This is a genomic window from Vibrio sp. 970 (assembly GCF_033339075.1).
The window spans coordinates 115344-230686 of sequence record NZ_JAWOTW010000007.1 but is presented as its reverse complement, the minus strand read 5'-3'; the positions used below and the strand labels follow the sequence as shown (position 1 = coordinate 230686).

At 44.0% G+C, this 115343-nt stretch carries 103 protein-coding genes (2 of these 103 cut by a window edge); 56 read left to right on the top strand and 47 right to left on the bottom strand.

The window, feature by feature from the left end:
• The 7 genes from R7Q11_RS13155 to R7Q11_RS13125 form a co-directional block, all read left to right on the top strand.
• Positions 1–952: the 3' portion of a TolC family outer membrane protein gene (locus tag R7Q11_RS13155; protein WP_005377756.1), read on the top strand. It extends 362 nt beyond the left edge of the window; only the last 952 of its 1314 coding nucleotides appear in the window; its start codon lies off the left edge, out of view; its stop codon occupies positions 950–952.
• The gene (locus R7Q11_RS13150) at positions 945–1565 is read left to right on the top strand and encodes an OmpA family protein (protein ID WP_053303115.1); all 621 of its coding nucleotides are present in this window, start codon (positions 945–947) and stop codon (positions 1563–1565) included. Before R7Q11_RS13155 ends, R7Q11_RS13150 begins: the two co-directional genes overlap by 8 nt.
• Entirely contained in the window at positions 1555–2397 is an 843-nt protein-coding gene (locus tag R7Q11_RS13145) for a phosphate ABC transporter substrate-binding protein (RefSeq protein ID WP_213896343.1), read from the top strand. Before R7Q11_RS13150 ends, R7Q11_RS13145 begins: the two co-directional genes overlap by 11 nt.
• Before the next feature lie 177 nt (positions 2398–2574).
• A complete protein-coding gene (locus R7Q11_RS13140) occupies positions 2575–3348 on the top strand; it encodes a DeoR/GlpR family DNA-binding transcription regulator (RefSeq protein WP_053306490.1) in 774 nt (257 codons plus the stop codon).
• 11 nt (positions 3349–3359) lie between these two features.
• Positions 3360–4400, top strand: coding sequence for an oxidoreductase (locus R7Q11_RS13135; protein ID WP_042522861.1), 1041 nt, complete (start codon positions 3360–3362; stop codon positions 4398–4400).
• Positions 4397–4867, top strand: coding sequence for a heme-degrading domain-containing protein (locus R7Q11_RS13130; RefSeq protein ID WP_005377751.1), 471 nt, complete (start codon positions 4397–4399; stop codon positions 4865–4867). The genes R7Q11_RS13135 and R7Q11_RS13130 overlap by 4 nt, the downstream gene beginning before the upstream one ends.
• Before the next feature lie 185 nt (positions 4868–5052).
• Positions 5053–6630, top strand: a complete 1578-nt coding sequence (locus R7Q11_RS13125) for a sensor domain-containing diguanylate cyclase (RefSeq protein WP_005389121.1) — start codon at positions 5053–5055, stop codon at positions 6628–6630.
• Between the two features lie 51 nt (positions 6631–6681).
• On the opposite strand, the gene R7Q11_RS13120 is transcribed toward R7Q11_RS13125, so the two are convergent.
• On the bottom strand, positions 6682–7239 hold the full coding sequence (locus tag R7Q11_RS13120; protein ID WP_132936634.1) for a DUF3750 domain-containing protein: 558 nt from the start codon (positions 7237–7239) through the stop codon (positions 6682–6684).
• Positions 7240–7718: 479 nt separating this feature from the next.
• Between R7Q11_RS13120 and R7Q11_RS13115 the strand changes: the two genes are divergently transcribed.
• The 5 genes from R7Q11_RS13115 (at position 7719) to R7Q11_RS13095 (ending at position 12050) form a co-directional block, all read left to right on the top strand.
• Positions 7719–8081 (top strand): hypothetical protein, encoded by a 363-nt coding sequence (locus R7Q11_RS13115; protein ID WP_017634013.1) that lies wholly within the window; start codon positions 7719–7721, stop codon positions 8079–8081.
• Positions 8082–8116: 35 nt separating this feature from the next.
• Positions 8117–8581 carry a GNAT family N-acetyltransferase gene (locus R7Q11_RS13110; protein ID WP_182017048.1) on the top strand — a complete coding sequence of 155 codons (465 nt, stop codon included), beginning with the start codon at positions 8117–8119 and terminating at the stop codon, positions 8579–8581.
• A gap of 248 nt (positions 8582–8829) precedes the next feature.
• A complete protein-coding gene (locus R7Q11_RS13105; protein ID WP_017634015.1) occupies positions 8830–10248 on the top strand; it encodes an SLC13 family permease in 1419 nt (472 codons plus the stop codon).
• Between the two features lie 4 nt (positions 10249–10252).
• The gene (locus R7Q11_RS13100; RefSeq protein WP_225466502.1) at positions 10253–11590 is read left to right on the top strand and encodes an ATP-binding protein; all 1338 of its coding nucleotides are present in this window, start codon (positions 10253–10255) and stop codon (positions 11588–11590) included.
• A complete protein-coding gene (locus R7Q11_RS13095) occupies positions 11577–12050 on the top strand; it encodes a response regulator (protein WP_053303110.1) in 474 nt (157 codons plus the stop codon). Before R7Q11_RS13100 ends, R7Q11_RS13095 begins: the two co-directional genes overlap by 14 nt.
• Positions 12051–12157: 107 nt before the next feature.
• On the opposite strand, the gene R7Q11_RS13090 is transcribed toward R7Q11_RS13095, so the two are convergent.
• Positions 12158–13861, bottom strand: coding sequence for a putative bifunctional diguanylate cyclase/phosphodiesterase (locus R7Q11_RS13090; protein WP_005377743.1), 1704 nt, complete (start codon positions 13859–13861; stop codon positions 12158–12160).
• A 487-nt stretch (positions 13862–14348) separates the two neighbouring features.
• On the opposite strand from R7Q11_RS13090, the gene R7Q11_RS13085 reads away from it, so the two are divergent.
• The 4 genes from R7Q11_RS13085 (at position 14349) to R7Q11_RS13070 (ending at position 19053) form a co-directional block, all read left to right on the top strand.
• Positions 14349–15566, top strand: coding sequence for an HD-GYP domain-containing protein (locus tag R7Q11_RS13085; protein WP_025766705.1), 1218 nt, complete (start codon positions 14349–14351; stop codon positions 15564–15566).
• 202 nt (positions 15567–15768) lie between these two features.
• Positions 15769–16392, top strand: coding sequence for a LysE family translocator (locus R7Q11_RS13080; RefSeq protein ID WP_005377741.1), 624 nt, complete (start codon positions 15769–15771; stop codon positions 16390–16392).
• A 212-nt stretch (positions 16393–16604) separates the two neighbouring features.
• Positions 16605–18149, top strand: coding sequence for a YjjI family glycine radical enzyme (locus tag R7Q11_RS13075; RefSeq protein ID WP_053350580.1), 1545 nt, complete (start codon positions 16605–16607; stop codon positions 18147–18149).
• 22 nt (positions 18150–18171) lie between these two features.
• The gene (locus R7Q11_RS13070) at positions 18172–19053 is read left to right on the top strand and encodes a YjjW family glycine radical enzyme activase (RefSeq protein ID WP_031778972.1); all 882 of its coding nucleotides are present in this window, start codon (positions 18172–18174) and stop codon (positions 19051–19053) included.
• Positions 19054–19072: 19 nt separating this feature from the next.
• Here R7Q11_RS13070 and R7Q11_RS13065 read toward each other — a convergent pair whose 3' ends face one another.
• The gene (locus tag R7Q11_RS13065) at positions 19073–20011 is read right to left on the bottom strand and encodes a LysR family transcriptional regulator (protein WP_005377737.1); all 939 of its coding nucleotides are present in this window, start codon (positions 20009–20011) and stop codon (positions 19073–19075) included.
• Between the two features lie 411 nt (positions 20012–20422).
• On the opposite strand from R7Q11_RS13065, the gene R7Q11_RS13060 reads away from it, so the two are divergent.
• Both R7Q11_RS13060 and R7Q11_RS13055 read left to right on the top strand, forming a co-directional pair.
• Positions 20423–21193, top strand: a complete 771-nt coding sequence (locus tag R7Q11_RS13060) for a TerC family protein (protein ID WP_005377734.1) — start codon at positions 20423–20425, stop codon at positions 21191–21193.
• A 159-nt stretch (positions 21194–21352) separates the two neighbouring features.
• A complete protein-coding gene (locus R7Q11_RS13055) occupies positions 21353–21955 on the top strand; it encodes a 2OG-Fe(II) oxygenase (protein WP_225466501.1) in 603 nt (200 codons plus the stop codon).
• Between the two features lie 54 nt (positions 21956–22009).
• Here the strand turns inward: R7Q11_RS13055 and R7Q11_RS13050 are convergent, their stop codons facing one another.
• Positions 22010–23275, bottom strand: a complete 1266-nt coding sequence (locus R7Q11_RS13050; protein ID WP_031778971.1) for an HD domain-containing phosphohydrolase — start codon at positions 23273–23275, stop codon at positions 22010–22012.
• 626 nt (positions 23276–23901) lie between these two features.
• On the opposite strand from R7Q11_RS13050, the gene R7Q11_RS13045 reads away from it, so the two are divergent.
• From R7Q11_RS13045 to R7Q11_RS13010, 8 genes are all read left to right on the top strand, one after another.
• Positions 23902–25095, top strand: a complete 1194-nt coding sequence (locus tag R7Q11_RS13045; protein ID WP_047102205.1) for an iron-containing alcohol dehydrogenase — start codon at positions 23902–23904, stop codon at positions 25093–25095.
• Between the two features lie 161 nt (positions 25096–25256).
• On the top strand, positions 25257–26462 hold the full coding sequence (locus R7Q11_RS13040) for an aromatic amino acid transport family protein (RefSeq protein ID WP_158156337.1): 1206 nt from the start codon (positions 25257–25259) through the stop codon (positions 26460–26462).
• Positions 26463–26736: 274 nt separating this feature from the next.
• A complete protein-coding gene (locus R7Q11_RS13035; protein ID WP_213870180.1) occupies positions 26737–27861 on the top strand; it encodes an HD-GYP domain-containing protein in 1125 nt (374 codons plus the stop codon).
• Between the two features lie 87 nt (positions 27862–27948).
• Entirely contained in the window at positions 27949–28167 is a 219-nt protein-coding gene (locus R7Q11_RS13030; protein ID WP_005377723.1) for a hypothetical protein, read from the top strand.
• A 324-nt stretch (positions 28168–28491) separates the two neighbouring features.
• Positions 28492–29256 carry an ABC transporter ATP-binding protein gene (locus R7Q11_RS13025; protein WP_005389081.1) on the top strand — a complete coding sequence of 255 codons (765 nt, stop codon included), beginning with the start codon at positions 28492–28494 and terminating at the stop codon, positions 29254–29256.
• A gap of 11 nt (positions 29257–29267) precedes the next feature.
• On the top strand, positions 29268–30152 hold the full coding sequence (locus R7Q11_RS13020; protein ID WP_005377718.1) for an iron-siderophore ABC transporter substrate-binding protein: 885 nt from the start codon (positions 29268–29270) through the stop codon (positions 30150–30152).
• Positions 30149–32125: a Fe(3+)-hydroxamate ABC transporter permease FhuB gene (gene fhuB / locus R7Q11_RS13015; protein WP_225466500.1), complete on the top strand. Its 1977-nt coding sequence runs from the start codon at positions 30149–30151 to the stop codon at positions 32123–32125. Before R7Q11_RS13020 ends, fhuB begins: the two co-directional genes overlap by 4 nt.
• A gap of 200 nt (positions 32126–32325) precedes the next feature.
• Positions 32326–34548 (top strand): TonB-dependent siderophore receptor, encoded by a 2223-nt coding sequence (locus R7Q11_RS13010; protein WP_054579467.1) that lies wholly within the window; start codon positions 32326–32328, stop codon positions 34546–34548.
• A 42-nt stretch (positions 34549–34590) separates the two neighbouring features.
• Here the strand turns inward: R7Q11_RS13010 and R7Q11_RS13005 are convergent, their stop codons facing one another.
• The 5 genes from R7Q11_RS13005 to R7Q11_RS12985 form a co-directional block, all read right to left on the bottom strand.
• The gene (locus R7Q11_RS13005; protein WP_005377712.1) at positions 34591–35139 is read right to left on the bottom strand and encodes a hypothetical protein; all 549 of its coding nucleotides are present in this window, start codon (positions 35137–35139) and stop codon (positions 34591–34593) included.
• Positions 35140–35390: 251 nt separating this feature from the next.
• Positions 35391–37166, bottom strand: a complete 1776-nt coding sequence (locus R7Q11_RS13000) for an ABC transporter transmembrane domain-containing protein (protein WP_225466499.1) — start codon at positions 37164–37166, stop codon at positions 35391–35393.
• Between the two features lie 3 nt (positions 37167–37169).
• Entirely contained in the window at positions 37170–38909 is a 1740-nt protein-coding gene (locus R7Q11_RS12995) for an ABC transporter transmembrane domain-containing protein (protein ID WP_136977072.1), read from the bottom strand.
• A gap of 271 nt (positions 38910–39180) precedes the next feature.
• The gene (locus R7Q11_RS12990; protein WP_005389069.1) at positions 39181–39672 is read right to left on the bottom strand and encodes a type II secretion system protein; all 492 of its coding nucleotides are present in this window, start codon (positions 39670–39672) and stop codon (positions 39181–39183) included.
• A gap of 204 nt (positions 39673–39876) precedes the next feature.
• Positions 39877–41220, bottom strand: a complete 1344-nt coding sequence (locus R7Q11_RS12985; protein ID WP_225466498.1) for a sodium/glutamate symporter — start codon at positions 41218–41220, stop codon at positions 39877–39879.
• 142 nt (positions 41221–41362) lie between these two features.
• Here R7Q11_RS12985 and R7Q11_RS12980 point away from each other — a divergent pair, with 142 nt between their 5' ends.
• Positions 41363–41506: a hypothetical protein gene (locus R7Q11_RS12980; RefSeq protein WP_225466497.1), complete on the top strand. Its 144-nt coding sequence runs from the start codon at positions 41363–41365 to the stop codon at positions 41504–41506.
• 140 nt (positions 41507–41646) lie between these two features.
• Here the strand turns inward: R7Q11_RS12980 and R7Q11_RS12975 are convergent, their stop codons facing one another.
• A complete protein-coding gene (locus tag R7Q11_RS12975) occupies positions 41647–42525 on the bottom strand; it encodes a LysR family transcriptional regulator (RefSeq protein ID WP_182039594.1) in 879 nt (292 codons plus the stop codon).
• Between the two features lie 103 nt (positions 42526–42628).
• Here R7Q11_RS12975 and R7Q11_RS12970 point away from each other — a divergent pair, with 103 nt between their 5' ends.
• Entirely contained in the window at positions 42629–42916 is a 288-nt protein-coding gene (locus R7Q11_RS12970; protein WP_025766691.1) for a putative quinol monooxygenase, read from the top strand.
• An 11-nt stretch (positions 42917–42927) separates the two neighbouring features.
• Positions 42928–43905, top strand: a complete 978-nt coding sequence (locus R7Q11_RS12965; RefSeq protein WP_132936645.1) for a Gfo/Idh/MocA family protein — start codon at positions 42928–42930, stop codon at positions 43903–43905.
• Between the two features lie 84 nt (positions 43906–43989).
• On the opposite strand, the gene R7Q11_RS12960 is transcribed toward R7Q11_RS12965, so the two are convergent.
• Positions 43990–44676 carry a DNA-3-methyladenine glycosylase I gene (locus R7Q11_RS12960; protein ID WP_005377694.1) on the bottom strand — a complete coding sequence of 229 codons (687 nt, stop codon included), beginning with the start codon at positions 44674–44676 and terminating at the stop codon, positions 43990–43992.
• Positions 44677–44762: 86 nt separating this feature from the next.
• On the opposite strand from R7Q11_RS12960, the gene R7Q11_RS12955 reads away from it, so the two are divergent.
• Positions 44763–44957: a hypothetical protein gene (locus tag R7Q11_RS12955; RefSeq protein WP_005377692.1), complete on the top strand. Its 195-nt coding sequence runs from the start codon at positions 44763–44765 to the stop codon at positions 44955–44957.
• Positions 44958–45042: 85 nt separating this feature from the next.
• Here the strand turns inward: R7Q11_RS12955 and R7Q11_RS12950 are convergent, their stop codons facing one another.
• The 3 genes from R7Q11_RS12950 to R7Q11_RS12940 are packed head-to-tail and all read right to left on the bottom strand — an operon-like array spanning position 45043 to position 50520.
• The gene (locus tag R7Q11_RS12950) at positions 45043–47868 is read right to left on the bottom strand and encodes an Hsp70 family protein (protein WP_225466496.1); all 2826 of its coding nucleotides are present in this window, start codon (positions 47866–47868) and stop codon (positions 45043–45045) included.
• A 55-nt stretch (positions 47869–47923) separates the two neighbouring features.
• A complete protein-coding gene (locus R7Q11_RS12945; RefSeq protein ID WP_225466495.1) occupies positions 47924–49888 on the bottom strand; it encodes an Hsp70 family protein in 1965 nt (654 codons plus the stop codon).
• Positions 49888–50520, bottom strand: coding sequence for a DUF2760 domain-containing protein (locus tag R7Q11_RS12940; protein WP_213892626.1), 633 nt, complete (start codon positions 50518–50520; stop codon positions 49888–49890). Before R7Q11_RS12940 ends, R7Q11_RS12945 begins: the two co-directional genes overlap by 1 nt.
• Before the next feature lie 291 nt (positions 50521–50811).
• On the opposite strand from R7Q11_RS12940, the gene R7Q11_RS12935 reads away from it, so the two are divergent.
• Together R7Q11_RS12935 and R7Q11_RS12930 are read left to right on the top strand one after the other, a co-directional pair.
• Positions 50812–52353, top strand: a complete 1542-nt coding sequence (locus R7Q11_RS12935) for a sensor domain-containing diguanylate cyclase (protein WP_005377686.1) — start codon at positions 50812–50814, stop codon at positions 52351–52353.
• Between the two features lie 83 nt (positions 52354–52436).
• Entirely contained in the window at positions 52437–52967 is a 531-nt protein-coding gene (locus R7Q11_RS12930; RefSeq protein WP_161445747.1) for a 3'-5' exonuclease, read from the top strand.
• Positions 52968–53208: 241 nt separating this feature from the next.
• Here R7Q11_RS12930 and R7Q11_RS12925 read toward each other — a convergent pair whose 3' ends face one another.
• The 3 genes from R7Q11_RS12925 to R7Q11_RS12915 form a co-directional block, all read right to left on the bottom strand.
• Complete coding sequence (locus R7Q11_RS12925) at positions 53209–53649, bottom strand: TerB family tellurite resistance protein (protein ID WP_017820644.1); 441 nt, start codon at positions 53647–53649, stop codon at positions 53209–53211.
• A 189-nt stretch (positions 53650–53838) separates the two neighbouring features.
• Positions 53839–55779: an alkaline phosphatase D family protein gene (locus R7Q11_RS12920; protein WP_225466494.1), complete on the bottom strand. Its 1941-nt coding sequence runs from the start codon at positions 55777–55779 to the stop codon at positions 53839–53841.
• Between the two features lie 9 nt (positions 55780–55788).
• Entirely contained in the window at positions 55789–56133 is a 345-nt protein-coding gene (locus R7Q11_RS12915; protein ID WP_017820645.1) for a hypothetical protein, read from the bottom strand.
• A gap of 235 nt (positions 56134–56368) precedes the next feature.
• Between R7Q11_RS12915 and R7Q11_RS12910 the strand changes: the two genes are divergently transcribed.
• Positions 56369–57673 (top strand): MipA/OmpV family protein, encoded by a 1305-nt coding sequence (locus R7Q11_RS12910; RefSeq protein ID WP_225466493.1) that lies wholly within the window; start codon positions 56369–56371, stop codon positions 57671–57673.
• 62 nt (positions 57674–57735) lie between these two features.
• On the top strand, positions 57736–58125 hold the full coding sequence (locus tag R7Q11_RS12905; protein ID WP_238966324.1) for a hypothetical protein: 390 nt from the start codon (positions 57736–57738) through the stop codon (positions 58123–58125).
• Between the two features lie 94 nt (positions 58126–58219).
• Here the strand turns inward: R7Q11_RS12905 and R7Q11_RS12900 are convergent, their stop codons facing one another.
• Positions 58220–58804, bottom strand: a complete 585-nt coding sequence (locus R7Q11_RS12900; protein ID WP_025766683.1) for an FMN-dependent NADH-azoreductase — start codon at positions 58802–58804, stop codon at positions 58220–58222.
• Between the two features lie 185 nt (positions 58805–58989).
• Here R7Q11_RS12900 and hrpA point away from each other — a divergent pair, with 185 nt between their 5' ends.
• The 5 genes from hrpA to R7Q11_RS12875 all read left to right on the top strand — a co-directional run bounded on the left by hrpA (position 58990) and on the right by R7Q11_RS12875 (position 66812).
• Complete coding sequence (gene hrpA / locus R7Q11_RS12895; RefSeq protein ID WP_176225781.1) at positions 58990–62976, top strand: ATP-dependent RNA helicase HrpA; 3987 nt, start codon at positions 58990–58992, stop codon at positions 62974–62976.
• 182 nt (positions 62977–63158) lie between these two features.
• A complete protein-coding gene (locus R7Q11_RS12890) occupies positions 63159–63638 on the top strand; it encodes an outer membrane beta-barrel protein (protein WP_021033871.1) in 480 nt (159 codons plus the stop codon).
• Between the two features lie 199 nt (positions 63639–63837).
• Positions 63838–64353 carry an outer membrane beta-barrel protein gene (locus tag R7Q11_RS12885; RefSeq protein WP_005377661.1) on the top strand — a complete coding sequence of 172 codons (516 nt, stop codon included), beginning with the start codon at positions 63838–63840 and terminating at the stop codon, positions 64351–64353.
• Between the two features lie 362 nt (positions 64354–64715).
• Complete coding sequence (locus R7Q11_RS12880; protein WP_005377659.1) at positions 64716–66296, top strand: BCCT family transporter; 1581 nt, start codon at positions 64716–64718, stop codon at positions 66294–66296.
• A 126-nt stretch (positions 66297–66422) separates the two neighbouring features.
• Positions 66423–66812: an AAA family ATPase gene (locus tag R7Q11_RS12875; protein WP_213885320.1), complete on the top strand. Its 390-nt coding sequence runs from the start codon at positions 66423–66425 to the stop codon at positions 66810–66812.
• A gap of 19 nt (positions 66813–66831) precedes the next feature.
• Here R7Q11_RS12875 and R7Q11_RS12870 read toward each other — a convergent pair whose 3' ends face one another.
• The 16 genes from R7Q11_RS12870 to R7Q11_RS12795 form a co-directional block, all read right to left on the bottom strand.
• Positions 66832–67470: a sugar transferase gene (locus R7Q11_RS12870; RefSeq protein WP_205390866.1), complete on the bottom strand. Its 639-nt coding sequence runs from the start codon at positions 67468–67470 to the stop codon at positions 66832–66834.
• A 10-nt stretch (positions 67471–67480) separates the two neighbouring features.
• Positions 67481–68671: a glycosyltransferase family 2 protein gene (locus R7Q11_RS12865; protein ID WP_033905250.1), complete on the bottom strand. Its 1191-nt coding sequence runs from the start codon at positions 68669–68671 to the stop codon at positions 67481–67483.
• On the bottom strand, positions 68664–69782 hold the full coding sequence (locus tag R7Q11_RS12860) for a glycosyltransferase (protein ID WP_213885319.1): 1119 nt from the start codon (positions 69780–69782) through the stop codon (positions 68664–68666). Before R7Q11_RS12860 ends, R7Q11_RS12865 begins: the two co-directional genes overlap by 8 nt.
• A 221-nt stretch (positions 69783–70003) precedes the next feature.
• On the bottom strand, positions 70004–71437 hold the full coding sequence (locus R7Q11_RS12855; RefSeq protein WP_005377649.1) for a GumC family protein: 1434 nt from the start codon (positions 71435–71437) through the stop codon (positions 70004–70006).
• A complete protein-coding gene (locus R7Q11_RS12850) occupies positions 71434–72558 on the bottom strand; it encodes a glycosyltransferase (protein ID WP_213962561.1) in 1125 nt (374 codons plus the stop codon). Before R7Q11_RS12850 ends, R7Q11_RS12855 begins: the two co-directional genes overlap by 4 nt.
• Positions 72559–72673: 115 nt before the next feature.
• Positions 72674–74038 carry an O-antigen ligase family protein gene (locus R7Q11_RS12845; protein WP_167415198.1) on the bottom strand — a complete coding sequence of 455 codons (1365 nt, stop codon included), beginning with the start codon at positions 74036–74038 and terminating at the stop codon, positions 72674–72676.
• A complete protein-coding gene (locus tag R7Q11_RS12840; protein WP_191116133.1) occupies positions 74035–75465 on the bottom strand; it encodes a lipopolysaccharide biosynthesis protein in 1431 nt (476 codons plus the stop codon). Before R7Q11_RS12840 ends, R7Q11_RS12845 begins: the two co-directional genes overlap by 4 nt.
• Positions 75458–76630, bottom strand: coding sequence for a glycosyltransferase (locus R7Q11_RS12835; RefSeq protein ID WP_025766677.1), 1173 nt, complete (start codon positions 76628–76630; stop codon positions 75458–75460). Before R7Q11_RS12835 ends, R7Q11_RS12840 begins: the two co-directional genes overlap by 8 nt.
• Before the next feature lie 11 nt (positions 76631–76641).
• A complete protein-coding gene (locus R7Q11_RS12830) occupies positions 76642–77826 on the bottom strand; it encodes a glycosyltransferase (protein WP_225466492.1) in 1185 nt (394 codons plus the stop codon).
• Between the two features lie 144 nt (positions 77827–77970).
• A complete protein-coding gene (locus R7Q11_RS12825; protein WP_025766675.1) occupies positions 77971–79041 on the bottom strand; it encodes a glycosyltransferase family 4 protein in 1071 nt (356 codons plus the stop codon).
• Positions 79016–80542, bottom strand: coding sequence for a sigma-54-dependent transcriptional regulator (locus tag R7Q11_RS12820; protein WP_025766673.1), 1527 nt, complete (start codon positions 80540–80542; stop codon positions 79016–79018). The genes R7Q11_RS12825 and R7Q11_RS12820 overlap by 26 nt, the downstream gene beginning before the upstream one ends.
• A 308-nt stretch (positions 80543–80850) precedes the next feature.
• Positions 80851–81231, bottom strand: coding sequence for an Hpt domain-containing protein (locus R7Q11_RS12815; protein ID WP_005377636.1), 381 nt, complete (start codon positions 81229–81231; stop codon positions 80851–80853).
• Positions 81232–81242: 11 nt separating this feature from the next.
• Positions 81243–81929: an AAA family ATPase gene (locus tag R7Q11_RS12810; protein WP_005377635.1), complete on the bottom strand. Its 687-nt coding sequence runs from the start codon at positions 81927–81929 to the stop codon at positions 81243–81245.
• Complete coding sequence (locus R7Q11_RS12805) at positions 81929–84031, bottom strand: SLBB domain-containing protein (RefSeq protein ID WP_213907952.1); 2103 nt, start codon at positions 84029–84031, stop codon at positions 81929–81931. Before R7Q11_RS12805 ends, R7Q11_RS12810 begins: the two co-directional genes overlap by 1 nt.
• The gene (locus R7Q11_RS12800; RefSeq protein WP_017820663.1) at positions 84028–84894 is read right to left on the bottom strand and encodes an OmpA family protein; all 867 of its coding nucleotides are present in this window, start codon (positions 84892–84894) and stop codon (positions 84028–84030) included. Before R7Q11_RS12800 ends, R7Q11_RS12805 begins: the two co-directional genes overlap by 4 nt.
• A gap of 26 nt (positions 84895–84920) precedes the next feature.
• On the bottom strand, positions 84921–85241 hold the full coding sequence (locus R7Q11_RS12795) for an STAS domain-containing protein (RefSeq protein ID WP_017634929.1): 321 nt from the start codon (positions 85239–85241) through the stop codon (positions 84921–84923).
• A gap of 422 nt (positions 85242–85663) precedes the next feature.
• On the opposite strand from R7Q11_RS12795, the gene R7Q11_RS12790 reads away from it, so the two are divergent.
• The gene (locus R7Q11_RS12790) at positions 85664–86509 is read left to right on the top strand and encodes a DNA ligase (protein WP_054579485.1); all 846 of its coding nucleotides are present in this window, start codon (positions 85664–85666) and stop codon (positions 86507–86509) included.
• Positions 86510–86524: 15 nt separating this feature from the next.
• On the opposite strand, the gene R7Q11_RS12785 is transcribed toward R7Q11_RS12790, so the two are convergent.
• Positions 86525–87523: a DUF3080 domain-containing protein gene (locus tag R7Q11_RS12785; protein WP_053303081.1), complete on the bottom strand. Its 999-nt coding sequence runs from the start codon at positions 87521–87523 to the stop codon at positions 86525–86527.
• Between the two features lie 134 nt (positions 87524–87657).
• Positions 87658–89028, bottom strand: coding sequence for an MATE family efflux transporter (locus R7Q11_RS12780; RefSeq protein WP_005377626.1), 1371 nt, complete (start codon positions 89026–89028; stop codon positions 87658–87660).
• 392 nt (positions 89029–89420) lie between these two features.
• Between R7Q11_RS12780 and R7Q11_RS12775 the strand changes: the two genes are divergently transcribed.
• Positions 89421–90032, top strand: coding sequence for a riboflavin synthase (locus tag R7Q11_RS12775; RefSeq protein WP_054579486.1), 612 nt, complete (start codon positions 89421–89423; stop codon positions 90030–90032).
• Between the two features lie 75 nt (positions 90033–90107).
• Here R7Q11_RS12775 and R7Q11_RS12770 read toward each other — a convergent pair whose 3' ends face one another.
• The gene (locus tag R7Q11_RS12770; protein WP_017634925.1) at positions 90108–90302 is read right to left on the bottom strand and encodes a CPXCG motif-containing cysteine-rich protein; all 195 of its coding nucleotides are present in this window, start codon (positions 90300–90302) and stop codon (positions 90108–90110) included.
• Positions 90303–90555: 253 nt separating this feature from the next.
• Complete coding sequence (locus R7Q11_RS12765; protein WP_225466491.1) at positions 90556–91422, bottom strand: fructosamine kinase family protein; 867 nt, start codon at positions 91420–91422, stop codon at positions 90556–90558.
• 224 nt (positions 91423–91646) lie between these two features.
• Between R7Q11_RS12765 and R7Q11_RS12760 the strand changes: the two genes are divergently transcribed.
• From R7Q11_RS12760 to R7Q11_RS12750, 3 genes are all read left to right on the top strand, one after another.
• A complete protein-coding gene (locus R7Q11_RS12760; protein WP_042523017.1) occupies positions 91647–92621 on the top strand; it encodes a response regulator in 975 nt (324 codons plus the stop codon).
• Positions 92621–93583 carry a GGDEF domain-containing protein gene (locus R7Q11_RS12755; RefSeq protein WP_005377621.1) on the top strand — a complete coding sequence of 321 codons (963 nt, stop codon included), beginning with the start codon at positions 92621–92623 and terminating at the stop codon, positions 93581–93583. Before R7Q11_RS12760 ends, R7Q11_RS12755 begins: the two co-directional genes overlap by 1 nt.
• Before the next feature lie 190 nt (positions 93584–93773).
• Positions 93774–94118, top strand: coding sequence for a DUF3802 family protein (locus R7Q11_RS12750; RefSeq protein WP_005377620.1), 345 nt, complete (start codon positions 93774–93776; stop codon positions 94116–94118).
• Between the two features lie 44 nt (positions 94119–94162).
• On the opposite strand, the gene R7Q11_RS12745 is transcribed toward R7Q11_RS12750, so the two are convergent.
• Positions 94163–94657 (bottom strand): NlpC/P60 family protein, encoded by a 495-nt coding sequence (locus R7Q11_RS12745; protein ID WP_005377619.1) that lies wholly within the window; start codon positions 94655–94657, stop codon positions 94163–94165.
• A gap of 134 nt (positions 94658–94791) precedes the next feature.
• Here R7Q11_RS12745 and R7Q11_RS12740 point away from each other — a divergent pair, with 134 nt between their 5' ends.
• The 4 genes from R7Q11_RS12740 (at position 94792) to R7Q11_RS12725 (ending at position 98352) form a co-directional block, all read left to right on the top strand.
• Entirely contained in the window at positions 94792–96810 is a 2019-nt protein-coding gene (locus tag R7Q11_RS12740; RefSeq protein WP_005377618.1) for a methyl-accepting chemotaxis protein, read from the top strand.
• 270 nt (positions 96811–97080) lie between these two features.
• On the top strand, positions 97081–97494 hold the full coding sequence (locus R7Q11_RS12735; protein ID WP_025766662.1) for an NUDIX hydrolase: 414 nt from the start codon (positions 97081–97083) through the stop codon (positions 97492–97494).
• 210 nt (positions 97495–97704) lie between these two features.
• Complete coding sequence (locus tag R7Q11_RS12730; RefSeq protein ID WP_025766661.1) at positions 97705–98085, top strand: hypothetical protein; 381 nt, start codon at positions 97705–97707, stop codon at positions 98083–98085.
• Between the two features lie 48 nt (positions 98086–98133).
• On the top strand, positions 98134–98352 hold the full coding sequence (locus R7Q11_RS12725; protein WP_005389537.1) for a hypothetical protein: 219 nt from the start codon (positions 98134–98136) through the stop codon (positions 98350–98352).
• 103 nt (positions 98353–98455) lie between these two features.
• Here R7Q11_RS12725 and R7Q11_RS12720 read toward each other — a convergent pair whose 3' ends face one another.
• A complete protein-coding gene (locus tag R7Q11_RS12720) occupies positions 98456–99271 on the bottom strand; it encodes a sterol desaturase family protein (protein WP_225466490.1) in 816 nt (271 codons plus the stop codon).
• Positions 99272–99411: 140 nt separating this feature from the next.
• Here R7Q11_RS12720 and R7Q11_RS12715 point away from each other — a divergent pair, with 140 nt between their 5' ends.
• Together R7Q11_RS12715 and nagK are read left to right on the top strand one after the other, a co-directional pair.
• Positions 99412–100161, top strand: a complete 750-nt coding sequence (locus tag R7Q11_RS12715; protein WP_021033873.1) for a tRNA-uridine aminocarboxypropyltransferase — start codon at positions 99412–99414, stop codon at positions 100159–100161.
• A 175-nt stretch (positions 100162–100336) separates the two neighbouring features.
• Entirely contained in the window at positions 100337–101245 is a 909-nt protein-coding gene (gene nagK, locus R7Q11_RS12710) for an N-acetylglucosamine kinase (RefSeq protein ID WP_005377586.1), read from the top strand.
• 198 nt (positions 101246–101443) lie between these two features.
• On the opposite strand, the gene R7Q11_RS12705 is transcribed toward nagK, so the two are convergent.
• The 6 genes from R7Q11_RS12705 to R7Q11_RS12680 all read right to left on the bottom strand — a co-directional run bounded on the left by R7Q11_RS12705 (position 101444) and on the right by R7Q11_RS12680 (position 106418).
• A complete protein-coding gene (locus tag R7Q11_RS12705; RefSeq protein ID WP_005377584.1) occupies positions 101444–101710 on the bottom strand; it encodes a DUF2960 domain-containing protein in 267 nt (88 codons plus the stop codon).
• 74 nt (positions 101711–101784) lie between these two features.
• Positions 101785–103563: a bifunctional molybdopterin-guanine dinucleotide biosynthesis adaptor protein MobB/molybdopterin molybdotransferase MoeA gene (locus R7Q11_RS12700; RefSeq protein WP_225466489.1), complete on the bottom strand. Its 1779-nt coding sequence runs from the start codon at positions 103561–103563 to the stop codon at positions 101785–101787.
• The gene (gene mobA, locus R7Q11_RS12695; protein WP_025441842.1) at positions 103560–104147 is read right to left on the bottom strand and encodes a molybdenum cofactor guanylyltransferase MobA; all 588 of its coding nucleotides are present in this window, start codon (positions 104145–104147) and stop codon (positions 103560–103562) included. Before mobA ends, R7Q11_RS12700 begins: the two co-directional genes overlap by 4 nt.
• The gene (locus R7Q11_RS12690; RefSeq protein ID WP_225466488.1) at positions 104125–104844 is read right to left on the bottom strand and encodes an energy-coupling factor ABC transporter ATP-binding protein; all 720 of its coding nucleotides are present in this window, start codon (positions 104842–104844) and stop codon (positions 104125–104127) included. The genes mobA and R7Q11_RS12690 overlap by 23 nt, the downstream gene beginning before the upstream one ends.
• 50 nt (positions 104845–104894) lie before the next feature.
• The gene (locus R7Q11_RS12685; protein WP_042522953.1) at positions 104895–105593 is read right to left on the bottom strand and encodes an ABC transporter permease; all 699 of its coding nucleotides are present in this window, start codon (positions 105591–105593) and stop codon (positions 104895–104897) included.
• 6 nt (positions 105594–105599) lie between these two features.
• A complete protein-coding gene (locus R7Q11_RS12680) occupies positions 105600–106418 on the bottom strand; it encodes a substrate-binding domain-containing protein (RefSeq protein ID WP_042522955.1) in 819 nt (272 codons plus the stop codon).
• A 334-nt stretch (positions 106419–106752) separates the two neighbouring features.
• Here R7Q11_RS12680 and R7Q11_RS12675 point away from each other — a divergent pair, with 334 nt between their 5' ends.
• The 3 genes from R7Q11_RS12675 (at position 106753) to R7Q11_RS12665 (ending at position 112042) form a co-directional block, all read left to right on the top strand.
• Positions 106753–108204 carry a sigma-54-dependent transcriptional regulator gene (locus R7Q11_RS12675; protein WP_025766656.1) on the top strand — a complete coding sequence of 484 codons (1452 nt, stop codon included), beginning with the start codon at positions 106753–106755 and terminating at the stop codon, positions 108202–108204.
• A complete protein-coding gene (locus R7Q11_RS12670) occupies positions 108194–110233 on the top strand; it encodes a cache domain-containing protein (protein ID WP_025766655.1) in 2040 nt (679 codons plus the stop codon). Before R7Q11_RS12675 ends, R7Q11_RS12670 begins: the two co-directional genes overlap by 11 nt.
• A 216-nt stretch (positions 110234–110449) precedes the next feature.
• The gene (locus R7Q11_RS12665; RefSeq protein WP_025766654.1) at positions 110450–112042 is read left to right on the top strand and encodes an ABC-F family ATPase; all 1593 of its coding nucleotides are present in this window, start codon (positions 110450–110452) and stop codon (positions 112040–112042) included.
• A 240-nt stretch (positions 112043–112282) separates the two neighbouring features.
• On the opposite strand, the gene R7Q11_RS12660 is transcribed toward R7Q11_RS12665, so the two are convergent.
• Entirely contained in the window at positions 112283–113107 is an 825-nt protein-coding gene (locus R7Q11_RS12660; RefSeq protein ID WP_005377552.1) for a formate dehydrogenase accessory sulfurtransferase FdhD, read from the bottom strand.
• Positions 113108–113430: 323 nt separating this feature from the next.
• On the opposite strand from R7Q11_RS12660, the gene R7Q11_RS12655 reads away from it, so the two are divergent.
• The 3 genes from R7Q11_RS12655 to R7Q11_RS12645 form a co-directional block, all read left to right on the top strand.
• A complete protein-coding gene (locus tag R7Q11_RS12655; RefSeq protein ID WP_005377550.1) occupies positions 113431–113895 on the top strand; it encodes a DUF3305 domain-containing protein in 465 nt (154 codons plus the stop codon).
• A complete protein-coding gene (locus tag R7Q11_RS12650; protein ID WP_213907956.1) occupies positions 113885–114514 on the top strand; it encodes a DUF3306 domain-containing protein in 630 nt (209 codons plus the stop codon). Before R7Q11_RS12655 ends, R7Q11_RS12650 begins: the two co-directional genes overlap by 11 nt.
• Before the next feature lie 308 nt (positions 114515–114822).
• On the top strand, positions 114823–115343 hold the start of the coding sequence (locus R7Q11_RS12645; RefSeq protein ID WP_225466487.1) for a 4Fe-4S dicluster domain-containing protein. Its footprint extends 1141 nt past the window's final position; only the first 521 of its 1662 coding nucleotides appear in the window; the start codon lies at positions 114823–114825; its stop codon lies off the right edge, out of view.

Genomic DNA, 115343 nt, shown 5'->3' with positions numbered 1-115343 from the left:
CTTGGACTTATTGGCATCTGCGGAAAATGTTGCATTAGATACTGTCAGAGCGTATGTGGATGTTTTACATGCCCGAGAGTTGATGAAACTGACAGAAAGAAACCTAAATGAACACCAAGAGATCTACCGTTTCATTCTAGATAAAAAAGAAAAAGGTTTAACCAGCAACTCCGACTTAGCGCAGGTTTCTTCGCGTGTCGCGACAACACAGTCCTCATTGATTGCCGCCCAAAACAATCTTTCCGATGCTAGAACAAGATTTGTACGTTTGGTTGGTCGAGCGCCGCAAAACTTAGTTGAACCTGTTTACCCGCAGGAGTTGCTTCCGAATAAGCTTGACGAAGCACTCAAACAAGCGGTTAGGTTGCACCCATCCATACAGTCAGCGATGAAAGATTTAGAGGCGGCTCGACATGAAGTAAAAAGAGAAAAGGGGGATTACTACCCAGAGCTCAAGCTTGAGCTGTCAGCCAACAAAACAGACAACGTGGATAATATTGAAGGCATTAACGAAGATGCAAAGGTTATGCTGACGGTCAACTACGATCTTTTTAACGGCTTTTCTACAGACTCCCGAGTGGAGTCATCTGCCTGGCGAGTAGAGGAGGCGAGGGCTATTCGAGCAAATGCAGAACTAGATGCGAATGAAGGTGTAAGGCTGGCATGGGACGCACATACATTGCTTCAACAGCAAATGGAGTTTTTAAAAGTCAACGTTGATGCGGCGAAAGTAACTGAATTAGGGTACATCCAGCAGTTCAATGTAGGGCGACGCAGTTTGTTAGATGTATTAGATGCCAAAGTTGAAACGTTTGTTGCGAGACGGAACTACACCCGAACAAAGTACGATCATTTGGTTGCCACTTACCGTTTATTCAACTCGATGGGGATTCTGACTTATGCGTTGCGAGTTGAGTATCCAGAGAACTGGAAGGAGAACAATAATGGATAAATTCGCAGTGACGAGTCTTCTAGTTTTCATGTTAGCAGGCTGTGCTGAATCACCGAATACGACGTTGACCACTTACCAGTACAACGACCTTAAAGACAATGATAGTGATGGCGTGATAAACCAACGAGATAACTGCGCAGATACGCCAAAAGGTGTGGTTGTTGACAGTGAAGGCTGTGCGAATTGGGTCAACGACTCGCAGACACACCTGATCAGCTTTTTCTTTGCGATGGATGAGCATCAGGTAACGCCATCTCATGATATGCCGCTAAGCGAGTTGAAAGCACTGCTTCAGAGTAACCCAAATGCGCAAGTCATACTGATAGGAGACACAAGCCCTGAAGCGTCACTCGAATACAACAAAGCGTTGGCAAAGAAAAGGACGGCAGCTATACGAGAATTGCTAGTGAGAAACGGCATTCAAGATAATCGAATTGAAGAGCAAGAGTTTTATCAGAATACGGCATTGACGGTACAACTAAAAAAACGGGAAAGGCGCACAATTGCTGTTGTAAACACGAAAGCTGAAAGTACTGAACAAGCGTGGACTATATTTAGTTCGGACAGCGAGTTGACACCTAATTCGAAGTTGGAGCTGAATTATGAAAATTAAAGTCTTGCCTTTCCTTGCTCTAACTTCATGTTTGATTTCACCGCTGGCATTTGCTGACTCTGAGGCTCGAACATCGATTTTTGTCGAACCAGAGATACTAGAAACGATAGAAACATTGATAGATGAGCCAAGTGTAAATGTAGCGCTTGCATCTCAGTCTGGTGGTTTTAACGACATGCTAAATGACGGAGCCTCTATTGCGATCACATCTAAGAAATGGTCAGATGAAAACATCTCCCGATTTCAACGAGAAAGAGGCCACAGGCCTACACGTTTGTTTTTAATGGCAAACGCTATTGTCGTAATCAATAGTCAAAAGAGTACGGTAGATAGTGTTTCCGTTAGTGAATTGAAACGCTGTGATGCAAATACGTATGCTTTCGGGGAGATGCGTTTAAGTAACCCAGATGTGAGCTCTAATGGTTGTCAATCATCGATTCAAATGCTTGATGAAGACCGATTGAAACGGGCTTTAAGCGACGACTTGTCAGCCAAAGCTTATATGCGATACTCCGATTTTAAATACTCAGAACAGTGGTCGAGCTACAAGGCTCTCTCTGTTCATCATAACGATGACTCATGCTCTTTGAGCACAGATTGCATCTATTCTCTTCGCTATCCATTTTCCGTGGTCTATTACGTTTATATAAATAAACAATTCGACACTAATCAGAAGATCAAAAAATCAAAGCTATTTGAACTCCTTACAACCGACAACAATACACAACAGGTACGAAATGCTGGGTTTATTCCACTACCAAAAGCGCTTATTAAAATAAATAGGGTGAAGTTAGGGCTAGATGAGCCAGTTGTTTTAAACGGGTATAAATAAACTTCATACGCCTAACTATGTGGGCTTGAGTGAACGTACCGCTCTAGGAAGTTTGCCTTGCTGCTCATTTATCTTTGGTTAACCTTTGGTCAATTGAGTTGGTTGTAAGTGGTTTTGTTGGTAATTTTTCTATCATTGTGGCAAGTTTACTTAAAACTACTTAAGTGAATTTAAGTTATGACACAAGAAGAAAGACTCGTAGCACTCAGAGCGAAGCTGGAGCAGCAAAACAAAGTAACGTTGTCTGAAGTTTGTGAGTACTTTGGTATCTCGCGAGATTCAGCTCGCCGAGACTTAGTTAAGTTGAGTCAGCAACCTGGGTTACAAAGAATACGAGGTGGTGTCATGCTTGCGCCGATCTCTTCCCATACCGAGGCATACGCGAGTCGACCCGTGAGTGACGTTAAACATCGACTGGCTCAATCTGCCGCAGCGTTGTTGGATGAGCGCGACCATCTTGTTATTGATACCAGCACCATTTTATCTCTGCTCCCACTCTATGCAGGAAAAGCGCGTTGTGGAGAAAACAAGCTCAACGTCGTTACTAACAGCATTGATGTGCTGACCGCTGCTGAGACAAACGACACAATGGACGTTTATTTCTTAGGCGGACACTTTGACCCTTATGCCAGAGCAGTTTTAGGGGCGCAAGCAGAGCAGCAAATGCAGCATTATCACGTGAACAAAGCGTTCATTGGCGTGTGTGCGTTGTCATCCCGAGGGCTGACAACAAATAGTTTGTTAGAAGCAACAATGAAACAAGCGATGATTGCTCAAGCTCAGCAGGTCATCGTCGTTTGTGAATCCCGAAAAATTGGTAGCGACAATTTCCACCACGTATGTGATTTGTCAAAGATCGACATCATTATTACAGACCATCCCCCTCAATCAGATTTTCAACAACTCCTCGATCACAATGATATTGAATGTATTGTTGTATCACCGAAATAAGGAATCTTACAATGGCTTACGATCCCGTAAAAACCGCTGTGATTGGTTACGGATATTCAGCAAAAACGTTTCATTTACCCTTCATTAAAGCGCTACCAAATTTAACGCTGAGCGCGATAAGCTCTCGTCAACAGGAGGCGGTTCAAAATGATTGGCCAGATGCTAAGTGGTTTTCTGATGCGAATACTTTACTCGATGATAGTGATGCAGAGCTTGTAATCATTACTGCGCCAAATGACGTACATTACGAACTTGCAAAGCGTGCGTTGAACAATGGGAAACACGTCATCGTCGAGAAACCGTTTGTTACTCGTATAGAAGACGGTAATGAACTTATCGCCTTGGCGGAAGAGAAAGGTCTAGTGCTGAGCGTTTTTCACAATAGACGTTGGGATGGAGATTTTCTCACGGTTAAATCTCTTATCGAACAAGGTAAGTTAGGTGATATAAAGCTGTTTGAGTCACACTTTGACCGTTACCGCCCTGAAGTTCGTCAACGATGGCGAGAGCAGGCTCAAGATGGCGGTGGTATTCTATTCGACCTTGCTCCTCATCTTCTCGATCAAGCATTGGTGTTGTTTGGCTTGCCAGATGCGATAGACGCACAATGTCGAATGATGCGTCCGGGCGCGACGACGATTGATTATTACAACTTGATACTTCATTACCCTGAGCATATTGTGCACTTGCATTCAAACTTGTATAGCCCAGAGCCGAATCTCCGCTACAAAGTATTGGGTACGGAAGCTAAATATGAAAAGTTCGGATTAGATCCTCAAGAGGGCTACTTAAAAGAAGGCCGTTTGCCGGAAAACGATGCTTGGTCGGAAGAAGATGAGGTGTTATACGGCGTCCGTTACGACGAAGACGGTGCGCAAACTATCAAAACGGAGAGAGGCGAGTACCAAGCTTACTTTGTTGGTGTGGCAGACGCCATTCGTTTGGGCACTGATAACCCGGTTCCTGCCGCTCAAGCAGTACAGAATATCGCTCTGATTGAGATGGCATTGGAAAGCAGTAAAACGGGTAAAACGATTCAGGTGAAACCATGAGTTTGACGCTTGAACTCGTGGCCCTGCAAGAGCATGAACTTCAGTTGGCGGAATTTAATCACCATATTGCGTGGTCTATCGGCCTCGCTCTAAAAGAAGAGGCTGAAGCTCGCGGCGCGGCTGTTGCTATTGAGGTTTACGGCTTTGGACAAACGCTATTTCAATACGCGATGGCAGGAACCTGCGCTGATCATGTAGATTGGGTCCGTAGGAAGCGAAACTCAGTGTTAAGGTATGGCCACAGCTCTTACTATCTTTCTCTGTACAACAAGCAAAAGCAACGTGATTTCGAAAACCAGCCTCATCTCGATGCTCGTGAGTACTGTGCTCATGGTGGCGCGTTCCCAATTCGGCTTTCTGGGTCTGGTTTGGTTGGGGTTGTGACGGTATCGGGTTTACCGCAGTTAGATGATCATCAGCTAGTTGTGGAGATATTAAAAACGATGACAGAGACAAAACCCTCTTAAACGCCAAATATGAAAGTAGCACGGTTTCTTTATCGTGCTACTGAATTCTCTTTTTAGCTCATAAAGTGTTCTTTAATGTGAGCAAATATTAACATTGATCCCAACTTACTACCTGAAAATCAAATCAATTTCATATAACCTATACGCTCATTCATATAGAAAGCCTTCAAAGTTGGCCATTGGCAATGTCTTTTAGAAGAAAAGAAAAACTCAATCTTAGAAATCTTATTGTCACCCTATGTGTGTTCAGTGTGCTTGTCACTTTGATCAACGCATTCTACTCGATTTATCGTGTTCAAAGGGATCTCATCATCAATAACACGTTAGAATCAAACCGTGTTTACGCCCAAAAAATGTCTGAAATGACAGACTCTTTCATAGAAAGCTCAATGTCGCAGCTAAAATACAGTGCGAACGTGCTAAAAGACAAGATGCATGACGCTCAGCTTCTTGATAAAGAGGCTGAGAGATTAAGAACGCAAACCAAATCATTTAACTCCGTGGTTGTCGTTAATGCAAAAGGGGTTATTATTTCTGTATCACCTGAAACACTTCAGGTGAAAGGTGTAAGGTTAGTGGGTGAAAGAAAACGCCAGTCTTTAAACGCTCAAGCACCGGTTGTTACTGAACCATTTATATCGCCCGCTGGAAATTACTTGTTAACCATCTCATACCCTATATTTTCTCAATCTAATGAATATTTAGGTTATATCGGCGGCACTATTTATCTAGAAAAAGAAAATATTCTCGCAGAGTTACTCAGCCAGCACGCATACAAAGATGGTTCTTTCCTTTACGTTGTCGATGAGAGTAACACTCTGATTTATCACCCAGATCAATCGAGAGTTGGTGAAGTAATCGACGATAATGAGGCAATCAAAGCGGTGACGATGGGGCAGAGCGGTAACAAAGAAATTGTTAACTCTCGCGGCGTCGAAATGCTTGCTGGTTATGCACCAGTAAAGTCATCAGGGTGGGGAATTGTTGCTCAGCGCCCGAAATCGATGACGTTATCTGTGCTAGATGAACAGATGTGGAATGTTTTCCTTAAGTCGATTCCAATTGGTTTATTAACTTTGCTGCTAATTTGGTTCTTGTCCCTTCTTATTTCTAGACCACTTTGGCAGTTAGCTGGTGCTGTGCGAGGTGTCGAAGAACATTCATCATCTATCGATGATCTCAAACTGGTTAAGTCTTGGTATTTTGAGGTCTCACATTTGAAGCTTAGCTTTCTTAAAGCATTTGGTATCGTGTCAAAAACCATTGATAAGCTGCAACTGGATACATTAACAGATTCGATGACTGGATTATTGAATCGACGTGGATTAGATAAAGTTCTTGGTTTGTTTAAGCAGGAAAATACCGCGTTCTCTGTTTTGGCGCTAGATATTGACCACTTTAAGAGCGTAAACGATAACTATGGCCATGACGTGGGTGACAATTTACTTAGAGAGTTTGCGCAGTTAATGAAAGACCAAGCTCGCTCTAATGATCACCTGTGTCGTTCTGGCGGTGAAGAATTTATGATGTTTTTGGAAAAAACAGACGTAAACCACGCTATGGATGTTGCAGAGCGTATTAGACACAACGTGGAACAACATGACTTCCAGGTGGTTGGTAAAGTCACGGTTTCGTTGGGCGTTTCTCACTGGAAAGGCAATGACACACCAATTGAAGCGGTAATGAAAGACGCCGATAATGCACTTTATAAAGCGAAACATAATGGAAGAAATAGAACGGAGTTGGGTGACGACGCACAATAGATATTGCGCTTTATGCTGAACATAAAACGAGCCAGTGACTAACCTTTGCTGTTAATCGCTGGCGTAACCACTACCAATTGCGCGAAACGGCAAGCTCAGCTCTAATTCTGGAATTTGTTTACCCACCCAAGCCGGAAATGTATTGCTATTTGGCCCTGGAAACAGCGTATATTCTTCAGCCCAAGGGTATTGGTTAATAACACTTTGTATTTTAGGGATAAGCTGGCGGGCCTTTTCACCTTGTATGGAGAGGATCTTTTCTGGTTTTGCACCATACCAATATCGATCTGGCGTCCCAGTTTGGTACTGATATAGAGCGGGTTGTCCGCGATTCACTCTCCAGCCGACTACTTCATACACTGTATATTCGTTCGCATTTTCAGGCTTTATTGCAAACCATGTATGAACGGCAAACCAGCCTCGCCAACCAAACGCGTCTGCGGCGTAAAACTCAATCACAGCATGCTTGACATTGGAAGGATCGGGTGCGATACCCGCAGGTTCTCTGCTTGCGGTACGCCAATCTCCTTGAGTGCATCCACCCAGCATAACCGCGATTGACATGAGCCAAATTTTTACAAGGTGAGTAAAGTTGAGAGGGTCTTTCATTTATTGCTCCTAGACCAACCGATGCTGGTAACGCTCTATTGATTTTAGCTATAAAAACGTGGCAAGTCTGATAGTTGAAATCCTCTCCTTATTAAAAGAGAGAGGGAAGTTAGTGCCATAATTCCAGTTCATACGTAATAATAAGGTAAGCCGATTTGTAACATGTGGCATAGACGATGCCGTATTTCTCGAACGATTCGTCTAGTTGCGTATGAAAAAGTAAGAGGTTGTATGTATTCCTTACACGACCACATGAATTAAAAGCATTAAAAAACAGAGGTTTACAGTGGATTTTGACTGATTGAGTGAGTTTGGGACCCTCACATTGTCTCACATTTGCTTGTTTTGGGCGGAATTTTCATCGCTCATCTTTTTGCGCGTTTAGAGTCAGCGTTCAGCTATGGCACAATAGGCGCTCACAGAACAAGTGCTGTTTGGTCATGCAAATAGCAGAAAAATAACTAGAAATAGAATAATTAATGTTTAAATCAAAAAGTATACTCGCATTAAGCATGTTCGCATTTGGCTGTTTTGCCAATCAAGATAGCGAACCAACGTCCGTTGTGCTGAACTATGGTGATTCCTCCATCAGTACTGATATTCAAGCCAATCGAAAATTTCATGTTGTCCGAGACAATGAAAGTGAGCACGTAGAATTTTCCGGCGGAATCACAAAGGAGTATTCCGATTATATTGTGAATATTCATATCATAAGGAAAAGCAATATACGCAGATCAAGCCGTGAGCTGAATACTACCGTATTGATGAACAGTGATCAGATTGGGAAGCCTTTAGTGATTGGCATTGAAAATGATGAGTTCACTAGTATCACTTTGCGTTAATGCTTAGTATTTATTGAATAGGAATGAGGAAATTGATGCTCTCAATACGCTGTTATCGCACCGAGGATGCCCCAACACTGTGGGCACTCTTTTACCATACTGTGCGAATCATTAATCGTCGCGATTATACGGAATCACAAGTTTCCGCTTGGGCACCATCAGATTTTGACCTCGATGTGTGGCAACGAAAAATGGACGATACTCAACCATACGTCGCGGAGATAGAAGGGCAGGTCGTTGGCTATTGTGATTTGCAAGGTGACGGCTTGATTGATCATTTCTTTTGCCATCATGAATACCAAGGACAAGGTGTTGGTCGTGATTTGATGTCTTTTCTTTTTTCACAGGCGAAAGTACAGGGGATAAAACGACTGTATTCTGAAGTGAGTATTACCGCCCGACCTTTTTACGAGAAAATGGGTTTCACAGTTAAGTCTCGACAACGTGTTGAGGTTAGGGGAGAAACCTTAACTAACTTTATGATGGAAAAGTATATTTAACTTAAATAGTGAGCATTTAGTGAGCTTGAACACAGATATAAAATGTTTTCCAATGTGAAAACGAGTTCATTGATCTCGCACCAACGTTTTGTTTGAAAACAGTGTACATAATCTTCTCTGGAACGCCATTACCGCATTTCGTCTCTGAAGGCTTAAAAACAGTCTGAAAGTTTTGGTTTTGCGGCGGGTAATAGCGTTCCAAACGCCAAATGTGTCTGGCTAACCATCTCAGGAAGAGAAGTAGTACTATGCGCCCTTATCTCAAATACGTTGTTCCAACATTGATACCATTGCTTGTTTGGTTAATGCCTCTCTCTGCGTTCCCATTTGATGGCATTACTATCGTCCAGCAAAGAGTGATTGCAATCTTCTTGCTTGCCGCACTTTGCTGGGTATTCGAGCCAATTCCAATCTACGCCACTTCGGTTGTGATCATTGTCCTAGAGCTATTGCTTGTATCAAATAAAGGTATTGTGCTCTTTCGTTTGCAAGAAGGGCAGCCACATTTTGGTGAGCTATTACAATACAACGAGATAATGGCGACCTTCGCTAGTCCGATTATCATGCTCTTCCTCGGCGGTTTCTTTTTGGCTATGGCGGCGACAAAGTACAGGTTAGATGTCAACTTAGCCCGAGTGTTACTCAAACCATTTGGACAAAAACCAAAGTTCGTTATGCTGGGGTTGATGCTGATCACCGCTGTTTTTTCCATGTTTATGTCAAACACCGCAACAACAGCGATGATGTTGTCCATTTTAACCCCTGTGATAGCGGTTTTCGGGCCTAAAGACCCAGGTCGAATTGCATTCGCCTTGTGTATTCCTGTTGCAGCCAACATTGGTGGCATTGGTACTCCAATCGGCACGCCACCGAATGCCATCGCCCTAAAATATTTGGTTGGTGACAACTTAATTACGTTTGGTGAATGGATGGTATTTGGTGTGCCATTCGTTATTGTGATGATGGCGTTAGCCTGGTTTCTGATTGGCTTTTTGTATAAAGCCGAACAAACCACCATCGATCTGAACATTAAAAGCAAGTTTTTGAAAACACCCAAAGCAATAATGGTTTACGTCACCTTTGCCGGCACGATTATTCTTTGGTTGATGGGTTCTGCACATGGAATGAATTCTTACACAGTAGCATTAATTCCGGTCGCAGTGTTCTCATTGACGGGCATCATCAACAAAGAAGACTTGAAGAAAATCTCTTGGGATGTGCTTTGGTTGGTGTCAGGCGGTATTGCTCTGGGTCTTGCTCTAGATAAAACCGGGCTTGCGAAGCTGGTGGTACACAGCATTCCGTTTGATCAGTTCTCGCCATATGTTGTCTTGTTTGGTGCGGCTTTCTTGTGCTTGTTAATGGCAAACTTTATGTCGCATACAGCCACAGCAAACTTGCTGATGCCGATTATGGCTGCGTTAGGTACCTCTATGGCTTCGTTAACGCCTCTCGGCGGTGAAGTTACTCTGATCTTGGTCGTGACATTTGCCGCTTCACTCGGTATGTCGTTACCAATCAGTACGCCACCAAACGCGTTAGCTCATGCAACAGGGCATGTCGAGAGCGGCCAAATGGCTCGTATCGGTGCCGTGCTAGGCGTGATTGGCGTATTACTCAGCTTTGTGATGGTGTGGATTTTACATACTGTTGGGCATATTGGATAACAGTATGTACGAAACGAAGTTAGACGCGTTAGTACAACGCTACTTTAATCACCTTGAACGCCGATTAACGGTTCTATCCGGGTCGGTGCTTATTGAGAAAGCTGGCTACAACGATCGCTTGTACTATGTGCTGTCGGGAGAACTGGCGGGCTATTACGCGGAAGATGACAAGAAACCGATTCAGGTATTTTCTGCGTCTCAAGGTGCGTTTATTGGCGTACATAGTTTCTTTTCTGGTACGTGGACTGCCTCTTCGACAGTGATTGCTCAAACCGATGTTGAATTGGCTTGGATACAGCGCGATACGCCCGCCGTGGAAGAGGCGACATACGGACCATTGACGACACAATTTATGCCTGTGATGGTTAACGAATTATCTCGTCGTCAACGGCGCGCAATGCAAGAGGCATTGGCTAAAGAAAAAGCACTACAAAAGCTTCATACCGCAGAGCAAATGACAACGTTGGGGCAGCTTGCAGCGGGTATTGCTCATGAGTTGAACAATGCGATAGGCGTTGTAAGCAGTAAATCAGAACGGCTAGAGACAGTTATCATGGAACTGCTTGAAGAAGTTCATCCGGAAGCGAGTCAATTTTTTGATTTTGGTTTAATGCAAGGGCAGAAAGTCTCTTCTAGCGAAGCGAGAAAGCGGGGGCGCCACTTCGAAAAATACTACGGTTTAACCAAGGAGGTTGCTCGTGATCTTGCACGTGCCGTTCCAAATAACTTCCTTTCAGAACATTGGCTAAAAAGACCAGAAGAAGCGATACGTTTCTGGCAAATGGGGCGAGATCTGCATGACTTACGCATCGCTTCTAAACATACCGTTGGCATTGTGCGATCCGTAAAACAATTGGGGCGCACAGATATCGACTTGGATGAAGCGATTAACATCAATGATTCAATCAATCGCGCCTTGGCTCTATTGCAAAGTGACTTAAGACGAGTGAGTGTTCGTTTTAGCCCTGCGGATTTACCTGCTTTTATTGGTTCTCAAACCGAACTCGTCCAAGTTTGGGTAAATATCTTAAAGAATGCGTGCGATGCGCTTGGTGAAACGGAGAAACCCGGTATCGAAATACATACTCGGGAGAGTAAGGGTAAAATTTTGGTCACGATTGCTAACAATGGACCAGAAATTGATGAAGCGACACGTAGAAAAATTTTCCGGCCAAACTTCACCACTAAAAAGGGAGGATTGTCGTTTGGTTTAGGGTTAGGTCTGTCGATTGTGAAGCGCATTATCGCCGGATATAACGGCTCTATTGTGGTAAAGAGCGACAGTGAAAAAACGATTTTTAGAATCAAGTTACCAGTAGAGGGTGAACATGGAGAAGCTTAATGTAATTTGCGTTGATGACCAACGAGAGGTACTAAGCGCGGTTCTACAAGATTTAGAGCCGTTAAATCAATGGTTGAATATCGAAGACTGCGAATCAGCAGGTGAGGCTCTAGAACTGATGGATGAATTTGATGCAGAAGGCGAGATGATCGCATTGATTATTTCCGATCATGTGATGCCAGGTAAAACGGGAGTAGAGCTGCTGACCGATGTATCAAAAGACGGTCGTTTTGGCTTTACGAGAAAAGTGCTTCTTACCGGGCAAGCGACGCACACCGATACGATTAATGCGATCAACTCCGCAGGCATTGACCGCTACTTTGAAAAACCATGGCAAGCAAGCCAATTAATAGAGTGCGTTAGAAACCTGGTGACCCAATATATCTTTGATGTGGGCTTAGATTACACTCAGTATCACGAACATTTAGATCAGAGTGTGGTGTTTGAACGCCTACGTTAATAGGGGGCATTAAGCTTTGTTTTCGTCACGGCCAGTTAGTGTCTGAAATCTATAGTGAATAGTTCAGCATGTTTAACGTGGCCGTGCGGAATATTGCTCTAGTATGCTTAACTCAACGAATAGCGGCTTGCACTGGCAACAGAAAGTGGCTTAGAGAACCAATAACCTTGCAGATAATCGACGCCCATTTCGGTAAAAAATTCACACATTTTGGCGTCTTCAATTCCCTCAATCACTACTTCAATATTATTTTCCTGGCACATAGTGATAAGAAACTTCAGATATTCTTGTGAAGAGCGGTTGGTTAGTGTTTTCCACGCCATCGACCTATCAATTTTGATTTGTGTCATCGGGAGGTCGAAGAAGCTATTTAATGAACTGTAACCAGATCCAAAGTCATCCAGAGAGAGTGCAAATCCTAGTTCCCTGAGGGTATTCAGAGGGGCAATGGCTGTCTGATTATTATCCAAAATAAACGTTTCTGTTAGTTCCAACACAATAGACTCAGGATCGACACCAACCTCATCCGCCATGGCTTTAATTCGCGCAGGGAATTCACTATTCATTAACTGAAGTACAGAAACATTCACGTTTACACGAACTTGGTTTTGGTAACGCTCACGGTAGTTTTTGATAAATTCACACGCTTTGGCAAAGACTTGATATCCGAGTTCGACAATCAAACCTTTGTTCTCTGCGACGGGGATGAATTCGTCTGGATAAATTTCGCCAAACTCTTTGCTACGCCAGCGAACCAGAGATTCGAAGCTCACTACTTTTGAGCTTTTGGCGTCAATAATTGGCTGAAACTTAACGCTTAATGTCTGTTTTTCAAGTGCACTTTTTAGACCTTGCTCAATAAAGAAATAACGGTCTACGGCATGCTGAGTTTTCTCACTGTAAACCGCAACACGGTCTTTATTCTGCTCGCTTGCGTACTGACAAGTTCGTGCTGCTTTACGTAATATTTCCTCTGCTGAGTGACTTGGATCTATGCAAGGATACAAACCAATACTAATGTTACTTCCTAAGTATTGGCCCTCTTCAATCACTGCCTCGTGGTAGGTTTCCTTTAAACTTTCGGCATAACTTTGCAGCGTTTCTACCGAGCATTCATCGTGAATCAAAATCGCAAAGTCATCATCATGTACGCGATATACAGAACTATTTGGAGAAGGTAGGTGACTGAGAGTTTGTAGCAATTTTTCCACTAACCCATCGACCAACTCGCTGCCATATTGATTTAAGTAAGATTTAATCTCTTCTATCTGAATGTAACAGATAGATGCACAAGAATCAGTGGCTCGCACACTATCTTCAATATCCAGCAAGAGATGGGCGCGATTAGCCATACCTGACGCATTGTCATGAAATGCGACTTGATGAATGTAGCTTTCCATCAGCTTGCGTTCAGAAATATCACGGTGGCTACCAACCATATAATGACCATGTTCTGTTTCTTTGGTCATGGCTACACCTTCAATCCAGACGTACTGTCCATTGGGTTTACGCACGCGGTAGGTCGTTGTGACCCTCGTGTTGTTGGTAATGATGTGAGCATCGACCCGAGTGGAGAGTCTTTCTCGATCGAGAGGGTGAACAAGGTCTAACCATTGCTCTAAGCTGATTCGACCAGCGTTGATACCAAGCTGCTCATAAAAGCCCTTGTTATAAAATACCATGGTGCCAAACTCATCCATGTAAAAGAGGCCTTCGTTAAATACATCGAAGATATGAATGAATCGTTCTTCGACGATTTTTAGGAACTCTCGGTCACTATCTGAGACTTGTTGGTCAAATATGGTGGTCAAGATATTTCCTCCTCGAGCCTTTTAGCATCAGAGATGAGTGTTGGGGTTGATAACATAGAGTTGATCTGCTGGCGTACATTACAATCACAAAAGTGTCAGTTCAAATTGTTTGGCTATCATTTTATGCGCTACTAGGTTAATAACATACTAAGATTAGGCGGCTAATCATCGACATTTATAAAAAATAGTCAACAGTAAAAATCATTTATAAAATACAGTTATTGATGCCGTCCGCAATCTATAAATATTTATGAATAATTATCCTAAAGTTATTTTCAGTTGTGTCGGTATCAATGTGCTGTTTTCTAACGTCATTTGTATATATGTTATCTTGGATAAAACCATAATAACAAAAAGGACTTAATGAGCGCGACCGATTATTAATTGACAGGATGCTCATTAATTGTAATCAATTCAAATTTATTATCACGCCAAGTAATCAAATCTCTTATAATGCGGACGTTAATATCGAGTAAGCCTTCTTTATATGCAGTACGATCCGAAAAATTCAATCAAAATTGCGCTCGCTGATATCGGCGTTGGTATGTTTGTTACCGCGATAGAGCACAACAAGCGCGTCAATTTAGCCAATGCAGGGCGGATATCTAGCCCTGAAGGCATTAAGAAGCTTGCTACAAGTGGCGTAAAGTATGTTTGGGTAGATCAAACATTATCTTCGCAGCAGTGTGTCTTCAAGCCTGTAGATGAATCAACTGATGCCACTAAAGAGACGAGAGAGCAGAAACACTCAGATTTTAAGAGGGGTCAACGAACTTATCGTTCGAGAGACATCCAACACAAGCGAGCCAAAAAGCTGATCGCCGAAGCAAAAGATTTGGCGCAGAAACTATTGAATCAAACTTTTGAAGGAAAAATCATTGAAGTTGATGAAGTAGAAGCTTGGGCTGACGATGTCATTGAAAGTGTTTTGATTGACTCAGATGCGTTGCAGTGTGTCTCTGCACTCCGAAAAAAAGACTCTTACTTATTGGAACACTCCGTCAATGTCGCTTGTCTTTTAGTGTCATTCGGTAAGTACTTGGGCTTGGATAAGCCAACGCTAAAACAGCTTGCTGTAGGTGGCATTATTCATGATGTAGGTAAAATTAAAGTCGATGATAAGATCTTGCACAAGCCAGCGAAGCTAACGCCTGAAGAATTTGAACATATGAAGCTACATCAAGTGTTCGCAGGTGAGATTATCCTTCACGTAAAAGGACTTAGTGACGTAAGCCGTGATGTTTGTTTGATGCACCACGAGAAGTTAGATGGCAATGGTTATCCTAGAGGCTTGAAGGGGGAGGAGATTCCAATTCACGGCCGTATGAGCTGTATTGTAGATATCTACGATGCGCTAACGGCTGATCGCTGTTACAAAAAAGGCATGAGTTCTGCCGAAGCGTTTAAAATCTTGTTGAGTCTAACGCCATTTCATTTAGACGCCGACTTAGTTTACAAATTCATTAATTGCATTGGGATGTACCCCGTAGGCTCTATTGTCGAGTTGAACGATGGGCGTGTTGGTATTGTTTGGTCTTCAAATGAATCTCAAGCATTAAAGCCAGAAGTGAAATGTTTCTACTCCCGCAAGTATAAACGATACATTGATGTCACGATGGTGGATTTAAAAACGAGTGCGTACAAAATTGAAAGAGCGATAGCGCCTTCATCGTTAGAGATCGATCCTAAGCCTTTTTATGATTAAGAGAAATAGATAAGCTTATACAACAGGCTTTACATCCTTGCATGTAGATCGTATTTTATTTGCATAACTATCTATTAATTTTTTCTAAGTTGTTTAGATGCAAGATGGTTATTAAGACCTCGGCTTCATGGATAGAAACCGGGCGATAAAATAGTTCTATACACAATGGGCTATAAACCTCATTTTGCTGGAAGGGATGCCAATGCAAATAGATACATGGATTTTTTACACTCTTGCTATTCTCGTGCTCACAGCTTCACCAGGACCAAGCTCACTGTTGTGTTTAAGTAAAGGAGTGAGTAGTGGGTTTCGTATTGCTTTCATGACTGCGCTTGGCAGTTTGTCTGCGATTACGATCATCCTTACGCTCTCATTTACCGGGCTGGGAGTTGTCATTGCTTCATCTGAGTTAGTTTTTAATATTATCAAATGGTGTGGCGCCGCTTATTTAATCTGGTTAGGTATTCAAGCGTTGCGCTCATCTCAGACAGATTTTAATAAAACGGCAACGACTCAAAGTTCCGCGACAGCGTTTAGCGCGTTCACTAGTGGTTTCATTGTTGGCGCTAGTAATCCCAAAGCGATAGTCTTTTTCACCGCTTTGTTTCCTCAATTCATAGAACCTTCCGCACCGCTACTGGCTCAATACGCGATTTTCGCGTCTACATTTGTGGTTTTTGAGCTTAGCTGGCTAACATTTTATGCATTGTTAGGGGTAAAAGCCTCCGATTGGTTGTTTGTCGCTGGAAGAGCGAAGTTGTTTAATCGTTTGACTGGGGGAGTATTTATTGGTGCAGGCGTGATGTTGTCGACGGCAAACCGATAAATAAGACAGACTTCGGTACGCAGTTAGGTTTTCCCATATAGTAAGTTGGAATGCGCTAATTTAGCTTTGTCTTATTTCCAGAATGGAAATAGACGTTTTGTTTATTTTCATTAGTGGCAACAGCCAAGCAGGAGTAAAATCACGTTACTCTTTAGGGGTAGAGCTCGTATTTTGTCTTGTGGGCTTGTGGTTACTTTGTAGGAATATCTTAGATGACAAGCCTTTCTAAACTACAACAACGTTTTCTAGATATCGCGACCGACGTCCGTCTTTCTCCAAAACAGAAGTCGAGTTTTTTAGCTTTAGAGGCTGAAGCGTGCATTCCTTACATGACCGTATCTCCATCACTGAGACAAGCAATGGATGAAGGCATCATCTGCGATATGTTTGAAGGTCATGCACCGTTTAAACCTCGCTATGTGTTGCCTGATTACGCTAAATTTCTATCGCAAGGCTCAGACTATTTAGAGTTGTCTCCGGCTGATGATTTCGATGATGCGTTGAACATGCTGACCATCATTTACCATCATGTTCCTTCGGTAACGAACATTCCGGTTTACTTAGGCCAGTTAGATGATGTCTTGTTGCCTTACATAGGCGACCTAACAGAGAGCCAGATTTACAAAAAGTTAAAACATTTTTGGATCATGCTGGATCGCACATTGCCAGATGCGTTTATGCATGTGAATGTCGGACCGACAGACAACATTATTTGTCGCACTGTTTTAAAAGTAGATGCGGAGCTCAAGCAGATCGCACCGAATCTCACCTTTATGTACGACGAGACAGTTACACCTGATGATTTACTTCGTCAAGCGACACAGAACATTTGTGAATGCAGTAAACCGCATATCGCCAATTACCCAATGCACACGAAAGCCTACAACGGCTCACGCTTTGGTATTGTAAGTTGCTACAACTCGCTTCCATTAGCAGGTGGCTCGAACACATTGGTGCGAATGAATTTAAAAGAAGTTGCAAAACGAGCATCAGACTGTAACGACTTCTTAAACAGTGCGTTGCCTTCTTACCATCGATTAATGGTCGAGCTCATAAACGCAAGAAGCACGCACTTGCATGAAAAATCGAACTTCTTTCAAGGCTTTTTGACGCAAGAAGGGTTGATAAAAGAGTCCTATTTCGCGCCAATGTATGGCGTTTACGGCATGGCCGAAGCGGTAAACCTTCTATTTGAAAAAGAAGGGCAAATAGGGCGATACGGAAAAAATGATCGAGCAAATACTTTTGCTCATGATGTTTCAGCAACACTGGCTAAACTGGTGGACTCAACCCCGGTGAAATATGGTTTAGATGGCAAAGCGCTCTTACATGCACAAGGCGGCATTAGCTTAGATCATGATGTTACGCCAGGTGTACGTCTGCCTTATGGTGCAGAGCCAGACCCTGTCACTTATGTACAAGCAACGGCGAAGCATCATCAGTATTATCGTGCGGGTATCAGCGATATTTTGACGATTGATGAAACGGTGAAATCTAACCCAGAAGCGATGTTCAATTTATGTAAAGGGGCACTAAATGCTGGTTATCGTGAGTTTACCGCGAATGTCACTTCAAATGACTTAATTCGCGTGACAGGCTACATGATCAAACTTTCAGATGTCGCGAAATATGATAAAGAAGGTTCGAGAACCAACACGACGTTTCTAGGTGCAGAAGCAGCAAAAAATACCAAAATTTTAGAACGCTCGCCACGTGTGGTGAGTCATGAAGTAACACCGACTTACACGCAGGCATAAGTTCGGTTTAGGAAAGAACAAGATGTCTAGACGAAGTGGAAGCCTTTTGGCAAAAGTCACTCGTATCCTTCCTTTCTCTTGTGTTGATGGGCCAGGAAATCGTCTAGTCATCTTTCTACAGGGTTGTAACTATCAGTGTTTGAACTGCCACAATCCTCACACGATAAACCATTGTAATCATTGTGGTGAGTGTGTGAGTGAATGTTCAGCAGGCGCATTGAAGTTCGACGAAAACAACAACGTTGTTTGGCTTAAAGAGGAGTGCACCCACTGCGATCATTGTATAGAGATATGTCAGAACCAATCTAATCCAAAAATTACTGACTACTCTGTAGTAACAATGCTCGATTTGATACGCAAACATCGCTTTTTCATCAGTGGTGTTACTGTATCCGGTGGGGAATCTACCTTACAACTTCCTTTCATTATTGAGCTGTTTAAAGGGATAAAACAAGATCCTGAATTACGGCACCTCTCTTGTTTCATCGACAGTAACGGTTCTTTAGCGGTTGCTGGCTGGCAGCGTATTCTACCTTTTCTGGATGGCGCAATGATCGATTTGAAAGCGTGGCAGACGGAGACGCATCAGTGGCTAACTGGGCGTGATAATCATCGTGTATTTAAAACCCTTCAGTACCTTGTTGAGCACGAAAAATTGTACGAGGTCCGCTTACTGCATATTCCCCAAAAAAGTGATTTAGATATAGAAATCGTAGCAATTGGACGTTACTTGAGTACTCTTCCTGAATCGGTGATTATACGTTTAAATGCCTTTCAGCATCACGGAGTAGTGGGGGAGGCGTTAACTTGGGATATGTGCTCTCATCATGATATCGAACGCTTAAAATCAGAGCTTCGATGCTACGTGAGTAACCCTATCACAGTGCCGACAGTACTCACGTAGTACCGTTGTTTATCTATGCTTACGCATCACAGGCATCTAACATGGCGCAGGCGTCGAGTAATTGTTGCTGCAACCATTTTAAAGCGGGATCGTTTAAGCTCGCTTTGTTCCAAACGAGGCTGTAGGCTACCTGTCCGTAATCGAATGGAAGAGCTTGTTCAACCAAACCTTTTGCTTGCATTGCCGCTCTTGCCCAAAGCTTGGAGCATGTGAACAAGTAATCCGAGTGCTGACACATCACCGCAGCTGAACCAAAGTCGGCTACACGCATGGCCAAGTTTCGCTTTGAATGCCTTTGGGTGAGATTTTGCTCAAAATAAGGTTGTGACAGATCTTTATCATGAATACCGATGTGTCTTGCACAAAGGTAACTTTCAACAGATAAGGGTTGCTCAGCGAGTGGGTTCGATGCTCTCATTAAGCAAACCATTTCGTCTTTCAAAATGGTTTTCCAGACCAAGTCTTTATTTTGTGTGGGTGGTTGGCTGAGATCGTGAGGAAGCAACAAAAAATCCACTTGACCTCTTGCTAATGCATCGAAGCTCATTTCCTCTTTCGCATGGACATTCAAGTGCGCGTGGTTGCTCAGTTGTTGGGACAAGTGCTGTAGAACTGGCGCAAAGAGCTCAAATGAACTTTCACGCATTGCTAATGAAAAACTACCTTGATAGTAAGCCGGATTGAAAGAGCCTTGATGTAATAATCCATTCATACTGGAGAGTATGCCATGGATTGATGGGCCTATATGCAGCGCAAATGCTGTCGGCACTAAGCGAGTGCCATCACGGTAAAAAAGGTCATCCTTTAGCGTTTCGCGCAACTGTCCGAGCGTTTTACTGACGCTCGATGGTGTTACACACAAGCGTTCTGCCGCAAGTGTGACGCTGTGAGTGGTTAACAACATATGTAAAACAGTTAGATGTTTAAGGCTTATACGCGAAAGAGCAATGTAGTCCATAAATAGCATGGTTTCTTATGATTTTTGGCAGTATATCAGCATGAAACAAATTTTTACTATTGTTTATCTCGGAAACACGCCTGTTTCTCTTTGAGCTCAATGCATTTAATGGGTTGCATAAGGGTTGATGGTGCTTATAAGTCTAGAAATTTATCTTAGTTTTGTTGGACTTTAATGCTTTCATTTATTCAATTCTAAAGCTTCTATGTAATTTTAATCAATTTGGAGGAGTTGATTGATTTGTACACGAATTAAACTTGTTCCTTGTTAATTAAAATAGATATTGTTTTGTTGATTGTTTGGTGATTTACTCATGATCCCTCAGTAACAAAGGTATAAATAATTAATGGACGACCCCTTTAGTCGGCAAAACCCTTCACCATATGTCTTCTTATTATTGGAGACATGCTCATGCTAGAACTTTTTATGCAACCAGAAGCTTGGGCTATTTTCGCCACTTTGTTTGCGCTTGAAGTTGTCTTAGGCGTTGATAACGTCGTTTTTATCTCTGTCTTATGTGAAAGACTGCCGCTGCACCAACGTAAGCTGGCAAGAAACCTTGGTATTGGTCTTGCTGTTATTGCTCGTATTGGTTTAGTGTTTTCAATCTCTTGGATCATGCAACTGACTCAACCGCTATTTTCTTTGGCGAACCAAGCGTTTACCGGAAGAGACGTCATCATGATTGCGGGTGGTGCATTCCTCTTGGCTAAAAGCCTGAAAGAGTTGTGGAGTTGGTTAAATCACAACGAGTCTGCTCACTCAACTCACGCCCGTACTGGTTTAGCGGTAGTTCTGTTGCAGATTGTTGCCGTGGATGCTGTATTCTCGATGGACTCGGTGATAACCGCCGTTGGTTTAACAAGTGATGTCCCACTTATGGTCGCAGCGATTGTTTCTTCTGCTATCGTGATGGTCATGACAGCAGAAAAAATCAATAACCTGGTGTCGTGTTACCCTGGTTTTAAGACACTTGCTTTGTTATTCCTCGTTTTGTTAGGTGGTTTATTGATGGCAGAAGGCTTCGAAATTCATATCAACAAAGGTTATGTGTACTTTGCGATGGCATTCGGCTTAATTCTGGAACTTTGCCATATCCAGTTAAAAAACAAACAACGCCCGACTATTAAACGTCTTAGTCCGTTGCGAGTTCATCCAACCAGATTAGAAGCTCGTCAATAATAAAAGATATTGCCGCTCATATGAGCGGCATTTTTATATTCGTCATCACCTATTTTTACTCTCTTTTATTTTGTTGTCGTTTCGACAAAAAATCGCATTTGTTGTGGGGTTGAAGATTTTTTATATAGACCGCCCAACTAATATGAGTGAACGACAATAATGGATAAAATGATCGATGCGTTAGCAACCCATGGCTACTACATCTGGGATGATTTTCTTTCTGAACAAGAAGTGGCTCAATTACGAGACTGCATTCCAAGTAACTGGAAAAAAGCGCGTATTGGTCGTAATGACGATGTGACACGTATTGAGTCAATTCGAAGTGACAAAATTCAATGGTTATCGCCCAATATGGGGCACGCGGTTACTTCTTACTTAGATAAGATGGAAGAAATACGCCAAGAAGTGAACCGTCACTTGTTTCTGGGGCTTTTTGAGTATGAAGCTCACTTTGCCAAGTACGAGGAAGGGGATTTCTACCAAAAGCATCTAGATTGTTTTAAGGGCAATGAAAACCGTCGATTGACAACCGTTTTTTACATGAACGAATCTTGGACGGAAAAGGATGCAGGTGAATTGGTGGTTTACGATCTAAATGATAATAAGATAGCAACCATCCCTCCTCAATCAGGACGCTTACTTTTATTCTTATCTGAGCAATTCCCGCATGAGGTTTTACCGACCAACGCAGAGCGGTTCAGCATTACAGGTTGGTTCAGAATCAATGGTGTGCGAGACAATGTACTTGATATTGCAAAATGATTGGTTTGCAACCTGTACAAAATCAGCAAAGGGCGTAGATACGCCCTTTATCGATTAAACATTAGTTGATAGCTCGTAACACTCGGTCATGTTTCGCTCTAGCACTGCATAGACGTCAGAACAAAGTTCTTGATTAGCGACTTGCTCGCCCATAATCGCGGCGATTTGCGCTTGAGCCATTCGTCCTCGGTAGGGACGGTCCTGAGACAGAGCTTGGAAGACATCCGCGACAGCAATGATACGCGATGGAACATCGAGCTCGGCGCCTGTTTTGTGATAGGGATAGCCCGACCCGTCTAAACGTTCATGATGATTGGAAGCCCACTCCGCTATTTTCGCGTTAGGGAAGACCTTATGCAATGCGAGCTGAGTATCAATTGTATGGCGTTTGATACGCGTATACTCTTGTTTATTAAGAGATCCTTCTTTATGAAGAATCTCATCTGGTGTTTTTAACTTTCCGATATCATGCACCAACCCAGCAATAAATAACATCTCTTGGTCGTTCTCACAGAACCCAAGCTTGATGGCTAGATACCGAGATAACTCCGCCACTTTTTGCGAATGTTGATAAGTAAATGGGCTTTTTGCGTCAACAATTCGAGCGATAAACATGCCCAAACTATTCATATCTTGGATGGTGAGCTGTTTTTGAAGCCAATCAATGCTTTTAAAGTTTAATCCGATGGTTTCTATATTTTCAGACTCCATCGCGAACCAAAATGCGTCGGTCATAACGAGCTTAACCATTGCCTTAGCCATGTCTGGATTAAACAAAGTTCCAGCGTTTGCCATGATGCATTCTGCAATTAGTTCTTCATGAAGTGTGACAATGTCACAGTGGCAGTTCATGACGTATTTGGAACGCATAAAATCGAGACGGTCGGCTAAATAAAGTAGGGCAGCGACCTCTTTTTCAAAAGGCGGTAAATCAAGATATTTTAGTTCACTCCAATGTGTATGGTGGTAAAGAACAGGTGTAGCAAACTGACGCAACAAACGACACTGCTTGAGGCTTCGGTATCCTCTTAAGCAATGTGTTTTTACATCTTGTGGCACCAACTCCTCAAGTAACATTTTATGTTCTTGTGTTTCGGAGACTCCACAATCGTGGATCATCCCTGCGAAGTAGCAAAACTCCGCTTTTTCTGGTTCCCAGTTCATGACCCGAGCACATTGGTAAGCGATGTAAGCGACACGATGGCTATGGTGCGTATCATCAACACCTACATAGTCGAGTGCTCGAGCAACCCAGATAAGTGCTTGTTTCAGATCGACTTCAAAGCCCATGTCCGTATGGGAATGGCAAGAATGATTCATGGTTTATACCGACATTGCTAATTAGCCCACGCTAAACCCAAATCAGAAGGTGATAGGAAAAATTGGGTACGACAGCGAATAGACCCCAAAAAGGTGGGCGTTTAGACATAGTTTTGATTATGGGCGGGATAATAATCCTAGTTGCATAATAATATCACCTGAAGCTCATGGTTAAGAGTCAGATATTTGAACTAAGTATAAGTTTTGAAAGATTATTGTTGCTCTTGTTGACTTATTTGAAAACGACAATAAATCATGATGTAACGCATTCTTATTTTTATTTTTGTAAATCGTGCTCGGGCTCAACCAGAGACACACGGTATTGATGTGTGATTAACAGAATTCATATTGTTGCTTTTGGCAAAAAATAAGAAGACTTCTTCGAGGCTCGCTCTGTAACTAACAGAGTAATAGGGAAAGAAGCTTGTTAACTACATGACAATAGAGCGTCGTTGAAAACATTTTCTCTGTAGCTCATGTCGTTGAGGAAAGATAATGAAATGGTACGGTTTCCCAGCGATGCTAGCCCTTTTAGTGAGATAAGTTTATTGAAAATGTGTGATTGCAAAGTAAGCATAGGTAGTAAAAGTAGCTAGAATGATAGCTCTAAATGAAAAGGATTTCGTATGTTGAAGCATCGTTTATACCGGAGTTACACCGCTGGGTTAAAAATTGCAGCCCATATCCTTCCTATGCCGAGACCAACCTTGTTTTCCGGCCCTGGTTCGATGAATGAGCTATTAGAATCGATAACCGAGCTGGGATTTAAACGCGTTTTGTTAGTTACCGACGAAGGGTTAGTCCAAGTCGGTATTGTAGATAAGGTGCTTGAGGCTGCAGCAAAACTCGATTTACAGTTAGATGTTTTCTCGCAAGTTAAGCCCGATCCTACCTATGATCAGGTAGAGAGCGGTCTAGAGGCTTATCATCGTTTTCATTGTGAGGGCATATTAGCTTTGGGTGGCGGCTCTGCAATGGATTGTGCAAAAGTCATCGCTGCGAAAGTTACCAATAAACGGCCAATCAAAAAATTAGCTGGACTATTGAAGGTATGGCGAATGCCAGCGCCGCTTTTTGCTATTCCAACAACGGCTGGAACCGGAAGTGAAGTTACTATAGCTGCGGTCGTGTCAGATCCCTCCTCACACATTAAAACCCCTTTAATGGATCCAAAGTTGGTGCCACTAATGGCAGCTTTAGATGCGAATTTAATGATTGGTTTACCTCCTAAGATCACGGCTGATACTGGCGTTGATGCATTAACCCACGCTATTGAGGCCTATGTATCGAAAAACGCTACTCAAGAAACGATGGCTTATTCGGTTGCCGCTATTAAACTCATTTTTAAATATCTTCCTAGGGCTGTGATGCAAGGGGATGATGTCGAAGCTCGTCATAAAATGGCTATGGCATCCTATTACGCGGGTTTAGCATTTACCAAAGCGAGTTTGGGTTATGTTCATGCCTTTGCTCACACATTCGGTGCGAGATATGGAATACCTCATGGTATGGCAAACGGATTAGCCTTGTTGCCTGTGCTGCGCTTTTCATTATCAGAGATTGAGCCTCAACTAAGAAAGCTCGATGAGTTGACGGCCGAGGGGCAGTTAGGTAACGCAAGTGCTCAGCATTTTTTGGCGAATCTGGAGTCCTTGTTTTCAACTATTGATATTGAGCAAACCAGTGCGCTCATTCAACGTGAAGATGCTGATGCGCTTGTTGATTTAATTCTGAAAGAGGCGCACTGGAATTACCCTGTTCCCAAGTTCATGAACAGGGAAGAGTGCACACAGTTATTGTTAAATATCAGTAAGGTGTAAATTATAGTTTACATGTGTGGTTTTTTATCCTTACACTTTGCTTGATCTTCTGCTAAAGATCCTACAATATCGACGGCAATACAAATATGGTGTTGGTTTCGGTCCGCCGTTGCCCGATCTAATACTGATAATTTCTAATAAAGTGTAAAGATTAATATACAATGAGTCGTTCTAAAGTATTCGGTAGTACGCTAATTATTGCGGGCACTACAATAGGCGCTGGTATGCTAGCGCTTCCACTTGCCTCTGCCGGCATTGGTTTTTCAACTTCTATTATCATCATGCTAGGCTTATGGGCTCTGATGGCTTTCACTGCCTTGCTTATGCTTGAGCTTCATCAACATGCGGAGAGTAGTGCTACACTTCATACTTTGGCGAAACAGATCCTAGGTCAAAAAGGCAAGTGGGTGGCAAGTTTTGCGATGTTGTTTCTTTTCTACTCATTATGTGCAGCGTATATCGCTGGCGGTGGTGCTCAGTTCGGAGACCGCCTTGCACAATGGTTTGACCTCGATATTTCAGGGCCTACATCAACGATAATCTTTACCTTGATTGTGACTTTAGTTGTGACAGTGGGTACCGGTACGGTCGATAAAGTAAACCGAGTCCTGTTCGCGATGAAGCTCATTGCGATGGTTGCGGTGCTTTCTTTTCTTGCTCCAAACGTTACGGAATCTTACTTGTTAAGTATGCCAATCGAACAAGGCCTTGTTGTAGCGGCGATTCCGGTGATCTTTACTTCGTTTGGTTTCCACGGAAGTATACCTGCAATTGTGAATTACTTAGACGGTGACACTTCTTCTTTACGCAAAGCCGTTATTATTGGTTCGACGATTCCACTCGTTATTTATATCTTTTGGCAAATCGTGACGTTGGGTGTGGTTAGCCAAAGTACGCTTGTTGAGAACGGAGGGTTGAGCGCACTGATTGGTCAACTATCTCAGACAGTACACCAATCAAATTTGGGTAGCATTGTTGGTGTGTTTGCTGACTTGGCATTGTTGACATCGTTCCTTGGCGTGAGTTTGGGTCTATTCGAATTTTTGGGTGATACCATCAAAGGAAGTAACGATAAGCCTAATCGTTTGATTGCGGCACTAGTGACGTTTACTCCACCGCTAGGCTTCGCACTTTTCTATCCTCAAGGCTTTATTATGGCTTTGGGCTATGCAGCGATTGCCTTAGCGATTTTAGCCATCTTTTTGCCTTTGGTTATGGTGATCAAGGTTCGTAAATCGGATGATTTTACTGGGGAGTACCGCGTCGCAGGTGGTCATGGTGCGCTAGTGATAACGGGCATCGCTGGCACTGGCATCGTATTCGCTCAGGTGTTAATTACGCTGGGTGTGCTTCCTGCTCTAGGCTAGTTGTTCAGAACGTTCTTTGAATAACCTCTAGTTACTGAATCCATCGTAATCAATCAGTATTGTTAAGCCAACGAGTTTTGCTCGTTGGCTTTTTTAATCTGGATCAAATTACCGTAAGATATCCGGTGAAAAAATTGGTAGAAATGTGCTTTTATTTCGTACACTTAAGTTGTGGTATATCGATAGTTTAAGTGGAGAAAACCGCTCAAAATACCATTGAATTTGCAACACAATGAGCTTTTCTTGTTTCTCTGCTTTGGTGTGGAGGTGAAGCATGGCGCACCGGAGTTTTTACCCGTTTGCAAAACCGCTTAACGAGCAACTGCAAACGCTAAAAGGCAGGATGCAGGCGCACTTGCCATGTATTGATAGGGTGTCATTTGCAAAATATCACCCAGACCAAGATGTGCTCAAATCATTTGCAGAAAGTGAGTTCGACACTTGGTGTCTAGCCCATCACGAATCAGCATTCCGTAAACTCCACCACCTCAATATTGCCTCTAAAAACGCGGTTCCTCGTATCGTCGAAGACCTTCATGATATTAAGCACTGTCCTCGGGTTCAAATTTTACTCAAACACGGATATCAGTCGTCGGCTGCTATTCCTTGTTATGACAATAAAGCTTTTACTGGTTTTGTATTTTTGAACTCCACTCAACGTGATGCGTTTAGTTTAGAAGCGCTGAATGGTCTTAAACCTTATTTCGAAATGATTCGATTTGCGGTTGAATCAGAAACTCAAGTAGTCAATGCGATAGAAACGCTAGCTAACCGAATGCAATGTATGATGCCAGGCTATTCACCTGAGTATTACGCGCATACCAAACGCATGAAGTACTACAGTCAAATTATCGCAACGCAGTTAGCGGATCGTTATCACCTGAATGACGAAATGGTCGAAGATATTGGTATTTTTGCTCAGTTCCATGCGCTCGGTGATAGTCAGCTGCCAGTTGAAATTGCTAGCCGCCGAACAAATTACTCTCAAGAACAAGAGGCGATATTGATTCAACATATTGAGCGTTGTATCGATTCAGCGGATGACATAGTTGCCCGTATCGGAAATCCGGTTCACCCGAGTGTGACTTTGTTTTTGCAGATGATTATTTATCAGTACGAAAATTTAAATGGCACTGGTTATCCGTATGGTTTAACCAGTGATGATATACCAATCGCCGCCCAAATTACGGCTGCCGCAAATGCCTTTGATTTTATGACAACGCACCATCCGTATAGACAAGCGTGGTCCATCCCATACGCATTGTTAGAACTTGAAAAATGGGTGTATCAGGGATGGTTATCTCGAGAATGTGTTAATGCTCTGCGAGAGCATCAAGGTTATATAAAGCAAATCATCCACAAATATCCCGAGCACTATACAGGCTTGGGGCTGATGTGAAGATCAGTAAAGGAGTTGAAATGTTGACGAGGAGGAATATTTAAACAATACTGTTTTTATATACAGCAATAAGTTTGGAGGTGAAGTATGTTGTGGGAAACCCTTGAAAGAGTAAACCGCTTACGCCAACAAGCACTTGCAAATCCTGAGTTTGTTGAGTCAGCAAAAGAGCACGAACAAGCACTTCAGGAGCAAGAATACCATTATCAAACTAAGAAAAAGCGTTCAGCCAAAGACAAACAAGGTAAAAAGTCGCTGGCCGATATCTATAAAGAAGTAGAGTTTGGCGCTGACGCTCGTCATTAATGTATTCACTGCGGCATTTTTCATTTCTTCATACGCTGCAGTATTCGTTCAAATTTATGCGAGAGCAGTGGGAGACCGCTGCTCTCGTTGACCTGCCTATAATTTACTAATGAAGTTCAGCAGAGCAAATTATCACTAACACTTAGCAATTCTCTCAATGATCTTGTTTATGTAATGATAATGACAACGGTTTGCATTTGTATCTTTGTTGTTATATAAAACCTCCCTTATTAATCGTTCTGTTGAATAAGAACGGCAAACGTGATCAACGAATGAGAGCTTTGAATAACTGTTATTCGTAAATGGCTATTAGGTGAAGTAGGGATGTTGGAAGCTAAAGCACTCCAGTTTGAGATTGAAGGCAAGTCATTGCTAAAAGCGTTTGATGTGACATTTGAACCCGGAAAAACATACGCCCTTGTTGGACACAATGGTTCAGGAAAATCCACATTGTTAAAGTTGCTGGCACAGCAACAGCAATACACAGCTGGTGACGTGGTTCTGCATGGAACGAGCATTAACGATCTCTCAGCGAAAAAATTCGCCCAACATATTGCCTACTTGCCTCAGCATCTTCCGGTGACCGACAGTATTTTAGGTCGAGATTTAGTCGGTTTTGGTCGTTATCCATGGCATGGTTTACTTGGACGTTTGAGTAAGAAAGATCACGACATTGTTGAAGAAGCAATGGCGATGACAGGCACACTAAAATACGCAGATCGCTTAGTGGACACGTTATCTGGAGGAGAGCGTCAACGTGTGTGGCTAGCTATGCTGTTAGCCCAAAAAACCGAGTATTTGCTTCTTGATGAGCCTTTGTCTGCGCTAGATATCAGCCATCAAGTAGATATGTTGAAGCTTATCTCTAAACTCAGTCAAGAACTGGGTTTGGGCGTTATTATCGTATTACACGATATCAACTTGGCTGCACGATTTTGCGACTACATCGTTGCATTACATCAAGGTGATTTGATTGCACAAGGCAATGTTGAACAGGTGTTTACTGAACCTAAGTTGAGGGACATATATGGGATAGAGATGATGATCTCTGACCACCCTGCGGGTTATCCGGTGGCGATGCCAAGCTAAAGGTTGGAATAATGAGCAGTACAAACACTCGACTTAAACATTTCTCTTTCGCTCTCTCACTTAGTGCGCTTTTGGTCAGTTCTTTTCAAGCACTAGCTGACGCATCACCTCGGGTGATGTCGGTTGATTGGACACAAACTGAAACGATGTTGGCTTTAGGGGTCGTACCTGTAGGCGTTGCTCAAGGGCAAGATTACGATGCTTGGGTAAAATCGCCACCGTTACCACCTCAAACGAAGGATGTAGGGTTAAGAACTCAACCCAATATAGAGCGCATTTACGAGCTCAGACCTGATCGTATTTTTATTGCCCCGTACTTCTCCTCAATGAAGCATCGCTTAGTTGATATCGCCCCGGTTACCACCATTGACTTATATGAAAGCGGGATTACGGATTGGTCGGTACTTACCAGTTTCACTCGGAGGTTTGGTGAAGAGCTGGGAAGAGAGGCGGAAGCAGAGGCGCTTATCCAACAATACGAAAAACGTTTGTCTTTATTAAAACAGCGTATAAATAAAGGCCAGCCGCCACTTCTAATGATTCAGTTTATGGATACAAAGCACGTACGTGTTTTTGGTCAAAATAGTCTTTACTCCCAGGCTATCGAAAAGATTGGGCTGAGTAATGCATGGAATGAAAAGACGAATAGCTGGGGCTTCAGCCTAGTTGGCATCGACAAGTTAGCTGGCATAAAAGCTCAAATCGTTATCGTAGAGCCATTACCTTATGGTGGAGCGGAGCAGCTCTCTCAAGACCCATTTTGGCAATATGTTGTTCAACAATCTGGTGAAAAGGTCATGCAAGTCGCGCCCGTTTGGAGTTTTGGTTCTATGCCTTCAGCCCTCCGTTTCGCAGAGTTAGTTACGGCGAGTAAGGTCGAGGAGTTAACACAATGAAAACGATGCCTTTAAGCTTTGTGGTGTTACTTTCGGCATTTACCTTTTCTATTGGTGCTTTCCAATTGTACCAAGTAAGCTCATTTTCGTTAGTTCTAATCAGTTTATGGGAGCCTAACTTTCAATCTATCGATTCTGTTTTACTTCACTTTAGCTGGTGGCCTCGAGTCTTCACCACGATTATATCTGGTGCTGGATTAGCGGTTGCTGGGGTATTGATGCAGCAAGTGCTGCGTAACCCTCTCGCTTCACCCACGACACTTGGTGTGGCGAGCGGTTCAAGTTTTGCTTTGATGTTAGCAACGCTATTCGCACCTTGGATGTTGGATATCGCGCCTAATTTGGTTGCTCTCATCGGCGGTGTGATATCGATGGGGTTGGTGATGCTGTTGTCATGGCGACGAGCGTTATCTCCAACGGTTGTCGTCGTTTCTGGGTTAGTGATAAACCTGTACTTTGCATCATTAAGTACGGTTATTCTGATGATGAATACCGAAAAGCTGAATGGGTTAATGATATGGGGAGCCGGTTCGCTTGTTCAGAGTGGATGGGGAGATTTCTCGTATCTTGCCCCTCGAATCGCACTTGCTACGGTCGTTGCATTTGTGATTGCAAAGCCGTTAAGTCTGTTGGAACTCTCCGAGCAAGGTGCCAAGAGTTTAGGTGTCTCGCTAGCTAAGTTGCGTTTTGTCTGTCTTGGGCTTGCGGTGTTAATCACTTCTTGGGTGGTTTCTGCCGTAGGAATCATCGGTTTCATCGGGTTAGCGGCGCCAGCGATTACTCGATTGATAGGTATCAATAAAGTCCAGCATAAGCTTTGGGTATCAATGCTAATTGGTGCCATGTTATTGACTTTAACCGATTTGGTTATTCAGCAACTGCCAGGGCTAATGGCGAGTTTTATACCAACGGGAGCAGCAACGGCTGCATTAGGCGCTCCGTTACTGTTATGGCTGTTACCTCGTTTATCACAAAAGACGCAGGGCCATACTCAAACAGTGTTAACTCGACACCGTCAACATGTTTACAAGCTAAACCCTAAAGCGATCTCATTGGCGTTGATCGGTACGTTAATTTCCGTTGTCCTTTTTGCCACGGTTGCTGTGCAAAATGAAGGGTGGACAAACTTATTTGCTAGCCAAAATTGGATTTTTTTGGAATGGCGCGCACCTAGATTATTTGCAGCAGCAATTGCGGGGGCAATGTTGGCGATTGCTGGAACCATGATTCAACGCCTAAGTGGAAACCCAATGGCAAGTCCTGAAGTGATCGGTATCAGTTCAGGGACAGCGATGGGATTGATCATCGCGATGTTTACTGGGTTTGGTTCGTCAATTTTCACTCTTTCTCTAGGCGGGCTCGTAGGCGCATTAGCGACGGTATTAGTCATTGTGCTGCTAAACCGTAAGTCAGGCTTTCAGCCGGAGCGTATTTTGTTGACTGGTATTGCGATAACCGCACTGATGAATGCAATACAGAGCTTTATTCTAGCCACTGGTGACCCAAGAAGTTATCAAGCATTGGCTTGGTTGTCTGGGTCTACCTACTATGTCTCGGTTGAAACGTTACTCCCATTGTCTTTATCTGCGCTTGTCTTTATAGGGTTGAGTTTTCTCTGCGTAAGATGGCTAGATATTCTTCCTGTCGGTGCCGCTTCCTCTAAAGCACTTGGAATTCGAGTTGATCGTTCACGCGCAATACTGCTTCTTTTAGTTGCTTGTCTCACGGTCAGTGCGACATTGGTTGTTGGCCCGATTAGCTTTGTTGGGTTGTTGGCTCCGCATTTAGCTCGCTTATTTGGTTTTAACAAAGCGTCACAACACATGTTATGCGCCGCGATACTGGGGGCAGGGGTGATGTTGTTGGCTGATTGGTTGGGACGACAGGTCCTTTACCCGCAAGAAATACCAACAGGGCTTATGGCGTCTCTCATTGGCGGTTTGTATTTAATGTGGGGTTTACGCCGCTTATAGAAATGAGCTAAGCCTCAACCAAGAAAGTACTTATACAAATAAGCACTCGTAGTGGCATTCGTAACCTATGCGAGTGCTTTATGCAAAACCTCTGGTTTGTCTTTTACGGAAACAACTGGCGATGCCGTAACTCGCTTTTCTTTCAGCGGTCGCTGAAGTCATGAAGGGTTGGTTTGGCTGCCGACAAAAAGGAGAAGAATATGACTCGGCAGTTTATGCTGACACCAACGTCGATGGCGGTTGTATTAGCTTTATCAACGCCAAATGTCTTGGCTCAGGAAGATGAAAATATAGTTGTGATTGGACAGCAGCAAGACAGTGCAGTTGGTCCGGATTTTAGTTATCTCGGAGCGAAGAGTCGGGCAGCGACGAAAACTGATATTGCTATCAATGAGACTCCAAGAGCGGTGTCTGTTGTTACGCGAGAGCAAATGGATGATCGTGCCTCTATTAGCATTTCTGACGCGCTACAGTACACACCAAGCATTCAAACCAATTATTTTGGCGAAGATAACAAGCAAGATTGGTTTATTATTCGTGGTTTTAAACAGGCGAACAGTGGGTTGTATCAAGATGGTACCCGTTTATATTCTTCTGGCTTCTATAGTTGGCAAATAGATCCGTTTGCGTTAGAGAGGGTTGAAGTTTTACGTGGTGCAGCGTCTGTTCTTTATGGGCAAAACCCTCCAGGTGGCGTTATCAATGTTGTCAGTAAGAGACCTCAATTTGATGGGGGGTCAGGACTTGTATCTTTGGAGTACGGTTCTGAAGACCGTAAACAACTTTCTCTTGACGTAAACTCTGAGGTGAGTGAGCAGCTAGCTTTTCGCTTTCAAGGGTTAGCGAGAAAAAATGGGACGAGAATTAGTGGTGTAGAAGCAGAGCGCATTCTTCTCTCTCCATCGATGACGTACAAATTTAATGAGACGTCTGAAATTACCTTTCTAACGAGCTATCAAAAAGACGACTCAGATCCTTATCTGCAATTTTTGCCAGTTGAAGGAACGTTAACGCCAAACAAAAATGGAAAGATCAGTGATAGTTTAGCGATAGGCAATCCTAACTGGGAGACGTTTGAGCGTGAGCAGGTGTCTTTAGGCTATGAGTTTTCTCATGCATTTAATGATACCACTTCATTTGCTCAAGCAGCTCGTTACAGCGAAATGGATGTTAAGCTAAGACAAATGTATTCGTACGTTTACTCGGCTGATGTGCCTGCGTTGGGGCCGGTTTTGGACCCATCAAATGAACGCAAAACCATACTTCGGGGTGCTTCAACAGAAGATGGGTCATCTGATGCTTTTAATATCGATAATCGTTTGATGCACCAAGTAAATTGGCGAAGTGTTGAGCATAACTTGATGTTGGGCATAGATTTTCAAATGATCAGTATCGATGGTAAAGATTTTGCCAATGACCCTATCGTTGCTAATGGTAATGCATTATTAAACACACCAATGGGAGCTTTGCCCGATCCTAGGTTTAATGTATTTAATCCTACTTATTCGGATAACATAATGTTACTCGACCTGAATACGCTACAACCATTGAGCGAAACCGATAAACAAAGAACGAAAATCGATAATCAGCAGCTCGGCGTCTACTTTCAAGATCATATGCTGATCAACGATAAATGGGCGATGTTATTGGGGGCACGTTACGACGATACAAGTAATGAAGTACATAATGTTACCACGGGTGCTCGCACGAAAGTCGATAATGGAGAGTGGACGTTTAGCGTGGGAACGGCTTATATTTCTGATTCTGGCTTCACGCCATACTTTAGTTACTCTCAGTACTTTGATCCAATTATTCAAGAAGACAGCAATGGTAAGCCAGCGAAGCCTGAAAGCGGTGAGCAATTTGAAATCGGTATGAAATACCAACCGGATTCATTTGATGGTTATTTCAATATTGCAACGTATCGGGCAACAAAAGAAAACTTGGCTCGTATCTACTTGAGTGAATTAACGCAAATAGGAAAAATAGAAAATAACGGCGTTGAGTTTGAAGCTGTAGCTAATGTGACACCATCCTTAACATTGATCGGGAACATTGCGTACGTTGATGCAGAGATAAAAGAAGACATCAATAAGGCATGGGTTGGCAAAACACCTTCCCAAGTGGCGAATACCGTATCATCAGCTTGGGCACATTATCGTTTCTTTGATGGACCTCTTGATGGCTTTGCTGTTGGCTTAGGCGCGCGCTATACAGGTGAGTCATACGGAGACAATGAAGAGAGACTAAAAGTACCAAGTTATTTCTTAATGGATGCGACGGTCAGTTATCGAATCGGCGATTACAAGCTACAAGTCGCAGCTAAAAACATCGCGGATAAAAAGTACATAGCGACATGTGATGGTTTTTGTTGGTATGGCGACCGACAAAATGTTATTGCAAGTTTAACTTACGACTGGTGAGTTAACGTATAAATAAACACCCCCAACTTTAGGGGTGTTTATTTAGAAATCGGCTTTACGGACAAAGTGCGGGTTTTTGTACTTTTTCTGCGGACCAAACGATGATACGACAAGTTTGTTCCATAATGTTTTGTCAAACTCACCCTTTGGAATCGAAGGGTAGAGGGTTTCCTCTTCTTCTCTTGCAAAGTTCATATATTGTTTCTTTTTAATTTGATTGTACTTTTTGGCGATCTGGTTATGTTTTCTTACCCACTCCAGCTTGTAATTGTGGAGCACTTTTTCACCATCTTCGAGACTCATTCGAGATAGGAACAGTCGCTTGTATGAGACCTTTCTGTCCAGCATTGTGCGCATAACGGTTTGGATATATTTACCGTGATGCGTAATGGTAATGTCGTTTTCATCAATAGGAGTGACACACCAGCCTTTAGGTAAAAAGTCTGGCTTCTTAAATTGCTTATTACGCTCCATTAGCGCCTGATGTAAAACTAAATCAGAGGTGCCGCGGAACGTCTTTTGCCATTTACCGATACGAATTTGAATCGAACCAGGCAAGCGATAGATGTTAGTAAACTTATCTTTGTCCATGGACTTGTGTCATGAGATTAATGTGCATAATTAGAAAGCGGAATTCAGCCCAATGCCACAGGCAGTAGACTTAAGTACCGTACGATTTTACAACGACCTTGCGTGATATAGCGAGGGGTTATGTCAATAATAGGTAAGAAATAGAAAATTAGTTCACATTATGAAGAAATTGGAAGCTAACAAGGCTAAATTTGGAAGTTACACCAATTATGCCCATGCCGACTAAATAAAAAGAAGGCACGGGCATAAAATCACACCGCTTCTTCGAGTTGCTTGGTGTCTTCTTCAATCTGTTGTAGGTGTCGGTTTGCTTGCTGTAACTGATACATTTGAGCATAACGACCATTTTGCGTTAAGAGTGCTTTGTGTGTACCTTTCTCGACCAACTCCCCATGATGAAGAACAATAATTTGGTCTGCATCTAGGATAGTTGACAGCCGATGAGCAATAACAACGAGCGTCATGTCTTGTCTGAGTACCGCCAAGCTCTTTTGGATTAAAGCCTCTGTTCCTGAGTCAATATTTGCGGTTGCTTCATCTAATATCAATATCTTAGGTTTTACCACAAGCACACGTGCTAACGCCAAAAGCTGTTTCTGACCCGCAGATAAATTAGTTTCGCCTTGACCTAACTGCGTGTCTAGCCCGTTAGGGTAACGATGAATTTGTTCTGCTAAACCTACCTTGTCTAACGCATCCCATATTTGATTGTCATCAACCGCCCGACTGAGAGAGATGTTTTCTCTGACTGAAGCAGGGAGAATATGTGGATCTTGTTGGACCATTGCCACATCTTTGCGAAGTACGTCCTTCCCTAATGTCTGAAGTGGACGACCATCTATGAGCAGTTCACCACATTGCGTTGGATAAAAGCCCATCAACAGTGACGCTAAGGTGCTTTTACCGCTTCCTGTATGCCCGACAAGCGCGATAAAGTCTTGGTGGTTGGCCTTCAACGAAATGTCTTTTAGGACGTCCTGTTTACCATCGTAGCTAAATGTGAGGTCTTTAAGTTCGATAGCACCTGACCTTAATGGTTGATGATCGCCCCCGTAAGTTTGTTCTTTCGCATCAATCAATTCAAAAACACGTTCGCTTGATACTAACGCCTGCTGAAGTAGAGCAAGTTGCTGAGTCATCTCAATTAGTGGTTCAGTAACTCGCGCAAGATAACTGATAAATGCATACAGTACCCCCACACCAATCAACTCAGTACCATTAAAACCAAAGATCGCAACCAAGCAAAGCAACGCAAGACCAGCGAGCAAATCCATTAAGGGTCTTAGCAGATAGCCGTTTAGCCGAATCACTCGTTTAGATGCCACCAGATGCTCTGCGGTTAGCTCGTTGAACTGTTTATTAAAACGCTCTTCTTGTTGCATTAATTGAATGACACTCATCCCTTGAATGGATTCACTCAGATTCGCATTTATATCAGTCAATAGGTCACGCATCTTTCGGTAGCTTTCTGTACTTAGCTGCTTAAACAAGTACATAAAGCCGATGACGATCGGCAGCAATACAAGCACAACGAGTGTGAGCTTCCAACTCATGAAAAACATAACGCCAAGCATTACGACAATCATGACCACGTTTTTCACCACGGTCGCGATCAAAAGCTCATAAAATTGCTGTAAAGATTCCGTATCGTTGGTGATTCGCGACACCAATTTTCCAGCAGGCGTGTAATCAAACGCAGATAACGGCTGCTTAATCACGCCAGAAAATACTTGCTTACGAATCGCTTTGATCGTGTTAGCCGCGACAATGCTAAATTGCAATGACTGAAAATACTGGAATGTTGCCGATACGATCTGAAGAGCGATATAACCTACTGCTAGCGAAATCAGAACATTTTGTGAATAGTCACCTTTAGCGATGTGCTCATCAATGAAATATTGAATCAACCAAGGGCCGCCGGCGCTAGCTAACGCTGCAATAAACAGCAAGGCGAGTCCTTTAATCATTGGCTTTGGTTGAGATAATGGGTAAGACATTAACCGTTTAAACGTGCTGGTCTGGTTCATTCATTATTCCTCCATCGCCTGTTCTAGTTTTTGGTACTCGAACATTTCGGCGTACCATCCCTGATGCGCTAATAAAGCGCTATGTTGCCCACGTTCAGTAATGTGGCCGTGATTCAAGACAATGATCTCGTCTGCTGCTTCCAATGCGGTGAGGCGGTGTGCAATAACGATTAGGGCTTGATCACGGTAGTGTGTTTCCAAATTCTTAAGGATTTGATGTTCGGTCCGTCCATCAACAGCGGAAAGTGCATCGTCCAAAACCAACACTTGGGCATTCAGCAGCATAGCGCGTGCTATCGCAATACGTTGTTTTTGCCCGCCGGAGAGTGTAATGCCTTTTTCACCAACTTCTGTTTGGTAGCCTTCAGGAAACTTCTCAATATCGTCATGTATACAGGCTAACTTTGCTGCTTTATAGACTTCTTCTTTCTCTGCATTAGGGTTGCCTAAGGCAATATTGTCGAAGATAGATTTGGAGAATAGAAACGGACTTTGGTTAACGACAGCAAAACGGTTGCGCCACTGTGGAAGTAGGGCATCCTTGATCTCGACATCACCGAATTTAATTGAGCCGTTTTCTAAATCATGTTGACGCAAAAGTAGTGTTAACAGGGTCGATTTTCCGCTTCCTACAGGCCCTGCAACTCCCAACATTTTTCCGGGTTCAAGTTCGATGTTTACTTCCGTCAAAGCGGGCGGTAAATCACTAGACCAGTGGAAATCGTCGATATCAATTTTCAACGGAAGTGGTTTATTTTCTATTGGCTTATTACCACTGATAATTTCTGGCTTTTCATCAAAGATCTCTTGTAGTCGGTTCCATGCAGCAGAGCCTCTTTCTAAAATGTTAAATAGGAATGCGAATGCCAGCATCGGCCATATCATCAACCCTAAATACATCGTAAATGCGGTCAGATCACCAAGCGTGATCTCACCTTTATCAACAAGGTAAGCACCAGCAGCGACACTAAGAAGGAAAGAAAGACCGATGGTTAACTGAATTGCCGGGTCAAATCTAGCATCGACTCTTGCAACAGCGATGTTCTTTTCGCCAGTATCATCCACAACCTCTTCAAAACGTTGCTGCTCTTGGTTTTCTAATCCGAAAGCACGCAGCATTCGCACGCCATTAAGTGACTCTTGTGTCATGTCTGACATGGTAGAAAAGGCTTCCTGAGCGACACGAAAGCGTTGATGTAGGATGCGCACAATAAAGAAGATGATGATGGCAAGAAATGGCATTGGAAGAAGCGCCATTACGGTGAGCTTCCAGCTTACTTGCGTTACCATAATGATTAAAACCGCAATACCAGTGATTAAAGAGTCTGCGGCGGTTAAAACCCCTTCGCCGGCTGTCATAACGATATTACGCACATCATTAGTGCCACGAGCCATCAGATCCCCCGTCTTGTAACGTTCAAAAAAACGAGGTGGCTGTGTCGATAAATGCCTATATAGACGGTTACGTAGAATGGTCCCGAGCTCCCAGCTTGCGCCGAAAAGCCAAATTCGCCATAAGATGCGACACCCATAAATGGTAAAGATCAGTACAGTTAACCCTGAGAGCCATAGAATCAGCGTATTTGTATCTAAAGTGTTGTCTACGACGCCGTCAACTATGATGCCAACTGCTTTGGGCGGAACAAGCTGTAGTGCTGATATCACAGCGAAAAGCAGAATGGATCCGACATAGTGCCTCCACTTTTGTTGGAAATACCAACGTAGCTGCCAGAATATTCTCATTACGCCTCCCGCTTTAAATTATTGAATTTGTTATAGAACTATTATTGAGCGAAATGATGAGTTTACAAGCACAAGTTATAGGCGGGTTTAAAAACGATAGATTGTTTCAATTATAGCCATGTGTCGGCGCAAATTACTGGTTTTATCTCTATGAGCTAACTGTGCGACGACATTATGTGAAATAGTTGTTAATGGTGGTTTTGGAGCCATTACCTTGCAATAACGATGAAGACACCAAAAGTAAAAGTGTTACTGCCACTCTCTATGGGAATTAGCAATCGTCAGTTTGTATTTTGTATTTCACTTGGCCACCAGGAGTTTCTGGGTAGTAAACTTCGACATAACACATATGTTCTGGACCAACAGGCTTGTTTGCAAAACCAATAAGGAAGTAGGGCTCGTCTGGACTGTCTACCCCGTACCAAGTGTTAATAGTGAGTTGTGGATCAAAGCCTGCTAGCTCTTTTGCTGGAATAACATTTTTGATAAATCCAAAGTAACCAATTAGGTCGTTATGGCCGTCATTATCTAGATCAATGTTATATTTTATGCCGCCATCTACTGTCTCTTGAGATTGAATCACTGCTTTGGTGTAGACAAAGTTGTTGGCGGTCATGAGTGCTTCTCTGGCTCCATATAGAACCGCTACTCTGGCATCTTTTTGTAAGTCAAGAAATTTAGGAAATGCAACGACGCTTACAATACCAAGAATGATGATGCACACAATGAGTTCAATAAGAGTAAATCCTTGAGAGCGACGCACAGCCTTTCTCCATGTTTTAGAAACGAATAGGCGGCTATTCTGATATAGAAACTTTCAGGTCAAGTATTAAAAAAGAATGATAGTAAGAGATCGGGATTGCAAATCTCAAATATAAAACAAGTTGCTTATTTTTGAGGTAGGGAGTGATTTTGAGAAAAACCAAGGAATGAACTCGAGAGGACAAAATCCTCCCGAGTAAAGCGACTATGATTCGTGTGTCAGAGCACTGCGGTTACGTTTAAAAATGAATCGCCAAATAAATAAGACAATTGCGATGTAACCTAATCCTACACCAAGCGCTTGCCAGTGCATGCCGTTATACATCGCGATTGGCATCAAAGAGATGATGAAGATGTCAGTGATTGAGCCTGGGACATAAGCGATGGCGTAATCATCAAGCACCTTGCTACGCATTTTTGGATCAACAATACGAAGCAACGCAATACCCATGGCAACCGTACCGGTTAACCAACCCCAAGAGAAAATGCCTTTCTCGAACCAATCTTCGCCCATGATGCGTGGGGCAACCCAGAAGATTAGCCATAGTGTGAAGGTGATACCGCCGATTGCAAGCACTACCATCGGCATTAAATACTGAGCTAAGACGGTAATCTTGATGGCTGAGATACCAAAGATAATCAAATAATCAGTACTGATGCCCGCAGCGTGTTTGAATGCACCGTCACAAAGATAGCGTGAAGCTTTCGTTTGTTTCGCGATGATTCGCACAAGCATGCCGCCAAGGAAGCCGGTTACGAACGTAGGAATTTGTACCTTATCGTGGAAAGAAGATAAGTAGTTAGCCGCTACATACGAGAAAGCCGTTACCACTACAACCAACGCCGCGTGAATCGCGAAAGAATCGACTGACAGGGAAGACATGGTGTCTTTCATTACCGGTTCTTGATCAACAGGCTTAACAAGGCCTTTGCGTTCGTGTTCATCCATGCTGTCGAAGGTCGTAAAGCTACGAATCCAACCCATCTTCAATGCGAATTGCAGCATGAGCATGCCGACAGAAATTGAAATGAAAATACCCACGGTTGCGAACGTTAAGCCAAGTGTGAAGCCATCTTCCCAGCCAAGCCCCGTGAAGATTTCACCAACAACAGATGCAGAGCCATGTCCGCCCATAAAGCCCGCAGACATTGTCACACCAAAGCCGGGATTAATCTCTGGCCAGAAGAAGGTTGTGAGAACTAGACCAAATATTGCCGCAAACAACCACTGAGAAACAGAAGCGATTTGGTTAAACGCCCACAATGAGCCAGCACGCTGTGCGACGGTTTTAGGTGATGGAACATCCGTTGCCAGACCTAACGCAGAAAAAAGTGCAGCAGTTAATAGGCTTGCGTTAGCGGTAAACGTATCGGTCCAAGGCAGTAAGTCTAACAGGGCTGGTCCAAAAATTAGACCGAATAATCCTGCGAGAACCGCCGATGGAATGTACATACGCTGTAGTAATGGCGCGTGAACGCGAATGACTTTTGCCAAAATCAATAGTAAGCCAGCGATGGCTAAGTCAGTCAGCATTAGACCTTTAGGCATCTTATCCTCCAGTAAATGCAGTCAAGGGGTAGCGTCCTTGTGACCTACCTTGAATAAAAATCTCTCTCAAGCCAAAAAGTCACATACGTGACTAAAAGCGTTGAGAAATCAATGTCGTTTTCATAAGCAAAGGAATGTGCTTATGCAATTTGAAATGAGTGTAAATGTTGTGATTGCACACGAACAGGAAGAGAAATTTGATGAAATTTCTCGATATTTTTTTGATAGTTCACTCAGGAAAGGCGGCAATCCTAGTCACTTTGTCAGAGCAATGCAATTGGTGTGAATCAATAAATTATGCCTAGTTAATGAGTGTCTCTGACTAACAACATGAAAAATAAAGACAATTAACAAGTAATAATATTTGTCATATCGAGAATAAAAGTTAATTAAATGATTAAATTGTCGCCGCTTTATGGGGTGACGTTATGGATTCACATGAGAAAGAATAAAATCGACCAAGGTACGGTTTTTAAGGGAAAGCTGTTTTGAACGGTAAAGCAGGTGGATCGGTTTTGGCTTGGGAGCATGTTGCTGCAGAATTTCTACCAAGGCACCAGATTGGATTTCCTGTTCAACTAAGATCTTTGGTTGCAGAAGAACACCAGAGCCTTTTAACGCGGCAAACTTAAGCACATCACCATTATTAGACGTTAATCGGGTGTTGCTGTTTCCAAAGGTATTAGATGGCATGTTCACCACCTGTTGGCTTTCCCCTTGGTGGTACTGAAATCCCAAACAATGATGATGTTCAAGGTCATCAAGCGATTGGATAGGGGCATGCAGCTTAAGATAAGAGGGTGAGGCGCAGTAAGTCATGTCGTATTGCCCGAGTTTTCTTGCAACTAACGATGAATCGACCAACTCACCAATACGAATAATCACGTCTGCTTCGCTTCGATATGGGTCAATCAAACTGTTATCCAACATTAACTCAACGTTCAGTTCGGGAAATTCTGCTAAGAAGTCAGCCACGATGGGCGCAATCACCTTTTTACCATAGGTAACTGGGCAGTTAACTTTTACTGTTCCAGTTGGGCGGTTGATCAGCGTCTGGATTAGGTTCTCTGCGTTGGTGATGTCTTCAATAATGCGGTGGCACTCTTGATAGTAGAGTCTGCCAGCTTCGGTCAAGGACTGTTTGCGCGTGGTGCGATGAATCAGCTGCGTACCTAAGCTTTGCTCAAGAAAGCTCATGTGCTTGCCAACCATGGTCGGTGAAATATCAAAGTGGTGTGCTGCATTACGAAAGCTGCCGTGTTCGACCACGTAAGCGAAAACTTTCATGCTTGTTAATTTATCCATTGCACACCCAGAGTTGATAAAGAAATAACTAAAGCAGAGTTTATCAATCAAATGAGGTTAATTACAGTGGGCGTATGATTAAGAATGGAGAAAGAGAGCCATCATGAGCGAGACGATTTTTGTTACCGCCGAACTGAAAATGAATGCCGATAAGCCAAGACAACAAGTGGTTGAAGCCATTGAACAATTTTGCCTTGATATGCAAAGCGAAGCGGGGTGCTTGCAAGCGAATGCGACCTACGATTCTAAAGCTCCACAACGTGTGATTCTTTGGGAGCGATATGAAAACCGCGCCGCGATTGAAGCGCATTTTGCTATGCCGCATACACAAGCGTTTATTGCGGCTGAAATGGCAGAGTTAGTTCAAGCATTCGAAACCCAAGCTCAATAGGAGACGTGAACATGAAATGGGGCATTTTAGGCACAAGCTTTATCTCAGGAGTCATGGCTGAGGCAATCCAAGGCGATGACAAGAGTGAACTGTACGCGGTTGCTGGGCGTTCGGAGCAGAACTTACAGGCATTCGCTGAGCAATATGGCATCGAGAATACGTTCAACGATTACGATGCGTTGATTGCTGATGAGCAAGTCGACATTATTTATATCGCATTGCCAAATCACCTTCATCATGACTTTATCGTCAAAGCGGCTGAGCAGGGCAAAGCGATCCTGTGTGAAAAGTCACTTTCGGTAGATATGGAAAAAACCGAGCTGGCACTTCAAGCCGTAGAAGCGCACAAGGTATTCTTTGCTGAAGGCTTAATGTACTTGCATCACCCATTGATCAGTGAGTTGGTTTCGGTGCTTAAATCGGGAGAGATTGGTGAACTTCGCTCCATCCATACGTCTTATATTGCGTCGATTGCGCAGTTTGTTAATCCAGACAGCAAAGGTGCTTTGTATAACTTAGGTTGCTATCCAATGTCATTAGTGCATTTGGTGGTTAAAACCATGTTGGGTGAACAAACCTTTGAGAACCGTTCAATGAAAGCGATTGGCCGACGAGGTAATGATGGGAATATCTGCGAGTCGAGCTTGATGATGCAATTTGGTGAGCAACAAACGGTGAGCGTACATACTGCCGAAGATCATGGATTGAAACACCAGTTCACCATTCTGGGTAGCAAAGGCTGTATTACCTTAGATTCAAACCCATGGCTACCAACGCAAGATAACCAGTTTAGTGTGGAAATTTACGAGACGTCGAAGCGGGAAGTGTCTGTACCGGCAACTGGGGACGCTTTCTTCTATCAAGTGCGCAATATTCGCCAAGCGGTTGAAGAGGGGCGTACCTCGTTAGAAAACCCTTGTGCAACATGGGAAGACTCTCACCGTATTATGCAGCTACTGACTGAGTGGGAATCACTGGCTTCAAAGTAAGTGTGTACTTGAACCAATGAACATAAAAACGGCGCACTAAATCCAATGATCAGTGCACCGTTTGTATTTTGGGTTCAGTCTGGATTAAATGCGATTATCGCCGGTACTGAACGCAATGATTTGGCTGATCTCAGACAGGCTTCTACCACTTTCTTGCTGCCATTGAACAAACGCTTTGTTGGTTGCATCGAGCGATTTTTTCGTATCTTTGCCACCTTCAATGATCTTGCAATTACGCAGGTAAGCTTCCACGTCGCTAGACAAGATAAAGGTATCAACGCCCATTTGACGAAGTGTGTAAGGGCCAGTATTTCCGCCTAGGCGATTGCCGCGTTTCTTCAAATACGCCCATAGGTCGGTGATTTTCTCTTGCGGCCAATCAGCAACCATTTTGCCAAACGAGCCATATTCGATTTTTGCTTCGTGGATCATACGAGCGTTGGCAGGAATCGACATGACTTTAGTGAGGTGGCGAATGATGCGTTTGTCGGTTGCTTTGGTTTCCCATTGCTCATCTGACAGCATCAATAGCGGCTCAATCTTAAACCCAAAGAACACTTCTTCGAAGTTCGGCCACTTGTTGCGAACCACGCTCCACGAAATCCCACTTTGGAATACCTTCATCGAAAAAGCGGCTAGCCAACGGTCGTCGGGAATCGCTGCCAATTCTTCTTTGCTTAGTGGATGAGACAAAAGCGCTTCAAGTTGATCTTCACCACCTTTACGCTCGGCAGCGCGCTGATAAATCGCGTCAAATTTTTCGATACTCATAAAAGAAGTTAGTCCTAGTTTATGTCGATATTTGTGAAACATACTACGCTTAAGTGGCTGAATCGTAAATTGATGGAGTGTCACAAATGAAGAAGGTCACATTAACGTTTGTCGGGGAAGGTTCGGATCGTATTGCAGAAAAATTCTATGCGTGGATGACGGACGGTGGGTTAGAAGACAGCATGATTGAGAATTTATCTGACCGTGAAATCTCAGTTGTCGGCATCAGTGATATGGATAATGAAACGCGTGATGTGGTAATCAATACGGAAATGAACTAACGAGTCGACTATCGTCAGCAAGCAGAATCAGATAAAACAAAGCCCTTCACTCGAAGGGCTTTGTTGCGTTTATAAGCATGGGAGCTTAGTTGTTTACCAGCGTCAGACCGCTTGGCAGTGCATCACCGAAGATACGCTTCGATTCGCTCTCAGATAACTCTTTGACTTCTTCAACCAGTGATATCCAAGATTCAGGCACCTTGCTTTGCTTCAACTTAGCCAGCACTTGCTCACGGTAGTCGTCAGAGATATCGAATAGGCGGTCGCCCGTCTTACGACAAATCATTACGGCTGCGAACGCGATCATTGGTTCTTTCTGCCAGTTTTGTTCCAGTAATTTAGGTAGCCACTGTTCCGCTTGTTCACGAGGAATGACGTTGTGCTGGCTGCCATAAAGTGGCGTTCGCGATGCCAAGCGTCCCAATGCCCACCAGTGCGCTTGTTCAAACTGGTTTTGGTTGATGGCTTTGCTCAAGAACCACGTTGCCAATAGAACTTTGTCTTCGACTTCTAGGTGTTCAAGCGACGCCGCCAATCGAACCATGGATTCATAACCCATGTTTTGTGCCGCTTTAGCTGACTGTGGGTTTTTCATCGCGCCAGGGTGTAGGTATTTCGCGATGTCTGCCAAAATGGTTTCTTGTTGTTCTTGGCTTAGACCGCCCGCGATACGTCGCCAGAATACCCACCAGTCTGTCCAGCCTTGATGGTTTTTGAACTGAATATTTTGTTGATACAGTCCCCAAACTTGCTCAATACGCCAAGAGTCTGTTGGATCGCCAAAGCCCGGACGCAGTGCAAAGCCAGCCAAACGAAGCCAGTTTTTCTCGTGCTGTTCAGAGCGGCGGCGACGCTTACGACCTTGTGCAAAGGTATCAAAAAGTTGACGTAGGGTAGTGAAATCCCACTCGTCACGTTTGCCGAGCTTCTTCTCAAGATCTTTGGCTAAGGTTTTGATCTCTTTGCTTTCTGCGCTTTTCTTGTTACCGCTGTAAAGGCGAGCGATCAGCTCCTTACATTCATTCAGTTTAGGGTGAAGCTTAACTTGCTCGCTGTCATCGGTTTGCTTGTTACGAACTTCGAACTCCAGCTCCCAACGTTTGCTATCGTCTTCTGCGGTGACACATTCCATCTTAAGCGTACCGACTTCGGTCAACTGACACGCCAGTTGTACTTCTACACGCTCTTTCTGGTTGGCTTGCAGTTCAGCGCCTTCACCTTCAAGGGTAGTGATATAAGGTGGAAGAGGAGCAAACAAGTCAGGATCGACGTCCACCATCACACCGTTTTGAATAACGGTGTTATTGGTTAAGGTGTCGTGTGTAGAAGTCAGCAGGTTAAAGCGAACAGGTTCACCTAGGGTAAGCGAGAAACGACGACCACTTAAGCGGATCTCGTGTCCTTCTTCTGTACCTTTTGCAAGCAAACAGAGCGCTTTGCCCATCTTGTTCTTCTCTTGAAGGTGCAAGAAGTAAGAACGCGCCGCACCGCCACCAATTTTTAGCTGTGCTCCACGACGTGCTTTACCAAATGCAACAGCACCTAGTGCAACAGACCAATCTGGATGTGGGTTGTCTAATACCGTAACTGGTGCGCCGCGCCAATCGGAAAGTAGGGTAGTGACACGCTCAGTCACAAGCTCACTGTTGAACACACCACCATTGAGTAGCAAACCGACTGGAATGGCATTTTGTTTGTCGTCTTCAATGCCAAGTGCGGCACGAGAGACTTGCTGATGCGTCGTTAAGAACTCGGCAACGTGTTTGCTCACTGCTGGGTCGGCAACGTATGGAAGACCAAACTCGACAACCGCGCTGCGGCGTTTGTCTGGTACTTCACTGAAATCAGAAAGCGGGAAGAAGCCATCCAAAGCGATTTGGTGCACTTCTTGTTTGCTCAGCCCAATACTCTTTGTTCCGCCAAGAAGTTTCGAGCCGCTGCCCAGCATGGTGATTTTTACTTCTTCAGGTGCCCTCGCTGAAAGTAGGTTTTCTTTCGCCTTGCGAGTTTGCTGAATCAGCTTAGTCAGGCTTGCTGCAGTGAGCTTCTTACTTTGTTCCCCTTTATTTTGAGAAAGGCGGCTCTCCGCAAGGTGCGCTAATGCTAAGTCGAGGTTATCACCACCAAGCATCAAGTGCTCGCCAACACCAATACGATCAAGGGCTAGTTCATCTTGAGAAGAGAAACTTGCTTCAATCAAGCTCAAGTCGGTAGTACCACCGCCCACATCACAAACCAGAATCAGCGGTAATTCTTTAAGTTCATCAGCTGCGGTTTGCTGGTGGCGTGCGTACCAGTCGTAACATACGGCTTGTGGCTCTTCGAGCAGGACGATTTTCTTTAAACCTGCCAGCTCAGCCGCTTCAAGCGTGAGTTTACGAGCGGTTTCATCGAACGAAGCTGGAACGGTCACAACCACATCTTGGTCTTCTAACTTATTGCTAGGATGACGGTAGTTCCATGCTTGGTGAATGTGGTTGAGGTAGCTTGCGCTGGCAATGACGGGAGATACTTTATCTACATCTTGTGCACCAGCCCAAGGAAGAATGTCTGAGCTACGATCCACTGCTTGGTGCGATAGCCAGCTTTTAGCACTGGATACCTGACGTCCTTCCACCTTAGCGCCTAATTCACGAGCCCATTCACCCACGATCACATTACTAATGTCGCCAGATACAGGTTCGTTTTCCCAAGGGAGTGTTAGGTCAGAAGGGGAGATTTGACCAACCGCTGGGTGATAGCGAAAAGAGGGCAGCAATGGTTTACGAACCACTTCACCCGGACCAATCAATTGGTCGATGTCGAATAGGGATACTTCGGATTGTTCAAGGTTGTCGGTGATTTCACAATACGCCACCACAGTGTTTGTGGTGCCAAGGTCAATACCAACAAGAAAACGAGGAGATGCCATACAAACCTTCGTGTATTTAAAAACGGCACCCGATTGGATGCCGTTTGATTTCTATTTATTCTTCTTCGTTTGAGTTGCTTTTCGCGTCTTCGCGCACATCGAACTCAACATGCCATTTTTGACCGTTATCAGCGGCAATGGCTTCTAAGTAAAGCGTACCAAGCTCTGTGACGCGAGAGGCTAGGGTTACTGGAACCACTTCACCTTCACGACGACCTTCAGATACAGGCAGCGTTACTTGGATTTCTGGAAGCTCTTCAAGCTCTTCTGGTGCCCAGTAGTCTAGGTGAGTACCTGCTAGGTCATCACGACGAACGGTTGAGCCGAAGAATTGGAAGTTAACCGGTTGACCAATGATCAAACCAAACTCTTGGCTTGGTACGTCAACGCTTGAACCTTCTTCCATACCAAATGGTGCAACACAAAGTGCTTCCATTGGAGGCGCCATGCCCGGAATCGCTGGCATCGCACTTTCGATACCCACGTAGTACGCCGAAGCAATACCACCACGGATACGAACGCCCTGACCACGACGCACAGAGCCGTAGTAAGCCGCACCGCTAGCAACTGCAAGGTCTAGATCCACACCTGTTAGGCGTTTTGCCATTTCTGCATCTGCTTCAATTAGCCATTCGTTGATCGTGTCTTCTAGACGAGTTGCTAGAAGTTTCGATTTCAGAACACCACCGTTGAATAGGATTGCGGTTGGCTTGATGAAGTCAGCTGACTGCGCTGCATCCGAACCTGGCATACCAGGCATGTTAGCGAATGGGTTGAAATCTTGAGCTGCTGCTTCTGCGCCATTTCCTGAAGTAGAAAGAGCATTGGCTTGCTTAGACAAGAACGCTGCAATGTGACGAGTAATGCCTGCATCTTGTGCGTAAGGCAGACCCATTTGCGTTAGTGCTCCACGGTTACGTTGAACAGGGTGGTCAGTAATTGCAACTTGAGGGAAGAAGCCATCAACCAGTGTTTGTTGTACTTCTTCTTGAGTCAGTTCTGTTTTCAGCGTTGCGCCAAGCAGTTTAGAACCACGGCTTGGTACTACGATTGGCACTGACTGAAGTTCGCTGTCGTTCAATAACGCTTCTTTCGCGTCACGACATGCGTGTGTCATTGCCTGAACTTGCCATGGCTGTAGCTCTTTGCCTTCTTGCGCTAGCTTCATCTTCAAGCGGTACGCAAGTGCAAGATCCATGTTGTCACCGCCAAGTAGGATGTGTTCGCCTACCGCGATACGGTTCAGAGTTAGGTTGCCGTCGTCTTCAGTTACTTCAACCAAAGAAAGGTCGGTTGTACCACCACCGATATCGACCACAAGCACGATGTCGCCAACTTCAACTTCGTCGCGCCATTTGTCGTTGCTGTTATCGATCCAGTTGTAAAGTGCAGCTTGTGGCTCTTCTAGAAGTGTTAGGTGCACAAAACCAACGTTGCGTGCTGCTTCTGCAGTTAGATCGCGAGCAGCAGGATCAAAAGAAGCAGGAACCGTAATGGTTACGTCTTGATCGGCAAGGTTGTGATTTGGGTTCGCGTGATTCCAAGCGTCTTTTAGGTGCTCTAGGTAAAGCTCTGTCGCACGAAGAGGGGATACTTTTTCCACTTCTTCTGGGCTACCTGCTGGCAGGAAAGCATCACGACGGTTCACACCTGCGTGGCAAAGCCAAGATTTCGCACTTGCAACAAGACGAATTGGTGTTTTTGAACCTAGGTTACGTGCAATTGCACCAACTAGAGCTTTTGGCTCGCTCGACCACGGAAGAACGCGTGATTGCGGGTTCATTTCGTGTTCGTGCGGCTGGTAAAGGAAAGAGCCTAATTGGCTGCGAGTCTCTACCGTACCCGGCGCAGTCAACTGCGGGATTGGCATCACTTCAACGCGAGCGTCTTCGTTGTGTGTATCAACAAAAGACATGACACAGTGTGTTGTACCTAAGTCGATACCAACACTGAATTTAGGTGTCTGTTGAGTTTCAACAGACGCTTCTTGAGAATGGTTTTCTTGGTTCATGTGTTCCATTACAGCTCAACCTCAGCTGGAGCGATCACAGAAGCATCGTAGTTCTCAGCAAGTTTAGGCAACGTCATTGATGTTGCTTTCCAGCCTTTGTGAACTAGCGTGCCGTTGAATGGCGCGCTGCCTGTTACGTTGCCAGTTAGGCGGATTTCTTGTGGGTTGAAGCCTTCTTCAACCGTAATGCGAGTTTCTTCGTCTTCGTTACGAACATGCGCTAGCGTCACGTAGTCGTTCAGTACTTTCTGACCGCCAGTGTGGATTACGCGAGCGGCTGCGCCTACTTCTTCATCAGAGAATGACGTTAGGTCTTCTTTTAGGAAGTCAATCAGGCGAGCTTCTTGTTGCATGATAGAAAGCAGCTGCATTGCAGAGTCTGTTGATGTGGTTGCAAGTTTTGATTCAACTTCTACAACACGCTCTACGACTTTCTCTACTTCCACTACTTTTTCTACTTCAACGATCTTCTCAACTGGTTTCTCAACCTCGACGATTTTCTCGACTGGTTTTTCTACCACTTTCTCGACCACTTTTGATTTGCGCGACACTGCAACTAGAAGAAGCAAAACGCTCGATGCGGTTAGGCCAGCGTGAAGCATATCGAACGTTTGAGGAATTAGGTTCAAATCAATGTTCATGACGTTTTTTCTCTTTCTATTGATTTATTGGTGCTCAGTATTGGCTCATATTTGTTCACTAAAACGATCGTCTTTGCGATCTTGCACCAAGTTTAGACATTAAAATGATGACGGATGGTAGCATATTCAAGGCTTAAGGCTGTAATAATTCGTGACTATACCGTACGAACAGCGTGAAAAATCGACGATCAGACTCCCCAATATAGGTTGTTGCTTGATGTTTGTGCATTGCTAACGCAGTATTTCAATAGATCCCGAAGTTTAACTTACGGAAGTATCAAAAATTACGATATGACACAAAGCACCGCTCATAAGAGCTTTATAAAACGACATTCAGACTCTATTTTAGCTTTTTTGGCGACTTTATGTGTCACTGCTGGTGTAGTTGGTGCTGCTTATACAATGCAGCAACGGTATACACAGACTACGTTTGATACTTTAGCCGACCGACAAGCAGAATCACTTAAAGCAAACGTCGAGAATGATCTAAAGTTCATTGGTGCGGGCGCAAACTTTTTCCATTCGATTGAGCGAAGCTATTGGCCATCGTTTCCGATGTATGCGGAACAAGTGATTAACAGCTCGCGAAGTCTCATTGGACTTCAATGGATGCAAAAGGTCGAATTCGAAGATCTTGATGAACATATTTTAAAGACCCGTCAAAAATTTCCAAACTTCCAACCGTTTACCGTTCCTAAAGATGGTCCCAAAACCTACGGGTACATTTTTGAACACAATGAGCCAATTTTCATCGCGTCGGATATCTACCCAAGAACACCGGAAAACCTTTCTCTATTGGGTTTCTATTTTTCGCGCAAACGCTTCGATTTAATCTTGGATGATATTTCCGAAAATGGGCGAGCGAATGTCTCGGATAAAGTTCGCTTACTGCAAGATGGTTATGACAAGTCCATACCTAAGACTGGGTTGCTGGTGTTCCATCCAGTGTTCGACTTCGAGAACAAATATTTATTAGGAGTAGTGACCGGTGTTATCCGAAGTACGGTTTACTTTGAGGATTTGATTACGAAAACCGCGACGGAGCTCGATATGTCGGTGCGCGTAGAAGACTTGGGATTCGACGCAGCAGATGACCCTGTTCTCTTTCAAAGTGCTAGCTGGGATAACATTCGAGGAACCGTTATAAGCCGAACCATTCAACTGCCTAACCGTGAATGGCGTATTGACTTTAAACTTTCTGACGCAGTCTCAGCTTGGGAGCGTTCTATTTTAGCGGGCACGACGCTAGCCGGATTGGTAATCGCCTTTTTGATCAGTTGGATTGTGAATTTACAGTCTCGAGAAAAAGAGCGCTTAGCGGTCATGTTGGAGCTCAAAACCGTTGAATTAAAAAGAATGGCAGAGCGAGACCCTCTAACTCAACTACTGAATCGCCGAGCATTCAACGATCACTTGCTTAATCAGATAAACAAAGGTGTTAACTTCGCCTTGGTTGGTTTTGATATCGACCACTTCAAAGTGATTAATGACAAACACGGCCATTTAGGTGGAGATGAAGCGTTGCAACATGTCACTAAGCTGGTCAGTGCTAATTTAAAACCGGGAGATAAGTTTTACCGCGCTGGTGGTGACGAGTTTTGTATTATTTCTAAAGTCATTGATAGAGCGGTGCTAGAAGCTTACCTAGAAAAGTTACGGAGTGTTGTGGCAAGTACGGCTTTTGATTATGGTGATGCGTCAATCATCTGTACGTTGAGTATCGGTGCGGTTATCCATAAAGAAGAAGATCCTGAGAGCTTGTATCACAAAATGGACAGTCAACTCTATTTGAGTAAAAAAAACGGCCGTAATAATGTGTCGATCGGCGATTAAATGGGCGCACAAATTCGAGTTTTACGCCGTGTTACGATAGAATCGCACGCTTTAAATTTTTATGTTAGGAACCAAGGCAAACTATGAACCATAACCGTATTGTATGCTTCGATTTAGAAATGTGTTGCTGGAACGAAAATGGCGTCGGCAGCACGGGTGAAATTATCGAAGTGGGGTTAGCTGAAATAGATTTGTCTAAAGGTGAGATAGTCAAGCGTGCTCAATACTACGTGAAACCAGAACACGATGAAGTGTCTCTGTTTTGCGCTGAGTTAACGGGCATCACACCACGTAAGATTGAAAAACAAGGACGCCCACTAGAAGAAGTGCTTAAATCCATGGTTAAGAACTTCGGTGGTCGCAACAAAATCTTTGCATCTTGGGGGCGAGATGACCTCATTCTTCTAGAAGAGTGTAAGCACAAAGGTATTGAAGCACCGTTCACAGAGTTCATCAACTTAGCGACACTCTACCGTATTCAAAATCGTCTTAAAGATAAACGTATAGGCCATCGAGCCGCTCAAGAAGCAAAAGGAATAGACTGGGAAGGGCGTCAACACTCTGGCTATGTAGATGCATACAACTTAGCTAAGCTTGCTTTGACCATGTTTTAGTTATTCGAACCTAGCTAGCTTGTAATTAAATAATCATCCAACCATTGTTGTTTTGTCATGCAGTCTGTTTAGTGTGGAAAGAGCTAAACACATACCTTGACCAGTATTTTAATAACAATGTCGTTGGCTTATTGAAAAACGCGCAGAGTGCGCGTTTTTTTATGGCTACAGAAGCGATATCTGTTGTCATTCTAGGGGGAGCTTAGAGTTAGCCAGCGACTTATATACTCATCTCGTCACTTTACTGAGACTGTAACTTCGCTCGAATGAACTCGCTGTGATCAACATAGAGTAGCTCTGCTGTTTTACGGATCACCGCGTCTTCTAGCGGGTCAATTTCGCCGTCTGCGTAAGCGACTTCCCACATGCTTTTGATTAAGTTGTAACGAGTTTCTTGAGTCAGTTCTCTTAGTTGAGAGGTAAAGTCGTACAGCGAAGCGGAATCTTTTATTTTCTGTTGCGCTTGCTCTAACAAAGTATTTGATTCTTCTTCATTTAACGAAAGCAGTTTCATCAATAAAGAGCGCTTTGTTTCTTGTTCTCTATCATCGACACTATGGTCTGCGCCAGAAACTTCACAAAGCAAACACGCGATAGCCATGTTAGGGGAAAGTGTGTTGGTTTGGCTTAAATCAGAGCCATCAATGAGTTGTTTAAATAATGATGTGAGAGAATTAAACATAATGAACACCGAGCTATTGTTTATTTGGTTAACATGGTAATAAATACGGAAGATCTCAAGGTGCGATACCAAATTTAGCACGCCGTTGACATTTAAGAACGGCCACTTTCTCCCCAAAAAACCTAAACTCCTGAGTTAGTTCAAGGTGACTTGCCTCTTACAAAGGGCAAGTCATTTTGGGATTGATACTCAGCTTTCAGCACGTGTCGGTGGAAAATGAACTTCGTCACCATCACTCGTCAGAATACTAATTTGACTTGGTTTGCCTTCATCATCAAGACGTAGCTCACCAATGGCACTATGGTTAACCAAGCGATAAAAGTTGTGCGTACTTGGTGCGCGTTTGTAAATCTTGAGTCGTTTACGTTTTGTGAACCAGTTTAAAGGTGAGCGAGGGCTGTATAGCAGTCTATCTAGGCCATCACAAATATTGAGCAGTTGTGTAGGGAACTGATTTTTAATTCCACTACAGGTGATTTGATAGATATTCGGACTGTTTTTTCGATAGCGGAGCTTAATATCGTATGCAAAAGAGTAGTGCACGTCGCCAGAGAGAATAACAAAGTTAGTTGGTGTCTTTGTGTGTGTGAAAATACTAATAAGAGTATTCGCACTTCCGGGGTGAGCCATCCAGTTTTCAGCATCAACCATCAATGGTTTACCAAGTATGGTCACCACACGTTGTAGTGCTTCGATAAATTTCACACCAAACATTGGCGCGGCAGAAACAATAACAACCTTGTCTTGATGCACGAGCTCCTGATGGAACTCAATCATCGCTTCCCAGTCCATTAAGCCAGAAGGTTTGTTCATTTTAGACTCAGAACGCCAGCGTCTGGTTCGTGTATCTAGCACGACAACTTTTGGTGTCGTAGGAATGGTGTAGTGCCAATTCTCAAAGCGATACAAATATTGAATAAATGCATCTTGGGTTTGCGAGGTTCGCTCATCGATAAAGCGTTGAGCGAGGCTCATAAATTCATCATTGAATTTTTCTGGCGCATTTCCCCAACCTTGGCAAAGCCAGTAAGCAATCAAGCTATTACCGATAATGCGTTTTGCAAACGTGTTGCTGTATGCGGCTTGTTCCCAGCCTATGGTGAGATTCCAATCGTCGGTGACATCGTGATCATCAAAAATCATATAGGTTGGAATGTGAGCGAGTAAGCGTTGAACCTTGTCCAGACCTGCGACGAATTTATCAATTTGTTTTTTTTCTTCGCGCCATTGCTGCTGCCATTTGGGTTCAAGAACTTCTCCGCCGACAGTAAATTCGTTTTCTAATAAACGATCCGTTCGAACAAGCTTCCACAAGGTCGGAGACCAAACCAATAAGTACATTGCAAAGCACTCAGCAAAGCTTATTAGGTGATTCTCACACTCTTTGGCGCTGAATATTGGTGTCCCTCGGTGTGGAAAAAACTTACTTAGTAAACTGTCATCACTCACATAATGAGGCAACAATTTATCTCGACCATAATAGTAAGCAGGGTGTTGGTAGAGCTCATTGGTATTTTTTATCGGAGCTTGATCGAATTCTTCGCCTGGCAAACCCAATAAAGCTATGACTTGCTCAATGGCATCGAGAGTGGGGCCTGCAACATGGTCTGCATAGATTTGATCACCACTCATGATGAGCATATCTGGTCTTTCTTCAATGGATTGAGACGCGATTTTATGATCCGCAGCGACCAATGTATCATCACTGAAGTGATGGGGATTACGGCAAGAGCCATGTAAGAGATAATCCGCTTTTTCACTAACGAGGAACTCAATACCCAAGTTTGGCGTATTATCTCGCTCATAAGTTAGGTGAGGGAGCAGTTCCGTCACTAAGCCATATTGCGTTTTTATTTGATAGCGTAACGCTTGATGGGTTGGAAACTCGCCTTCTAATTTAAGTAAGCAACACCACGCATTGAGGCCGATTTGAAGCTGTTCTTTTTGTTCACTTAAAGGGGCTTGATAAAGGATGGAGGCATTTTCATCCGTAATTTGCACCATACCCTCCAAGCGTTGGGTGGTGACTAGCCAAATATTGATTTCAGTTGCGGTCACTTTACGTAGGATCGGACCTGCAACGACAAGAGGAAGTGAAGAAATTTCAGTCGTGTTCATCAATGCTGGCAAAACGGCTCCTTATGTGTCAGCTTCTTCTTCTAATATTTCGATAACTTGCGAGCTACTAAGTTCATGTCCCATAAGGAACAAACCAAGCATCGCATCGGCTTTTGACGCGTTATCACTGTCTTCATCCAAAATTTGCTGAAGCCGAGTTCTAATTAAGTCGATTTCGTGTTCGACGAAGCCACGCCCTTCTTCGTCACCTTGACCATCTTCTGGTGCATTATCAAAGTGCAAAAACAACATGTCACCATCGAGTTGAGTCCCTATCAACCTCTCTGGCAGCCATGCTTCTCCCATCACAATGTCTGTGTCTGCGGGTAAATGATTCAAGGTAGAGATGAGTTCTGATGCTTTCACTTTTTACTTCATTATGTTTGATTTAGAACTAAGCTAGAGTTTAAGCGCTTGTTGTAATGGTAAAATATTCGCAAACAAGCTCACCTAGTCGTGCAATATTAATATGATCTTGGGACTCAAACTGTCACGAGGATGACAACATTTGCCATTGTAACGGCTATCATCAGCAGAACATAAGCTTTTAATGGCAAATCATTGATGTTTGCCTGCTTCTCAACCAACATTTTTCGAACTCATGAAGAGATTAATTCTAACAACACTCGCTTTACCTTTAGCTGCGGCAGTTTCTTCTGCGCATGGTTCAGAAGAACAAACGTGGGGGATTGCTGCGATGTATCGCACAGCATCGATTCCGTTTTATACCGCCGATAATGACTCTACGGTGAGTACATTTGTACCAATGATGTTCTTTGAAAACGAACATGTGTATATCAATGGCATTGAAGGTGGCGCTTTTTTGCATAACGAGAGTGATTCCGACTGGCGCGCGAGCGCACTCATGCGATTGAGATTTGTCGATATTCCCATGTCACTACAAAATGCTAATGAAGGGGACAGAGTCGATTTCGGTGGGCAAGTGCGTTATAGCATTAACGACAATTGGCGCGCAGAAGTAGAGTTGATGGCGGACGACGAACTCCAGTTTCACTCTAATTACCGCCTTGCTGCCAATTATGTATTTGGGGATTGGGAATTAGAGCCATCGATTACGATTCGATACAAAGACGCTAATTTCAATAGTGAATATTATTCCTTTAAGGATATTACTGGCGAGAGAATTGGAGCTGGGCTTGACACCAATCTTGGTATTAAAGCGCGTTACCATGTAACTTCAAATTTGTATTTATTGGGTGAGACGAGTGTTACTCGCTTAGATGATAACGCCTACAACAGTCAGCTTGTAGAAGATCGATATCAGGGAGAAGTGTTTGTCGGTTTTGGCTTTTTCAACGATAAAAGCAAAGTTCCGAAACCGACACTGAGCAATAAAGCATATCTACGTATTGCGCATGGTTGGGCGACGCCTTCGAACATCGGTGAAATATTTAGCTTTGAGAGAGAAAAAGACCCATACGACAATCAACTTACTTCATTGTTTTATGGGCATTCATTAACGGATGAGCTGTTTGGTTTTCCTCTTGATATTTATTTAACGCCAGGGTTGGTTCATCACTGGTCGTCCAGTGTTCAGTCTGCGAGCACAGAATACGTCATGGCGATTAAGGCTTATTATACGGTTAATTGGCCTACGACTTGGCGATTTGGTGTAGCGGAAGGTGTGTCATACATTGATAGCATTACCTATATTGAAGGCACAGAAATGGAAGACAAGGGTTATACACCAAGCAAGTTGCTCAACTACCTAGATTTCTCGTTTGATGTCAATGTAGGCGATCTCTTCAACCAAAAGAGCTGGAACAATATGTGGGTGGGCTATTCATTGCATCACCGCTCGGCGATTTTTGAAAGCGCTTCCCAGTTTGGGCGAATTAAAGGTGGGAGCAACTACAATACTATTTATTTCCAGTTCGAGTTTTAGCGCATCGCGAGATGCATATAGGTCGGATTTGCAACTGACTTATTTATCGCCCATTATGAGTAATGATGAATAATACTATGCTGCTTTCAACGAGAAATTTCGTATATCGTGCCAGAGTTAAGGCTGTTTGTGATGCATCTGATGAATCGGATGGCATAAGCACCATGAGTATCGACTCCTCATTCAATCTTCAAATTGAAGCGATAAATTGTACCAACGCTGAATTTGCCAAACGCTTTTTTGCCATTCACGGAGAAGGGCACTTGGAGGGCGATGAATGGTTGGTGTTGTACGTCAACTCTCTTGACGTTAAGGCGGGAGACAATATAGAAATCCGTAGCGATGCCGCGTTTAATGCGATGATCGAGAATATGATAAGCGAAGCTGAGCGGTCTTTAGAAAAAGTCTACCTCGATGCAATACGCAACTTGGAGAAAGTGAATCGTTTTTGACGATGTAAGAGACCCTATAAATACGATCAAGGCATCAGGATCCAAAAAGGGATTGGCGCGAACCGATCCCTTTTGTATTCTGGTTTATTCTAACTTACGCCATTGTTGCAAGTTGGCTTTGCGCTTCTGAAATGCCTTTTGCAGCCGCATCTTCACCCATGTTTAGCGCTTCTGCGTAAACAAATTCCACATCAGTGATTCCTACAAAACCCAGCACAGTGCGTAGGTATGGCGTAACGTTGTCAGTTGGTGAATCTTTATGAATACCACCACGAGTCGTTATTACAATCGCCTTTTTACCTTCAATCAAACCTTGAACGCCGTTTTCTGTGTATTTGAATGTCACGCCTGCACGAGCAATCAAATCAATCCAGTTTTTAAGCTGAGTCGGGATGGTAAAGTTGTACATTGGAGCGGCAATAACCAAAGTGTCTGCGGCCTTTACTTCTTCAATAAGGGTGTCAGACAAGTCGACCACCGCTTGCTGTTCTTGTGAAAGATCTTCCGTAGCGCGCAGTGCAGTCGCAACGGCGAAGTCCAAAACAGGTAGCGGGTTTGCAGCCAAATCACGAACAGTAAGCTTGTCTTGGTCTACATTTTTGATGAAGTCTTCAACCAATTTGTTTGATTGAGAGTAATCGCCAAGGATGCTTGATTTTAGAGCTAGTACACGAGACATAATGGTTATTCCTTAAATAAGTGCTTTCGACTATGGGAGCCATTATAAGCAACGTAAGTGAGTTCAAAAGCCTAGCGATTCGCTGAACATGTTCGAAAAAATTGAATGAGCTTTCGGTTATCTTGTTACAGATCTTGTGTGATACAATCCGCGCAGTTTTTGTAATGAAAAGAATAGGAAACGCTTTGACTTCGTCACAGCCCCCAAAAAAGAATCTAGCTGAAGAGCAAGCGACACCGTCAAATGGTGCGCAAAAAGCGACAGCGAAACAAGCTCAAACACCTCAGGCTCAAGTGAATAGCGCGGCATCTCTGCGTAAAGCGCTGAATCAGTGCATGATGCGCGACCGTTTCCGCTTGAGTAAACGTATTTCTGGTGCAAGCAAAATTAAGAAGGACGCAGCGCGTAATGCTGTGTTCGACGAAATCGCATTAGACATCGCAAAATCCATGATGGTTGCAGAGCAGCGCAGCAACTACAAACCAACGATTGAATACCCAGAAATCCTGCCTGTAAGCCAAAAACGCGACGATATTGCGAAAGCGATCGAAGAAAACCAAGTGGTTATCGTCGCGGGTGAAACCGGTTCTGGTAAAACCACTCAGCTACCAAAAATCTGTGCTGAGCTTGGTCGCGGTAAATTTGGCCTGATTGGTCATACTCAGCCTCGTCGTCTTGCAGCGCGTTCGGTTGCTAACCGTATTGCCGAAGAGATGGAAACCAAGCTTGGTGAGTTTGTTGGTTACAAGGTTCGATTCAACGATCAGATCTCTGAAAATACCCAAATCAAATTGATGACGGACGGTATCTTGTTGGCTGAAATTCAGAATGACCGTTTCTTGAATCAATACGACACCATCATTATCGATGAAGCGCACGAGCGCAGCCTCAACATCGATTTCATCTTGGGTTACTTGAAAGAGTTGCTGCCACGTCGTCCTGATTTGAAAGTGATCATCACGTCGGCAACCATCGACCCAGAACGCTTCTCAAAACACTTCAACAATGCACCAATCATTGAAGTATCGGGTCGTACTTACCCGGTAGAAACACGTTACCGCCCACTAAGCGGTGATGACGACAATGATCGTGACCAGCTTGAAGGCATCTTCGAAGCGGTAGATGAACTGTGCGATGAAGGTTTAGGTGACATCCTGATTTTCATGAACGGTGAACGTGAAATCCGTGATACCGCAGATGCATTGTCCAAACGTAATCTGAAGAGCACGGAAATTGTGCCGCTTTACGCGCGTTTGTCGGCAGGTGAGCAGAATAAGATTTTCCAACCTCACACTGGTCGCCGAATTGTACTGGCAACCAACGTAGCAGAAACCTCGCTAACCGTTCCGGGTATTAAATATGTTATCGACCCGGGCACGGCGCGTATCAGTCGATACAGTTACCGTACTAAGGTTCAGCGTCTTCCAATCGAGCCAGTTTCTCAGGCGAGTGCGAACCAGCGTAAAGGTCGTTGTGGTCGTGTGGAAGAGGGTATCTGTATTCGTCTGTACTCAGAGGAAGATTTTGAGTCACGCCCAGAGTTTACTGATCCTGAAATCCTGCGTACCAATCTAGCGTCGGTTATCTTGCAAATGACGGCACTTGGTTTGGGTGATATTCAAGCGTTTCCGTTTGTGGAAGCACCGGATAAACGTAACATCCAAGACGGCGTGCGTTTGCTGGAAGAGCTTGGTGCGATTAACTCTGAGGTAAAAGATCCGAAAAAACGCCTGACTTCCATTGGTCGCCAATTAGCGCGTTTGCCAATCGATCCGCGCTTGGCGCGTATGGTATTGGAAGCGCCAAAATATGGTGCGCTTAAAGAAGTGATGATCATCGCAGCTGCCTTGTCGATTCAAGATCCACGCGAACGTCCTTCAGACAAACAACAATCGTCAGACGATAAACATCGTCGCTTCTTCCATGAAGAGTCGGACTTCCTGACATTTGTGAATTTGTGGGAATACATCCAAAAGCAGCAAAAAGCCTTGTCTAGCAATCAGTTCCGCAAACAGTGTAAGCAAGACTATTTGAACTACTTGCGCGTTCGCGAGTGGCAAGATGTGTACTTCCAAATTCATCAGTCGATGCGTGAGATGGAATTCAAGCTTAACGATGAGCCCGCTTCTTACCATGGCGTACACAGTGCCATTTTGGTTGGTTTGCTGTCGCACATCGGCATGAAAGACCAAGAAAAGAATGAATATCAAGGCGCGCGTAATGCTCGTTTCCATATCTTCCCTGCATCAGGTCTATTCAAGAAACAGCCTAAGTGGATCATGTCTGCTGAGTTGGTGGAAACCTCAAAACTTTGGGGTCGTATCATCGCAAAGATTCAGCCAGAATGGATTGAGCCGTTAGCTAAACACCTTATTAAACGCAGTTACAGCGAACCACATTGGTCGAAGAAACGCGCTGCGGTGATGGCGCACGAAAAAGTGATGCTTTACGGCGTACCAATCGTACCGAAACGCTTGGTCAACTACGGCAGTATCGATTCGACCGTAAGTCGCGAAATCTTCATTCGTAGTGCATTGGTTGAGGGTGAATGGGAAACCAAACACGCGTTCTTTAAGCAAAACCGTAAGCTTCTGCAAGAAGTGGAAGAGCTTGAGCATAAATCTCGTCGTCGAGACATCTTAGTGGATGATGATGAGCTGTTTGATTTCTATGACCAACGCGTTGGCACCGAAGTGGTGTCTGGTAAGCATTTCGATACGTGGTGGAAAAAGGCATCTAAAGAAAATCCGGAACTGCTGAACTTTGAAAAAGAGATGCTGTTCAAGGGTGATGCTAGCCATGTGACCGATTTGGATTACCCGAACTTCTGGCATCAAAATGGTTTGAAGCTCAAATTGAGTTACCAATTTGAACCAGGCGATGATAGTGACGGTGTCACAGTGCATTTGCCGTTGCCGATTTTAAACCAAGTTGAACCAGCGGGCTTTGATTGGCAAATCCCTGGTTTGCGCCATGAGCTTGTGGTTAGCTTGATTAAATCGTTGCCAAAGACAATTCGTAAGAACTTTGTACCTGCGCCGAACTATGCCGATGCATTCTTAGCACGCGTCACGCCAATGGAAGCGCCGCTGCTAGATTCATTAGAGAAAGAGTTGCGACGCATGACGGGCGTAGAGGTACTGCGTGAAGACTGGAACTTGGAACAAGTACCTGAGCACTTGAAAGTCACGTTTCGTGCGGTTGATCACCGAAATCGTAAACTGAAGGAAAACAAAGACCTTCATGAACTGAAAGAAAGTTTGAAAGACAAAGTTCAAGAAACGCTTTCCAAAGTTGCGGATGACGATATCGAACAGCAAGGTCTGCATACGTGGAGTTTTGGAGAATTGCCGAAAGTGTATCAACAAAAACGTGGCGGCTACGATGTAAAAGCGTATCCGGCGCTTGTTGATACCAAAGACAGCGTTGAAATCAAACTCTACGAAACGGAGTACGAGCAGATAACGGCAATGCGTGCTGGTCAGCGTCGCCTAATTTTATTGAACGTACCGTCGCCAATTAAATATTTGCACGCCAACTTACCGAACAAATCGAAGCTGGGTCTGTACTTTAATCCATACGGCAAAGTGCTTGATCTGATAGATGACTGCATTGCCTGTGGTGTCGATAAGCTTATTGAAGAGCAGGGTGGTTTAGTTTGGGAGCCAGAGAAGTTCGAAGCGTTGAAAGAACAAGTTCGTGCTGAATTGGGTGACACCGTTGTAGAGATTGCTCAACAGGTTGAGACTATTCTGACCACGGCGTTTAGCATCAATAAGAAGCTAAAAGGCAAGATCGACTTCACAATGGCGTTTGCTCTGTCCGATATCAAAGCACAAATTGAAGGCTTGATCTTCAAAGGCTTTGCAACGGAATGTGGCTGGAAACGCTTGCCGGATATTCTTCGCTACATGCGCGCGATAGAGCGTCGTATGGAGAAGTTGCCAATCGATCCAAACAAAGATCGTTTACATATGCTGAAGATTGAATCTGTGACTCAAGACTATAAAGAGTTGCTGAACAAGATCCCGAAAGGTGTGGCCATTCCTGAAAATGTAAAAGAAGTGCGTTGGATGATTGAAGAGCTTCGCGTGAGTTATTTTGCTCAACAATTAGGCACTCCTTATCCTGTTTCTGATAAACGAGTCAAAAACGCGATTGATGCTTGCTAATCAACCAGTAAAATAGTGTCAGGTTTGTAATTATCGCTTAAGAAGTTGCTGGTACACTAATTGCTAGTAACTCAATAAGCATTATTTTTTAGTTCTGGGAGGCAATAGTTCGCCTCCCTTTATTTGTAGTACCAACGACTGAGGTATGCAGACGTGGGAATAATAAAGAGTAAAGGTAGATGATGAAAAAAACTCTATTAGCAGTGGCGCTACTTGGCGCATCTTCTGCGGCAATGGCGGATTCTTGGATTTACGGTGGTGCAACAGTAGGTCAGTCTGACTACAAAGGTGAGACAGACACATCATACTCTGTTCACGTTGGTACAGGCATTCTACCTATCATTGGTGTTGAAGCTGGTGTAACACAACACGGTGAATTTAACGTAAATGGTCAAGACACTAAGCTAACTTCTTACTACGCAGCACTTAAGCCAAGCATCGACTTCGGTCCGCTACACGTGTACGCAAAAGGTGGTTTCCATCAGTGGGACAAAAAAGTTAAAGGCGGCAAAGACGATGACGATTTGGACCTAATGTACGGTGTGGGTGCTGAGTACTTCATTTTTGGCCCAATGTCTGTTGGTGCTAGCTACATGAACTACACTGCTGGTAAAGACGATATCAGCACGTTCTCTGTTAACGCAACACTACATTTCCTATAAGCGTCAAGCTTTCTAACACCATATGAAACACACCGGCTTTATGTCGGTGTTTTTTTGTCTGGAAGTCACAAAACAAAAGTTGAACATAAATTATTCACTTTTAGAGTCTTAAAATGCCTATGCTTTCCAATATATAGTGGCGATTAAATGCGCATATTTGCGTAATGTTTCGCTTAGGAATCGATCAGGAAGGGATAGTATGAAAAAAACACTCTCGTTATTCGCTCTAACGTTGTGCTCAACGTCAGCAATGGCTGACTCTTGGATTTACGCTGGTGGCCAAATTGGTCAGTCCGATATCGACAGCGAAAATGATACAACTTATGGTATTCATGTCGGTACTGGTATTTTGCCATTCATTGGCATTGAGGCAGGCTACTTTAACCACGGCAAAGTGGATTTATCTTTGAGTGGCAGCAGGGGTAGCGCTGATTTTGATTCATTCTATTTAGCGGCGAAACCTAGTATCGACTTCGGCCCGTTACACGTTTACGCAAAAGGCGGCATCAATGCATTCAACGTTGATTATGACGGTGGACTGAGAAACTTAGACAAAGATGATGGCGTCTCTTATATGTATGGTGTTGGTGCCGAATACTTCTTGCTTGACAATGTGTCTGTGGGCGCGAGTTATCAAGCGTTTGGCGTGGATATTGAAGGCGATAGCGATACCGTTAGCAGCGTAACAGGGAACATCACCTTCCATTTCTTATAACGCTCGCTGGATGAAAGGTTTGCTGATTTGGTTTCGTCGTTAATTGTGAAACCAAATCAGCGCAGGTCTTCTCTATTTGCGCAGTGACTGGCTATGAACTTAAGTATTTCTTGTGTCTTTTCTAGTCTACAACCTACGACAAAATCAATCGTTAGACCTCATAATTTTTGTGTTGATATTATTTCCCCTTCATCTGTCTCGAATTGAGCTTAAAATGCAATAAATCACGACTTTTTGCAAAAATATGTGATTGCTGCTAAAATTCTTCCCGCTTTAAAACTTTAGAGTTCAAATTAATGGAGGGCGGTATTGGAGTTCTTCTCACCTGAGGGGCGTTTCAAATTCACGTTAAATTTGTATTTATGGATAATGCATTTAAAAAATATAGTATTGATACAACCGATTATCAGGTTGGACAGGATAACGTTCAAAAGTGGGGATTCGATATACATAACCCGGTTTTTGGCATTAGTGCGGGGCTCGTTGTTTTCTGTCTGATTTCACTTCTTCTTGTTGAGCCAACCACTGCTCGAGACGTATTAAACGGTCTAAAAAACGGAATTATCGAACAGTTTGATGCGTTTTTTATGTGGTCGACAAACTTCTTCTTATTGTTCGCCGTTGCTCTTCTTTTTTCTCCGCTAGGTAAAATCCGCTTAGGTGGCAAAGAAGCAACGCCGGATCACTCAACCGTTTCTTGGTTGTCGATGCTTTTCGCCGCGGGTATGGGTATTGGTCTTCTGTTCTGGAGTGTGGCTGAGCCGACCGCGTATTTCACTGATTGGTGGGGAATGCCACTGAACGCAGTACCATACACCGAAGAAGCAAAATCCCTCGCGATGGGTGCCACTATGTTCCACTGGGGTGTGCATGGTTGGAGTATTTACGCACTCGTTGCACTAGCATTAGCGTTTTTTGCATTTAACAAAGGTTTACCACTTTCATTGCGCGCGGCGTTCTATCCAATTTTTGGTGACCGTGCATGGGGCTGGTTAGGTCACGTTATTGATATCCTTGCCGTTTTGTCGACGCTATTTGGTCTTGCAACGTCGCTAGGTCTGGGTGCTCAGCAGGCGACCAGTGGTATTAACCATGTCTTTGGTCTAGAAGGCGGCATTGGTACACAAATGATTGTGATCACCTTCGTTACCTTTATCGCGGTGCTATCAGTGATTCGTGGTATTGATGGTGGTGTTAAGCTACTGAGTAACGTCAATATGGTGGTTGCGTTTGCGCTGCTTATTTTCATTACCTTCATCACGTTTGATACGGCGTGGAGCTCGCTACGCGACACAACAATGGCTTACATTGAAAATATTATTCCATTGAGTAACCCTCACGGTCGTGAAGATGAAACTTGGATGCACGGCTGGACGGTATTCTACTGGGCTTGGTGGGTATCTTGGTCACCGTTTGTTGGTATGTTTATCGCGCGTGTGTCTAAAGGTCGTACGGTTCGAGAATTCTTATTCGCAGTCATCGTTATTCCTACAGTTGTTACTTTGATTTGGATGTCTGTGTTTGGTGGTATCGCGCTTGACCAAGTGGTGAATAAAGTTGGTGAGCTAGGTGCAAATGGCCTAACTGATATTTCATTGACTCTGTTCCATGTTTACGATGCGCTTCCGTATAGCTCAGTGATTTCAATGCTTTCTATCGTGCTGATTCTGGTATTCTTTATTACATCGTCAGACTCTGGCTCGCTGGTTATCGATAGTATTACCGCCGGTGGTAAGATTGATGCACCAGTACCGCAACGCATTTTCTGGGCGTGTATTGAAGGCGCAATTGCAGCCGTAATGCTGTGGGTTGGCGGTAAAGAAGCCTTGCAAGCATTGCAATCAGGCGTTGTTGCAACAGGGTTACCGTTTACTTTTGTTCTGCTGTTGATGTGCGTAAGTTTGGTGAAAGGGTTAAGAACAGAACTGCCAGCTTACAAATAAATACAACACGATCCATGATTGAGTTTAAATGCCGAGCCTAATGTGCTCGGCATTTTTTATTTCTACTTTTCTTTTCCAATAATTTCGTTACAGTTTAGGCTTATTCCCACCTCATTAAACTGCATTATGTCACTGGCTAAACTCATTCTTATTCGTGGACTTCCGGGGTCAGGTAAAACAACCTTAGCAAAACAACTGGCAATAGAGCTTGGTGCTAAGCATTTTGAAGCTGACATGTATTTTGAAAATGATGAATGTGATTATCACTTTGAACCGGTTCAATTACCTCAAGCGCATGAGTGGTGTTTTCAGCAAACTAGAAAGTGGTTGAACAAAGGGAGAGTCGTGATTGTGAGCAATACGTTTGTTCGACATTGGGAGATGAAGCGTTACATGGACTACTGCATGAAGAAGCGCATCGAGGTGGAAATTAAAGTGTGTCACGGAGCGTATCAAAGCATTCATGACGTGCCACCAGCGACGATAGAAAAGATGCGCCGCCAGTGGCAAGAGTGACCGTTACCAGAACCGGAAGTTATTGACCTCGTCCGTCAATCATCACAACGAATGTTTTGCTCATGATTGAAAGGTCCATTGAAATCCAAGAGTAAAACGAACCTAAGCTTAGTGCGTAACTGTGGTCAAACCCAACTTTGCGTCTTACATCTTCAATGCATGCATCATAGCCTTGGTTAACCTGAGCTAAGCCTGTGATACCCGGTAACACGCCATATGTGCGCTCTACAAAGTAGGGGATTTCATCTTCCAATTTCTGGTAGAAAGCTGGGCGTTCTGGGCGCGGCCCAATCATCGACATTTCACCTTTCAACACATTAAACAGTTGAGGTAGTTCATCTAAACGCGTTTTGCGTAAAAAGCGTCCTACTGGCGTGATGCGGGGATCATTTTCAGTTGCCCATACTGCGCCAGAGCGTTGCTCTGCATCAATATACATGGTGCGAAACTTCATGATTTGAAAAAGATCCATTTTTTCTGGTGTGCAGCGTCCTACTCGCAATTGGCGATAAATCACAGGGCCTTTCGATGTGGTTTTGATCGCTAGCGCGATAAATGGGAAAAGTGGTGCAGTGACGACCAAAATAAGCATTGCAACCAGTACATCAAACGTTCTTTTCGCGTGGCATACATTTGAATCGTAGCGTGAGTTTTTCATGATGCTTTCCTTATTGGTTGACGCGTTTCCAACGTCCATTTTCCATTCCGAGTAAATATTTCATACCGCCGATAAAGTTGGCGAGATGACCAATGACGATGTAACTAATCAGCTTAAAAGGTTTAATTGTGTTAAGTGCTGGCATCAAGTAAGTGATAAGCGCGATGCTATAAATACCAACTTGTGCGAACAGCATTACTTGAAACAGCGGATTGTGTGCCAGTAGTAGTGAGCAAATAAAGCAAACAATCATCAAATAGGGTGTTGCTAAGCGCAGGACCTTTCCCGATAGAAATGCAAAGGCAGTGCCACGATAGCGAGGTAGCAGTAATTTCTTTAATTGCATGAGCTGCTGCATGTTACCTGCTGAAATTCTTAGGCGTCGTTTGAAATCTGCGTCATCTGAGCTTTGTTCGAGCTCAAGCGCCAGCATGTTTGGCTCGTAAATAGCGCTATAGCCTCGCAAAACGATTCTCATAGGGAGAATAAAGTCGTCATTAATGGTGCTAACTTCCAGTGGTTCAAATAAGTGAGTTCTGAAAGTGTAAAACGCACCGTGGGAACCAATCGTTGAACCTAACAAGGATTCTTGGTGCTTTACTCGAGACTGGTATTGCCAATACGCCGCTTCACCTTGGTTATCAGTACTCATTATTTGATATGTTGCGTTAACCACTCCAACGTTCTCATTTTGATAATGCTGACTAGCTAGCAACAGAGAATCGCAAGAAATCAATGCCGACGTGTCACTCAGTGCGGTAATGTCCGAGCTAACATGACGCATTTCTTCGTTGAGTAGGGCAACTTTACCGCGATTGACTTGGTGATCATTAATAATGAACAGAGTATCAGAGCAGATTGCTTCTTGAATTGTCGCTTGAGCAATCTCGGCTGTGTTATCTGTGCAGCCATCACATGCGATCACTACTCTTAATTTATCCCTCGGGTAGTCTAGGCTCGCAAGGTTACGGATCTTCTCTGCTATCCATTGTTCTTCATTGTAGGCGGGCACGATGACAGTAATAGAGGGTAGCTGGCTGTCTGTTTTGGAGGCTTTGTAAGCTCGCTCTACAAATGGTGCTTTGGTTTCGTCTTGCTGTTTTAAAGGAAGCCATTTAAGGAGCAGTGGGTACCCAACGTGATGATAGACAATCAAAAATGCGGATAAACCAAACCCTATAATCCAAAGTAAATCATTCATAGCTAGCCTCCTTGGCCAAACGTGAGTAGCGACTCACCATGTCTCTGATATCAAAGTGTTTGAGAATAAAAGTTCGAGGAGAATGGTGTGATGATTCCAGTTGTTGTGATAACGCTTCGGCCAACAAAAACACGCGATTTGCTTCAACCAGTGTGCTGTTGTTCGGACAGAGCGTCTCTTTCACGCCGCCAACATCCGTCGCGACGCAAGGAATGTCACATGCTTGAGCCTCGAGGGTTGAGAGAGGAAAGCCCTCTTGAAGTGATGGTAAGCAAAACAAATCTAGGCTTTGGTAAAAGCTGGGCATATCGTCTACCAAACCTAAAAAGGTTACTCGATCTTCAAGTTTTAACGTTCTAACTTGTGCTTCCAATTGAGTTCGCTGAGAACCATCACCGGCTATTGCTAGGTGTGTGTTTGGCGCAAGATGAGAGAATGCTTCGATAAGCACTTTATGGCCTTTAACTGCTTCTAGACGCCCGGCAACGCCAATCACGATTTTGTCGGTTGGAAGTTCAAACAAGTGTCTTGTTGCCGTTTGGTCACCGCTTTTAAACTTCTGACAGTCAATCCCGTTATGGATAGTACAAACTTTGCGATACTTTAACTTAGTCTGTATTTGATGGGCGACAAAGTTAGCATCGGCAACTACTTGCGGGCGAATCATCGTTAGCAAAAGGGACTGTAGTCGAGCTGATTTTTTGTTATTAAGGTGCCATGCGTCGTGCTCGGTATGAATCACTACAGGTACGTGCGCTAAACGTGCAGCAATACCACCATACAGAAGTGGGCCGATATGATGGGTGTGGACCACGTCTGGTCGCATTCTTTTTATCATTGAAGTCAGCGTAGCGATGGTCTTCCCGCTGAATCCAGGTCTTTTATTAAGAAAGTGTAGTTGGCCTTGGTAGGGCAACAGTTTTTGCCAGCCTTGTAGTGCATGTTCTTTGCTTCCTTCTAAGCTCACGACAAAAACGGAATGGTTTGGCGGCGCAAAACGAAGCATTTCTAGCACGAGCGTTTCTAAACCGCCAGGAGCTAAGTGTTGCACGACGTGTAATATCACTTTTTTGCTGTGCTTAGTGTTATTGTGTTTTTGTCTGAATTCCATTTTCAAACCCTCGTTGAGTTCTTTGTTTATTTAGGAATTGCAGACAGCGTGCCAAGAAATTAAACACTTAAAAACAATAGGTTAATTTCAGCTCGTGTGAAGTTCTATGTTTATTCTCAATTTGAGATTCATATTAGTGGACATGCTATGAGGCTGTATAAGGCAGTAGTAAAAGAAAAGCACTCGCCGACCGAGTGCTTGTAAATGAGTTCTTATGGCGGTTAGTTTCCGTACACTACGTTAGGTAAAGTGGTGATGACAGGAACACCAAGGTGTTTTTCTAATGCTCTTTTAGAGCGGATAGAGTTATCGGCTAACTCTAGTATCGTCGCTAATCCAATGCCTAAACCAGCGCCACCAATAAATCCTAAAATGACAAATACAAAACTAGGTAAGTTAGTTGGAATCGTTGGCGTGAACGGTTCATCAATGATTTTTACGCGCTTATTCTCTTCAAACTCTCCCAAAGAACCCGTTAGTTGGGCCATCTCATAGCGTTCGACGAGTTCATCATACATTTCTCTCTTCACTGCGACGTCACGAGCTAAGCGGTTGATTTCTGTTGCTGTGCTCCCAAATTGGTGCGCATTTCGCTCTAATTCTTGGATCATGTCTCGCAAGCTGTTGGTTTCTTCCGTAAGTGCTTCAAAACGTCCGCGCATCATTTGTAATTGATGTAGTTGGGAGACAAGTAGAGGCTGTGCTTCGCCAAGACTGTTTACTGTGGTATTGCTCGCGATATCCCATAGTTGAGCACTGTTTAGTTCTGGTTGTTTAGAGTTCAAGAGTACCGAGCGTTCCTGCTCCAACCGGTTTAATTCTCGCAACTTACCTTGCACCAAACTATGCGCCTCTGTGTATTTAGCGCGAAGCAGGGTAAGTTCACTACGAATGTCGATGATTTGCTCTTCCAGTTTACCGATAACCGGGTTCGTTTTGGATAGTTGTTGATCCAAACTGCCTAGACTTCGTGAAACACCAGCAAGCTCCGCCTCCTTTTCGGCTAGCGTTTGTTTGAGGCTAGCAAGGCGAGTAAGGCTTTGAGCTTGCATTTCGGGCGTCGCGTCTGAGTAAGTATTTTTATACTCTGCAAAAGCTTGTTCAGCCTTGTCTAGTTCTTCCCTGCGTTTGTTGATATGGATAGTCAAAAAATGACTCGAATCTTTAATCGAAGAACGCTCAGGAGCCAAAAGCTGTTCGACAAAATGCTCTCTGACAGAGAGCAGCATCGACTCCATTCCTTCTGATTTACCACTTTGCAATTGAATTTGAATGAAGTCTTTACCGAGTGGCTGAACAGACAGGCGCGACGCAAGATCTTTTATGATGAACTCTTGCTCTTTTGCACTCATCTCGTCATTGATCAGCGATTGTTCTTTTGCGACAGAATACAAAACGTGTCGGCTTTTTAGCAGAGTACTGAGTGCGCTCAATCGGTCTTTAAGCATTGTTGAGACGGCAAGGTCTTGAAGGAACGGGTTCATTTTCGCTGTCTCTTGAATAAGCATGCTGGTGTGAGCAACATAAGTCGTCGGAACCAGCTTACTTACGATGAAACCCAGCACCGGCAAGACAAGCATAGGGATAACGATCATGTAACGACGTCGCCAAGCGCCATGTAGTAATACACTAAGGTTCTCTCTCAAATCGTTCATAGCGTCCTCACTAATTTCTCAACTTGGTTGGCTCTTGCTTCCCAGCTTTGCTGTTGAACATATTGCTTTGAGTTTGCTGGGGGTGGGATCAAGTGATCGAGACTGGCACATACGTCTTCTAAATTTTGAACTACATGGAGCATATGTTTGTAGGGCATTAATGCAGGAAACGGTGTGCTGATAACAGGGGTTCCTGTTGCCAAGTACTCAAGAAGTTTAAGCGGATTACATGCCTTGATTTGAGCGTTATCAACAAAGGGCAACCAACTGGCATCCCAGTGTTGGGAGTAACGTGGCAGAGTGTGATGCGCTCTCGGGCCCAGGTAGTATACGTTGCATCTTTGTGGAAGTGGATTATCACTGAACTCGTTAGGGCCGATGAACACGAGATCCCAGTCAGGCGCTTGGTCTGCGACTTGGGCAATTAAGTCGTAGTCTAACCATTCAGACAAACTGCCATAAAAGCCCAGCACTTTGCGACCATTATTAGGAAAATCTTCAGCCTTAGGTGCTGGCTCAGAAAACAGACTAAAGTCGACACCGTGAGGCAAAGTGACGGTTTTACCAGATGGAAATTTGGTGGAGAGTGTTTCGCTTGCCGTAAAGATAACGCTGGCCGCATTAACAAGAGTACGTTCGTGCTTGGCCACCGTGTCGTGGTCAACACCAGCTAAAGCGCTAAAGTCATCGCCACAATAGTAAATCAGTCCACGTGGGTTCATTTCTGCACAAAGATCGGCAGCAGTCGGGAGCGACGTCCAAAATACAGGCTTATCAAAACCAAGAGCTTGTAATTGTTTATTGAGTTGGTGCTTCATCATCTTAGCGGCCACTTTTCTTGCTAATGCAGAACTAGGGGCAGGAATGGTGAGCAAGTTGATGATGTGAATGTTTGGGTTTGTTTCAGAGTCCAATGTTGGCTTGTGTGAGCCTACGTTATGAAATACACGAGTGAGTTTGTTTAACGCACGTTGTATGTCTTTAGAATCCAGCTTAGGTTGACGAAGACCAATGGAGTTCACCCAAAGGATGCGATGGTTCGCTGCTAGTCGCTTGACAATATGCTGAGTGGAAGAGGGTAACCCACCAAAATCTTCTCCAAATACTACGATGTCTGTCATGTGGCTCTCCTTGAGTCTTGGTTATTTGATTACTAATTAAGTGAGTAATCACAATGCGTGCCAAGGAATTAGCCATTTTAAAACAGTGAGTTATGGGTTTTGTTTATGTTTGAAACTAGGATTTCTCATTTTGACAGTCACTTTGAACAATTCGGCTAACGACAACTGTTAACGCCGCTAGAATGTAAATTGGCCAAGTGAAACCTTGAGTCAGAAACGTGCCTGATACGATGGTACCGATAAGCCCACTTAACACGGCGTTTGCTCCAACAGAGAGGGTGTAATCTGATTTTGGTGTCAACAATGAGATGGAATGCAAGGAGGTGCGGATCAATGACACAATTAAAGTAATGAACACCGCGAGTCCGACAAAACCCGTTTCTGCCAACACGCCAAACCAAGTACTATGGACCGCGTGGTTGATACCATCCCAGTGTGGGCTGTAGAAATAGTAATTAAAGTAAAAGTTATCTAGACCTACGCCAGTCAACGGGTGATGCAGTGCCATTTTAAATGCCGCTTCCCACGCATAAAGTCGCCCCATCGCAGAGGCATCTATACCATCCTCAGCGGCTCCCCCCGATTCTCGTCCTGAAATACCAGCGAATGCGTAGAGTACGATGGCTGCTACGGCGCCTAGTACCAAGACTAATGTTTTGCTTTTGATGTGTTTAAAAGCAAAGTAGGCAAATACAGACAGTGAACCGAGTAACCCACCGCGGCTCTGAGTCTCAATGATCGCAAAGAACAAAACCAAACAGGTGATAAGGGCAAAGAGCCTGAGATGCTTGGGGGAATGCTTCTCCATCAATTGACTAACGGTAAAGGCAAGGGGAAACATCAGCACTAGTGCCAAATCGTTAGGATCGCCAAGTACTGAACCTATGGAGCGTCCTATCGACACGCGCGTCCCTTCGACTAAATCAATGCCATTCGCTGCGTTTTGTAATGCCACTAAGCCAATCAATAATCCGGCGAAAATAATTGCTTTTGACATCTGTGCGAGCTGTGAAGGTTTAGTAATAAGCCAGGTGATGGCCAACGTCATAATGATGATTTTCCAATAGGTGTTTTTGAACACCGTTATTGCGATATCACGACTGGAAGCGAATATGATTCCGATGATCACCAGACCCCAAAATATACACAGCCACTTTAATGAAGGGTGCCAAAAAGCTGTAATCTGGCGGCTTATAAGAAGGTGAAAAGCGAGTGCGGCGAGTGCCCCCAGTGATAACAGTAATGGGATCTTGAAGTTATAGATAACAGGAAAGGCTTCGTGAATACGAAAGAATGAAAAAATAACGAACAGTGTGACAAGCCAAAACGTTTGATTGAGAACAAACAGTAACGCGAGTGGTGCGAAACACAACGCGACAATCAAAATGGGATGAGGCATAACAATCCAAAGCAGGCCGATACAGACAGTGATCGTCAGTGCTGCGATGGACTGTTTTGTTCTCACCTTGGTTTCATTCATAACGAGTATCTCTTCACCTGTCCACGCCGTTTCACTATGTATCGAGTGAGAGCATTGAGCGTCTCTTTACTCATGTAGCGAGTGGCTATCCCTGCCAGCAAACTGCATGTCAAAATGCAAATTGCGATGGCGATGCCTATTGATTGTGAAGAGTGAAGCAGGAACAGTGCCACACCGGATATAATCTGTAATAAAACCATCAGACTGAGGTGAAAAGGCAACGTCATACATTGTTGGCCTACTACATAAGTCAGGCCCAGCTTACACAGTTGTGCGTAATAAAGCGCAATGAACACCCCATAAATACCCAGAGAAGATAAGCCAAACAGCAAAGCAATCGCAACGCACGCAGAGACGACATTTATACCCAGTAGCCAGCGAGTACGACGCTTGTACAAAATGGAGATGTTAATCAACTCACTCCATTCTTTTAACATGGCGATAGGTAGCAAGAATAAGCTGAATAGTACCGCCTCATGATAGGTTTCTGGCAGTAAGTAGGTGATCATCACCATTGCTAATGTGCCGACCACTACACTCAAACCTGTAATGTAAATCATACCTAAGTGTGTGATGCGCACTGCTTCAGTGTTCTTGCGCCCTTCTAAGTAGTTAAATCGACGTGGCATCCACCACATGCCAAACGGCTGCACTAAAATACACATGCCCACTGCAAATTTTACCGCTATCGCGTAAATCCCTAACGTCGCAAGAGAAGTGTTGGCACCAATGAACCAGCGCTCAGCGCCATTGAGACAAAATGCTACTAAACCGGCCATCATCATTGGTAGGCAGTAGTTTAGGTATTGTTTTGCCAATGTCAGCTTAGGAAGAGTGACGTTGTAATGGTTAGCGATGTGCAGCCAAACAAATTGAGTAATAGCAGCCAACAAGCCCCCCCACAAAACAGAAATAACATGGGGATGAACAGACAGCGCCGCGACGATAAAAATGACCTGAAAAATGGTGGTAGTGACCATGACGTTAAGCAGTGTTCTTGCTTTGTCGTCTTGTGTTCTTAACCAGGCAGTGCCGATTGCAATACTGCCTTCTAGAACGATGGCAAACATAACAATAGCAAATTCGACTCGCGTAAAAGGCGCGGGAATGGGGGCGATTAAAATGATAGTGAGCAAGCTAAGAGCGACGACGCCAGCGATGAGTAAAGCAAGTGAGTACAGCTGGTTTAGTAGGCTTGTGCGCGTATTTTTATCCTTTTCAACGCCGACGAATCGATAAAGCGCTTCATGCAAAGCGAAACTGACAAACAAGGTCGTAACAACACCAAAGGTTGTTAGAAGCTCAAGCTTGCCCATTTGTTCTGGTGAGAGAAAGTGGGGCAATACAGGCAGCATGATTAGGCTGATGCTTTTATTGATCACTAAGGCGATAGCAAATAGCGTCATGTTGGTCATTGCTTTAGACATGATCATATCCTTTGATGTCTCGCGGTGTCTTGAGTGTGCAATCATTGTTGGTAGCAATTTCGGCAGCAAGGTGCTGGGCGATTGGCAAATAACAACGTTCGGCTGTGTATAGTTGAGAAACATTGAGTGCTTCGATACCCATCGTTACTTTCATCCACGGCGATTCATTCAAAAGGCGAATTGCGTTGTGTAACGAAGCCACATTGTTAGGCGTGTATTTAATACAATTTCGGCCGTGAGTTAACACGCGGTCCCAATAACTATCATCATGTGGAATGACGACACACATACCTGCAGCGAGCGCTTCCAAAATAGATAACCCAAAAGGTTCGTTGAGACTGGTGGAAACAAACACACCACACTGTGAACGCAATTCATCTAAGTTGTTTGGGCACTCATGCCATTCAACACCTTGTGTGTTGAAGTCCGGTGTTGAATATTCCACACCTGCCACGTTAGGTTTGATGTAACACACGGTGGATTTGATCTTTTTCGACTCATCAAGTGTTAAAGCATCAAGCAAAAGATCGATGTTCTTCCATTTTAGTAAGCTAGCTGCCCAGAAAACGCGGCTTGAAATCGGATTCGCTTGTTTTGGCCAGCGCTCTTTCGATAATCCATTAACAAACGTAGATGTATTCAAACCACACCAATAGCGTTCGGTGGCTGGCTTCTCTGTTTTGAGGTAGGCCTGTAATGCTTCTACCATTGATTCGCGGGTGTTTGCCAAGTAGTAAATTGCCGATGCTTTTACTAAGCAGTAGCCAGCAGATCTCGATCGTCCAATAGGGCCATGAACCATCTGTACCACAGGCTTTTTGCTAATTAATCGTAGTAAGTACAAAGGCATATCATTACTTGGGCAAGATAGGCCCAAAAAGCTATCTATCTTTGGAAGCTTCATGCACGCGTAGAGAAGTCGGAGAAAGTAGTAAGCGTTCATCAACCAGTAGGTCAGGCCATGAGTCGAGTTAAATGGTGATGGTTTTATTTTTATGACTTGCACACGCGGTGTATCACTAAGCAGTGACGCCCAATGCTCTGGATTTGTAGTGAGTAGATAACCAATCACATTCAGCTTATCGCACTGCTTAAGGAGCTCTGCATTCGCGATTTTGGATCCACCTTGCATTGGGATGGCGTCGAACATCAATACACGTTTCATGACCGCGCTCCTCAATTGATGCTCAACCAGCGTGAAAGAGGCTTCATGCAGTGAGTCATTGGCATTGGTGTAATGGCGTTATTATTAAGTTCACCTTCGTAAATACGTTCAATAGCGTTGATAGATGCAGTCGTCGTTAAGTGCTGGCTAGCATGTAGGTAAGCGTTTTCCGCCAGCTTGTTTCTTAATGCCGCGTCTTGCATGACTTGTTGAATCGCGTTTAACAGGCTCGCCATTCCACTGTTCTGGTACAGCAATGCAGAGTGATTATGCTCGAACAACTCAGGAATGCCTCCCGTTTTAGGAGCCACGATGGGCAGTTGAGCTAAAGCCGCTTCCCCGAGCACGAGACCAAAGGCCTCTTCATAGGCGCCGCTAATAAAAGCGTCTGCATTACCACACATCCACGCTCCAGCATTGTGTTGCTCTCCGACAAAGTGCACTCGTTCTTGGATACCAAGATCTGCGGCAAGCTGTTGCAATGCTTCTCTTTCTTCGCCGTCACCAACAATAACAAGGTGAGGGTTGTGGTGGTGGTAGTTGTGCATGCGCATTGCCCGAATAAGGCGGTCAAACCCTTTGCGCTTAATCAGCGAACCCACCGACAGAAAGGTAAAGGCCTGTGATGGGATTCCGAGGCGATCTTTAATGTCGATGGGTGTATCCACGCCTTGAAGTGACACGCCGTTGTGTACGACATGAAGTTGGTTTTGCGGGTAGCCGTCCTGAAGAATTTCGCGTCCAACATCTTTGCTAACGCAAATCAATTTTGGAGAGAGGTGAAGTCCGAGAGAGAAGCGATCGCGCAATGTATAATGGCAATGAAGTTGCGTGACAAGTGGTATATGATGCATGCGAGCAGCCAAACACATCCATTGACAAGGGCCGCCGCTATTGACGTGTACCAAGTCGATGTTGTGCTTTTCGATCAATGCTGAGCCTTGTTTGATAAGGCTATTCCACCCGCTAATATCCCAGCGCGGAGCGCTCCAACCACCCACCAAATTGAAGGTTGAATGTTCCGCTTCAATTCCGAGCGATTGGCACTTATCGATTAATGGTTGGCAGTTGGACCATACGAATGGCTCAAACTTATCGCGGTCGATTCCTGAAATGAGATCCAGAAGCACCACTTCACTGCCGCGAATCCAATTATCACCATAATGAACATATAGAATGCGTTTTGGCGTAGTCATAAGTCACCTCTGTCTCATCATTAATCTGCGTTAACTGCTGAGCTGCAATAGAGATGCCAAAATATGCCATTAGTTTATGTGATTGAATCTTATATGATATTTATGTTTGGAACTCATCATTCTCATATTGAGAACCAATATGGATTAGTGATCCGTTTCAATTTGATATTTTTGTAGCAATACGGGAATCACACTTTGCGCTGAGAAATCATCAATGATGGTTTGTCGAGCATTCTGGCGAATGAGTGATTGTTGCGCTTCACCAATCGACATCCAGTCATGAAGACATTTAGCAAGAGAGGGAATGTCTTCGACGATAAAACCATTTTTACCCGTTTGGATAATATCTGGAAGACGACCTACACGTAAGCTCATCACGGCAATGCCTCTCGACATGGCTTCAAGCGCCGCCATTGGAAGACCCTCATAACGAGAAGAGATGATAAGTACGCTGATATTTTCCCAAACACCTTCCATATCGGTTTGATGGCCGAAGAAAGTCACATTTGGAGGGGCAGTTTGATTAAGCGATTCTTTTTCTGGGCCATCACCGTACACACTAAACTGTAATGTTGGACAGAGCCTCGCTACCTCAATAAATTGATCGGCGCCTTTTTCCTGACTCAATCGGCCGACAAAAGCGATCTCCTGATAGTTGAGTTGACTGTTGGGAATCGAAACAAAGTTATTCAGCAGTTCTGAAGAACAAAAAACTTTGCGCTGAATACTTGGACTGACAGCAAAGCAATGGTCAGATAGGCAGCCTGAGCTTCTATCAAGCCAATCGTATAGCCATAGCTTCCCTGAGGACGATTCACCAGCATGATAAGTTGAAATCAAACGAGGAAACGTACGGGTGAGCAGTTTGGCGCAGCGCGACAAAATCGACGCTTTATAACCATGGGAGTGAACCACTGAGGGTTGGTGATTGGCGACGGCGCTTGTTAGGTGTTTAATTTTTAAAGCTTTATTGGGCTCGCCAGACAAATAGTTTAAGTAACTCACAGGGATCGCGGCTTCTTTTGCCTTCTGTACAATCTGAGCAGCTGGTGAATACTCAGTGGTTAGCACAACTCGAGCTTTGTGTCCAAAGGCTATTAATCCCCGAGCTAGCTCGATAACGTGACTTTCAATGCCGCCGAATAGACGGCTATCAAGCAGGATCCAAATTTCACCAATGGCAGGTTTATCAAGATTGTTCGAGATTAATTTCATCCGCTTCCCACGCTTGTTTTTTTCGGTAAACCGTCGATGGGCTTAACTCCAGCATGACAGCGGCGTTGAGGACGTTGCCATCACAGTACGCAATTGCGTTTTGAATTGCTTCACGCTCTACTTGCCACATAGGGCGAATGGTTCCATCAGAGTTAAAGTACGGTGAGGTAGCAGCAGAGGACGGTGTACCAGGCTGCTCCGCTGCGGTAATCGACGGTTCGACCGCAGAAGGTGAAGGTTCCTCAGTATAACCAGGTGGTGGTGTGATTGGTGCAATGTTTGCTGACTCTTGAGCAACATGCGCAGGCGTCGTTGTTTTCGTCACTTTAGACTTTTTAGTAAGTTGAGCGGGTAGGTGGTTCACCGTGACTTTTTCGTCGTTATTAAGCACCACAATGTTACGTATGATGTTTTGTAGTTGCCTTACATTACCCGGCCATTCGTAATGCTTGATGATATGTTGAGCTTCGCTGTCGATTGTTGAGAATTTCTTTTTGTCCTGTTTGGCGTAAGTGGTCAAGAAGTACTTGGCAAGCGTGACAATGTCACTTCCTCGTTCACGTAATGGGGGCATATCGATAGGTATAACGTGCACACGGTAGTATAAGTCTTCACGAAAACGACCTTCTTCTACCTCTGTTAATGGATCTCGGTTAGTGGCACAAATGATTCTCACATCTACTTTCATTTCTCGAGTGCCACCAAGAGGGGTGTAAGTGCCCGTTTGTAGAAAACGGAGCAACTTCTTTTGCATCTCAAGTTCCATTTCACACAGCTCATCAAGAAAAAGCGTACCACCATGTGCCAGCGTCGCCGCACCTTTTCGATCTGTTGTTGCTCCAGTAAAGGCCCCTTTAACGTGACCAAAAATCTCACTTTCCATCAAATCTCGTGGAATAGCCCCACAGTTAATTGCAATAAAAGGCTTGTCTTTACGGTCGCTCTGGCGGTGGACGGCTTCAGCACAAACTTCTTTACCTGTGCCGCTTTCTCCCACAATAAACACACTGGCAGAAGTTGGCGCAACAGCATCAATGGTCTTGTATACCGCCTGCATCGGGAGGCTTGAACCGATGAATCCGTGATAGTTGTGGCGATCAAACTTGGACTGAATATTTTCCACCAAATCTTCCAATTTGGCGCGTTTGAGGTGCAATGCGACTGATGTTTTTAGGCGATCAGCGTTTATGGGCTTTTCTAAGAAATCTTCCGCACCTTTTTGAATTAGATTAACGGCTAAGTCGACGCTGCCGTGTGCCGTAGCAATAATAACGGACGTAGGAATGTCATTCTGGTTGATCCAATCCAACACGTCTTCGCCAGACATGTCGGGCAGTTTCAAATCGAGAATGATGAGCTGAGGTTTGCTTCTTTCAATAAATTGAATCGCTTCGCGACCTGTCTCGACATGAAAAATGTCATAAGGTTCGTCTTTCACATACTGCTTATAAAGTATGGCTAGTGAAGTAGAGTCCTCTACCAGTAACACCCTTGGTCTCATAGTCCCATCCCAACGTAGTTTGTTTCATTTTTTATGATTTTTGTCAGCACTACTATTTGGCATTATGAGTGGTTTATAGCTCTCTAGTGCTGAAAATTCTCAATTTGAGAAAAGCGTTATTTAAGTATTAGCACAAGGTAGGAAATTTGCGAAAAATCCATACTTTTTAATTGATTAAGTTATGCCCAAATAATTTCAAGGTGTGTGGCTTGGCGAGGGTGATTGAATTTGGAGCCTAAATTTCTGAGATGATGTCGGCATCGCGCTTTATCAAACGCGATGCTTCGCTAGGGAGTAAGACACTGATACTACTCAAACCCTTGAGCTTTTCGCTTTTCTAACGCATCAAACGATTCATTGGCGAGTTGAGGAAGTGTTTCACAAAGCTCCAATGCTTTTGGTATTTTTCCTTCGACACAGTACTTCTCAATCATTCTTGCTTGTCTTGAAAGCGTTCGATTGCCTAGAGCGAGAGCAGAACTGCCCAGTGTGTGAACCTCGAACTCTAATGTTTGAAGGTCTTTTGTGCTTAATGCTTGCTCTATTTTCTCCATGCGATCGCGTGACTCTTCGACATAGTGATCAATCAAGGTAGGGATGATTTCGGCGCACGTATCTTTGATCATTTGCTGAAGAATATGCTCATCCACTAATTCTTGCTCGATAGTCAATGTATTATTTATCGTCATAATAGCGCTCCCTATAACATAAACAGTTCGCTTTTTTTAATTTGCTGAGACAGTTTTTCTTTCCACTTTTTTGGTAAGAAACGCAGCTTGGAAACTTGGCGGATTAACTCATCTTTCAGGCTTGGAGTGTGCTTCATGTTCAGTACAGAACCAATCAAGTTTGCATCGCTAGCATCGAGTAGCTTTTTGGCTTGCTCGAGCTGGGTTGCAGTCGTAGAGCCATAATGCGCTACTAACAAAGTAGCATCACATACGCCAGCAATCACTTGAGGCGCAATATTGCTTCGGTTGACACTAAGAAGTGGTGATGTATCTATCACGACGCGCTCGTACTGCGTTAACCATTGTGCAATGTTTTGTTTCAGCGTTGTTGGGTCTCGGTACGCTAACTGAGTACTGGCGAGAGATGGAGCTGGGAGGCCGACTAAAGTTTGATGTGTATTCTCTCGTGTGATCAAATGGCCAACCTTCTCGTCATCATCAAATTCGTGAACAGTGTGATAAGCGGGTTTGAATAAGTTAAGGTCTACATACAAAGTATTGTGGCCTGCTAAAACCAAGCGCTCTGCAAGAGATGACGCCACGGAAGTGACACCATCTTCAGATTTACAACCCACAACACAAATCGTTTTGTGGCCTTTCTGTTCACTCTGAAGATAAATTTGCTCAATCTCAGCGTGAGTTGCAGGAATAGTCATTACAACGCTCCTATTAACACGATGGTTGTGGTGATTTGTAAAATATCTCTTAATCCGGCCCTCGCTTTTTCAACAAAGCTTTCGTCTTTATGGGGAATGTAAATCGTGTCGCCTGCGCGAATGACTGGCAGCTCATAAATGTTGGCTGTTTTACTAAAGTTCACCAAATCAAATGTTCGGGCTTGGCCTTGGCAGCAAGACATATTGACCACACTGATCTTTTCAAGGTAGGCATTGTCAGTTGGTCCTCCTGCTTCCGCTAACAGATCAAGCACAGTCATGTTGTCATTGAATACGTATCGCCCCGGGTCTCTTACTTCACCTAATACGCGTACCGTGGACTCTTTTGAACGATCTAACCAGTTTTTGTTTTTTTCTGGAATGTAAATGGTATCACCAGGACGAACGTGGGGCAGAATTGACTCATCGCCTGTTTCAAAGTACATCGATAAATTCAATTTACTCACTTTGGCATAACCTAGGCCTCGGTGTGTGACACGGATGTTGTGAATATCTGCATCAATTGTCGGTCCATCGGCGGCAGACAAAATATCCAGAAAATGCATATCTTCAGTGAAACGATAGCGCCCAGGTGCATTGATTTGTCCGAAAACGTATATCGATGCGTCAGAGCTTTGGCTTACCCATTGCGATTTATTATCGGATGGGTCGTCAGGCAATGCATGTACCCTTACGACTGTACCAGCGGAAACTTGAGGTAGGCTTGATGTTGGTGAGCCATCCAGAATGTATTGGTCTAAGTCAAATTGTGTCATTTGACCGTTATTGGCGACTTCAATTTTGGTGGTATCAGCTCGTCGAGTTGGGCCTCCAACGTGTGCAAGCAGATCAATCAAATCCATTTCGTCTGACCACTCGATGCGTCCAGGGCGAACAACTTCTCCCATCACTGCGACCGCTCGACTAGGTGCTACTTTTAACCAAGACTTCTCATTGAAATCGGTTTTCTCCGGTACGAAAATCGCGTCTCCTGGTCCAACATTTGGTGGTCTGGCTGAAGATAGTCCTTCTGTATGCGCGGTAAGATCGAATTTGATGACTTTGCCATCGGCTTTTATAACGCGAATTTGGCGAGATTCTGCGTAGCGAGTGGGCCCGCCAGCGTTGGCGAGGATATCCATGAAGCTAGCGCCTTGCTTGCCTTCGTATGCCCCAGGATGGGCGACTTCACCCATCACGTAAACCACATTTGCACCTGCTTTGATTTCTTCTTCCTGTTTTGGGACAAAGATGGTGGCACCTGGCAGGATCTCTGGCAGTAGGCTTTGGTCTCCAGTATCAAGGTACTTTTTCAGGTTAAACATGGTTGGGTTATTGTTTGTTATCACGCGAATTTGCTCAACACTGGCATATCGTGTCACGCCGCCAGCTCGCATTACGACATCAACTAGCGTGGTGTTTGGCTTGTATGAGAACGAGCCAGGTGCGTTGACTTCACCAAAGACTTTGATTGCACGAGCGGAATCTGCGCTGTCACCTGAATTCGCGAGTTTTGCTGCATCAAACTCTTGCTCAATATTCCCTACGAGTGGGGAAGCGGGGACAAATAAGACATCCAGTGATTCTAGTTTTGGCAGCTGGCTATTGTCACCCGTATCAAGGAAGCGTTTGTAGTCAAATTCAATGTTTTTATTTCCACGTTTCACGATCATTTTATCAAGCTGAGCCCCTGCGCGCAGGCCGCCAGCTTCGTACACAAACATTTGAATGTTGGACCCAGAAGGTAAGGTATATTCACCGGGTTTGACCACGTAGCCTTGAACGGACACTAACAACTGTTGCTGTTTAATAAAAACTCGAGCGTTGTTAACGTCACGATAAACGGTCTTTAGCCTGTCGATAATCACGTCTTGGAGTTGTTGTTCATTGTAGCCGGCCACTAATACAGGGCCGACTTCTGGTAAATTAATTCGTCCACGACGATCGACCTGAAACCCTTGGTTTAACGACGCCTCTCCGGGTAAGTTAATCTGTATTAAATCACCGACCTTAACAGTATTGCTCTCATCCGCTATGGAAGAAGGTACCCACGCAACCAGACACAACAACATTAAGAGGATAAATGGTTTCATCGTGTTCATAGCGCGCCTCCTGCCGTTGAGTTGCGGTTTATTGAGGTATCGCTATCTGAATTAGGGCTAATAACCTCGATGCTTACTCGACGATTAGTTAAACGCACGGCGGATGTTTCACCTTCATAGAGTGGCAGGTTATCTCCGACAGATTTGGTAGTGACTCTCTCTGAAGTGATACCAAATACGGTTAGGTAACGCTTTACTTGTTCCGCACGCGCTTGAGCAAGTTTCTGGTTGTAATCGGGTGTTCCAGTTGCATCCGCATGCCCCGTTACTACAAGAGATAGGTTGGGGTGGTCACGTAAAATGTAGGCTGCTTCTGCCAAATGTCCCATGTACTTCGGGTTGATTTCTGCTGAATCGACAGCAAACTGGTTGTCGATATTAAGTAGTGCATAGATATCCGAGACTATGTTTAGGTCGCTACGTAGTGCTTCAATATCATCGGGCGGTGTGCAAGTTGTTTGGCTCAGTACGTAGTCGAGTTGTTGTTCGAGCTGGTTTAAGCGTCGACGCTGAATCACAAGGTCGTTGGCAGCGTCGAGTAAAAGCCCACCTTCTAACTCGCGCGCAATTCTATTTTGTTTTTCAAGGGCCTGAACAACTGCCGCAGGAAAACACCAGCGCGCGCCCTCTTGGATTAGTGCGTCTAGATGTAACTTGGTCAATTGCCAATCAAACCTTAACCCATGTTCTGGACCTAAAGGCTCGTCAGGCATTACTGGGGAAAACTGATAATTCTCGATCGAGATATCTTGATAGCTTTCCGCCAAGCCACCTTTCCCGTGTTCTGGGTAGTCAAACGACGAACAACCAAACATGCCGACAACAAGACCGCTTACTGCATATCGTCGTAAAAGATTTACCATGCCAACCTCCGTTTAAACCGGTATTTTTAGTGTCCTTTTGAGTTAACGGGAATGGCATGGTTGATACGAAGCAAGCTCATGATTTCTAAAGGTTGGCCTGATACGTTTTCAATACTCATGCTTCTTTCACGTTCAACTAGACGCTTATATAAGTAAACAATGGCACCAATCCCTGAAGAATCAAGAAATTGGACGTGCTGTAGGTTAATTTCGACTTCTTTGTGATGATTGTTGTGAATTACTTCATCAATGTGATGTTGTGCTTGTCGACAGCCGCTTGCGTCTAAGTCACCAAAAAACTCAATGGCTAACTTGTCTTGATTGATTTCTAGTTTGCGTAATTCCATGACTCTGTCTCCGTTTGTTTTTCTAATTGGATATAGAGCAGGTAACGTGCCAATTTTAAACTATTTAAAAATCAAAAGTTTAAGCGCTGTTGATGATATTGTTCAATTTGAGAAAGGACTGATTCTCAAATTGAGAATCAAAAATGCACAGAGAAATGGTTTGCTTATAAGAGGTGTTGAACCTAAAGAAGTCATTAGAGCGGGGGATCTCGTCATGATTAGATTCCAACTCGATTGACGAACCATCCGCCTTAAGTGAATAACGTGTAACGACTAAATGCAAAACCTGTCTAAAGTTTATGATTATCTTTGCAAATTATTACTAATGTTGATTGTTATGAGTCGAAGAACAACTAGTAATAAATAGGTCATCGAGAGGACTTACGTTTCAATAAAGACGATTTTTTGTACAAGGTCTTCTTATGCCATTAAAAATGACATTAATTGCGCTGGCTGTTATGGCAGCGTCTTCACAGCTTCAAGCGGATACGTCTCTCGCACCACCAGTTTCTCTTGCACAAAGCTATCAGGATGGCATTGATGTGTCTGAATATTGGTATAGCGAAAAACTTGATGGTGTTCGCGCTTATTGGACTGGGCAACATCTCGTGACGAGAAATGGTAATCGAATCCACGCCCCAGATTGGTTTACAGGACCTTTACCTGATTATCCGTTGGACGGTGAACTTTGGGCTGGGAGAGGTAACTTCCATCTTGTTCAGCAAACGGTATTAGATAAAACTCCTGTAGAGTCTGCTTGGCGACATATCGACTTTATGATCTTTGATATGCCATATTCCGCTGGTGATTATCGGAAGCGTTATTACAACATCAAAGACTTAGTGCTTGAAGTCGACCAGCCTCATATCAAATATGTCGAGCACCGAGCGATTCAAAATGAAGCTCATCTGTTTACACAGTTGGATAAAATTTCAATATCCGACGGTGAAGGGGTGATGTTGCGGAAGGTATCAAGCCGCTATCAGGCTGGACGCGGTAGTGATTTGCTTAAACTAAAACGATACGCAGATGATGAAGCGTTAGTTGTGGGTTATAAGCCAGGAACAGGGCGCTTATTAGGTATGATGGGAGCAATGTTAGTTCGCTTACCAAATGGCATTGAGTTTTACATCGGTAGCGGATTTACCGATGAAGTGCGTCGCCAGCCTCCGAAAATTGGTTCAACCATTACATTTAGATATAACGGTTTTACACATACTGGTAAACCACGTTTTGCTCGATTCTTGCGTGAAAGGTTGAAGGAATAGAACGCTCTGCACTTACTAGTTGCCAACGGTTACGCCACATCGTTTGAAGAGACCCTGCCAAAACTGAACGTGGTTTAGGGTTTCTTGCCTAAATGTCCTATGTGCCTCAATGATGCCATACTGGTGACCATGGAGTTGCATACGGTTCTCCACCAAAGTGGCACCATCATTAAGTTGTTGATAGGTACTGTCTAAATAAGCCAAATAAGGTTGCACTTCTTCAACGTAAATGGATTGAAAGACATTTCTTAAGTAGCGGAACTGAGTGGTGTCTCTGTTCGGCCCGCACAATACATTGCTCTGGTTCTGCTCAAGTAGCTGAGTTGTCGCTTTTAACCAAAGGGATGTATTTACCATTGAATAGTAAAGTCGTCCGAGTAAACGAGATTTCTCTAACTCTTCTTGATATTGCGTAACTTCCACATCGGGTAGACGTGAGACCGCGCGGTGGGGTAAATCATACATTTCGCTGAAAATACGATAGACATCGTTAATGCGTGCAATATCATTCGTCGTGTCTTGAGATAGCCAATCAGAGGCAGTTAGTTGCTTTTGCATGGCATCACTTACGAGTAGTAAGTTGTCGAGATGAATGTCTAAATGTTGCCACTTGGTTGCGTAAAGCTCTGTCAATGTCGCGCGTTCTTCATCGCTAAGTGGAAATTCGGATAAACATCGATTCATGACTCTTAAAAGGGCAGTTTGATAATCAAAATCATGAAAGGCATCCTGCACCTTTCCAAGTTGTGAGTTTTTCTCGGCAAGTAAATTAAAGAGTCCGCACTGTCGTAATTGATAGCTCTCTAGCAGGCCAATAGATAGCCTTGGCAATGGCTCGAACAAAACGCGTTTCGCAGGAATCGTTACCGTAGACTGTAATGTTATTGGAATAGCAGGAGCTTCCAATACATTGGCTACACGTTGATGATACTTATCAAACATGGCGTTCTCTGGATTGAACCAGTTATCACAACCATTAAGAATCAAGATTAAGAACAATAAAATAGACCGCACAAATATCCTTTTTTATAACTTCGTATCCGTTGTCTAGAGAGCAAAATCAACCGCTTCATAATCTTGTTATAAGTATACTCAACCGTGTGATTATTCGATCAAAAAAGCCAGCGGAAGCTGGCTTTTTTTACTTTTTATTGAACTGAAAAGTTCAATTGCACTTCTGGCTCTTGGCGATGCATCCAACGCATTCTGACGCCTAACATAAAGGCCGCAGAAGATAGGCCGATGATAAAACCAAGCCAGAAGCCTTGTGCTCCCATTGGCTCGACAATCCAGTCTGTACGGCCAAGGACGTAACCAATTGGCAGCCCAAGAATCCAATAAGCAATAAAAGTACGGTTGAAGATAGCTCGCATGTCTTTATAGCCGCGTAATGCACCAGCTGCGATCACTTGAACCGCATCCGTACATTGATAAACAGCGGCAAATACGAGCAGGTGCATCGCTAGAGTGATTACCTCTGGGTTGCTAGTGTAAAGCTCGGCGATCCACTCACGAGACAATACGGTTAAAATCGCTGTGAGAACGGACAATGCTAGACCAACCATAATGCCGACTCGTGACGCTACGCGCGCGCCATCTACGTTTTCTTCACCAAGTCGATGGCCGACACGAATGCTTACTGCTGCACCAATACTCATTGGTAGCATAAATACCAACGAGGAGAAGTTAATCGCGACTTGATGCGCTGCCACAATGATAGGACCTAGTGGTGAAACGAGCAGTGCAACAACAGCAAACAGTGTCACTTCAAAAAACAGCGCTGCTGCAACAGGAAAGCCGAGCTTGAATAGACGAACTTGCGCTTTCCATTGTGGGCGATGCCATTCTCCAAATAGGTTGATGCTTTTCAACCGCTCTGATGTCATCACATACAGCAATAGCATGGCAAACATGACCCAGTAAACAATCGTGGTTGCTACACCACATCCAACACCGCCTAATTCAGGTGCACCAAACTTGCCGTACACGAAAATCCAGTTTAGAGGAATGTTGAGCAGCAAACCGATAAAGCCAATAACCATTGCCGGTTTCGTCAATGACATACCATCCGTAAAGCTTCTAAGCGTTTGGAAAAGTAAAAAAGCGGGTACTGCTAGTATAACGGCATGAATGTATCCCACCGTTTTTTCAGCCATCAGTGCTTCAACATCCATCAGCCCGAGAATAAACTGGGTTTGAAGCAGGACTGCAATTATCGGCACACTGATCAGCAATGCCAAAACGACGCCTTGCTGAATTTCAAACGGGATTTTCACTCTACGACCAGAGCCATTTAACTGTGCGACAACAGGGACCAATGCCATTAATAAACCCACCCCAAACAAAATGGATGGTAGCCAAATACTTGAAGCGACAGAAACCGCAGCCATGTCGGTGGCGCTAACGCCGCCAGCCATTACGGTATCAACAAACCCCATACCAGTTTGAGCGACAGATGCGATCAATACCGGGGTCGCCAATTTGATAAGACTTGATGCTTCTTCTTTATAGCGATGCACGAAAAATACTCCAGAGCGGAACAATAAGTTGAAAGAATGAGAGTACTCGAGGGCAAAAGATGTGGTGAACGGATCTGATGGTTGATTTTAGTCACGATAAGGTGAAAAAATGCCTCGGAGAAACTCCGCGCAAATGATAAACAATTGTATGTTTATATTCCATAGCTAGGTAGTGAATAGTCGATAACACTGACTGGACGCTCTCCAAGCTAAGGATACGCTTTTACTGAGAACAGCAGCGAATCATGGTAATGTTGAAGTATGCATGAGAACAAACCAGTGTTCATTAAGCCATGGCTTTATCGTCTGCGGTCTTTATTTCCGACCTGTAGCGCAGTGTTTAGGGCTTAGTCTTCGACTACAGTTGGTATTAAATCAATAGGTAAAAAGAAATGTTTACAGGAATAGTTCAGGGTACGGCGAAGGTCGTTAAAATTGATAAAAAAGAACGCTTTCAAACGCACGTTGTCGAGTTAAGCGATGAACTTTGTAAAGGGTTAGAAATTGGTGCATCCGTTGCACACAACGGATGTTGTCTAACTGTGACTAAGATCGAAGGCAACCTTATCAGTTTTGATTTAATGCAAGCGACATTGGCTCTTACTAATTTAGGTCGGCTGGTGGAAGGGGATAGCGTAAACATTGAGCGCGCGGCTAAGTTTGGTGACGAAATAGGCGGGCATGGTATGTCTGGTCATATTAGTTTAACGGCAGATATTGTCGATATCATCGATACGCCCAATAACCGCACGATTTGGTTCCAACTGCCGCAAGAATCAATGAAATATGTATTAGCGAAAGGTTACATTGGTTTAGATGGCTGCTCGCTAACTATTGGTGAAGTTGAAGCGTGTCGTTTTTCGGTACACCTAATTCCAGAAACCTTGCAGCGAACGCTTTTCGGAGTGAGACAAGTAGGGGAGCGTGTTAATATTGAGTTTGATCCTCAGACTCAAGCAATTGTTGATACTGTTGAGCGCGTTCTTGCAGCAAAACAGCTTTAGAATGAGAAAAAGGAGCCTAGTGCTCCTTTTTCATTTAAGCGTTTTTATATTTCTGATGTTCACATGCTCGAGCTGTTATTCGTAATTGTCATCGATAAATAGTTCGACCTTATCTTGTAACTCATCCACTCGCATATTTAGGTGGATAGCGTGGCAACAAGCTGGGCAATCATCATAAAACTCTTGGTCACCATTACTTGCATCTAATGTAATGCCGATAGAGTGTCCGCAATGCGGGCACTTTACATACCTTTCGGTATAATTTTTCATACAACAACTCCTAATCTCGCAGGGCTTTTAAACACACTATTCATCAATGAAGTACAGCCCTTTACTTACTTTGCCTACAAGGAAAATAGGCACAATCCAAAGTTAAGTCTCCTTTGATATTAGGCAGAGTTGTTGCTAATTGAGTCGAAATAAGTACAAAACTTGACCCCAAACTCAACCTTGAGCTTAGGGTGATTTTCTGTAGTGATGTGCCTCGAGATTTTACATCTTGAAATATGCAGTGGCTTCCAAATTAATAAGAAATGATTTTATTAATAACCAGTTGAGCCTGTTCCAAGTAATGGCCGCCAAACAAATTACAATGGTTGAGAACATGGTAAAGGTTATAGATATCTTTACGTTCCTCATAGCTTGAAGAAAGTGGCATAACCGATTCGTAGCCTTGATAAAATTCTGGCTGAAATCCACCAAGAAGCTCTGTCATCGCAATATCACACTCCCTGTCCCCCCAATAGCACGCAGGATCGTAACAGATAGGACCGAATGCAGTGAGTGCCGCATTTCCATTCCATAAATCGCCATGCAACAAAGAAGGTTTCGGAGCATGGTTTGCTAGCCGCTGTTTTACGACGTCGATAAAGTTATCGATATCAACCAAGGTGACGCCTTTTTCTTTAAGGAGCTGTAATTGCCAACCTATGCGTTGCTCAGCAAAGAATACACACCATTTCTTGTGCCATTTGTTGGGCTGTAGAGTCGAACCGAGATAGTTGTCGGTATCAAAACCAAACTCTTTTTGCTCGCCCCACTGGTGTAGGTGAGCTAATTGCTGCCCAAATTTAAAGCTGTTGGGACCATCTTCTAATGGTTTCGTTGGAAGGTAGTTAAGAATTAGGAATGAGGCATTTTTGGTTTTACCAACCAATACCACCTCAGGTACAAATAGGGTTGATGTTTCACGCAAAAGATGCAGGCTTTCAGCTTCTACCTCAAATTTAGACAAAAACTCGCGATCGTTAATTTTCACAAAATAACGTTGCTCGCCATCATTGATCATGTAGCTTTCACTGATATCCCCACCAGACAGCCTTACTTTTTCCGTGATCTGGTAATCGAACAATAAAGTATCAGAAAGCTGTTGCGATATTGCTTGCCACATACAAAACCTCGCGAATCTATTTGACCACCAATAGTTTAGGATAAATAGCAGGGAGTTGGCGCTATGTTGAGCATACTTAGTAAAGAAACCTTCCTCTTAGTGTAGTCAATTTGTATAAATGTGAATCAAATCGCTTATAAGCCTCTGATTTGTTGGCTTAGCATATGGAGATGAACGTTTACAACAGGTATTATGATTTTTTTGACGTTAGTTCCATTGGTGGCATGAAAATACTGATATGTGATGACTCAGCTGTTGCAAGAAAGCTTATTGCGCGTTCTATCGTACAAGATACATCATTGCATCTTATTGAAGCGCAAGATGGTTATGAGGCGCTTAATATTCTTGCTGAGCAAAATATCGATATTTTGTTTCTCGATTTAACGATGCCTATAATGGATGGTTTTGAGGTCCTCGAATCATTACCTGTTAGTCAGTACCCGACCAACATCGTCATTATTTCTGGAGATGTTCAACAAGAGGCAAAACAGCGCTGTCTCGATCTTGGTGCTCAAGCTTTTATCGCTAAGCCTCTGACAGAAGAGCAGGTGCTCCCACTATACGAACAATTAGGACTGCATTATGCGTTCAAACCTAGTCATTCGGTTGATTCTAAAAACCAGGGTTGCGAAGAGCTTTCCTTACTAGCCAAATTCCGTGAAATTGCGAACATTGCCCTTGGTAAAGGGGCTGCGATTATGGCCGACCATTTACATGAGTTCATACAACTTCCTGTTCCTCATGTTGGACCGTTGTCCTACGGCGAGCTTCATATGACACTGGTTGATGTGGTTGGGCGTGACAGTTCCGTTGCGGTAGCGCAGAGGTTTGTCGGTGGTGGTATTCACGGAGAGGCACTGGTGTGCTTACGTGGTAGGGATATCAATCAGATTGGGGAAAAATTAGGTTACCTCCTTGAGTTTACGCCTCATAATGAAATCATCTTGAATATCTCTAACCTACTGGTTTCGTCATTTCTCACATCATTGGGCGATCAACTCGACAAGCAGTTCTCACTTCGTCAGCCAGGCATTGTGGATACCTTAACACCTTATTGTGAAGAGCAAGGCGAGTTGGGTGAGCTCTTTACTATCGAATACACCTACATGGCAGAAGCGCTCGATTTCGAGTGCGAGGTACTGTTTTTAATTGATAAGCCATCCGTAGAAATAATCTATGAAATCATGGAGCTAATCTAATGTCCGATATCACGCTGGACATAGCAGACTTTCATTGGGTCACACAAATTCTCGATACGATGGATTCAGGGCTTATTGTTTTGGATCAAGAGTATAAAGTGTGTGTGTGGAACAGTTTTATGCAGTCATACAGTGGCATTCTATCACAAGAAATTCTTGGTGAATGTTTATTTGAGCATTTTGAAGAGCTGCCAAGAACTTGGCTAGAAACCAAGATAAAAGCTGCCGCCGATCTGGAAACTCGTTCTTTTTCTAGCTGGGAAAACCGACCGTATCTTTTTAAGTTCAACAATTTTTCTCCGGTTTCAAACAGCAGTGATTTTATGTATCAAGATATCGTGATCACGCCGTTAATTGGGCTCTCAGGAGAGGTCAGCCACATAGCGATTCAAGTCAATGATGTTTCTGAAACTGCGAGAAATCGCATTCATTTGAAAGAAACAAATCAACATTTGTCGGAAATCAGTCGCAAAGATGGTTTAACAGGTTTATTTAATCGCGCTTATTGGGAGCAATCATTGAAAGATGAGTTTGCTCACTTAAAAGTTATCGACGGACCATGCTCATTAGTAATATTCGATATCGACCACTTTAAGAAGGTGAATGATACTTATGGTCACCCGACAGGGGACGAAGTCATTCGTCGAACCTCTGCCTTGTTGAGAAAAACAGCAAGAAGCAGTGACATCTGCGGTCGTTTTGGTGGTGAAGAGTTTACCGTACTACTTCCTCACACAAACCAGGAGCAAGCTTGCTATTTCGCAGAGCGTTTGCGCAAAAGAATTGAGCAAGAGATCGTGAAAGTGGAAGATTTTTTGATTAATTACACGATAAGTATTGGTGTTTGCGAGTATAAGCCTTATTTTGAAACTCACACTCAATGGTTAAAGAGTGCCGATGCTGCGCTGTATCGTGCAAAAGAAAATGGTCGTAACCAAACCTGTTTGCATGAAAATGGCTGAAATATAAAAAGGTTTGAAGAAACCCTGTATCCGAATTCAGTGAAGCAAAGCTCAATTGTTTGAAAATCATCCAGTTGGTTCGTGAATGTTTGTTAATATGAAATAAGTTAATGAAATTTTCTCGGCATGTCTTACTATTGAAACTATTCTGCTTTCAGCTTCGAAGGCTTGCAATAAACGGAGAAAAACAGTGGTTTTAGAAACCGATGGATATCTCGCTCTTATCGAGCACTTGTCTCTAAATCTAGATATTTTTACGACCGAAATTGGCGACACTGGATCCGAAAGCATCGAAGATGTTGTCACCGATATGGTGGCTTCAAACATCATGGCGATTTTTGAGCAAAATCCAGAACTTCACTCGAGCGTACGTTTCAAATTGTTAAAAGAGGCTGATGCAGTTGTTGAAGATCTTGGTGAGATATTGGCTGGGGTATGGCATAAAAAAGCGACCAATGAACAGATCACGTTCCTTGATGAATACATCGCTCTGGTCAAAAATCTGTTCGATAATGCTGTTGCGACTTACGACTGATATTGTTTTAACTTACAGCAATGTCCGGTTAAGAGTAAGAAGAGTTACATTGTAACTCTTCTTATTTGCCAAAACTTAGATGCCCAGTATGGGTTGTCGATTCTTGAAATAATCACACCTCTAGACGTCGATGCATGCATGAACTGCTTGTTACCCAAGTAAATTCCGACATGATAAGTTGTACGTCTTGTTTTAAAAAACACTAGATCCCCTTGCTTGGCATCCGTCCAACTTAACTCCACACCTTGCGTTGATTGCTGCCTCGTTGTCCTTGGTAAAGAGAGCTGATAAGCCTCAATAAACGCTTTTTGTACAAATGCTGAGCAATCAATTCCAGATTTCTGTGTCCCGCCTAAGCGATAAGGCGTGCCGTGCCACTCTGTGTAAAACTCGAACAAGTCGGGGTTGTCCGACAATAGCTGATTTGTAGGTGCTGTCACTTGAGCTTGCTCACTAGGCTCAGGCCCAGAAGAGCAGGCGCTTAGTAGCACACTGATTATCAAAGGAAAATATACTCGACGCAAATCACCACCTGTCATCTCTATGACTCACAACTGAAATATTAGTGTCATAACCAATCCATAGTATGGGCTGCAAATCACGGTTTTGTCTCACAAATGTGACGGAATCACTGCAGAACCGATTCAACCTTAAGAAAGAATAAAAATTGATTATGGCAAAGCGAAAACGCTCACGCACATCACTTTCACTGATTCAGGCTGTCAGTGCAACATTTTTAACTATCATTGCTCTTGTTATAGCCCTTTCTGTCTCAAGTTTCAAAGGAATGGAACAGGTAGGGGAACAATTTGAAGACTTGTCGCAAAAAGCATTACCAATCGCGATGGCAAACGCAAAGTTAACCAGGAATGTATTGGAGATGGTTAAGCTACTCAACCATGGTATGCAGATTACTGAGCCGAAAGAGTTGCCTCTCATAAAAGAGCAAATCGACTCTCTTGCAACTCAAAGCACAACTTTGGTTGTGAAAGCGTCTGGTGTAGCTCAGCAACTCTCGGAGGAGTTAGACACCAAACTAGCGCGTTTACATAACATCACGCAGTCCATTTTGTTGAAGCAATCTTCGGTGATACAAATTCAAATGGATATTGATGCCGCTGTTGGTGGTTTTCGCTATGGGCTTAGCTCTATCGGCCCGGAAATGAATCGAATCAGTTCGTTCCTTAGTGCTGATAATCCTGAGTCGAGCGATGCCGCTAACCGTTTCATTGCTTCTGCAAGCTCAATGGAAAGTACGTTCTTAGTCATGATGATGCACTCAGAATTAAACAAAGCCGAAAAAGAATACCGAGAAATGCGAAATCGCATAGCAGGTATTAAACTCGCCTATGAAGACTTCCAATCTTTCCATCCTGAAGTAAGTGAATATGCAAGCTTAACCGCACCATATGAGATGGTGAAACAAGGCTTTAGTGAAAAGGGCGTGCTGCGTTTGATCCTCGCCAAACTAGAACAAGGGGAATTGCAACGTTCAGAGTTTAAACAGGCTTCGATGCTTGCGGATGAAACCATGCGGTTACTTGATCAAATCTCCCAAACCGCTGGTCAGTTGATCGATGAAAAGGAGCGGGTGGTCAACGAGACCATTGAATCGGTGAGCGTTGTGCTCGTGTTTGCGGCGTGTGTGATTTCTTTTATTATTCTGGTTACTTGGTTTAGTCTCAAGTCATGGACAAACCGAGGGCTAAGGAATGTACTAACGCGTCTTTCAGCACTTACCGAACATGATTTTCGTGACAAGGCAGAAGAAGTTGGCCCCTATGAGCTGAAAGAAGTAGCACGAAAGTTGAATCAAGTAATCGATTCCACACATGACTCCATTCAAACGGTGACGCGCAATTGTGAAACGCTTTATCAGACGGCAGAAGTAAGCCACAGTGCAGCCGAACAAACAAGTGATGGGTTGGCAACACAAAATGAAGCGTTGTCGAGTATGATCACGACCATAACGCAGCTTGAAGCCTCTATTCGTGAAATAGCAATGGTGACAAATGCATCTTCACAGGACTCGCTCCTTGCAACCCAACACACTGAAAAAGGGGTTCAAGTCGTGGAACAAAACCGCGAACGTTTGGAGTCATTAGAAAGCTCTTTGGATGTAAATGAACAGTCAATGTTAGAGCTAGACCAGCGTGTTAAACAGATTCGTGAAATGGTGGATATGATCAGTGGGATCGCGGACAACACCAACTTACTTGCTCTCAACGCGGCAATAGAGGCTGCCCGTGCTGGTGAGCAAGGGCGTGGATTTGCGGTTGTCGCTGATGAAGTTCGCAAACTTGCAAGTGATACCTCTCAACAAACTACGAACATCCGAGAAATGATGAGCGAGCTTATTACTGCCGCAGAGCGCTCGCGCCAAGCAGTTAATGATTCAAGAGAAGAAATGACCCACGCGCTACAGTCCAGCAATGAAGTGAAATCGACATTCTCTGATATCAACCTCGCGGTTAAGCACATTCAAGAACGTGTTGAGCAAATCTCAGTTGCTACAGAAGAACAAGAACGAGCGACGGCAGATGTATCTCAATCCATCACACATATTTCTGATCTTGGCGAACGCACAAAGCTGCAGCTTGAGTCTATGGTTGAGAGTTCTGAGCAAGTGGCGGAAATTGCTGGGCACCAGCAAGCAATGCTGCACAAGTATGAGCTTCATCAGACCAAGTAAATGAGATGTTTCCACCGACTAAAAGCAGAACCTCGGTTCTGCTTTTTTGTTACGGCTACTCATTTAATGGCTCCTATTTGCATCGCAAAAGTGAGTTACATCTCATCTCGTTCATTTCTAAAGGGTTTAGTTATCACAACGTGATGTTAATGCTTTGTTCGAGGGACTCGTTGACTAGAATGTCGCCAGAATTCAAAGGAATGAATCATGCAGCTTCATGCGATTTTTTTATATCCAGAGAAAGCTAAAGCCATAAGAAGGAGTGGTTTTGTGATCGATAAAGTTTGCCCCGTCGTTCTACGTAATCAAAATCAAGAGATCCTACTTTTTAAACATCCGTTGGCGGGTGTTCAGCTCGTCAAGGGCACTGTTGAAGTGTTTGATGAAAGTTACATCATAGCGGCCAAGCGGGAGCTCGCTGAGGAGTCTGGTATCACACATGTTCGTTCCGCACGATATTTATGCTCATGGGACAGTGGCTTTCAAAATCAAGCATGGCATTTTGTTTTGTGTGAGTGTGCTGATCTCGCTAATTCATGGCTGTTTCATACGCAAGACGATGGTGGACATGATTTCGCGTTCTTCTGGCACGATGTCGAGAGCGGCCTTCCCGCGAATGCACATACTGTGTTTCAGCGCGGGCTGGAAAAGGTACGAGAGTTGCTAAACCAAGGCGTGATTTAAAGGAGGATTCTGTCGTTGCATTGGCGGATTTGGGACAATGACAAAGCAAACACTATGCTTCTACTAGAAGCAAATAAAGAAGGTAGAGTAGCCGTTATTGTTCTCATCGTGTTGATAATGGCACTGTCGATCTCAAAAATGGCGATGAGATTACAAATGTTTAAGTGACTTCTATATGCTTTGCTCATTCATTCAGATAAGGAAACGGTAATGGATAAATTCGTCTTGTTTCTCTTATGCCTTTTTATGACAGTTGGCGGAGTGGTTCATCTTTATGACAACATTGTTGGTGGCTTTTTACCTTACGATTTTGCGCCACGCTGGTTGAATATGTATTGGAGCGCTTTGGGACTATTGGACTTATTAGCAGCGTATCTATTGGTCAAGCATCGCCGCTCTGGCATAGTCGTTATGTTATTGATTCTTATAACCAATGTTATCTTTAGTTCCCACGCTCACTATACATTAGAAATATTAGATAACAACGTCGCCCTACAAATGAAGACACTGTTTTTAGGGTTCTCATTTGGGGTATCTATCTGGTTATGGAATGCGCGAAAACATAGTCAATCGCGCCAAATATTTCGTTAATTATTATTTTCACAACACTCGATTAAGGATTGTAAACAGGGACTCGTTATGAACGATTTTAAAGACTTGGCCAGTTTTGCTGGTTTCAGCGTACTGACAGGTTTGAGCTTTGCCACCACTTTCTTCAGCCTTGCTTTTCTATACAGCTCAATAGAGGCACAGCAAGTAATGAACACCAATGCTTTGGCATGTGCAGTGCTTGGTGTTGTTGGTTTATTTGTTGGTATTACTCAGCTAAACAAAAAGCGTCAGCTGGCAGAAAACTAATCTGTTCTTACACATCATGAGGATGAAGTAGTGTTTAACTGGGGTTTAGGCTTGGTCTATTCGTTTTGTTGACATACTTCATCCAACAATATTTTTTCAACCATTACTTCTTCTCTTTATTGTAGCGAAAGGGCTGCGTTAACAGCTTATCTAATCTTTGCTCTTCTTCGTCTCTAATTTCCGGCACACCAATAACAACATCTTCATGACCCAACTTAGGCTGAGCTCGGTATGTCCCAAAAAAGCGGTCCCAAACTGAAAGGAAAAAACCAAAGTTTGAGTGGGTCTCTTTTACTATCACTGAATGGTGCACGCGATGCATGTCTGGTGTAACGATGACGTTTCGCAGTTTTTGGTCCATAGATAAAGCCAGTTTTGCATTACTGTGATTAAACATCGCGCTCGCATTAAGCACAATTTCAAATACCACAATTCCGATAGGTGAAACACCTAAGATAAACACGGCTGCAATTTTTACTCCCATTGAAATGATTATTTCGAAGGGATGAAAGCGTGCGCCTGTAGTGACGTCTATGTCGAGATCGGCGTGATGCATTCGGTGAACCTTCCACAGCGGTTTTACATGATGAAAGACAACATGCTGAGCGTAAATGACGAAATCAAGCAAAATGACGGTTAGGAAAATGTTTAACCAATCGGGGAGGGACAGAATATTCAGCAGCCCCCATTGTTGCTCCTGAGCTATGACCGCAGCTTGAAAGGCGGCGATAGGCATGATTAAAGCAATAACTAGGCTGTTAAAAGCAACCAATGACAAGTTATTGACCCAGCGAAACCTGCGCGAAGCGGTCAGTGTTTTTCTAGGCAATTTGTTCTCCCAAATGGCACAAAGCAATAATACGCCAAGGAAAAAGCCTAATCTGAGCCATGAGGGTTCTTGAAATGTCGTTTCTGTCACTGTCATTCCCTTATTTATTTCTTTATCTATGACCGAGATAAGTGTGAAATTATTTCAACACACTGCTGATGGGCTTATCTTGAGGAGAAACCATAATATCAGTAGAATCGCGCTCTACTTTTTACTTGGCATTACTTACCATGAGAATTCACGCTTTCCACCGTTTATATCAGTACCGACAATCTATCTCAACCAAGCCTTTCAACGCGCGTGGATGTAAAGTGGTTCGTTGCCAATATTGCCAGGTTTCTGAGCAACACTGTTTGTGCGACCTTCAGCCAAACATTAAGGCTAATATTGCATGTATGTTGATTGTTTCTGAAAACGAAGTATTTAAGCCAAGTAATACCGGTCGTCTAATCGCTGATACGATTCAAGAGACTTACGTGTATCAATGGAACCGAACAGAACCGTCTGAAGAGATGCTAGCGCTACTACAGGATGACAGTTACCAACCGGTGATTGTATTTCCTGCAGACTATGTGGATGATCCCTCTCGTTTAATTGAAGATCTAGAGCCAGGGCGATTGGTAAAAGAAGATGTCGAGAACAAAAAATGGTTGCTGATCTTTATTGATGGTAGCTGGCGTGAGGCGCGAAAGATATTCCGTCGTTCTGATTTTCTTAAATCTTTGCCTGTGCTTTCCATTGAGCCGGAATCTCTGTCTGAATACATCATGCGCCGCTCCGAGAATGAGCAGCATCTTTCAACCGCCGAAGTCGCGACATTAGTTTTAAAACAAGCTGGTGAGCCGAAAGCTGCGGAATGCCTTCAATTGTGGTTTGAAGCCTTCAGAGAAACTTACATGCTGAGCAAGACTCGAGTCAAAAACGACCCTAACCAGCCACACTTGAAACGTTTCAAAGAGTGGATGAAAACCGAGAGCTGACTCTAAGGAATGAGCTTTTGTTGATGGTATGTTGTTCAACTGGCTTCGGTGAGGGGATAAATCTGCATTCGGTCACGGTTTGCAGGCGTACAGATATGGATAATGCCATCAGTTTATACTTTTGACTCTAGCCATTTTTGAGAGTCGTTTGAAGCATTTTTTAGGAGAGAAATACATGTATTACGGCTTTGATGTCGGCGGCACTAAAATTGAATTTGGTGCATTTAACGAGAAGCTTGAGCGTGTAGCGACGGAACGTGTACCTACACCAACAGACAACTACGAGCTGCTGGTTGATACCATTGCGGAATTGGTGAACAAATACGATACAGAGTTTGGCTGCGAAGGTACGATTGGTCTTGGCCTACCAGGTATGGAAGACGCCGATGATGCAACGGTACTAACAGTTAACGTTCCTGCGGCAAAAGGCAAACCACTTCGTGCTGATCTGGAAGCTAAAATCGGTCGCAGCGTAAAAATTGAAAACGATGCAAACTGTTTCGCGCTTTCTGAAGCCTGGGACGAAGATCTTCAAGATGAACCATCTGTACTAGGTTTGATCCTTGGTACTGGTTTTGGTGGCGGCTTTATCTACGAAGGCAAAGTATTCTCTGGCCGCAACCACGTAGCGGGTGAGGTGGGTCACACACGTCTTCCTATCGACGCATGGTTCCACCTAGGCGAAAACGCACCATTACTGGGTTGTGGCTGTGGCAACAAAGGCTGTTTAGATAGTTACCTATCGGGTCGTGGTTTCGAGCTTCTTTACGCGCATTACTACGGCGAAGAGAAGAAAGCGATCGACATTATTAAAGCGCACGCAGAGGGTGAGGAGAAAGCAGTAGAGCACGTCGAGCGCTTTATGGAGCTGCTAGCGATCTGCTTTGCAAACCTGTTTACTGCAACAGACCCACACACCGTTGTACTTGGTGGAGGCTTATCTAACTTCGAATTGATTTACGAAGAGATGCCAAAACGCATCCCTAAACACTTATTGTCTGTGGCTAAGTGTCCTAAGATCATCAAAGCAAAACACGGTGATTCAGGTGGTGTACGCGGCGCTGCGTTCTTAAACATCAAGTAGCGACTGAAACCTTACTCGATACAAAGTAAGAAATTTAAAGCCCCGTTTAGACCATCAAGGTAAAACGGGGCTTTTTACTTATAATCGAAGTAACTCATATACCTAAGTAATTTCGGTATGCTCGGGTATGGATCATGAACAAAAGTAGCATGCATAAAAACTCACGGCGAATCGTGAGTTTTCTGTTTGCAGCTAAGCTTATTTATTCTTTTTGCCTACGCCGAGGTTTTCTTTTTGAGCTAGGGTGATTTTACTAAAGCCTAACTTTCTGAAGTAGTTGTCGCGGTAGTTGCGCACTGCTTTAGTGTCAGACACTGCTTCGATTTGTTGCTCCATCTTTAGGAACTCAGTGATATCGATACCTTCGGCTTCTGCAACTGCTTCTTGAATGTTGCGGTGTTGCTGGTATGAGAACGTCAGTTCTTTGTCTTGGTCTTTGTAAGTGTAAAGAATGGTGCGAGCCATAGCTGTCTCTCTGAAAAGGTTTCTGTATTAAACAAAAAGGCCAGACTCGCTGACCTTTGAATTTCTAGTTTGAGCTAGATTCTGCCTTGAAGTGGGATAATTGTCACGCTTTCTCCCGCTTTTACTGTATCAATAGCTGGGGAGATTTCGATCAAACAGTTCGCCTCACTCATTGAACGCAGAATACCAGAACCTTGCTTGCCTGTTGTACGAACGGTTAAACGGCCAGTTTCATCCAGCTCATAGACGCCACGGCTAAACTCGGTACGACCTTGGCGAGAGCGCAGATTTTCTGTCGCAATGGCACTGACTTTGAGTGGCTTCCAACCTTGTTCACCTTGCATCTTACGCAGAGCAGGCTCAACAAAGTTGATGAATGAAACCATCACCGCCACAGGGTTACCCGGCAAACCAAAGAAAGGCTTATCGTTGATTTGACCAAACGCAAGCGGACGACCAGGGCGCATGTTGATACGCCAGAAATCAATTTGCCCCAGCTTATCCAATGCCAGCTTAATGTAATCGGCATCGCCAACGGATACGCCGCCAGAAGTCATCACTACGTCGGCTTGCGCAGAAGCATTTTCGAGCGCTTCAATCATCAATTGCTCGTTATCTTCTAGAATGCCGAAATCCAAGATCTCGCAGCCGAGCTTTTCAAGCATGCCCATGATGGTAAAACGGTTGGAATCGTAGATAGAATTCGCTTTTTGCTCTGTTCCCGGCGCTTGTACTTCGTCACCGGTGGAGAATACGGCAACTTTCAATTTGCGGAACACATTCGCTTCACCAAAACCAAGCGAAGCGATCATGCCCATTTCTGGAGAGGCTAGGCGAGTGCCTGCGGTAAAGACGTCACTGCCGATAGTGAGATCTTCACCTGCTTGACGAACGTTTTGGCCTGCTTTGATATGCGCACCGTTAAAGGTGACCTTGTCACCTTCTTGAGAGGCTTGCTCACGCATGACCACTGTATCGCCGTTACGTGGTGTTGGTGCGCCAGTCATGATCTTAACTGCTTGACCAACTTCCAGAGGCTGATCGTAAGCATGGCCTGCCATCACTTCAGCAACCACTTGGTAGCTATCGCGGTCTACATCATCACTGCGGATGGCGTAACCGTCCATCGCGGAGTTGGTGTACTGCGGCACGTTTACTGGTGAAATGATATCTTCCGCGAGAACGCGGCCATAGGCGTTTTCAATCTTGCATGCTTCTATTTCCGAAACCGTGTTCACCAAAGAAAGGATTTTTTCTTGGCCTTGAACCACAGAAAGGAAAGCCGGAGAAAGAGTGTCGCAACATGCGGCGTCTTTCTCTTTAGATTTTGGTGCTTTTGCATCTTGAACGTATTGAAGAACAAATTGAGCGATGGCATCCAAATCATTGATGTTCATTTGAGGGAGCTCAGAATCTAACTCCGCACTGTCGGAAGCGATAGCAATGATGTTTTCATCGTGAGGGTAAAGCCAAGGTTTACCCACTTCTTCACGGTGCAATTCAATTTTAGGAAACGCGATGTTTTTACAGCCTTCGACCAAAACTACATCGAGCTTGTCTTCATCAAAACGAGTTAAGAGGTATTCAAACTCCGCTTCGGCTTCTGGCGTTTCTGTCATTAACGCAAAACGGTTGCGAGAAGCAATCAGCATTTGAGACGCGCCGGCTTTGCGTAAACGGTAGCTGTCTTTACCCGGCTTATCGACATCGAAGTTGTGGTGCGCATGTTTTAGCATGCCAATGCGTAAACCTGCTTCAGTCAGCTTTGGCAATAGGGCTTCAAGTAGCGTGGTTTTGCCTGTGCCTGAATAAGCTGCAAAACCAAGAATAGGAATGTTTAGCGTGTGTTTCATGATTCTAATTGTCCAAATTGCGCCAGTTCTTCCGGAGTGTTCAAGTTGACGAAACAGTTTGGTGAGTCGCTAAAGTCAACGTAACTGGTGTTGCACTCTTTGTAGAGCAGAATGATTTTGCGGTCGCCACGTTCTAAAAATGCGGTGAGTTTTGGCAGTACGCGCTTGTGGTAGAGCGTGAAAACAGGTTGCTGATGGTCACCATCATGAGCGACCAAAATATCGCTGTCTTCTTTGACTGCCTGGCAGAAACGCTCGACAAGGTCGGTGTTAATTTGTGGGCTATCGCAAGGTACAAATCCGACCCAGTCAGTTTCAGCATGCATCAAACCCGCGTGAATACCGCCCATAGGTCCAGGGAAATCTTTGAATTGATCACTAAATACGAAACCAAATTTGCTGTACGCATCTTGGTTTCGATTGGCATTAATTAAAATGCGTGGTGTTTGTGGAGATAAACGTTTAATAACGTGTTCGATGAGTGGCTTCTGATTTAATTCAATCAGACCTTTATCTTTTCCACCCATACGGCTGGCTTGGCCACCAGCCAAAATGACCCAACTAGTTTGTGTTGGTTGAAGCATATGCATTCTCTTGGGATGTTTCTTTTGGTATGACATACAACAGAGGAGACTCTATCAAAGTCTTGTCTTTAATCCACCACTGTTTTTTACATAAGTCGGTCAGTGCGTTGGTTTGATGGCTTGTCACCACGATACTGGAACCTCGATCCAAAAGATCTTTCGCCATCACCACCAATCGCTCAATGGACTCTTGGTCTAAAGACGCACTTGGCTCATCCATCAATAAAATCGACGGTTTTAAGATCCAAGCTCTTGCCATGGCAACACGCTGTTTTTCACCGCCGGACAACACGGAGATATGTTCGTCCGCTAATGTTTCTAAACCTACCATGCGTAGTGCGTGAATAACTTGAGCTCGCTTATCTTTTGGTGTGTCTTGTTGATATTTCACTCCATAGACTACGTTCTCATAAGCAGTGCCGTCAAAAAGGTAAGGAGATTGATGGAGATAAATCACATCGACACGGCCGTTGCGGCGCGTCAGTCTTTTCAGCCACGTATCTTTTGGTGCAACAACATCGCCAGTAGAAGGTTTTAGCAAGCCAGCAAGGATTTTGAGTAGGGTAGTTTTGCCCACACCATTGTCACCCTTGAGATAAATGGCATCATTTGGGCCGATGGCTAACTCAGGGATGTGAAAAAGCACACGCTCTTTAAAGCGCATGGATAACTGCTCGGCGGTGATTTTTATAGTCATAATGCGCCTCTACATGGGGTTAATGGTGAGTCGTTTGTTTGCTTCATGTTTTATGTTCTGAGGTAGCCTTTGCCTCTCATGCTTGATAAGAAGAAGTTTAGTGCCAACGCTAAAGATAGTAATACAATTCCTAATGCAACTCCTTGCGCAAAAGCACCTTTGCTGCTTTCCATTGCGATAGCGGTCGGAATATTGCGCGTCACGCCCATAATGTTTCCGCCTACCATCATTGAGCAGCCCACCTCGGTTACGATACGTGAGAACCCGGCAATGATAGCTGCAAGTAGAGGAAAGCGGGTTTCCCAAATCATCGTAGCGGCCACGCGCGAAATGGAGACGCCTAGGGTGATGGCGGTTTCCACTGCACGACGGTCGCTAGATTGCAATGCACCATGCATCATCGATACCAAAACAGGGAAGCAGATCACCATTTGGCCGAAGATCATCGCCTTCTGAGTGAACAGCATTTGCCAGTCTCCCCAAGGGCCAGCGCGTGATAGCAACATATACAGCAAAAGGCCAATCACGACGGTAGGAACCGCTTGCAGCGTATTCACGATCGACAGCAAGAACCATTTGCCGCGAAAGTCGGTATACGCCAGTACAAAGGACATTAAAATAGCCGGCAATACCACTAAGGATATTGCCGTGATAGAAACACTAAAGGAGACCGCGACGATCTCCCATAGGTCTGCATCAAAATTCACCAATAAGCGAAGCGCTTCCAGTGTTGTATCAGCAAGATTCATATTGCGTTATTTGATCTCAGCATTCGCAACAAACAGTTGTTTACCGTTCAGGCGGAAACCATTGATAAGTTCCTGACCGCGAGGGTTCACCAACCAATCACTGAAAGCTTTTGCGCCTTGGTAGTTGATTGTTGGGTAACGCTCAGGGTTAACAAGAATAACTTGGTACGGGTTAAACAGTTTTTCATCGCCTTGGAACAGAATTTCTAGATCCAATTTGTTTTGGTAAGCCAACCATGTACCGCGGTCTGACATTGTGTAGCCTTGCATTTCAGACGCCATGTTCAGAGTTGGGCCCATACCTTGACCTACGCTGCGGTAGCCACCAAAGTTTGGTTCGATTTTAGTTTGAGCCCAAAAGCCCATTTCTTTTTTGTGCGTACCAGAATCATCGCCGCGAGAGATGAACGTTGCATTTTTGTTCGCGATCTCTTTGAACACATCTAACACGCTTTCGTCATCTTTGATTTTTGCTGGGTCTGCTTTAGGGCCAACAATCACAAAGTCGTTGTACATCAGCTTACGAGGTAGAACGCCGTAGCCTTTCTCAACGAATGTGCCTTCGGCTTTTGGTGCGTGAGTCATCACCAAATCTACGTCACCGTTTTCGCCCATTTTTAAGGCTTTACCCGTACCTGCAGCAATAACATCGACTTTGTAGCCCGTGTCTTTTTCAAATTGTGGAAGCAGGTAATCAAGTAAACCTGAATGGTAAGTACTGGTTGTGGTTGCAAGGCGAACATGTTCTCCGTCTTGAGCAGAAAACGCAGAGTAACTTACAAGCGTGATAGACGTTGCAGCCAGAGTTAGCGCAATTTTTTTCATTTTTATGTGTTCCTTTCCAATGATTCTTTGGAATCTCTCCAGGTTTTAGGGAGAAGCCTTTTTGGACGAGAGCGATTAGCGTAATACGCAAGTTGTCTTAGGGTGTTGGAATAAGCAAACATCAACATCCTGAGATCACTTAAATGCGCTCCGTATCCACCTTATAGCAAACAAGATGCCAACCTTTTACAAGCTTAAAGTGCTTGGTTTATGCACTAAATCATGGGGTTATTTGCATAAAAGTTTGCGTTGGTACAAAATGTCGCACTTTTTGTAGGGTATCTCTGTTTAAACTTGGTACACTCTGTCCCATCGAAATCCATCTGGGGTAAATATGTCTACTCAATCCCATCTTAGTACAAACCAACAATATAGCGCCTTTTCCGTACTGGTCGTCGATGATGAATTAGGCATGCAAGCCATCTTGAAAAAGGCATTGGGTAAGCTTTTTTCACATGTCGATACAGCTGGTAGCATCGAAGAAGCAGAACAACTGCGTAATTCTCGACATTATGATCTGATCTTACTGGATATTAATCTGCCAGGGCGTTCTGGAATTGAGTGGGAAGAAGCGTTTGAAGATGATGACAAACGTGCCGATGTGATTTTTATGACGGGTTATGCGGATTTAGAAATTGCCATTCGAGCGCTACAGCTCGGTGCTTCCGACTTTATCCTCAAACCATTCAACCTTGAGCAGATGTTAAAAGCGGTCAGTCGCTGTATGGATCGCCGTTTGAACGAACGCATGCAGTACGCCATGACACGCGATTACCAACGTCACAATACCTCAGAGATCATCGGCGGCTCAGAAAAAACGCGTCTGCTTAAGCAACTTATTAACCAATTTGCACCATCACGCGCTTCTGTTTTGGTGGAAGGTGAGTCGGGTACGGGTAAAGAACTAGTTGCACGAGGTATCCACCAGGCGAGTGGGCGAACGGGCCCGTTTGTGCCAATCAACTGCGGCGCGATTGCACCAGAGCTTTTAGAAAGTGAGTTGTTTGGTCATACATCGGGCGCGTTTACCGGTGCAAAAAAATCGCGTGAAGGTTTGTTCCGTGTTGCGAACGGTGGCACCTTATTTCTTGACGAAATCGGGGAGATGCCACTTGCAATGCAGGCATCATTATTACGTGTGTTAGAGCAGCGTACGATTCGCCCTGTCGGTTCAGAAAGAGAGATCAGTATTGATGTCCGTATCGTAGCGGCAACCAACCGAAACCTGCAAGAAGAGGTCAATCAAGGTAATTTCCGCAGTGACCTCTATTACCGTTTAAACGTTCTGAAAATTGAAGTGTGTCCGCTGCGAGAGCGCAAAACCGACTTATTTGAGTTGGTGCCATTTTTCAGCAACATGCTGACGCGCGAGCTAGGTATGCCCGCGCCCAAATGGGCGCACGAGGACATGGAAGCCATGAGTGAGTACGATTGGCCGGGAAACATTCGTGAGCTGAAAAACTTGATTGAGCGTTGTATCTTGCTTGGCAAACCACCTGCACACTATTGGCGAGAGCTGAATGGCGGGCATTCACTGCCTAATGTATCGATTACTGTTTCTCACTCAGCTGAGTTACCAACCTTTAAAGAAGGCAAAGAATTTACTGGCGAGGGCTATCCAAACAGCTGGACGTTAAAAGAAGTCGAGAAAGCACATATTAAACAAGTCGTTAACTTGCACGAAGGCAACAAATCAGCCGCTGCTCGCGACTTGGGCGTAGCTCGCAAGACCTTAGAACGTAAATACAAAGAATGGGATTCTGAAGATGAGGAATATGCCGACTAACGGCCCACAGCACAAAGGATTGTCAAAATGGACGCACCGTTTTAAAACCATGGTGCGTTATCGTTTGTTATTCTTAACCTCTGCGCCGATTTTCCTCACGTTGTTAGCTCTGATCGGCATTACCATTTATTGGTCTATTCATTACACGTGGCAAAATGCGCTGCTTGATGTCTCGGAACGTCTTGGTGTTGCAAATAACAGTGTAACGTTGTTACAGCAAAAGCAAGCCAATTACGTGCGGGCGTTTGCCGATTCGTACGATTTCCGTATTCGCATTAATCAAGGAACGCCACAAGGTGACCTGCAAAAGTGGGTCACAGAGCAGAAGAAAAGATATGCTTTAGATTTTCTCTCTTTCCAACGCGTTAATTCCATGGAAAACAAATTCCGCTTTATGGATCTCACCAAGCGCGAATCGTTTTTTGATGTACTTAATAAAGAAGAACTCGAACGCCTCGATCCTGAACTCGCCAAACGAGCAGAAGTGCCTATTCTTGCTGATGGTGACAGGGAGGCGCGTGGGTTAGTCAGTCGAACCGTGATTCCGGTATACAGCCAAGCGAACGATTTGATCGGCTTTCTGGATGGTGGTTTGCTCCTTAACAATAGTACAGTGCTGGTGGATCAAATCCGCGATCTCATATACTTAAGTGATAATGACCGCCTTCGCCCTGTGGGTACGTTGACTGTGTTTCTCGATGATTTGCGTGTGAGCACCAACGTTCCTTTAGACAGCGATCACAGGCTAGGGCGCGCCATAGGAACTCGCGTGAGCGCAGAAGTGTATAACCAAGTACTTTCTAAGGGTGAACAGTGGGTTGATCGCGCTTATGTGTATGACGCTTGGTATATTACGGCGTATCAACCAATCAAAGACCAATACGACAATGTTATTGGTATGCTTTATACCGGTTACCTAATGTGGCCATTCGTTAAAGCCTACATGACCAACATTGCCGAAATCAGCTTGATTACGGTTATGTTATTGCTGGTTTCTGGCGTGATGGTATATCGCGGTTCTTATGATCTGTTTCGACCGATCGAACGCATTCATAAAGTGGTGAAGCAGGTCCAACAAGGTAAAGAAAAACGGATTGGCCCGTTAGGATTAGATGCCGATCATGAACTTGCGCAGTTAGCCAGACAGTTTGATGATATGTTAGACGCGCTAGAAGAGCGCAAAATTGAACTGAAAAACTCCGCAGCTCAACTTGAATGCAAAGTTCAAGAGCGTACGGCAAGCCTGAGAGAAAAAACCCAAGATCTTGAACTGCATATTCAATTGCTCAACCAAACCCGCGACAAACTCGTTGTTCATGAAAAACTGGCAGCGCTGGGAGAACTCACCGCGGGGATTGCTCACGAAATTAATAACCCAACCGCCGTGATTCTTGGCAACGTAGAATTGATCCATTTTGAATTGGGTGACGATGCAAGTCGAGTACAAGAAGAAATTGATGCGATTCACGCGCAAATTGATCGTATCCGCAATATCACACGCAGTTTATTGCAATACAGTCGCCAAGGCGGTGTTCAAGATGAAATCACTTGGCAACATGTCAATCCTATCATTGATGAAAGCATCACCTTGGTTAAAACTGGCACCAAGAAACGCGACGTTGAGTTTGTGACTGACCTACAAGCGCATACGTCCGTTGAGATAAACCGTCACCACTTGCTACAAATCTTAGTTAATTTGCAAATGAACGCCATTCACGCAATGAGCGGTAAAGGAACATTAACAGTAGTCAGTGAAGACTGGATTGAAGAGGGCGAAGTGAAAGGAGCCGCGATTCATGTTATCGATGAGGGCTGCGGTATTAAACCAGAAAACTTGAGTCGAATCTTCTCGCCATTTTACACAACTAAACGAGAAGGCACAGGGTTAGGGCTATCGGTCTCCCAAAGTATTCTCAGCCAAACGGGTGGTGAGTTAAAAGCAGAGTCTGAATGGGGAACAGGCAGTAAATTCAGTATTTATTTACCTAAAAAAGCCGAACTGATCCTAGAGGTGACGAACATCGCTTAGTCACTTTTTTGAAGTATTAATGGAAAAAGAGCCACTGACGATAGTGGCTCTTTTTTGTATTTAATGACGCATTTATGTTTACGCTTTTGCTTCTTAGAAACCTTACAATGATTTCACTTGGAGTGAATTAATAAAAACAACACTTGCAGTATGTAGCACGAACAAGTACCGTTGCCCGGTTTTTCTAAATACACCCCAATTGCTAAGGTAAAGGTTTTGATCTCCACAGCGAATATTACTCAACAATTCGGCGCTAAGCCGCTATTCGAAAACATTTCAGTTAAGTTCGGCGAAGGCAATCGCTACGGCTTAATTGGAGCTAACGGTTGTGGTAAATCAACCTTTATGAAGATCCTCAGCGGCGAGCTTGAGCAAACCAGCGGTAACGTAAGCTACGATCCAAACGAGCGCGTTGCAAAACTGAACCAGGACCAGTTCGCTTACGAAGAATTTACTGTAATCGATACCGTTATCATGGGGCATAAAGAGCTATGGGAAGTGAAGAAAGAGCGTGACCGCATCTACTCACTTGCTGAGATGAGCGAAGAAGACGGCATGAAAGTGGCTGACTTAGAAGTTCAGTTTGCTGAAATGGACGGCTACATGGCAGAAGCCAAAGCGGGCGAGCTTCTTCTTGCTGTAGGTATCCCAATGGAGCAACACTTCGGTCTAATGAGTGAAGTAGCACCAGGTTGGAAACTTCGTGTACTTCTAGCGCAGGTTCTATTCGCAGACCCAGATGTGATGCTTCTTGACGAACCTACCAACAACTTGGACATGGACACAATCCGTTGGTTGGAAGACACGCTAAACGCGCGTAACTGCACAATGATCATCATTTCGCACGACCGTCACTTCCTAAACTCAGTATGTACACACATGGCTGACTTGGACTACGGTGAACTACGCGTTTACCCTGGTAACTACGACGAGTACATGACGGCGGCTTCTCAAGCTCGCGAACGTCTACTAAACGACAACGCGAAGAAGAAAGCACAAATCGCTGAGCTACAAACGTTCGTTGCGCGTTTCTCTGCAAACGCATCGAAAGCAAAACAAGCGACATCTCGTGCGAAGCAAATCGACAAGATCAAATTGGACGAAGTGAAAGCGTCTAGTCGTCAAAACCCATTCATTCGTTTTGAACAGTCTAAAGAGCTGTTCCGTAACGCTCTGATTGTAGAAAACCTGAGCCAAGGTTTTGAAGAGGACTTGTTCTCAGACTTCAATGCAATTTTTGAAGTGGGAGAGCGCGTTGCGATCATCGGTGAAAATGGTGTGGGTAAAACAACACTTCTAAACACGCTTGCTGGTGTACTTGAACCGCGTGCTGGTGAGTTCAAATGGTCTGAAAATGCAAACATCGGTTACTACGCGCAAGACCACGCGCATGACTTTGCAGAAGATATGAATCTAACGGATTGGATGGGTCAATGGCGTCAAGAAGGTGATGACGAGCAAGTCGTTCGTGGTTTCCTTGGTCGTATGCTGTTTGGTCAAGATGACATTAAGAAGTCAGTAAAAGTACTGTCTGGTGGTGAACAAGGTCGTATGCTGCTTGGTAAGTTAATGATGCACAAGCCAAACATGCTGCTAATGGACGAACCAACCAACCACATGGACATGGAATCAATTGAATCTTTGAACACGGCGCTTGAGCAATACAAAGGCACGTTGTTCTTCGTCTCTCACGACCGTGTATTCGTAGACTCACTAGCAACGCGTATTATCGAAATCCGCGATGGTAAAATCACAGACTTTAAAGGCACTTACTCTGAGTTCCTAAAATCTCGTGGTGTTGACGCGTAATTACTCGCAAAGCGTTTAAAAAGCAAAAGCCTCGCTATTTAGCGAGGCTTTTTTGATATTTGGCCTTAATCCTTAAACTGACCGGTTATATACGCATAGAGCCCGACCACGCCAAAGGTAATAATCATAGAAAGCATGATACCGCTGGGCGTAAGCAGAAAATTCCACAATTGGTCATTATTCATAGTCCACATCCTCTGTGAATCCGCATTATTGGTTTTAGTTTACACTGAAAAGGTGTTATTGGTTGCCTTTTACATCAAATTCAACCTTGTCGGCTCCTGTAAACACTTGGAAGCGCAAACCTTTCGCACGCGCAATGGTCGTAATACCAAATTGCTTCGCTAGATCTAACCCCATTTGAGTAACGCCAGAGCGAGAAAGCAGAACAGGAATGCCCATTTGAGCCACTTTAATCACCATCTCTGATGTAAGGCGACCAGTTGTGTAGAAAATTTTATCTTCACCTGTTTCTTCTTTGAGCCACATCTCACCTGCAAGTGTATCCACTGCGTTGTGACGGCCGACATCTTCCACAAATGACAACACTTCATTACCTTTGCAAACCGCACAGCCGTGTACTGCGCCCGCTTTTTTGTAGGTGTCGTTGTAATGAGTTAACGCTTCCAGCGCAGAATAAATTTCTGACTGCTTAAGAGAAACTTGAGGCACTTGATAATTTTCAAGCTGCTTCATCACGTTGCCATACATGGTGCCTTGGCCACAACCTGAGGTGACGGTTTTCTTTTTCAGGGCGCCTTCTAAGTGTTCAGTGTTTTCTTTAGTAATCACCGCTGCGGAATGCGTTTCCCAGTCAATAATAACGGATTCAATCGCGGCTGGATCGGACAGGAAGCTTTGGTTTTTTAAATAACCCAGTACTAGTGCTTCTGGACGCGAACCTAGCGTCATGAGCGTGACCACTTCTTTCCAGTTCAGCATGACCGTAAGAGGACGCTCGCAAGCGATTTGCTTCGTGAGCTTTTCGCCGTACTCGTCGTACACATCGACTTCAATGGTTTGCAGGGGATTTTCACTGGTTTTAATAATATTTGGTTTCAGCACAGTCGTGTCCTAGTGATTAAGAGCGTTAGGTTGCTACGCATTTTAGCTTGTTAAGTGGCTAGCAAATCTCATTCCAAAATAGCGGTTCCCACAGAAATTGCGAGGTTTTATGTCAACAATGCATTAAAACTGCGAGTTCGCAGTAATGACACATCAATACATTTGAGTTTCGTCTAGTTTGGTACTTATAGCCTGAGGGAGTATATAGACTAAGTTATATCAGCTTGGCGCGTTTATTGCTTCGAAGACAATAAAAATGGTCGAAAACGGGGGCAAAATCTCCTGTGTGTTTTCAGACCAAAAATAGAAAGACTGGGTGAGTTATGTCGGATAAGAAAGATTTCGAAAAAAATTACGAAAAGACTGAGGATACATGGCCAATCGGCGTAGAGCTTGTTGAGCATGAGATCAGTACAGGGATTTGGGTGACAACCCAATGGCAGTTGACAGGATTTGCGCTGAATCCGACGGAAGAGACTCCAGATGTTTGTCCGTTGCAATTACATAAAGATGAACGTACAGACTACCGCTTTAACTTAAGCTCTCAGCAACCTAAACTCTTTTTAGTGATGGATAACGTCGAGTCTGGTGAAAAACCAGCGATACAGTTACTGACGGCTTCACAATCTGTTGCGGCGCAATATATGGATGGTGATAACCTTGTACTATCTAACGATATGCCGTTAGCCGTTCAGGCTTGGATGGAAGCCTTTATTGGTCGTCACGGTGAGTTGTTAGAAGTAAGACGCAAGAAACGCAAAGGAGCAGGCAGAGCAAATGGCAACTAGTTTTTTAAGCCGTTGGTCGAAACGTAAACTAGAAGAATCTTCCCAACATGCTGAAGAGATCACGCCGATAGCAGAGACGGAGCAATCCGAAGATAGTGTCACAGCGCTTTCAAACGCTGACGAAAGCTTAGATGCTTTGAACGTCAATGAGGATAGTCAGGCTCCAGACATTACCGCGAGTGTAGAGACTGAAAAAACCGAAGAAATGTCTGTGGCGCAACTGCTGGTTTCTGAAGCTTCAGAAAGTGTTAAGAAAGCCGCGCTGCGCAAAATGTTCTTGTCCGAAGAATTTAACGTGCGTGACGGCCTAGACGATTACGATGATGATTACAGTAACTTAAAGTCACTTTCTCAAGACGTCGCTGAGACGCTGCGTGATTGGGTTAAAGACAAAGTGGAAGACGAACCAGACGCTGAAACTGCGCAAGGGTCTGAGCTTAGCGCTAACGATATCGCACCAGAGGTAGTTGAAGACGCAGAGTCAAACACCGACAAAAGTGGCCAAATTACTCAAGATGAAAATGAACTGTATATAAATACAGTTCCTGGCGAAAGTGATACTTTTGCTGAAGAATCACAGCCTAACGAGGTGAGACAAAATATACCACACAAAGAATAGGTACATTTTGACTAAACACTCAATGAGCCGGCTGAGACAAAATGTCTCAACCGGTTTTTTTATCCCTACTATTTGTCAGTAAAGTTGATAACCTATTGATTTTAAGTTGATATTTTATTGGCATGACACTTGCTATCTGTTGCTCAATACCAATCTGGTTGAAGTTAGTACGGACGCACTGCGTAGTATTCATCGCCTGTAGACGGCGGAATAAGAATGCTCATTGATAAGTTAATCAGCAGAATCTCCGGCGCTAACTACACTAAGAGATGGAAAAGACTATCCATGTTCATAAATGGAATTGAGCAATGCTGAAACAATTATTAGAACAAGCAACTTCCAATAACGGTAAAGCGAGGCTGTACGCTTTCGAAAATACCGTAGAGTTGACCAATCTTATTCCACCAACCGTAAGCTATGAAAGCGGCGGTAACACCTTGATTGTGGGCCCAACAGCAATCATCGAAAGTGCGGCAGCGCAATTGTCGCAAATGAACAGCCTAACGCTGCTTTCTACCGATGGCGAAAAGGGCACAAATCCCGAGCTTTATTACGCCAATTCGGTTCAGGTTTCAGGGTTCTTAGGTACGTTTGAAGTTCTGATTGAAAATCATGGTTTGACCAACAACCTTGCCAAGGTCGCGACCAATAGCGATTGTTTCGATATCGTACTCGATCTTTGCCTTAACAGCTGCATGTCGGAAGAAGTCCCAGTACCGGGCTACTACCCAGTAGGTCGTGGCTATCCGAAACTGGCTGAAGCGTTGGAAGAGATTCCAACCTTAATGGGGACGTTCGATAAACCGAAATTCTTCCGTTTAGATACCGA

Bases quoted from the DNA above. Each gene is read 5' to 3' on its own strand.
- R7Q11_RS12885 (WP_005377661.1), top strand. From the start codon at position 63,838: ATGAAAAAAACACTCTCGTTATTCGCTCTAACGTTGTGCTCAACGTCA.
- R7Q11_RS12985 (WP_225466498.1), bottom strand. From the start codon at position 41,220: ATGCCTAAAGGTCTAATGCTGACTGACTTAGCCATCGCTGGCTTACTA.
- R7Q11_RS12940 (WP_213892626.1), bottom strand. From the start codon at position 50,520: ATGAACATTGATTTGAACCTAATTCCTCAAACGTTCGATATGCTTCAC.
- R7Q11_RS12725 (WP_005389537.1), top strand. From the start codon at position 98,134: ATGAACGATTTTAAAGACTTGGCCAGTTTTGCTGGTTTCAGCGTACTG.
- R7Q11_RS13035 (WP_213870180.1), top strand. From the start codon at position 26,737: ATGGCGCACCGGAGTTTTTACCCGTTTGCAAAACCGCTTAACGAGCAA.
- R7Q11_RS13050 (WP_031778971.1), bottom strand. From the start codon at position 23,275: ATGAATCATTCTTGCCATTCCCATACGGACATGGGCTTTGAAGTCGAT.
- R7Q11_RS12765 (WP_225466491.1), bottom strand. From the start codon at position 91,422: ATGTGGCAAGCAATATCGCAACAGCTTTCTGATACTTTATTGTTCGAT.
- R7Q11_RS12975 (WP_182039594.1), bottom strand. From the start codon at position 42,525: ATGGATAAATTAACAAGCATGAAAGTTTTCGCTTACGTGGTCGAACAC.
- R7Q11_RS13020 (WP_005377718.1), top strand. From the start codon at position 29,268: ATGAGCAGTACAAACACTCGACTTAAACATTTCTCTTTCGCTCTCTCA.
- R7Q11_RS13025 (WP_005389081.1), top strand. From the start codon at position 28,492: ATGTTGGAAGCTAAAGCACTCCAGTTTGAGATTGAAGGCAAGTCATTG.
- R7Q11_RS12930 (WP_161445747.1), top strand. From the start codon at position 52,437: ATGAACCATAACCGTATTGTATGCTTCGATTTAGAAATGTGTTGCTGG.
- R7Q11_RS13100 (WP_225466502.1), top strand. From the start codon at position 10,253: ATGTACGAAACGAAGTTAGACGCGTTAGTACAACGCTACTTTAATCAC.
- R7Q11_RS12850 (WP_213962561.1), bottom strand. From the start codon at position 72,558: ATGACAGACATCGTAGTATTTGGAGAAGATTTTGGTGGGTTACCCTCT.
- R7Q11_RS13150 (WP_053303115.1), top strand. From the start codon at position 945: ATGGATAAATTCGCAGTGACGAGTCTTCTAGTTTTCATGTTAGCAGGC.
- R7Q11_RS12875 (WP_213885320.1), top strand. From the start codon at position 66,423: ATGTCACTGGCTAAACTCATTCTTATTCGTGGACTTCCGGGGTCAGGT.
- R7Q11_RS12680 (WP_042522955.1), bottom strand. From the start codon at position 106,418: ATGAAAAAAATTGCGCTAACTCTGGCTGCAACGTCTATCACGCTTGTA.
- R7Q11_RS13075 (WP_053350580.1), top strand. From the start codon at position 16,605: ATGACAAGCCTTTCTAAACTACAACAACGTTTTCTAGATATCGCGACC.
- R7Q11_RS12865 (WP_033905250.1), bottom strand. From the start codon at position 68,671: ATGAATGATTTACTTTGGATTATAGGGTTTGGTTTATCCGCATTTTTG.
- R7Q11_RS12950 (WP_225466496.1), bottom strand. From the start codon at position 47,868: ATGGCATCTCCTCGTTTTCTTGTTGGTATTGACCTTGGCACCACAAAC.
- R7Q11_RS12890 (WP_021033871.1), top strand. From the start codon at position 63,159: ATGAAAAAAACTCTATTAGCAGTGGCGCTACTTGGCGCATCTTCTGCG.
- R7Q11_RS13005 (WP_005377712.1), bottom strand. From the start codon at position 35,139: ATGGACAAAGATAAGTTTACTAACATCTATCGCTTGCCTGGTTCGATT.
- R7Q11_RS12960 (WP_005377694.1), bottom strand. From the start codon at position 44,676: ATGAGTATCGAAAAATTTGACGCGATTTATCAGCGCGCTGCCGAGCGT.
- R7Q11_RS12715 (WP_021033873.1), top strand. From the start codon at position 99,412: ATGAGAATTCACGCTTTCCACCGTTTATATCAGTACCGACAATCTATC.
- R7Q11_RS12965 (WP_132936645.1), top strand. From the start codon at position 42,928: ATGAAATGGGGCATTTTAGGCACAAGCTTTATCTCAGGAGTCATGGCT.
- R7Q11_RS12845 (WP_167415198.1), bottom strand. From the start codon at position 74,038: ATGAATGAAACCAAGGTGAGAACAAAACAGTCCATCGCAGCACTGACG.
- R7Q11_RS12810 (WP_005377635.1), bottom strand. From the start codon at position 81,929: ATGACTATTCCTGCAACTCACGCTGAGATTGAGCAAATTTATCTTCAG.
- R7Q11_RS13125 (WP_005389121.1), top strand. From the start codon at position 5,053: ATGTCTTTTAGAAGAAAAGAAAAACTCAATCTTAGAAATCTTATTGTC.
- R7Q11_RS13140 (WP_053306490.1), top strand. From the start codon at position 2,575: ATGACACAAGAAGAAAGACTCGTAGCACTCAGAGCGAAGCTGGAGCAG.
- R7Q11_RS13010 (WP_054579467.1), top strand. From the start codon at position 32,326: ATGACTCGGCAGTTTATGCTGACACCAACGTCGATGGCGGTTGTATTA.
- R7Q11_RS12840 (WP_191116133.1), bottom strand. From the start codon at position 75,465: ATGTCTAAAGCAATGACCAACATGACGCTATTTGCTATCGCCTTAGTG.
- R7Q11_RS12740 (WP_005377618.1), top strand. From the start codon at position 94,792: ATGGCAAAGCGAAAACGCTCACGCACATCACTTTCACTGATTCAGGCT.
- R7Q11_RS13095 (WP_053303110.1), top strand. From the start codon at position 11,577: ATGGAGAAGCTTAATGTAATTTGCGTTGATGACCAACGAGAGGTACTA.
- R7Q11_RS12980 (WP_225466497.1), top strand. From the start codon at position 41,363: ATGCAATTTGAAATGAGTGTAAATGTTGTGATTGCACACGAACAGGAA.
- R7Q11_RS12870 (WP_205390866.1), bottom strand. From the start codon at position 67,470: ATGAAAAACTCACGCTACGATTCAAATGTATGCCACGCGAAAAGAACG.
- R7Q11_RS13130 (WP_005377751.1), top strand. From the start codon at position 4,397: ATGAGTTTGACGCTTGAACTCGTGGCCCTGCAAGAGCATGAACTTCAG.
- R7Q11_RS13105 (WP_017634015.1), top strand. From the start codon at position 8,830: ATGCGCCCTTATCTCAAATACGTTGTTCCAACATTGATACCATTGCTT.
- R7Q11_RS12670 (WP_025766655.1), top strand. From the start codon at position 108,194: ATGCCGACTAACGGCCCACAGCACAAAGGATTGTCAAAATGGACGCAC.
- R7Q11_RS12675 (WP_025766656.1), top strand. From the start codon at position 106,753: ATGTCTACTCAATCCCATCTTAGTACAAACCAACAATATAGCGCCTTT.
- R7Q11_RS12770 (WP_017634925.1), bottom strand. From the start codon at position 90,302: ATGAAAAATTATACCGAAAGGTATGTAAAGTGCCCGCATTGCGGACAC.
- R7Q11_RS12900 (WP_025766683.1), bottom strand. From the start codon at position 58,804: ATGTCTCGTGTACTAGCTCTAAAATCAAGCATCCTTGGCGATTACTCT.
- R7Q11_RS12825 (WP_025766675.1), bottom strand. From the start codon at position 79,041: ATGAAATTAATCTCGAACAATCTTGATAAACCTGCCATTGGTGAAATT.
- R7Q11_RS13120 (WP_132936634.1), bottom strand. From the start codon at position 7,239: ATGAAAGACCCTCTCAACTTTACTCACCTTGTAAAAATTTGGCTCATG.
- R7Q11_RS12880 (WP_005377659.1), top strand. From the start codon at position 64,716: ATGGATAATGCATTTAAAAAATATAGTATTGATACAACCGATTATCAG.
- R7Q11_RS12730 (WP_025766661.1), top strand. From the start codon at position 97,705: ATGGATAAATTCGTCTTGTTTCTCTTATGCCTTTTTATGACAGTTGGC.
- R7Q11_RS13040 (WP_158156337.1), top strand. From the start codon at position 25,257: ATGAGTCGTTCTAAAGTATTCGGTAGTACGCTAATTATTGCGGGCACT.
- R7Q11_RS12955 (WP_005377692.1), top strand. From the start codon at position 44,763: ATGAAGAAGGTCACATTAACGTTTGTCGGGGAAGGTTCGGATCGTATT.
- R7Q11_RS12655 (WP_005377550.1), top strand. From the start codon at position 113,431: ATGTCGGATAAGAAAGATTTCGAAAAAAATTACGAAAAGACTGAGGAT.
- R7Q11_RS13070 (WP_031778972.1), top strand. From the start codon at position 18,172: ATGTCTAGACGAAGTGGAAGCCTTTTGGCAAAAGTCACTCGTATCCTT.
- R7Q11_RS13085 (WP_025766705.1), top strand. From the start codon at position 14,349: ATGCAGTACGATCCGAAAAATTCAATCAAAATTGCGCTCGCTGATATC.
- fhuB (WP_225466500.1), top strand. From the start codon at position 30,149: ATGAAAACGATGCCTTTAAGCTTTGTGGTGTTACTTTCGGCATTTACC.
- mobA (WP_025441842.1), bottom strand. From the start codon at position 104,147: ATGCTTCAACCAACACAAACTAGTTGGGTCATTTTGGCTGGTGGCCAA.
- R7Q11_RS13055 (WP_225466501.1), top strand. From the start codon at position 21,353: ATGGATAAAATGATCGATGCGTTAGCAACCCATGGCTACTACATCTGG.
- R7Q11_RS12995 (WP_136977072.1), bottom strand. From the start codon at position 38,909: ATGAGAATATTCTGGCAGCTACGTTGGTATTTCCAACAAAAGTGGAGG.
- R7Q11_RS12835 (WP_025766677.1), bottom strand. From the start codon at position 76,630: ATGAAACGTGTATTGATGTTCGACGCCATCCCAATGCAAGGTGGATCC.
- R7Q11_RS13145 (WP_213896343.1), top strand. From the start codon at position 1,555: ATGAAAATTAAAGTCTTGCCTTTCCTTGCTCTAACTTCATGTTTGATT.
- R7Q11_RS12690 (WP_225466488.1), bottom strand. From the start codon at position 104,844: ATGACTATAAAAATCACCGCCGAGCAGTTATCCATGCGCTTTAAAGAG.
- R7Q11_RS12755 (WP_005377621.1), top strand. From the start codon at position 92,621: ATGTCCGATATCACGCTGGACATAGCAGACTTTCATTGGGTCACACAA.
- R7Q11_RS13000 (WP_225466499.1), bottom strand. From the start codon at position 37,166: ATGAACCAGACCAGCACGTTTAAACGGTTAATGTCTTACCCATTATCT.
- R7Q11_RS13030 (WP_005377723.1), top strand. From the start codon at position 27,949: ATGTTGTGGGAAACCCTTGAAAGAGTAAACCGCTTACGCCAACAAGCA.
- R7Q11_RS13135 (WP_042522861.1), top strand. From the start codon at position 3,360: ATGGCTTACGATCCCGTAAAAACCGCTGTGATTGGTTACGGATATTCA.
- R7Q11_RS12860 (WP_213885319.1), bottom strand. From the start codon at position 69,782: ATGGAATTCAGACAAAAACACAATAACACTAAGCACAGCAAAAAAGTG.
- R7Q11_RS12970 (WP_025766691.1), top strand. From the start codon at position 42,629: ATGAGCGAGACGATTTTTGTTACCGCCGAACTGAAAATGAATGCCGAT.
- nagK (WP_005377586.1), top strand. From the start codon at position 100,337: ATGTATTACGGCTTTGATGTCGGCGGCACTAAAATTGAATTTGGTGCA.
- R7Q11_RS12700 (WP_225466489.1), bottom strand. From the start codon at position 103,563: ATGAAACACACGCTAAACATTCCTATTCTTGGTTTTGCAGCTTATTCA.
- R7Q11_RS12905 (WP_238966324.1), top strand. From the start codon at position 57,736: ATGATGAATAATACTATGCTGCTTTCAACGAGAAATTTCGTATATCGT.
- R7Q11_RS12685 (WP_042522953.1), bottom strand. From the start codon at position 105,593: ATGAATCTTGCTGATACAACACTGGAAGCGCTTCGCTTATTGGTGAAT.
- R7Q11_RS12705 (WP_005377584.1), bottom strand. From the start codon at position 101,710: ATGGCTCGCACCATTCTTTACACTTACAAAGACCAAGACAAAGAACTG.
- R7Q11_RS12745 (WP_005377619.1), bottom strand. From the start codon at position 94,657: ATGACAGGTGGTGATTTGCGTCGAGTATATTTTCCTTTGATAATCAGT.
- R7Q11_RS13080 (WP_005377741.1), top strand. From the start codon at position 15,769: ATGCAAATAGATACATGGATTTTTTACACTCTTGCTATTCTCGTGCTC.
- R7Q11_RS12830 (WP_225466492.1), bottom strand. From the start codon at position 77,826: ATGACTACGCCAAAACGCATTCTATATGTTCATTATGGTGATAATTGG.
- R7Q11_RS13115 (WP_017634013.1), top strand. From the start codon at position 7,719: ATGTTTAAATCAAAAAGTATACTCGCATTAAGCATGTTCGCATTTGGC.
- R7Q11_RS12790 (WP_054579485.1), top strand. From the start codon at position 85,664: ATGCCATTAAAAATGACATTAATTGCGCTGGCTGTTATGGCAGCGTCT.
- R7Q11_RS12910 (WP_225466493.1), top strand. From the start codon at position 56,369: ATGAAGAGATTAATTCTAACAACACTCGCTTTACCTTTAGCTGCGGCA.
- R7Q11_RS12795 (WP_017634929.1), bottom strand. From the start codon at position 85,241: ATGGAATTACGCAAACTAGAAATCAATCAAGACAAGTTAGCCATTGAG.
- R7Q11_RS13045 (WP_047102205.1), top strand. From the start codon at position 23,902: ATGTTGAAGCATCGTTTATACCGGAGTTACACCGCTGGGTTAAAAATT.
- R7Q11_RS12805 (WP_213907952.1), bottom strand. From the start codon at position 84,031: ATGAACACGATGAAACCATTTATCCTCTTAATGTTGTTGTGTCTGGTT.
- R7Q11_RS12775 (WP_054579486.1), top strand. From the start codon at position 89,421: ATGTTTACAGGAATAGTTCAGGGTACGGCGAAGGTCGTTAAAATTGAT.
- R7Q11_RS12925 (WP_017820644.1), bottom strand. From the start codon at position 53,649: ATGTTTAATTCTCTCACATCATTATTTAAACAACTCATTGATGGCTCT.
- R7Q11_RS12815 (WP_005377636.1), bottom strand. From the start codon at position 81,231: ATGACGATAAATAATACATTGACTATCGAGCAAGAATTAGTGGATGAG.
- R7Q11_RS13065 (WP_005377737.1), bottom strand. From the start codon at position 20,011: ATGGACTACATTGCTCTTTCGCGTATAAGCCTTAAACATCTAACTGTT.
- R7Q11_RS13110 (WP_182017048.1), top strand. From the start codon at position 8,117: ATGCTCTCAATACGCTGTTATCGCACCGAGGATGCCCCAACACTGTGG.
- R7Q11_RS13060 (WP_005377734.1), top strand. From the start codon at position 20,423: ATGCTAGAACTTTTTATGCAACCAGAAGCTTGGGCTATTTTCGCCACT.
- R7Q11_RS12650 (WP_213907956.1), top strand. From the start codon at position 113,885: ATGGCAACTAGTTTTTTAAGCCGTTGGTCGAAACGTAAACTAGAAGAA.
- R7Q11_RS12855 (WP_005377649.1), bottom strand. From the start codon at position 71,437: ATGAACGATTTGAGAGAGAACCTTAGTGTATTACTACATGGCGCTTGG.
- R7Q11_RS12945 (WP_225466495.1), bottom strand. From the start codon at position 49,888: ATGGAACACATGAACCAAGAAAACCATTCTCAAGAAGCGTCTGTTGAA.
- R7Q11_RS12935 (WP_005377686.1), top strand. From the start codon at position 50,812: ATGACACAAAGCACCGCTCATAAGAGCTTTATAAAACGACATTCAGAC.
- R7Q11_RS12820 (WP_025766673.1), bottom strand. From the start codon at position 80,542: ATGAGACCAAGGGTGTTACTGGTAGAGGACTCTACTTCACTAGCCATA.
- R7Q11_RS12800 (WP_017820663.1), bottom strand. From the start codon at position 84,894: ATGGTAAATCTTTTACGACGATATGCAGTAAGCGGTCTTGTTGTCGGC.
- R7Q11_RS12760 (WP_042523017.1), top strand. From the start codon at position 91,647: ATGAAAATACTGATATGTGATGACTCAGCTGTTGCAAGAAAGCTTATT.